At 70.5% G+C, this 94,946-nt stretch carries 77 protein-coding genes, 1 tRNA gene and 1 pseudogene; 36 read left to right on the top strand and 43 right to left on the bottom strand.

Features of this window, described 5'->3' with window-relative positions; genetic code table 11:
• Positions 1–197: 197 nt before the first annotated feature.
• Positions 198–1,193, top strand: coding sequence for a magnesium and cobalt transport protein CorA (locus ACNPQM_RS14690; RefSeq protein ID WP_358863125.1), 996 nt, complete (start codon positions 198–200; stop codon positions 1,191–1,193).
• A gap of 27 nt (positions 1,194–1,220) precedes the next feature.
• On the opposite strand, the gene ACNPQM_RS14685 is transcribed toward ACNPQM_RS14690, so the two are convergent.
• A complete protein-coding gene (locus ACNPQM_RS14685; protein ID WP_418084320.1) occupies positions 1,221–2,009 on the bottom strand; it encodes a ferritin-like domain-containing protein in 789 nt (262 codons plus the stop codon).
• A 186-nt stretch (positions 2,010–2,195) separates the two neighbouring features.
• On the bottom strand, positions 2,196–3,245 hold the full coding sequence (locus ACNPQM_RS14680) for an LLM class F420-dependent oxidoreductase (RefSeq protein ID WP_358863123.1): 1,050 nt from the start codon (positions 3,243–3,245) through the stop codon (positions 2,196–2,198).
• Between the two features lie 141 nt (positions 3,246–3,386).
• Here ACNPQM_RS14680 and ACNPQM_RS14675 point away from each other — a divergent pair, with 141 nt between their 5' ends.
• Entirely contained in the window at positions 3,387–4,370 is a 984-nt protein-coding gene (locus ACNPQM_RS14675; RefSeq protein ID WP_358863122.1) for an aldo/keto reductase, read from the top strand.
• Positions 4,367–6,571, top strand: a complete 2,205-nt coding sequence (locus tag ACNPQM_RS14670) for an ATP-dependent DNA helicase (RefSeq protein WP_418084319.1) — start codon at positions 4,367–4,369, stop codon at positions 6,569–6,571. The genes ACNPQM_RS14675 and ACNPQM_RS14670 overlap by 4 nt, the downstream gene beginning before the upstream one ends.
• Before the next feature lie 150 nt (positions 6,572–6,721).
• Here ACNPQM_RS14670 and ACNPQM_RS14665 read toward each other — a convergent pair whose 3' ends face one another.
• Entirely contained in the window at positions 6,722–7,381 is a 660-nt protein-coding gene (locus ACNPQM_RS14665; RefSeq protein ID WP_358863120.1) for a hypothetical protein, read from the bottom strand.
• Positions 7,382–7,428: 47 nt separating this feature from the next.
• Here ACNPQM_RS14665 and ACNPQM_RS14660 point away from each other — a divergent pair, with 47 nt between their 5' ends.
• Complete coding sequence (locus ACNPQM_RS14660; protein WP_358863119.1) at positions 7,429–7,617, top strand: DUF5703 family protein; 189 nt, start codon at positions 7,429–7,431, stop codon at positions 7,615–7,617.
• Between the two features lie 70 nt (positions 7,618–7,687).
• Here the strand turns inward: ACNPQM_RS14660 and ACNPQM_RS14655 are convergent, their stop codons facing one another.
• The 3 genes from ACNPQM_RS14655 to ACNPQM_RS14645 form a co-directional block, all read right to left on the bottom strand.
• Positions 7,688–8,464 (bottom strand): chaplin, encoded by a 777-nt coding sequence (locus ACNPQM_RS14655; protein WP_418084318.1) that lies wholly within the window; start codon positions 8,462–8,464, stop codon positions 7,688–7,690.
• A gap of 138 nt (positions 8,465–8,602) precedes the next feature.
• Positions 8,603–8,836, bottom strand: a complete 234-nt coding sequence (locus ACNPQM_RS14650; RefSeq protein WP_418084317.1) for a chaplin — start codon at positions 8,834–8,836, stop codon at positions 8,603–8,605.
• 152 nt (positions 8,837–8,988) lie between these two features.
• Positions 8,989–10,353: a M20/M25/M40 family metallo-hydrolase gene (locus ACNPQM_RS14645; protein WP_418084316.1), complete on the bottom strand. Its 1,365-nt coding sequence runs from the start codon at positions 10,351–10,353 to the stop codon at positions 8,989–8,991.
• Between the two features lie 144 nt (positions 10,354–10,497).
• Here ACNPQM_RS14645 and ACNPQM_RS14640 point away from each other — a divergent pair.
• Positions 10,498–10,585, top strand: a tRNA-Leu gene (locus tag ACNPQM_RS14640).
• A gap of 136 nt (positions 10,586–10,721) precedes the next feature.
• Here ACNPQM_RS14640 and ACNPQM_RS14635 read toward each other — a convergent pair.
• On the bottom strand, positions 10,722–11,366 hold the full coding sequence (locus ACNPQM_RS14635; RefSeq protein WP_418084315.1) for a GAP family protein: 645 nt from the start codon (positions 11,364–11,366) through the stop codon (positions 10,722–10,724).
• 601 nt (positions 11,367–11,967) lie between these two features.
• Here ACNPQM_RS14635 and ACNPQM_RS14630 point away from each other — a divergent pair.
• Positions 11,968–14,853 (top strand): glycoside hydrolase family 2 TIM barrel-domain containing protein, encoded by a 2,886-nt coding sequence (locus tag ACNPQM_RS14630; protein ID WP_418084314.1) that lies wholly within the window; start codon positions 11,968–11,970, stop codon positions 14,851–14,853.
• A 263-nt stretch (positions 14,854–15,116) separates the two neighbouring features.
• On the top strand, positions 15,117–16,052 hold the full coding sequence (locus ACNPQM_RS14625; RefSeq protein ID WP_418084313.1) for a pseudouridine synthase: 936 nt from the start codon (positions 15,117–15,119) through the stop codon (positions 16,050–16,052).
• A 10-nt stretch (positions 16,053–16,062) separates the two neighbouring features.
• Here ACNPQM_RS14625 and ACNPQM_RS14620 read toward each other — a convergent pair whose 3' ends face one another.
• From ACNPQM_RS14620 to ACNPQM_RS14605, 4 genes are all read right to left on the bottom strand, one after another.
• Entirely contained in the window at positions 16,063–16,692 is a 630-nt protein-coding gene (locus ACNPQM_RS14620) for an MBL fold metallo-hydrolase (protein ID WP_418084312.1), read from the bottom strand.
• The gene (locus ACNPQM_RS14615; RefSeq protein WP_418084311.1) at positions 16,692–17,777 is read right to left on the bottom strand and encodes an S-(hydroxymethyl)mycothiol dehydrogenase; all 1,086 of its coding nucleotides are present in this window, start codon (positions 17,775–17,777) and stop codon (positions 16,692–16,694) included. Before ACNPQM_RS14615 ends, ACNPQM_RS14620 begins: the two co-directional genes overlap by 1 nt.
• 168 nt (positions 17,778–17,945) lie before the next feature.
• On the bottom strand, positions 17,946–19,589 hold the full coding sequence (locus tag ACNPQM_RS14610) for an amidohydrolase (RefSeq protein WP_418084310.1): 1,644 nt from the start codon (positions 19,587–19,589) through the stop codon (positions 17,946–17,948).
• 58 nt (positions 19,590–19,647) lie between these two features.
• Positions 19,648–21,168 carry an APC family permease gene (locus ACNPQM_RS14605; RefSeq protein WP_358858082.1) on the bottom strand — a complete coding sequence of 507 codons (1,521 nt, stop codon included), beginning with the start codon at positions 21,166–21,168 and terminating at the stop codon, positions 19,648–19,650.
• A gap of 99 nt (positions 21,169–21,267) precedes the next feature.
• Here ACNPQM_RS14605 and ACNPQM_RS14600 point away from each other — a divergent pair, with 99 nt between their 5' ends.
• On the top strand, positions 21,268–21,987 hold the full coding sequence (locus ACNPQM_RS14600; protein ID WP_418084309.1) for a TetR/AcrR family transcriptional regulator: 720 nt from the start codon (positions 21,268–21,270) through the stop codon (positions 21,985–21,987).
• 65 nt (positions 21,988–22,052) lie between these two features.
• Here the strand turns inward: ACNPQM_RS14600 and ACNPQM_RS14595 are convergent, their stop codons facing one another.
• On the bottom strand, positions 22,053–22,754 hold the full coding sequence (locus ACNPQM_RS14595) for a FadR/GntR family transcriptional regulator (protein ID WP_358858084.1): 702 nt from the start codon (positions 22,752–22,754) through the stop codon (positions 22,053–22,055).
• Between the two features lie 144 nt (positions 22,755–22,898).
• Between ACNPQM_RS14595 and ACNPQM_RS14590 the strand changes: the two genes are divergently transcribed.
• Together ACNPQM_RS14590 and ACNPQM_RS14585 are read left to right on the top strand one after the other, a co-directional pair.
• Entirely contained in the window at positions 22,899–23,408 is a 510-nt protein-coding gene (locus tag ACNPQM_RS14590; RefSeq protein ID WP_418084308.1) for a gluconokinase, read from the top strand.
• Positions 23,409–23,419: 11 nt separating this feature from the next.
• Complete coding sequence (locus ACNPQM_RS14585) at positions 23,420–24,817, top strand: GntP family permease (protein WP_418084307.1); 1,398 nt, start codon at positions 23,420–23,422, stop codon at positions 24,815–24,817.
• A gap of 441 nt (positions 24,818–25,258) precedes the next feature.
• On the opposite strand, the gene ACNPQM_RS14580 is transcribed toward ACNPQM_RS14585, so the two are convergent.
• From ACNPQM_RS14580 to ACNPQM_RS14570, 3 genes are all read right to left on the bottom strand, one after another.
• Complete coding sequence (locus ACNPQM_RS14580; RefSeq protein ID WP_358858087.1) at positions 25,259–26,830, bottom strand: APC family permease; 1,572 nt, start codon at positions 26,828–26,830, stop codon at positions 25,259–25,261.
• A 78-nt stretch (positions 26,831–26,908) separates the two neighbouring features.
• Positions 26,909–27,868, bottom strand: a complete 960-nt coding sequence (locus tag ACNPQM_RS14575) for a hypothetical protein (protein ID WP_418084306.1) — start codon at positions 27,866–27,868, stop codon at positions 26,909–26,911.
• A 305-nt stretch (positions 27,869–28,173) separates the two neighbouring features.
• Positions 28,174–29,832 (bottom strand): FAD-binding dehydrogenase, encoded by a 1,659-nt coding sequence (locus tag ACNPQM_RS14570; protein WP_358858089.1) that lies wholly within the window; start codon positions 29,830–29,832, stop codon positions 28,174–28,176.
• Between the two features lie 166 nt (positions 29,833–29,998).
• Here ACNPQM_RS14570 and ACNPQM_RS14565 point away from each other — a divergent pair, with 166 nt between their 5' ends.
• Genes ACNPQM_RS14565 through ACNPQM_RS14550 form a run of 4 tightly spaced genes read left to right on the top strand, consistent with a single transcriptional unit; the run spans position 29,999 to position 32,199 of the window.
• Positions 29,999–30,907 (top strand): DMT family transporter, encoded by a 909-nt coding sequence (locus ACNPQM_RS14565; RefSeq protein ID WP_418084305.1) that lies wholly within the window; start codon positions 29,999–30,001, stop codon positions 30,905–30,907.
• 33 nt (positions 30,908–30,940) lie between these two features.
• On the top strand, positions 30,941–31,486 hold the full coding sequence (locus tag ACNPQM_RS14560) for an NUDIX domain-containing protein (RefSeq protein WP_358858091.1): 546 nt from the start codon (positions 30,941–30,943) through the stop codon (positions 31,484–31,486).
• A 9-nt stretch (positions 31,487–31,495) separates the two neighbouring features.
• Positions 31,496–31,891 carry a YidH family protein gene (locus tag ACNPQM_RS14555; protein WP_418084304.1) on the top strand — a complete coding sequence of 132 codons (396 nt, stop codon included), beginning with the start codon at positions 31,496–31,498 and terminating at the stop codon, positions 31,889–31,891.
• Positions 31,888–32,199, top strand: a complete 312-nt coding sequence (locus ACNPQM_RS14550) for a DUF202 domain-containing protein (protein ID WP_358858093.1) — start codon at positions 31,888–31,890, stop codon at positions 32,197–32,199. Before ACNPQM_RS14555 ends, ACNPQM_RS14550 begins: the two co-directional genes overlap by 4 nt.
• Before the next feature lie 12 nt (positions 32,200–32,211).
• Here the strand turns inward: ACNPQM_RS14550 and ACNPQM_RS14545 are convergent, their stop codons facing one another.
• Positions 32,212–32,394, bottom strand: coding sequence for a hypothetical protein (locus ACNPQM_RS14545; protein ID WP_418084303.1), 183 nt, complete (start codon positions 32,392–32,394; stop codon positions 32,212–32,214).
• 191 nt (positions 32,395–32,585) lie between these two features.
• Here ACNPQM_RS14545 and ACNPQM_RS14540 point away from each other — a divergent pair, with 191 nt between their 5' ends.
• Together ACNPQM_RS14540 and ACNPQM_RS14535 are read left to right on the top strand one after the other, a co-directional pair.
• Positions 32,586–33,608, top strand: a complete 1,023-nt coding sequence (locus tag ACNPQM_RS14540) for a phosphotransferase family protein (RefSeq protein WP_418084302.1) — start codon at positions 32,586–32,588, stop codon at positions 33,606–33,608.
• Positions 33,609–33,615: 7 nt separating this feature from the next.
• Positions 33,616–34,866, top strand: a complete 1,251-nt coding sequence (locus ACNPQM_RS14535; RefSeq protein ID WP_418084301.1) for an acyl-CoA dehydrogenase family protein — start codon at positions 33,616–33,618, stop codon at positions 34,864–34,866.
• 147 nt (positions 34,867–35,013) lie between these two features.
• Here the strand turns inward: ACNPQM_RS14535 and ACNPQM_RS14530 are convergent, their stop codons facing one another.
• Together ACNPQM_RS14530 and ACNPQM_RS14525 are read right to left on the bottom strand one after the other, a co-directional pair.
• The gene (locus tag ACNPQM_RS14530) at positions 35,014–35,607 is read right to left on the bottom strand and encodes a TetR/AcrR family transcriptional regulator (RefSeq protein ID WP_358858097.1); all 594 of its coding nucleotides are present in this window, start codon (positions 35,605–35,607) and stop codon (positions 35,014–35,016) included.
• Between the two features lie 166 nt (positions 35,608–35,773).
• On the bottom strand, positions 35,774–36,538 hold the full coding sequence (locus ACNPQM_RS14525) for an SDR family oxidoreductase (RefSeq protein WP_418084300.1): 765 nt from the start codon (positions 36,536–36,538) through the stop codon (positions 35,774–35,776).
• A 187-nt stretch (positions 36,539–36,725) separates the two neighbouring features.
• On the opposite strand from ACNPQM_RS14525, the gene ACNPQM_RS14520 reads away from it, so the two are divergent.
• Both ACNPQM_RS14520 and ACNPQM_RS14515 read left to right on the top strand, forming a co-directional pair.
• Positions 36,726–38,003 carry an exo-beta-N-acetylmuramidase NamZ domain-containing protein gene (locus ACNPQM_RS14520; protein ID WP_418084299.1) on the top strand — a complete coding sequence of 426 codons (1,278 nt, stop codon included), beginning with the start codon at positions 36,726–36,728 and terminating at the stop codon, positions 38,001–38,003.
• Between the two features lie 210 nt (positions 38,004–38,213).
• Complete coding sequence (locus ACNPQM_RS14515) at positions 38,214–38,825, top strand: hypothetical protein (RefSeq protein WP_358858100.1); 612 nt, start codon at positions 38,214–38,216, stop codon at positions 38,823–38,825.
• Positions 38,826–38,877: 52 nt separating this feature from the next.
• Here the strand turns inward: ACNPQM_RS14515 and soxR are convergent, their stop codons facing one another.
• Positions 38,878–39,351, bottom strand: a complete 474-nt coding sequence (gene soxR / locus ACNPQM_RS14510; protein WP_358858101.1) for a redox-sensitive transcriptional activator SoxR — start codon at positions 39,349–39,351, stop codon at positions 38,878–38,880.
• 137 nt (positions 39,352–39,488) lie between these two features.
• Between soxR and ACNPQM_RS14505 the strand changes: the two genes are divergently transcribed.
• On the top strand, positions 39,489–39,950 hold the full coding sequence (locus ACNPQM_RS14505; RefSeq protein ID WP_358858102.1) for a MaoC family dehydratase: 462 nt from the start codon (positions 39,489–39,491) through the stop codon (positions 39,948–39,950).
• Between the two features lie 163 nt (positions 39,951–40,113).
• Here ACNPQM_RS14505 and ACNPQM_RS14500 read toward each other — a convergent pair whose 3' ends face one another.
• Together ACNPQM_RS14500 and ACNPQM_RS14495 are read right to left on the bottom strand one after the other, a co-directional pair.
• Entirely contained in the window at positions 40,114–40,755 is a 642-nt protein-coding gene (locus ACNPQM_RS14500; protein ID WP_418084298.1) for a TetR/AcrR family transcriptional regulator, read from the bottom strand.
• Positions 40,756–40,851: 96 nt separating this feature from the next.
• Complete coding sequence (locus ACNPQM_RS14495) at positions 40,852–41,142, bottom strand: YiaA/YiaB family inner membrane protein (protein ID WP_358858104.1); 291 nt, start codon at positions 41,140–41,142, stop codon at positions 40,852–40,854.
• A gap of 206 nt (positions 41,143–41,348) precedes the next feature.
• On the opposite strand from ACNPQM_RS14495, the gene ACNPQM_RS14490 reads away from it, so the two are divergent.
• The 6 genes from ACNPQM_RS14490 (at position 41,349) to ACNPQM_RS14465 (ending at position 53,089) form a co-directional block, all read left to right on the top strand.
• A complete protein-coding gene (locus ACNPQM_RS14490) occupies positions 41,349–42,023 on the top strand; it encodes a TetR/AcrR family transcriptional regulator (RefSeq protein ID WP_418084297.1) in 675 nt (224 codons plus the stop codon).
• 14 nt (positions 42,024–42,037) lie between these two features.
• On the top strand, positions 42,038–42,748 hold the full coding sequence (locus ACNPQM_RS14485) for an ArsR/SmtB family transcription factor (protein ID WP_418084296.1): 711 nt from the start codon (positions 42,038–42,040) through the stop codon (positions 42,746–42,748).
• A gap of 32 nt (positions 42,749–42,780) precedes the next feature.
• The gene (locus tag ACNPQM_RS14480) at positions 42,781–43,800 is read left to right on the top strand and encodes a DMT family transporter (RefSeq protein ID WP_418084295.1); all 1,020 of its coding nucleotides are present in this window, start codon (positions 42,781–42,783) and stop codon (positions 43,798–43,800) included.
• A 399-nt stretch (positions 43,801–44,199) separates the two neighbouring features.
• Positions 44,200–46,755, top strand: coding sequence for a S8 family serine peptidase (locus ACNPQM_RS14475; protein ID WP_418084294.1), 2,556 nt, complete (start codon positions 44,200–44,202; stop codon positions 46,753–46,755).
• Complete coding sequence (locus ACNPQM_RS14470) at positions 46,752–49,634, top strand: hypothetical protein (protein ID WP_418084293.1); 2,883 nt, start codon at positions 46,752–46,754, stop codon at positions 49,632–49,634. Before ACNPQM_RS14475 ends, ACNPQM_RS14470 begins: the two co-directional genes overlap by 4 nt.
• 98 nt (positions 49,635–49,732) lie before the next feature.
• Positions 49,733–53,089, top strand: a complete 3,357-nt coding sequence (locus ACNPQM_RS14465; protein WP_418084292.1) for an ATP-binding protein — start codon at positions 49,733–49,735, stop codon at positions 53,087–53,089.
• An 11-nt stretch (positions 53,090–53,100) separates the two neighbouring features.
• Here the strand turns inward: ACNPQM_RS14465 and ACNPQM_RS14460 are convergent, their stop codons facing one another.
• The 5 genes from ACNPQM_RS14460 to ACNPQM_RS14440 all read right to left on the bottom strand — a co-directional run bounded on the left by ACNPQM_RS14460 (position 53,101) and on the right by ACNPQM_RS14440 (position 59,998).
• Positions 53,101–54,987, bottom strand: coding sequence for an ABC transporter ATP-binding protein (locus ACNPQM_RS14460; RefSeq protein ID WP_418084291.1), 1,887 nt, complete (start codon positions 54,985–54,987; stop codon positions 53,101–53,103).
• A 170-nt stretch (positions 54,988–55,157) separates the two neighbouring features.
• Positions 55,158–55,778 carry a TetR family transcriptional regulator gene (locus ACNPQM_RS14455; RefSeq protein ID WP_418084290.1) on the bottom strand — a complete coding sequence of 207 codons (621 nt, stop codon included), beginning with the start codon at positions 55,776–55,778 and terminating at the stop codon, positions 55,158–55,160.
• Positions 55,779–55,824: 46 nt separating this feature from the next.
• Positions 55,825–56,919: a hypothetical protein gene (locus tag ACNPQM_RS14450; protein WP_418084289.1), complete on the bottom strand. Its 1,095-nt coding sequence runs from the start codon at positions 56,917–56,919 to the stop codon at positions 55,825–55,827.
• Positions 56,916–57,773 carry a hypothetical protein gene (locus tag ACNPQM_RS14445; protein ID WP_418084288.1) on the bottom strand — a complete coding sequence of 286 codons (858 nt, stop codon included), beginning with the start codon at positions 57,771–57,773 and terminating at the stop codon, positions 56,916–56,918. Before ACNPQM_RS14445 ends, ACNPQM_RS14450 begins: the two co-directional genes overlap by 4 nt.
• Before the next feature lie 2 nt (positions 57,774–57,775).
• Positions 57,776–59,998 carry a right-handed parallel beta-helix repeat-containing protein gene (locus ACNPQM_RS14440; RefSeq protein ID WP_418084287.1) on the bottom strand — a complete coding sequence of 741 codons (2,223 nt, stop codon included), beginning with the start codon at positions 59,996–59,998 and terminating at the stop codon, positions 57,776–57,778.
• Positions 59,999–60,175: 177 nt separating this feature from the next.
• Here ACNPQM_RS14440 and hmgA point away from each other — a divergent pair, with 177 nt between their 5' ends.
• The 3 genes from hmgA (at position 60,176) to ACNPQM_RS14425 (ending at position 63,644) form a co-directional block, all read left to right on the top strand.
• A complete protein-coding gene (gene hmgA / locus ACNPQM_RS14435; protein WP_418084286.1) occupies positions 60,176–61,513 on the top strand; it encodes a homogentisate 1,2-dioxygenase in 1,338 nt (445 codons plus the stop codon).
• Positions 61,514–61,577: 64 nt separating this feature from the next.
• The gene (locus tag ACNPQM_RS14430; protein ID WP_358858114.1) at positions 61,578–62,363 is read left to right on the top strand and encodes a GntR family transcriptional regulator; all 786 of its coding nucleotides are present in this window, start codon (positions 61,578–61,580) and stop codon (positions 62,361–62,363) included.
• A 63-nt stretch (positions 62,364–62,426) separates the two neighbouring features.
• Positions 62,427–63,644, top strand: coding sequence for a type ISP restriction/modification enzyme (locus ACNPQM_RS14425; RefSeq protein WP_358858115.1), 1,218 nt, complete (start codon positions 62,427–62,429; stop codon positions 63,642–63,644).
• Here the strand turns inward: ACNPQM_RS14425 and ACNPQM_RS14420 are convergent.
• Complete coding sequence (locus ACNPQM_RS14420; RefSeq protein WP_418084285.1) at positions 63,526–64,065, bottom strand: hypothetical protein; 540 nt, start codon at positions 64,063–64,065, stop codon at positions 63,526–63,528. The two genes, ACNPQM_RS14425 and ACNPQM_RS14420, sit on opposite strands and share 119 nt — an antisense overlap.
• A gap of 126 nt (positions 64,066–64,191) precedes the next feature.
• On the opposite strand from ACNPQM_RS14420, the gene ACNPQM_RS14415 reads away from it, so the two are divergent.
• Complete coding sequence (locus ACNPQM_RS14415) at positions 64,192–65,388, top strand: CaiB/BaiF CoA transferase family protein (RefSeq protein ID WP_358858118.1); 1,197 nt, start codon at positions 64,192–64,194, stop codon at positions 65,386–65,388.
• A gap of 80 nt (positions 65,389–65,468) precedes the next feature.
• Here ACNPQM_RS14415 and ACNPQM_RS14410 read toward each other — a convergent pair whose 3' ends face one another.
• Positions 65,469–65,732, bottom strand: a complete 264-nt coding sequence (locus ACNPQM_RS14410; RefSeq protein WP_327247209.1) for a hypothetical protein — start codon at positions 65,730–65,732, stop codon at positions 65,469–65,471.
• Positions 65,733–65,999: 267 nt separating this feature from the next.
• Between ACNPQM_RS14410 and ACNPQM_RS14405 the strand changes: the two genes are divergently transcribed.
• Positions 66,000–67,637, top strand: coding sequence for a serine/threonine-protein kinase (locus tag ACNPQM_RS14405; RefSeq protein ID WP_418084284.1), 1,638 nt, complete (start codon positions 66,000–66,002; stop codon positions 67,635–67,637).
• A gap of 32 nt (positions 67,638–67,669) precedes the next feature.
• Here the strand turns inward: ACNPQM_RS14405 and ACNPQM_RS14400 are convergent, their stop codons facing one another.
• A complete protein-coding gene (locus ACNPQM_RS14400; RefSeq protein WP_418084327.1) occupies positions 67,670–68,452 on the bottom strand; it encodes an SGNH/GDSL hydrolase family protein in 783 nt (260 codons plus the stop codon).
• Positions 68,453–68,970: 518 nt separating this feature from the next.
• On the opposite strand from ACNPQM_RS14400, the gene ACNPQM_RS14395 reads away from it, so the two are divergent.
• Positions 68,971–70,074, top strand: a complete 1,104-nt coding sequence (locus tag ACNPQM_RS14395; RefSeq protein ID WP_358858120.1) for a DUF5925 domain-containing protein — start codon at positions 68,971–68,973, stop codon at positions 70,072–70,074.
• A 97-nt stretch (positions 70,075–70,171) separates the two neighbouring features.
• Here the strand turns inward: ACNPQM_RS14395 and ACNPQM_RS14390 are convergent, their stop codons facing one another.
• Entirely contained in the window at positions 70,172–70,546 is a 375-nt protein-coding gene (locus tag ACNPQM_RS14390) for a GntR family transcriptional regulator (RefSeq protein ID WP_418084283.1), read from the bottom strand.
• 69 nt (positions 70,547–70,615) lie between these two features.
• Between ACNPQM_RS14390 and ACNPQM_RS14385 the strand changes: the two genes are divergently transcribed.
• Positions 70,616–71,536 (top strand): GNAT family N-acetyltransferase, encoded by a 921-nt coding sequence (locus ACNPQM_RS14385; protein ID WP_418084282.1) that lies wholly within the window; start codon positions 70,616–70,618, stop codon positions 71,534–71,536.
• A complete protein-coding gene (locus tag ACNPQM_RS14380; protein ID WP_418084281.1) occupies positions 71,517–72,026 on the top strand; it encodes a DUF402 domain-containing protein in 510 nt (169 codons plus the stop codon). The genes ACNPQM_RS14385 and ACNPQM_RS14380 overlap by 20 nt, the downstream gene beginning before the upstream one ends.
• A 67-nt stretch (positions 72,027–72,093) precedes the next feature.
• On the opposite strand, the gene ACNPQM_RS14375 is transcribed toward ACNPQM_RS14380, so the two are convergent.
• Together ACNPQM_RS14375 and ACNPQM_RS14370 are read right to left on the bottom strand one after the other, a co-directional pair.
• Positions 72,094–73,572 carry a trifunctional class I SAM-dependent methyltransferase/NUDIX hydrolase/VOC family protein gene (locus tag ACNPQM_RS14375; protein WP_418084280.1) on the bottom strand — a complete coding sequence of 493 codons (1,479 nt, stop codon included), beginning with the start codon at positions 73,570–73,572 and terminating at the stop codon, positions 72,094–72,096.
• Positions 73,573–73,621: 49 nt separating this feature from the next.
• Positions 73,622–74,086, bottom strand: coding sequence for a GNAT family N-acetyltransferase (locus ACNPQM_RS14370; protein ID WP_418084279.1), 465 nt, complete (start codon positions 74,084–74,086; stop codon positions 73,622–73,624).
• Between the two features lie 67 nt (positions 74,087–74,153).
• Here ACNPQM_RS14370 and ACNPQM_RS14365 point away from each other — a divergent pair.
• Positions 74,154–74,279, top strand: a pseudogene (locus ACNPQM_RS14365) (IS5/IS1182 family transposase); the annotation flags it as partial.
• Positions 74,280–74,335: 56 nt separating this feature from the next.
• Here ACNPQM_RS14365 and ACNPQM_RS14360 read toward each other — a convergent pair.
• From ACNPQM_RS14360 to ACNPQM_RS14335, 6 genes are all read right to left on the bottom strand, one after another.
• Positions 74,336–75,229 (bottom strand): esterase/lipase family protein, encoded by an 894-nt coding sequence (locus ACNPQM_RS14360; protein ID WP_358858126.1) that lies wholly within the window; start codon positions 75,227–75,229, stop codon positions 74,336–74,338.
• A 259-nt stretch (positions 75,230–75,488) separates the two neighbouring features.
• Complete coding sequence (locus ACNPQM_RS14355) at positions 75,489–75,680, bottom strand: hypothetical protein (RefSeq protein WP_418084278.1); 192 nt, start codon at positions 75,678–75,680, stop codon at positions 75,489–75,491.
• A 43-nt stretch (positions 75,681–75,723) separates the two neighbouring features.
• A complete protein-coding gene (locus ACNPQM_RS14350) occupies positions 75,724–78,699 on the bottom strand; it encodes an aminotransferase (RefSeq protein ID WP_418084277.1) in 2,976 nt (991 codons plus the stop codon).
• Between the two features lie 51 nt (positions 78,700–78,750).
• On the bottom strand, positions 78,751–79,191 hold the full coding sequence (locus ACNPQM_RS14345) for an Lrp/AsnC family transcriptional regulator (protein WP_418084276.1): 441 nt from the start codon (positions 79,189–79,191) through the stop codon (positions 78,751–78,753).
• Between the two features lie 152 nt (positions 79,192–79,343).
• Complete coding sequence (locus ACNPQM_RS14340) at positions 79,344–80,324, bottom strand: DNA polymerase Y family protein (RefSeq protein ID WP_418084275.1); 981 nt, start codon at positions 80,322–80,324, stop codon at positions 79,344–79,346.
• A complete protein-coding gene (locus tag ACNPQM_RS14335; protein WP_418084274.1) occupies positions 80,321–83,776 on the bottom strand; it encodes a DNA polymerase III subunit alpha in 3,456 nt (1,151 codons plus the stop codon). The genes ACNPQM_RS14340 and ACNPQM_RS14335 overlap by 4 nt, the downstream gene beginning before the upstream one ends.
• A 561-nt stretch (positions 83,777–84,337) precedes the next feature.
• Here ACNPQM_RS14335 and ACNPQM_RS14330 point away from each other — a divergent pair.
• Positions 84,338–85,204 (top strand): septum formation family protein, encoded by an 867-nt coding sequence (locus tag ACNPQM_RS14330; RefSeq protein ID WP_418084273.1) that lies wholly within the window; start codon positions 84,338–84,340, stop codon positions 85,202–85,204.
• Between the two features lie 295 nt (positions 85,205–85,499).
• On the opposite strand, the gene ACNPQM_RS14325 is transcribed toward ACNPQM_RS14330, so the two are convergent.
• On the bottom strand, positions 85,500–85,718 hold the full coding sequence (locus tag ACNPQM_RS14325) for a hypothetical protein (protein ID WP_418084272.1): 219 nt from the start codon (positions 85,716–85,718) through the stop codon (positions 85,500–85,502).
• A gap of 354 nt (positions 85,719–86,072) precedes the next feature.
• Between ACNPQM_RS14325 and ACNPQM_RS14320 the strand changes: the two genes are divergently transcribed.
• Complete coding sequence (locus ACNPQM_RS14320) at positions 86,073–86,966, top strand: alpha/beta fold hydrolase (RefSeq protein WP_418084271.1); 894 nt, start codon at positions 86,073–86,075, stop codon at positions 86,964–86,966.
• Between the two features lie 36 nt (positions 86,967–87,002).
• Here the strand turns inward: ACNPQM_RS14320 and fxsT are convergent, their stop codons facing one another.
• From fxsT to fxsA, 4 genes are all read right to left on the bottom strand, one after another.
• Positions 87,003–90,938: an FxSxx-COOH system tetratricopeptide repeat protein gene (gene fxsT, locus ACNPQM_RS14315; RefSeq protein WP_418084270.1), complete on the bottom strand. Its 3,936-nt coding sequence runs from the start codon at positions 90,936–90,938 to the stop codon at positions 87,003–87,005.
• Complete coding sequence (gene fsxC, locus ACNPQM_RS14310) at positions 90,935–92,281, bottom strand: FxsC protein (protein WP_358858134.1); 1,347 nt, start codon at positions 92,279–92,281, stop codon at positions 90,935–90,937. Before fsxC ends, fxsT begins: the two co-directional genes overlap by 4 nt.
• A gap of 90 nt (positions 92,282–92,371) precedes the next feature.
• Positions 92,372–94,675 carry a radical SAM/SPASM protein FxsBH, inactivated beta-hydroxylase extension form gene (fxsBH, locus tag ACNPQM_RS14305; protein ID WP_418084269.1) on the bottom strand — a complete coding sequence of 768 codons (2,304 nt, stop codon included), beginning with the start codon at positions 94,673–94,675 and terminating at the stop codon, positions 92,372–92,374.
• A 31-nt stretch (positions 94,676–94,706) separates the two neighbouring features.
• Positions 94,707–94,874: an FxSxx-COOH cyclophane-containing RiPP peptide gene (gene fxsA / locus ACNPQM_RS14300; protein ID WP_358858136.1), complete on the bottom strand. Its 168-nt coding sequence runs from the start codon at positions 94,872–94,874 to the stop codon at positions 94,707–94,709.
• Between the last annotated feature and the right edge of the window lie 72 nt (positions 94,875–94,946).

The following is a 94,946-nucleotide window of genomic DNA, read 5'->3' as shown; positions in this document are numbered from 1 at the left end:
GCTCGCCCCCCCCCGCCCGGCGCGGGGGGCCGCCGGCCGCCGCGCGTTGGCGCCCGCGACACCGGGGGTCCGGCCGGCGAGCACCCCGGCCGTGTTGGCGGTGGAGCGTCCGTGGCGTACGAGGATCAGGGTGGGCATACGGGCCAGGGTAGGCCGATGTCCCTCAGGAGATGCGTCGGGGACCGGAGCAGGGAAGAATGCGCGCCGTGATTGTGGATTGCGCGATTTATCGGGATGGGCGTCGCACCGACGGACCTGCCGACTTCTCCGATGCCCTCGACGAGGCACGGGCCACCGGGGACGCGTTTCTCTGGATCGGGCTGCACGAGCCCACGGCGGAGGAGTTCGACCTCGTCAGCAGCGAGTTCGGGCTGCATCCGCTGGCCGTGGAGGACGCGCTGAGGGCGCACCAGCGGCCGAAGCTGGAGGTGTACGACGACTCCCTCTTCGCGGTCATCAAGCCGGTGGTGTACGAACCCGAGGGCGACACCGTCACCACCGACGAGTTGATGATCTTCATAGGCGACTCGTTCGTCGTGACGGTCCGGCACGGGGAGGGCGCGCCGCTCGCCGAGGTACGCCGCCGGCTGGAGGCCGATCCCGAGGTGCTCAAGCACGGCCCCACCTCGGTCCTGTACGCGGTCAGCGACGCCGTCGTCGACCACTACATCGATGTGGCCGCGGAACTCCAGGTCGACCTGGAGGAACTGGAGACCGAGGTGTTCTCACCGAGCACCACCGTCGACACCAAGAACATCGCGTCACGCATCTACACCTTCAAGCGGCAGGTGCTGGAGTTCCGCCGGGCCAGCGGCCCGCTCAACGCGCCCATGGTCCGGCTGGCAGGCGCCGCCGTGCCGTTCGTCGACGAGCACTCGCAGCCGTTCTTCCGGGACGTGAGCGACCATCTGACGCGCGCCAACGAGCACGTGGAGGGGCTGGACCGGCTGCTCTCCGACATCCTCTCCGCGCATCTGGCGCAGACGGGGCTGCGGCAGAACGACGACATGCGGAGGATCTCGGCGTGGGCCGCCATGGCGGCCGTACCGACGATGGTGGCGGGGATCTACGGCATGAACTTCGACCACATGCCGGAGCTGCGCTGGGTGTGGGCCTATCCGACGGTGATCGGGCTGATGGGCTGCGCGGTCTTCGGCCTGTACCGCGTGTTCAAGCACCATGACTGGCTCTGACGTCGGGCTGCCAGCCGAAGGCGCAGCTCAGGCATACTCGGGCGCCGGTACCGCCGGGCCGCCCAGCGCGTCGCGCCGCTCGGGCGGTTCCAGGCTGACCATGCGCCGCCAGCCGACGAGCCGTTCGTACGCATAGACGCCGTGGATCCCCACGGCGAGCACCGCCGCCCTGGCCCTGGACCAGCCCAGGAGGCGGCCCATGTGGGCCATCACGGCGAGGCTGACGTCGCGGTACACCCGGATCTCGGCGAGGGCGCACTCGCGCAGGATGCGCTGGATCGTCCTGCCGTGTCCGGCGCGGGCGAGGCGGAGCAGCTCTTCGTGGCAGTACGCCAGGTGGTTGTCCTCGTCGTTCGAGATCATCTTCACCGCACGGCCCACGTCGGGGTGGTCGGCGAAATACCTGTGGAGCGTTTTCATCTGTTCGGAGGCGCGCTGCTCGGTGACCCGGCTGTGCGCCAGATACGTGACGATGTCGAGCTCGGACAGCGGCTCGTCACGTTTCAGCTGCTCGTGGGCGAGGCCGACGCCGTGCTTCTCCAGCAGCATCGTGTAATCCGTCTCGTGCGGGACCACGGTCGGCCGCAGCCCGCGCTTCTTCAGCAGGGCGTGGAAGATCCGGCCGTGCTTGTCCTCGTCGGCGCCGTGCCGGGCGATCTTGGGAACGAGGGTGCGCTGGCTCTCGGGTGCCAGGGCCGCGATGCGGCCGTTCTCCCAGCCGCCCTGACTCTCGCCACCTGCGGCGATCGAACAGAAGAGCCGGAACGACTCGTCGTTGTCGAGAATCTCCTGGAACAGGTTCTTTGCCGAGAGCATTGCTGGCGCCTCCGTACCGGTGTCCGCAGAAGGAAATTCAAATGCGGCACGGGAGAGGAGGCATCTCCGGCAGGGCCGAACGGGTGCCGCGTAACCGATGGGGGCCGGGCGCGTTGTGCTGCGTGACGGCCGTGGCGGGGAGGACCCCCGAGCCCCCACCACGGCCGTAGTGCTGCCCGCGGGCGGTTACGCCAGGCCGGACCGCTCCAGCGCGTCCGTACCGGCGCGCAGCGCGGCGATCCGCTCCTCGCGGGTGAAACCGGCCGGAGCGAGGGTCAGGGTCGTGACACCGGCGGCGGCGTAGGCCTGCATGCGCTCCGCGATGCGCTCGACCGAACCGAGCAGCGTGGTCTGGTCGATCAGCTGGTGCGGTACGGCGGCGGCGGCGCCGGTCTTGTCACCGGACAGGTATTTGTCCTGGATCTCGGCGGCTTCCTTCTCGTATCCCATGCGTTGGGCGAGCTGGTTGTAGAAGTTCTGCTTGCGGCTGCCCATGCCGCCGACGTAGAGCGCGGTGTAGGGGCGGAACATGTCGGCGAGTCCGTTGATGTCGTCACCGATGGCGAGCGGCAGCGTCGGGCAGACGTCGAAGCCGTCCATGGTCTTCCCGGCCTTCTCGCGGCCCGCCCGCAGGTGCTTCACCGCGGTGTCCTCGAGGTGGTCGGCGGACGGGAAGATCAGCAGCGCGCCGTCGGCGATCTCGCCGGTCTGCTCCAGGTTCTTCGGGCCGATCGCGGCGATGTAGAGCGGGATGTGCTCGCGCTGCGGGTGGACGGTGAGCTTGATGGGCTTGCCGGGACCGTCCGGCAGCGGAAGCGTCCAGTGCTCGCCCTCGTACGAGAGCCGCTCGCGGGACATCGCCCGGCGGACGATCTCCACGTACTCCCGGGTGCGGGCCAGCGGCTTGTCGAACTTGACGCCGTACCAGCCCTCGGAGACCTGCGGCCCCGACACACCGAGGCCGAGACGGAACCGGCCGCCGGAGAGCGAGTCGAGAGTGGCGGCGGTCATCGCCGTCATGGCGGGCTGGCGGGCCGGGATCTGCATGATCGCGGAGCCGACGTCGATGGACTCGGTCCGGGCGGCGACCCAGGTGAGCACGGTCGGCGCGTCGGAGCCGTACGCCTCGGCCGCCCAGCAGACGTCGTAGCCGAGCCGGTCGGCCTCCTGGGCGACGGCGAGGTTGTCGCCGTCCATTCCCGCGCCCCAGTAGCCGAGATTGATGCCGAGCCGCATAACCGCTCCCCTTACTGATCAGTAACGTCCCTGTGGTCCGGACTCTAGCGCGCACCACCCTGATCCGGCAGGGGGCGACTTGACCCCGGGTTGTCCACAGGCTTCCTCCCCGTGGGGCTCTGGCCAGTAATCTCAGCGCCCATGGAGCAGAGGCATCTCGGCCGCACCGGCCTTCGAGTGTCCCGGATCGGGCTCGGCACCCTTACCTGGGGCCGGGACACCGACGAGCACGACGCCGCCGAACAGCTGAAGGCCTTCTGGGAGGCGGGCGGCACGCTGGTCGACACGGCCGATGTGTACGGCGGCGGGGAGGCCGAATATCTGCTGGGGCGGCTCGTCGAGGGTCTGGTGCCGCGGCGCGATCTGGTCATCGCGACGAAGGCGGGCAGCGTGGCCGACCCGTGCCGCCGCTTCGACGGCTCGCGTGGTCATCTGCTGGCCGCACTGGACGCCTCGCTGGAACGGCTCGGTACGGACTACGTGGACCTGTGGCAGCTCCATGCCTTCGACCCGGTGACTCCGCTGGAGGAGACCCTTCAGACGCTGGAGCTGGCGGTGTCCACCGGGCGGGCACGGTACGTCGGGGTGTCGAACTTCTGCGGCTGGCAGCTCGCCAAGGCGGCGACCTGGCAGCTCGCCTCGCCCGGGGCGCGCACCCGGCTGGCCAGTACGCAGATGGAGTACTCACTGCTGCAGCGGGGGGTGGAGCGCGAGGTGCTGCCCGCCGCACTCGATCTGGGCGTGGGGCTGTTGCCGTCCTCGCCTCTGGGCCGCGGGGTGCTGACCGGCAAGTACCGCACGGGCACCCCGGCCGACTCGCGCGGCGCCTCCGAACTGCTGGCCCCGTTCGTCGAGCCGTATCTCGACGACCCGGCGAGCCGCATCGTGGACGCGGTGGCGACGGCGGCCGACGGGCTGGCCACGACGGCGTTGCAGGTGGCTCTCGCCTGGGTGCGGGACCGTCCCGGAGTGGTGGCCCCGATCGTCGGCGCGCGCAATGCGCGGCAGCTCACGGAGGCATTGTCAGTGGAGGCGCTTAGTCTTCCTGACGAGATCTGCCAGGCGCTCGACGATGTGTCGGCGCCCGTGCACCGCTATCCCGACCAGGACTGGAGCACGCTGTGACTGCGCTTCCCCGGGGGGAATCCCCCGGCCCCTCGGCCGCCGACGACGACACCGACGTCGTCGGCTCCGCTGCCGCCGTACCCGCCCCGAGCGAGGCGGAGGAGACGGACGGGACAGCGGAGCCGGCTGCCCCGGAGGGAGCCGACAAGACGGATGCGGTCGGCGTGACGGAGGTCGGCGCGGCGCCCGCTGCCGCCGCGCTCTCGGAGGCCGAGGCCGAGCTGGCCGCCCAGCGGGAATTGCGGGAGCGGATCGAGAAGCGCAAGGCCGAGAAGCAGGGCCCGATCGCTGCGGGCGCCAAGCTGAGCGGGCAGGCCGCCGATCTGCTGGCGGCGGTGCGGGCTGTGGAGAGCGGCGAGAAGCCCGGCGCCGCGTTCTTCGACTCGCCCGCACCGGCACCGCGCCGCGCCGCTCCCGCGCCGGTACGCCCCCGGGAACCCGAGCCGGTGTTCGCACCGCAGGGTGCCTCTCCGGAGGCCGTGGCCGCGGTGACGGCCGTCCTGGCGGAGGGCGGGGCACCCCAGACCCTGGCGCTGCCGGCGGCGGAGACGCTCGGCGCGCAGGCGGCCGACGTGCTGCGCGCGGACCCATGGCAGCTGCTGGCCGTACCCACCGTCCGGCCCGAACAGGCGGACGGCTTCGCAAGGGCCCTGCTGGGCGCCGCGTGCGGTCCGGACGACGAGCGGCGGACAGCGGCGCTGGTCGGCTGGCTGCTGGAGCGCGCCGCACTGCAGGGCCACACCGCGCTGGACACGTCGGCGGTGCGTGCCGCGCTCGCCGAGCGTGCGGTGACCGACCCGGAGGCGGCCGTGCGGCACGCCGTCGCCGAGGGCGTCGTGCTGGTCTTCCAGGACGGTCCGGACGACCAGGAAGCGGACGCGGATGCCGAGCCCGGGGACGAGGCGGCGGACGGGGCCGGGCAGGAGCCGACCCAGGTGCTGCTCGGTCTCGAGCGGTACGCGCTGGCCGAGGAGAGCCTCGCCGACGGCCTGGCCCGGCTGGTCAACGCCTGTGAGAAGGGCGCCGACTGGTCGGAGGCGGCCGCGGCCGCCGGTTCCCCGTCGGCGGCCGAGCTGATCCGTGCGGTCGCGGCCGGTGGCCTGGTCGCGCACACGGGCGGCGACGCGGCGCGGGCGGAACCCGCCGCGCTGATCGTCGCGGCCCGCGCCCTCGGCTTGCGGGCCCTCGGCGCCACCCACAGCGTGGACGGCAGACGGAGGCTGGCCGAAGCGCTCGACGAGCCGTCGGCGGCCGTCACCCTCGCCGGGCTGCTCTCCGGCGCGGAGGGCCCCGGCCGGGACGCGGACGGGGCGATCGCCGTCGATCTGCTGGTCGTGCTGGACGCCCCGCAGCTGGACGTGGAGACCGCCGCGATTCTGGTGGAGTCCCTCCCCGACGGCGCCCGGCTGGTGCTCAGCGGCGACCCGGGGGTGCTGGGCTCGGCAGGTGCGGGGCGGGTCTTCGCGGACGTCCTGGCCGCTCGCGCCTGCCCGCAGGTCGTATCCCGTACGCCGGATCCCGGTCCGATCGGCGAGCTGGTCTCCGGGATCGGAATCGGCGAGCTGAACCAGGTGGCGGCCCCCGGCAAGGAGGTGGTGATCGTCCCCGTGCAGGACGCCGGCGAGGCGGTGCACCGCACCGTGCAACTGGTCGCCGACTCGGTGCCGCGTGCGATCGGCGTCCCGTCGGCCGACACCCAGGTGATCACCGTCGGGCACGGCGGCTCGGCAGGCACCCGCGCGCTGAACGCGGCGCTCAAGCAGCGTCTCAACCCCGGTCCCGGCCGGTTCGGCGGCTTCGACCCGGGGGACCGGGTCGTACACGTCCCGACGCCCGGCAGGACCGTGCCCGGGACGGTCGTCTCGGCCGACGCCGAGGGACTGCATCTGGACTGTGCGGGCACGCCGGTCGTCGTGCCGCAGGAGCGGGTGGAGTCGTCCGTGCGCCACGGCTGGGCCCTCAGCGCCCACCAGGCGGCCGGGATGCGCTGGCCCGCCGTCGTGGTCGTGCTGCCCGGTGACGCGGCTCAGAGGCTGAGCCGGGCCTGGGTGTACACCGCGTTCAGCCGTGGCGAGCGGCATCTCTCCGTGGTGCACGGGGTGGATCAGGCGCTGCCGCGCGCGGTGGCCCTGCCTCCGTCCCAGAACCACACGACCCGGCTGCGCGCCCTGCTGGAGGCGCAGCAGACGGTCACCGCCTGAGGGCTGTCCCGAAATCCCTGACAGGACATCCCCTGGGTTCTGTCGTCGAACTGCCGTCGTTGCCGGAAGGGCAGTTGCACGGCGTCCGGTGCGCCGCCGGTGCCCTGGAGCGGGGCACCGGCGACGGCTCCTGTCACCGACAGCACACGGTCAGGAGCTTCCGGCCGCCAGGTCGTCCAGCTCCTCGTCGAGTTCGTCCTCGTCAAAGACGGAACTGACGTCGAAGCGGCACACCACCAGTTGAGGGTCGGCTTCGTCGAACGGGGCACTGAGCCACTCCCCCGGCTCGGGAAGCTCTTCCGCCGCGGCGACCCAGAGTGTGGAGTCGCCTTCCTCCAGACCGAACTCCTGGTGCCGGGAGGCAATCTCGTCCGGTTCGTACTCACCGAAGAGCACGCCGAGCGCCGCATGGACACTGGCGCCGACCACGGCGCCGGTCCCGTTGACGCGGCCGTCCGGGTCCGGGTTGGCGATCCGCTGCGCCTGGGCGAGCAGCCGGGAAGGCTCCACCACCGCGTAGTCGCGGCGGATCAGCACGCTGAGCGCCTTCGGCTCCTCGGGACCGCTGTACGGCGGCAGGGAGTCGTCGGCGCCGGGGATCTCGAAGGGAGTGACCTCGTCGTAGCGGTCGTAGAGGAGTTCGTCGTAGACCTCGGCCGCGGCGGCGAGTGCATTGAACGCTTCATAGACGGCGGGGTCGTCGTCCCCGGACCGGCGCTCGACCGCCGCGAGGTGATGGTCGAGCGCGGCTTTGACTGCATCGGCGGCGGCGCGTACCTCGGCAGCGGTGGGCTGCGCAGCATCAGACATAGTGCAGACGCTATCCGTAGACAGCCTCTGCCCGCACAATAGATGCGATGCCGGAATACGAATTTGTCGATGTGTACGTACCACGCGGGGTCTCCCGGAAGGAAACCGCCCGCCTGCTGACCGACCATGCCGAGTACGGCCACTGGGAGTTGGACCGATTGACGCTGCGCCGTGACGGCAGCCGCAGGGTGCGGCTGCGTCGGCGGATCATCCGCCAGATACGCGCCACCTGGTGAGACGAGCGGGCCCCGCATCCGCGGGGCCCGCTCGTCTTCGTGCGGCCTGTCCCGGTGCCGCAGTCCGTTGTTATGCGGCCATACGGAAGCGGCGGTACAGCACCGTACCCGCGCCCGCCAGCAGCAGACCCGCGCCGGCTGGGACCAGCAGGTCGAACCCGCCCGCTCCGGTGTGGGCGAGCTGGGGCTCGGGCGCGTTCGGCACGCCTCGCGGTCCGGGTACTTCGGGCTTCTCGGGGGTGAGCGGAGTGACCGGGCTGACCGGAACGTCCACCGGGGGCGTACTCACGGGGTCGTTCTCGCACGTGCTGCCGGTTGCGGAGCCGAGCAGTCCACCGATGGTGACACTGTTCCCGCAGGCATTCACGGCTACGTCGACGGGGACCTGGATGGTGTTGCCCGAGAGGATGCCGGGCGACCCGTTCGCGTACCCCTCGGCCGTGGCGCCGCTGACGCTTCCGTTGCCCCCGGCCCGGTGCTTGCCCGTTCCGGCGCGGTACTCGCGGGTCAGGTCGCCCATGCCGCGGTCGGCCGCTGCGTGGCGGCCCGATGGTTGCGCACCCGAGCCGTGCCGCCCCGAGGCACTCTTTCCCGAGCTCTTTCCCGAACTGTTTCCACAAGCGTTTCCGGCCGCCGGATTGAGCAGTCCGACAACACTCACGGAGTTACCGCATACATTGACCGGGACGTCGACCGGGATCTCCACCGAATTCCCCGACAGTAACCCAGGGGAATTCGACGCGTCGCCGTCCGCTCCCGCGTCGGCGTGTGCGTATCCGCCACTCAGCGCGAGCACCCCGCCCGCTGCTGCCATGGTCATCAGGCCTTTACGCGTGACCTGTCGCATAGGTTGTTCCCTGCCTTCTGCCTTCCGGATTACCCCCGGACGTGACCGTGCGGAGGGGGAATACCCAGCGGCCCCGGAGCGCATGGCGCGCGCTCCGGGGCCGACCGGGCTCAAACCGTTACGGGTTGACGCACAACGTCACGAGTTGGCGCAGTAGTTGCTGAAGGCAGGGTTCAGCAGCCCGATCACGGAGACCGTGTTGCCGCACAGGTTCACCGGCACGTGCACGGGAACCTGGATGGTGTTGCCCGAGATCACACCGGGGCTGCCGGCCGCGGCACCCTGGGCGCCCGAGTCGGCGGCGGCCATACCCGCACCCGCGATGACCAGACCACCGGTGACTGCCGCAGCGGCGACGATCTTCTTGATCATTATTCCTCCTAGTTGGCAATGCGGTCCCAGCCGCGGACCGCATCACCTGTAACGAGGAATAAGTAGCCGGGCTACGAGGCGATGACCCCTTTCACTCGTTCCGGTCACGTACGTACACGCTGGCGATTACCAGCGGAACAGGGCGCGGTAATTCAGCAGTTATCGATGAAACGGTCGAGCACCCGCGCACCGAACTGCAGGCCGTCGACCGGTACCCGCTCGTCGACACCGTGGAACATGCCCGCGAAATCGAGCTCCGGCGGCAGCTTCAGCGGGGCGAACCCGAAGCAGCGGATACCGAGGTCGGCGAAGGACTTGGCATCCGTGCCACCGGAAAGCATGTACGGGACGGCGCGGGCGATCGGGTCCTCCGCCTTCAGCGCGACCTGCATCGCGTCCACCAGGGAGCCGTCGAAGCCGGTCTCCAGCGCCTTGTCGCTGTGCACGTCCTCGCGCTTGACCCGCGGGCCGAGTATCCGGTCCAGGTCGGCCAGGAACTCGTCCTCGAAGCCGGGCAGGAAACGGCCGTCGACATGGGCGACGGCCTGGCCGGGGATCACGTTCACCTTGTAGCCGGCGCCGAGCATGGTGGGGGCGGCGGAGTTGCGGAGGGTGGCGCCGATCATCTTGGCGATGCCGCCCAGCTTGGCGAGCGTGGCGTCCATGTCCTCCGGGTCGAGGGAGGTGCCGAGCGCGTCGGACAGTTCGTCGAGGAAGGACCGTACGGTCTTGGTGACCCTGACCGGCCACTTGTGCCGGCCGAGCCTCCCGACCGCCTCGCAGAGCTCGGTGATCGCGTTGTCGCCGTTGGTCATCGAGCCGTGCCCGGCGGTGCCGTCCACGGTGAGCCGCATCCAGTGGATGCCCTTCTCCGCCGTCTCCACCAGATAGAGCCGCAGCTTCTCGTTGACCGTGAAGGAGAAGCCGCCGACCTCGCCGATCGCCTCGGTCACGCCGTCGAAGAGGTCCGGGTGCTTGTCGACGAGATACCGCGCACCGTACGTACCACCGGCCTCCTCGTCGGCGAGGAAGGCCAGCACGATGTCGCGCGGGGGCTTGCGGCCGCTGCGCATCCGGTCACGGACGACCGCGAGGGTCATGGCGTCCATGTCCTTCATGTCGACGGCGCCGCGTCCCCATACACAACCGTCCGCGACCTCGCCCGAGAACGGGTGGTGCGTCCAGTCCTGGGCGTTGGCCGGGACGACGTCGGTGTGCCCGTGGATGAGCAGCGCGGGCCTGGACGGGTCCTCGCCCTCGATCCGGGCCACGGTCGAGGCGCGACCCTTGTGGGATTCGAAGATCTTCGGTTCGAGCCCGACCTCGGCGAGCTTCTCCGCGACGTACTCGGCGGCCGCCCGCTCACCCGGGCCGGAGTGGTCTCCGTAGTTGCTGGTGTCGATCCGGATCAGCTCACGGCAGAGGTCCACGACCTCGTCCTCGCCGGACGGGCCGCCGGCCTTGTTCGTCTTGCTCACGCTGCTTCCTTCCACTCTCGCCCTGGTGCTCCCCCACATCCTCCCGCGTCCGGCCCGCACGCCCAAGGGCGCCTGTCCCCTGTCACGCGCCGTTCACGCGGCCAGGGGCGTGATCGAGCACCCCCGAATGTTTGCTATTGTTTTCCACGTCGGAACGGGCACGGCCCGCGAGACAGACACCTAGTCCGGGTGGCGGAATGGCAGACGCGCTAGCTTGAGGTGCTAGTGCCCTTTATCGGGCGTGGGGGTTCAAGTCCCCCCTCGGACACCAGAAGGTCTCCCTTCACGGGAGATGGAGCGGATGCGGGTCGAGGATCACCTCGGCCCGCATCCGCTTTTTGGTGTGGCGCCCGGCGCCGGCGCTCCCGTCCCCATCGGTGATGGCGGTCGGTCCGGGGCTGCCGTCCTCACTTGACGAGCTGGTAGATGCTGTCGGCGACCAGCCACAGCCCCAGCAGAAGAGACAGTGACACGACCGCCTGGTCCTGATGGGTGTCGAGCCAGTCACGCAGCCCCCGCAGCTTGGCCTCTGCCGCAACGGGCGAGAAGGTGGTGTACAGCTCCATCGCCAGCAGGCTGGAGGTGGCCAGGACGCAGAACCCCGTCAGGGCCAGCGTGGTCGCGATCGAGGAGAAATTCGCGTCCACCGCCGTGGCGGCTCCGGCACCGACCATGGCCCAGGGCTGCAACAGGATCGCCAGTCCGGCCGCCGTCCATCCGGACACGCGATCCGGTCTCTCCATCCACTTGGGTGCGTGGCGGGGGCGGCGTGGACGGCGCCGCTTGCGTTCGCCGTACGCGACGAGCCCCAGGCCCAGGGCCAGCTTGCCCGCGAGCGCCGCAGTCGACGGAACGCTCTGGCGCGCCGGGGGCGTGCCGCCGGTCAGCAGGATCACGGCGGCGATCACCATCAGGAGGCCGGCGAGCCACGACAGGATGAACACGAGCCCCCTGCGTACCCCTCTGTCGGCGGTCAGCAGCAGAATGAAGGCGCTGTTGTGCAGGGGCCCGAGCGTGATGGCCGTACCGATGACGACGAGGTCAACGACCATCGCTGCCAGCCGCGTGGTTGGTCCCGTCCCGATGCCCGTGTCCGCGCGGCTCCCCGAGGCCGGGGGTATCGGGCGCGCGGGACGGCAGGGCCCCCGCCTCGCCCCGGCTCTCGGCCGTCACTGCCTTCCCGTAGTGTCTGCCGACGGCCGAAGATCGGACCGGGCGTACGCGGGCGCAGGTCGTGGTGGGGACGTCGGGTCGCACATATCGACTGTGTTGGCCGGGCATCAACGCGTCAAACCGGTCACGGCGCCAATGGGCCGAATGCGTCCGGCGGGCTGAAGGCCCAGCCGGCGATCCGGCGCAGCAACAGCCGGCGCGGGGGCCCCGCACGCGAGCGCTGACCGCGCCCGGCGACACCTGCCGCCATGAGCGTGGCGTGGCCGGCGCTCATCCGGCGCCGACGCCGCCCCCCATGTGCCGGTCGGTCTTGGACCGGTCGGCACACGGGGGTGGGAGAAGGAGCGGGGCTGGGTACGTGCAGCTGCAAGGCGGAGGAGCGAGGCAACGCGGAGCGTTGCTGACTGACGACAACACCGCAGATGTGCGCACCCGGCCCCGCGACGCCGCCCCCATGTGCCGACCGGTCTAAGGAGAATCATGAGCCGTACGCGTACGCACCCCCTCCCTTGGTACATGGACGTGTCCCCCGGATCAGGCGGGCTGCCGCCCCGGTCGTGGTACGCGGGGTCGGACGCCGGGCAGATGTCGTTGAACGGGGAGTGGCGGTTCCGGCTCTCACCGACCGCTTCCGCCGAGGACGCCTCGTTCGCGCAGTCCGGGTTCGACGCGTCCGGCTGGGGAACGGTCGCGGTGCCCGGGCACTGGGTGCTGCAGGGAGCCGGCGGAGCTCCCGCGTACACCAACGTCATCTACCCCTTCCCTGTCGATCCGCCGCTCGTGCCGACCGAGAATCCGACCGGGGACCATCTGCTGGCCTTCGATCTGCCGGCCGGGTGGCCGGAGGGCGGCGAGTGTGTGCTGCGGTTCGACGGGGTGGAGTCCGCCGCCAGGGTCTGGCTCAACGGCGAGGAACTGGGGGATTTCAAGGGGTCCCGGCTGCCGCACGAGTTCGCGGTCGGCGGGGTCGTGCGGGCTGAGGGGAACGTACTGGCCGTGCGGGTGCACCAGTGGTCGTCCGGGAGCTATCTGGAGGACCAGGACCAGTGGTGGCTGCCGGGGATCTTCCGGGACGTCACGCTGCTGCACCGGCCGGACGGCGCGCCCCGGGACTTCTTCGTGCACGCCGGCTACGACCACCGCGCCGGGACCGGGACGCTGCGAGTGGAGTGCGACGGCGCCGAGGGGCGGGTCCTGGTGCCCGGGCTGGGGGTCGATATCGCAACGGGCGAGGCGGTGACCGTGCCGGTCGAGCCGTGGACCGCCGAGACGCCCCGGCTCTACGACGGCGAGCTGGTGACGGCCGGTGAGCGGATACCGCTGCGGATCGGATTCCGTACCGTCGCCGTCGAGGACGGGCTCATCAAGGTCAACGGCCGGCGGCTGCTCTTCCGCGGGGTGAACCGGCACGAGTTCCACCCCACGACCGGGCGGACCGTGGACGCGGACACGATGCGGCGCGATCTGGTGCTGATGAAGCGGCACAACATCAATGCCGTACGGACCAGCCACTACCCGCCGCACCCGGCGTTCCTGGATCTCTGCGACGAGCTCGGACTCTGGGTGATCGACGAGTGCGATCTGGAGACACATGGCTTTGTCGACCTGGAGTGGCGCAACAACCCGGTCGACGACGAACAGTGGACCCCGGCACTGCTCGACCGGGCCGCACGCATGGTGGAGCGCGACAAGAACCACCCCTCGGTGATCATCTGGTCGCTCGGCAACGAGTGCGGGTCGGGGCGCGGGCTCACGGCGATGGCCGAGTGGGTCAAGGACCGCGATCCGGACCGGCTGGTGCACTACGAGGGCGATCTCTCCTGCAAGGACGTCGACCTGTACTCGCGGATGTATCCGACCCACGCCGAGGTCGAGTTGATCGGGAAGCGGGCCGAGGACCCGTGGGGCGACCCGGCGCTGGACACCCGGCGGCGCGCGATGCCGTTCATCATGTGCGAGTACGGGCACGCAATGGGCAACGGCCCCGGTGGACTGAGTGAGTACCAGCGGCTCTTCGAGCAGTACGAGCGCTGCCAGGGCGGGTTCGTCTGGGAGTGGATCGACCACGGATTCGCCCACCCCGAGCACGGCTTCGCCTACGGCGGGGACTTCGGCGAGGAGTTGCACGACGGCAACTTCGTCTGCGACGGACTCATCTTCCCGGACCGCACGCCCTCCCCCGGGCTGATCGAGTACAAGAAGGTCATCGAGCCGGTACGGATCGAGGCCGGGGCGTCCGCGGGAACCGTCCGGATCGTCAATGGGTACGACTTCGCGGACCTCGGCCACCTGGAGTTCGTCTGGTCGCACGAAGTGGACGGGGAGCTGCGCGCATCGGGCCCGCTCACCGTGCCCGGCCTGGCGCCCGGAGCCCACGCCGAGGTGGCACTCCCGGAGGGCGGCGAGGGCGTGTGGACCGTGCGGGCGGTGCTCGCCGAGGACGCCGCGTGGGCCGGACGCGGGCATGTGGTGGCCTGGGGGCAGCAGGCGGTCGGGGCGGTGGTGCCGGCTGCGACCGCGGTGGGCTCGCGACCGGAGGCGGCTGACGGGGTGATCATCCTCGGGTGCGGCGTCTTCGACGCGGCGACCGGGGCGTTGGTCCGGCTCGGGGAGGTACCGGTGGAGGCGCCGCGGCTCGATGTGTGGCGGGCGCCCACCGACAACGACAACGGTGCGGCCTGGCAGCCGGACGAGCGGTACGGGCTGCGGTGGCGGGAGTTGGGGCTGCACCGGATGCGTCACCGGATCGACGCCGTGGAGGTGGGCGAGGACTCGCTGACTGTGCGGACACGGGTGGCGCCTGCCGGGGTGGATACGGGGCTGCGTACGGAGTACCGGTGGACCGCCGACGGGGAACGGCTCGGACTCACCGTGTCCGTGACGCCCGAGGGCGAGTGGCTGGTGCCGCTGCCCCGGCTCGGGATCCGGTTCGGGCTGCCTGCCGCGTACGGCAGGGCGCGGTGGTTCGGCGGCGGGCCCGGCGAGGCGTACCCGGACACCCGGGCCGCCTCGATGCTCGGGCGGTGGGAGATGTCCGTCGACGCGATGCAGACCCCGTACGTCCGGCCGCAGGAGAACGGCGCCCGGGCCGATGTCCGCTGGGCGGAGCTGACGGACGACGACGGTGCCGGGGTGCGCGCCGAGAGCGGCGCGCCGTTCTGGTTCTCCGCACGGCGGTGGACGAGCGAGCAACTGGACGCCGCGGGGCACGGGCCGGATCTGGTGCCCGGGGAGACCGTCTGGGTCCACCTGGATCACGCGCTGCAGGGCATCGGGTCGCAGTCGTGCGGGCCTGGGGTGCTGCCGGAGTACCGGCTCGACGCGACCGAGACGGAGTTCTCGTTCGTGTTCTCACCCGTGGGGTGAGGTACGGCTCCTTCCCGGTCCGGTGGCCGCCGGACCGGGAACCGGTGCCGGCCGGTGCAACACGTCTGCGGGGACGAGGTGTTGGGCGCGCAGGCTGTCGCGGACCGGCGCGGCGCACTCGGTCGCTCCGCGCTCCGGGGCGTGCGGTCCGACACCGTCGGTGAGCTGCGCCGACGCTGTGACAGGATGACCGGCATCATGACCACGAGCACCGTCAGCAGCTGCCGCGCCCCGGGCGCCGACGCACCGGCCGGGACCTCGCGATGAGGGGCCGGGCGAAGCCTCCGTCGGCGCCCCTGCCGCAGCGGGACGGGATCGACCCGGTGCGGGTACGGCTCCCTGAGGATCCGGGCGGGGAGTGGGCGACGGTCCGTGACCATCTGCTGGCGCGGTTCGGCGGTGCGATCGGGGCGGACCGGGTGGACGCCATGCTCGCCGAGGGCAGGTTCGTCTCGGTACAGGGGCCCGTGGCGCCTGACGAGCCGTACACGGCGGGCCGTTATCTCTGGTTCCACCGGGACTTCGCGCCCGAGGAACCGGTGCCGTTCCCCGTCGGTGTCGTGTATCGCGACGCGCATCTCGTCGTCGCCGACAAGCCGCACTTCCTCGCCACGACACCGCGCGGCCGGCACATCACCGAGACAGCGGTGGCCCGGCTCCGCCGTGAACTGGATCTGCCGTCGTTGCAGCCCGCGCACCGGCTGGACCGGCTGACGGCGGGCCTGGTGCTCTTCGTCGTACGGCCCGAGGACCGGGGCGCGTACCAGACGCTGTTCCGCGACAAGCGGGTGCGCAAGGAGTACGAGGCGGTGGCACCGTACGACCCGGCGCAGACCTTCCCGCGCACCGTACGCAGCCGCATCGTCAAGGAGCGCGGGGGGATCGCGGCCCGGGAGGAGCCGGGCGAGGCGAACAGCGAGAGCTGGATCGAGCTGCTGGAGCACCGGGCGGGGCTGGGCCGCTACCGGTTGCTGCCCGCCACCGGGCGCACTCACCAGCTCCGGGTTCATATGAACAGTCTGGGCCTGCCGCTCGTCCATGATCCGGTCTATCCGGTGGTCGAACCGGAGGGGGCGGCGGACGACTGGACGCGTCCGCTGCAGCTCCTTGCCCGGGTGCTGGAATTCACCGATCCGGTCACGGGCGTGCCGCGCCGCTTCGAGAGCGGGCTGCGGCTCTCCGCGTGGCCGGACCGGTGATCCCCTGCTGTCAGTGACCGCGGGCGATCCACTCGTCGAGGTGCGGCGCCTCGGCGCCGATCGTGGTGGAGTCGCCGTGTCCGGTACGGACGGTGGTGTCCGCCGGCAGTGCGAGCAGCCGGTCCCTGATCGACGCGACGATCGTCGGGAAGTGCGAGAACGACCGCCCGGTGGCACCGGGCCCGCCCTGGAAGAGCGTGTCCCCGGTGAAGACGGTGGACAGCGCGGGGGCGTACAGGCAGACCGCGCCCGGGGCATGACCGGGCGTGTGCAGGACCTGGAGTGTGGTCCCGGCGATCTGCAGCTCCTGGCCCTCAGCCAGTTCGGCGTCGGGCGTGCGGTCCGGGTGGGTCTGCTTCCACAGCGGCAGGTCGTCGGGGTGCAGCAGGATCGGCGCACCCGTGGCGTCGGCGAGGGCCGGGGCCGCGTCGATGTGGTCGTTGTGGGCGTGCGTGCAGACGATGGCGCGCAGCGTGCGGCCGCCGAGCGCGTCCTCGATGGCGACCGGATCATGGGCGGCGTCGATGACGATCGCCTCGGTGTCGTCGCCGATGATCCAGACGTTGTTGTCGACGTCCCACTCGCCGCCGTCGAGGGCGAAGGTGCCGGAGGTGACGAGGTGGTCGATGCGGGCCGTCATCAGAACACCACCACCGAGCGCAGCACGTCGCCCTCGTGCATCCGGGTGAATGCCTGCTCGACCTCGCCGAGCCCGATGGTCTCCGTGACGAACGCACCGAGGTCGATCCGGCCCTGCTGGTGCAGGTCGATGAGCATCGGGAAGTCGCGCGAGGGCAGGCAGTCGCCGTACCAGGACGACTTGAGTGAGCCGCCGCGGCCGAACACGTCGAGCAGCGGCAGTTCGAGCTGCATCTCCGGGGTTGGGACGCCGACCAGGACGACCGTGCCGGCGAGGTCGCGGGCGTAGAACGCCTGCTTGTACGTCTCCGGGCGGCCGACGGCCTCGATGACGACATCGGCGCCGTTGCCACCGGTCAGGGCGCGGATCGCCTCGACCGGGTCGGCGGTACGGGAGTTGACGGTGTGCGTGGCACCCATCTTCTTCGCCGTCTCCAGCTTGCGGTCGTCGATGTCCACCGCGATGATCCTCGCGGCGCCGGCCAGCCGGGCGCCCATGACGGCCGCGTCGCCGACGCCGCCGCAGCCGATGACGGCGACCGAGTCGCCACGGCCGACCTCGCCGGTGTTGATCGCGGCCCCGATGCCCGCCATGACGCCGCAGCCGAGCAGCCCGGCGGCGGCCGGGGAGACCTCGGGGTCGACCTTGGTGCACTGGCCCGCGGCGACCAGGGTCTTCTCCGCGAACGCTCCGATGCCGAGCGCGGGCGACAGCTCGGTGCCGTCCAGCAGCGTCATCTTCTGCTTGGCGTTGTGCGTGTTGAAGCAGTACCAGGGGCGGCCGCGCCGACACGCCCGGCACTGCCCGCAGACCGCACGCCAGTTGAGGACGACGAAGTCGCCGGGCTCGACGTCCGTGACCCCCTCGCCGACGGACTCCACGATGCCCGCGGCCTCGTGGCCGAGCAGGAACGGGAAGTCGTCGTTGATGCCGCCCTGCTTGTAGTGCAGGTCGGTGTGGCAGACGCCACACGTCTGGATCTTCACCACGGCCTCACCGGGACCGGGGTCCGGGATCACGATCGTCTCGACCCGTACCGGCTCGTTCTTTCCCGGTGCGATGACCCCTTGCACCTGCTGCGCCATACCGTGGTCTCCCTTGTCGTGACGGTCCCGGCTTTTCTGATGTTCGACCGATATTCGAAGATCGAACACGAACAACCGTACGCGGTCGTGGGTGTCCCGGCAGCGGCGGCACGGTGGTGCGCGGGAGGCGGCCCCCGGCGGAGGCTCCGGGGGCCGCCTCCCGGCGGGTCAGGCCTCCGTGTCGTGGACCCGGCGCCCTCCGACGTACGTCTGGAGGACGCGGGTGGCGCCGATCTCCTCGGGCGGGCCCGCGTACGGGTCGCGGTCGAGGACCACCATGTCGGCGAGGGTCCCGGCACGCAGCGAGCCGGTGTCGTCCAGGTGGTTCACATAGGCCGAACCTGCTGTGTACGCGGCGATGGCGGCCGTGAGTCCGATGCGCTCCCCCGGCAGGAAGACCGGCCCCTCGCCGTCCGGTGCGATCCGGTTGACCGCGGTGTGGATGCCGTGCAGCGGGTCGGCACTGCTGACCGGCCAGTCGCTGCCGGCCGCGACGGTCGCGCCGGAGCGGAGCAGTGCGCCGAACGGATACTGCAGCGCGGCCCGTTCATCGCCCAGGAAGGGGATGGTCAGCTCGTCCATCTGCGGTTCGTGGGCGGCCCAGAGCGGCTGGATGTTGGCGGTGGCGCCGAGCTCCCGGAACCGGGCGATGTCGTCGGGGTGGACGATCTGGAGGTGGGCGAGGTGGGGGCGGGTGTCGGTACGGCCGTTGGCGGCACGGGCGGCCTCGACGGCGTCGAGTGCCTCGCGCACGGCGCGGTCGCCGAGGGCGTGGAAGTGCGTCTGGAAGCCGAGTGCGTCCAGTTCGGTTACATACCGGCGCAGTTCGACGGGGTCGACGAAGCTGGTGCCGCTGTTGGCGGTGGCGCAGCCGCAGGCGTCGAGGTACGGGGTGAGCAGGGCGGCGGTGCCGGTTTCGGCGACCCCGTCCTGCATGATCTTCACCGAACCGGCGCGGAACCGTCCGAAGGTCAGCTCCTTCCGCCTGGCGACGAGTTCGGGGATCTGCTCGGCGCCGCGTTCGCGGTCCCACCACAGGGCGCCGACGACCCGGGCAGTGAGCGAGCCGTCCCGGGCGGCGGTCAGATAGGCGTCGGACACGTCGTCCATCGAACCGTAGGCACCGACGATGGCGTCCTGCCACGCGGTGATCCCGTACGAGTGGAGCAGGCGCTGGGCACGGAGCAGGCCGGCGAGCCGGTCGGCAGGGGTGGAGTGCGGGGTGTGGCGGGCAACCAGGTCCATGGCGCCCTCCTGGAGGAGTCCGGTGGGCTCGCCCCGGTCGTCGCGCTCGATGCGGCCGTCGGCGGGGTCCGGGGTGTCCCGGGTGACGCCGGCGAGCGTCAGGGCGCGGGTGTTGGCCCAGGCGCCGTGGTGGTCGCGGTTGACCAGGAAGACGGGCCGGTCGGGTACGACGGTGTCGAGCTGGTCCCTGGTCGGGCTGCCGCCGTCGAAGGCCTCCATGGACCAGCCGCCGCCGGTGATCCACTCCTGGTCGGGGTGGCTGTCGGCGTACGCCCGCACGGCGGCGAGCGTGTCCGTCGCCGTACGGGTGTCGGTGAGGTTGCACTGGGCGAGCTCGAGACCGGCCGAGACGGGGTGGACGTGCGCGTCCTGGAAGCCGGGGACGAGCAGCCGGCCGGCGAGGTCGACGACTTCGGTTCCGGGGCCGATCAGTTCGCGCACCTCGTCGTGGCCGACGGCGGTGATGCGGTCGCCGGTGACGGCGACGGTGGTGGCGCGGCTGCGCGCGGCGTCCATGGTGAGGACCGGGCCGCCGGTGAGGACGAGATCGGCGGGGGCGTGGTGCATGGGTTGTTCCGTTTCGGTGAGGGCCGTGCGGGGCGCGAGAGTGGCAGGAGTACGGGGGTCAGGCCATTTCGACGACTGCCGGTTCGACGACTGCCGGTTCGGTGGCCGCGAGGGAGCGGCCGGTGGTGAAGTATGGGGACTTCCTTACCCACTTGGCCCAGGCCGCCGCACCCACACCGGTCAGCAGCATGACCGCCGGGCAGAACAGCATGAACCAGCCGTTGTCCGGGTTGATCTCGAAGTGGTCGGCGGAGGTGTAGAAGGTCCAGCAGAGGTAGCCGCCGAGGCCGAGCAGCGCGACGGCACTGAGCACCGGGATCACCACGGCCCGCAGGGCCTCGGTCCAGCTCTCGCGCAGCGCCCCGCGGAAGCGCGCGGCAGCAGCCAGTGCGGTGAGCGCGTAGTACAGCGAGACGACGACACCGATCGCGTTGACGGAGGCCAGGATGAGGTCGCCGACCTTCGGAATGACCAGGGACAGGACGGCGACGGCGGCGGCGATGCAGCCGATCGCGATGGTTCCGGCCACCGGCGTGCCGTACCGCGGGCTGACCTTGGTCCAGACCGGTCCGAGGGTGCGGTCCCGGCTCATCGCGAACATGCCGCGCACCGTGGGAATCACGCCGGACTGGAGCGAGGCGATGGCGGAGAAGGTGAGGGCGATCAACGGGAGTGCGGCGAGCGGCTGGGCGGCGAGCCGGTCGCCGAAGTAGGTGAGTCCCTGGGCACCGTGTCCGGTCAGCTCGTCCAGCGAGAGGACACGCTGGAAGGCGAAGGAGCCGAGGAGGAAGAGGCCAAGCATGGTGACCAGAGTGATGAGTCCGGCCCTGGAGGCATCCTGCGGGTCGCGGACCTCCTCGTTGACACTGAACGACGACTCGAACCCCCAGTAGCAGAAGACCGAGAGAAGAAGCCCCTGGGCGAGCTGCTGTCCGGAGGGGATGGTGAACGGGTTGATCCAGTCCAGGCTGAACGGGTGCGATCCGACGGCCAGTCCGTATCCGCAGAACCCGAGCAGCACGGCGTACTCGAAGACGAGGAGGTACTTCTGCAGGTTGGCAGCGGACCTGGTGCCGATGATCGCGGTGACGGTGACGGCGATGAGGACGACGATGCCGAGGACGGTCGACTGGGCGGTGGAGCCCGGGTCGAGGCGGAGCCCGGCGAGCCGGTGCAGCCCGCCCTCGCTTGCGAGTTGGAGCAGTGCGGAGCCGGTGACGGTCGTGGTGTACGAGAGGAAGACGACCGTGGAGACGATGCCGATCCAGCCGACGAGGAAGCCGAGCCAGGGGCTCAGTGAGCGGCCGACCCAGACATAGCCGCTGCCCATGTTGGGCTCGACCCGATTGAGCCGGGAGTAGGCGCCCGCAATGCCGAGGATGGGCAGGAACCCCAGCAGCATGATGATCGGCAGGTGCAGGCCGACGGCGCCGGCGGTGACGCCCAGGCCGATGCCGATGCTGGTGGTCGCGGCGGTGGAGGAGGCGGCGATGGCGATTCCGTCGACGACGCCGAGGCTCTTCTTGAGGGTCGAGGCGGCTGGTGGGTCGCTGCCGTAGGGGGTGGGTGAGACCGTCAAGGTGACTCCTTCGCCGAGGGGCGCTTTTCGGCCCCGCTGGCGGAACATCGAACGCCTCGGGGGTTTCGCGCGTCAACACCGTTGTCATAAGGTGCCCGCATGAGCGCGAGCGAGCGGGTGGTGCCGGAGAGCGCACGGCGCCGCAGGCGTCCCACCAAACAGGGCACGGTGCTGTCGGAGCAGCTGATCATCGAGACGGCGCTGCGGCTGATCGGCGAGCACGGGGCGGCGGCGCTCACCGTGCGCCGGCTGGGCGCGGCGCTGGGCTGCGACCCGAGTGCGGTCTACCGGTACTTCCGGGACACGGACGAGCTGCTGCTGGCGGTGGCCGACGAGCTGATCGGCCACACCCTGCGCGACTGGCGGGCCACCGGGGACTGGCGGGCCGACCTGCGCGACCTGGGGCTTCGCATGCACGCCAACTGCCTGGCGCATCCACAGGCGGCGATGCTGACGTGTGCGCGGGTCACCGGCCGTACGCATGAGATCCAGGCCGTGGAGGCCATCCTCGGGCTCCTGCGCGGGGCGGGATTCCCGGACGGGGAGGCGGCGCGGATCTACCACGTGTTCGTGGACCTGACGCTGTCGTTCGCCGCCATGGACGCGTCGACGCTGGTGCTGTCGGAACGGGCCCGCACACTGGAGGTCGAGGCCTGGCAGGAGACGTACGCACGACTGCCGGCCGCCGAGCATCCGAACATCGCGGCGATCGCCCCGGTCCTGGTGGCGGAGATGAGCCGGAGCGGGTATACGGCGGCGCTGGAGATGGTGCTCGCGTCAGCCGCCGGCCGGCTGCAGCATGTGAAGTCCGGGCACTGACCGACGCGTCCGGGCCCCGGCCCGCGGCTCCGGGGCGGGTCCCCGAACGGCGCGTGCCCGCGGTCTCAGGGGGCGAGCACGTCCAGTTCGTGCAGGGCGCCCACCGCGATCTCCTTCGTCAGCCGCTCCGCCTCCGCGACGTCGCCCTCCCGCACCGCTTCCGCGAGCCGTACGTGGAGCGTGACCGCCGCCGGGTCCGGATCCTCGAACATCACCTGGTGATGGGTGCGTCCCGCCAGCACCTCCGCGACGACGTCCCCGAGCCGCGCGAACATCTCGTTGCCGGAGGCGTTGAGCACGATCCGGTGGAACGCGATGTCGTGCTCCAGGTATCCCTCCAGCTGCTGGCCGCGTGAGGTCGCGACCATGCCGAGTGCGCACTCGGTGAGGGCGGCGCACTGCTCCGGCGTGGCGTGCCGGGCGGCGAGCCCGGCCGCGACCGGTTCGATCGCCGAGCGCAGGACGGTCAAGGAGCGCAGCTGGCGCGGCCGGTCGGTGCCGGCCAGTCGCCACCGGATGACCTGCGGATCGTAGACGTTCCACGCCTCGGTCGGCTGTACGGTCACGCCGACCCGGCGCCGGGACTCGACCAGGTGCATGGATTCGAGGACCCGGATCACCTCGCGGACCACCGTGCGCGAGACGTCGAAGCGCTGGGCCAGCTCGTCGGTGCGCAGCACCCGGCCCGGCGGACATTCCCCCGCGGCGATCTCCAGACCCAGGGTGTCCAGCACGTGTGTATGCAGCCCGGGGCCCTGTGTGGTCATGAGCAAAGCCTACGGGGCACCCTCCTCGAACAAAAAGTACGACTTTTACGTCACAGAATCTTGAATAAGTCGTACGTATAGGTTTCAGTAGCGCGACGGACCGGTGTCGAGGACGACATCGACGGAGACAGCGAGGCACCACCAATGAGCACCCCCCACGTAGTCGTGGTGATGGGCGTGGCAGGGACCGGCAAGACCACGATCGGCCCCCTGCTCGCCGCCGAACTCGGCGTTCCGTACGCCGAGGGCGACGACTTCCATCCCGCGGCGAACATCGCCAAGATGTCGGCCGGCACCCCACTGGACGACTCCGACCGGTGGCCCTGGCTCGATGCGATCGGGCAGTGGGCTCACGACCGGGCCGGGCTCGGCGGCGTCGTCAGCAGCTCGGCGCTCAAGCGGGTCTACCGCGACCGGCTGCGCGCCGAGGCCCCCGGTGCCGTCTTCCTCCACCTGACCGGCGACCGGGCCCTCATCCAGGAGCGCATGGCGGACCGCAAGGGCCACTTCATGCCGACCGCGCTGCTCGACTCGCAGTTCGCCACCCTGCAGCCGCTGCAGGAGGACGAGGCCGGTGTCTCCGTCGATGTGTCCGGCACCCCCGAAGAAATCACCCAGCGAGCCGTCGCCGCGCTGCGCCGGCTCGAAGACTAAGGATCCCCACCGTGACCAGTCTCAGCGTCGAGATGTTGGCAGCGGACGCCGTCGAACCGATCACTTCGGCAGGCAACGCACAGTTGGGCATTGCCGTCCTGGCCGGCATCGCCGTCATCGTTCTGCTGATCACCAAGTTCAAGTTGCACGCGTTCCTCGCGCTGACCATCGGCTCGCTGGCCCTCGGCTCCTTCGCCGGCGCCGCGCCAGCCAAGACGATCGCCAGCTTCACCACCGGTCTCGGCTCGACCGTCGCAGGCGTCGGTGTCCTGATCGCGCTCGGCGCCATCCTGGGCAAGCTGCTCGCCGACTCCGGCGGCGCCGACCAGATCGTCGACACGATTCTCGCGAAGGCGGGCGGGCGCGCCATGCCGTGGGCGATGGTCCTCATCGCCTCGATCATCGGCCTGCCGCTCTTCTTCGAGGTCGGCATCGTGCTGCTGATCCCGGTCGTGCTGCTTGTCGCCAAGCGCGGCAACTACTCCCTGATGCGGATCGGTATCCCGGCGCTGGCCGGTCTCTCCGTGATGCACGGGCTGATCCCCCCGCACCCCGGCCCGTTGGTGGCGATCGACGCCCTCGGCGCCAACCTCGGTGTCACGCTGGCGCTCGGTGTCCTGGTCGCCATCCCGACCGTGATCATCGCCGGCCCCGTCTTCTCCCGTTACGCCGCGCGCTGGGTGGACATCAAGGCGCCCGAGAAGATGATCCCGCAGCGTCCGTCGGAGGACCTGGAGCGTCGCCCCAGCTTCGGCGCCACGCTGGCGACCATCCTGCTGCCCGTCGTGCTGATGCTGGCCAAGGCCCTCGTCGACATCGTCGTGGACAACCCGGACAACCACGTCCAGCGGGTCACCGATGTGATCGGCTCGCCGCTGATCGCGCTCCTCGCGGCCGTCATAGTCGGAATGTTCACGCTGGGCCGGGCAGCCGGATTCAGCAAGGGCCGGCTCTCCGTCACCGTCGAGAAGTCCCTCGCTCCGATCGCGGGCGTGCTGCTGATCGTCGGTGCGGGCGGTGGCTTCAAGCAGACCCTCATCGATGCCGGTGTGGGCCAGATGATCCTGGACTTCTCCAAGGACTGGTCGATCCCGGCGCTGCTGCTGGGCTGGCTGATCGCCGTCGCGATCCGGCTCGCGACCGGCTCGGCGACCGTGGCCACGATCTCGGCGGCCGGTCTGGTCGCCCCGCTCGCCGCCGACATGTCGACGTCGCACGCTGCGCTGCTGGTCCTCGCCGTCGGTGCGGGATCGCTCTTCTTCAGCCACGTCAACGACGCCGGTTTCTGGCTGGTGAAGGAGTACTTCGGGATGAGCGTCGGCCAGACGGTGAAGACCTGGTCGGTGATGGAGACCATCATCTCCGTGGTCTCGCTCGCCTTCATCCTGCTGCTGTCGCTGGTCCTCTAGGGCAGGTCCGGCGAGTCGCCCGGCGACTCGCCGGACCGTCCTTCCGGCCTCTCGGCGGATTCCCCCACAGCGGGTGTCCGGCCCGAGCCCGATGCCGCTCGACCGACCCGGCGCGCTTACCACGGCGTGCCTCCGGGTGCGCCTGCGGCATCGGGAGGGCGACGGTTCACCCGCCCGTTCGAGCACCCGCGGCCGCATGTCACCAGGGCCGCGGGTGTCGTCACACCTCCGCAGGGCGACGGGCCTCAGAGCCTGTCGGGTGACCTCTGATCGGATAGCGGACGCGGTCTGGTGCGTGCGATTCCAAGGCGGAGGAGGGAGTCAACGCGAAGGGGGTTCCCCCATGCCTTCAAGGCTATGGGGGAGTTGGTGACTGACGACAACGCGGGAAGCGTGCGTGCCAGGGCGTGGCCGCCCGGTCGGAGGTCACCCGACAGGCTCTCAGTGGTGGACCGCGCCGCTTTCCGCCGCCTTCTCCAACTGGAACGCCTCGTTGCCCAGGCCGATCCTGGCGTGCACCGCCGGCTTCGTCGAGCGCAGCACCACCCCGTACACCAGGCCGATGACGAGCGCGGCGACGACGACTCCGGGCAGCAGCCAGTTGAGCACCGAGCCTGGACCGGATCCGACGAGTACGTCGAAGTCCCGGACCGTGAAGACGGCAATGGCCACCAGCGCCGCACCGGCCAGACCGGAGGCGACCAGCCGCCACAACTGCGCCCGGCCGGCGCCGCGCTTGACGAAGAAGGCGATCACGGCGAAGGAGGCGGCGGCCATCAGCACGATGACGCCGAGCGCGCCGACGTTGCCCATCCAGGTGAACAGGTGCAGCACCGGGGCGGTCGGGTCGCCGACCGGCTTGTCGTCCGTGAACGCAAAGGCCAGCACGATGACCAGGGAGACGACGGACTGGAGCAGCGAGCCGGTGGCCGGGGCGCCGCTGGACTTGTTGGTCCGGCCGAACGCCGCGGGCAGCAGGTTCTCCCGGCCCATCGCGAACGCGTACCGGGCGACGACGTTGTGGAAGCTGAGCAGCGCCGCGAACATGCCGGTGACGAAGAGGACGTGCAGCACGTCGGTGAAGGTGGTGCCGAGCCGGTCCTCGGTGAGACCGAACAGCATCCCGGGGCCCTCCTTCAGCGAGGTGTCGGCGATGAAGCCGGGGCCCGCGGCGACAGTCAGCGCCCAGGAGCCGATCGCGAGGAACAGGGCGGCGTAACCGACGGCGAGGAACATCACCCGGGAGACGACGATCTGCGGGCGGCTGGTCTCCTCTGCGTACACCGGCGCCTGTTCGAACCCGACGAACGCGGCGATGCAGAAGCAGAGCGCGGTGCCGAGTCCGGCGCCGGTGAGGGTGTCCGGGTTGAAGGCGTGCAGCGACAGACCCTCCGGTCCCGGCTTGGAGACGGCGGCGATGTCGAAGATCACGACGAGGGCGCACTCGACGACCAGCAGGACGCCGAGGACCTTGGCGTTGAGGTCGATCTTCAGCCAGCCGAGCACACCGACGATCACAACGGCGACAACTGCCGGAATCCACCAGGCGAGTTCGATCTCCAGATAGGTGGAGAACAGGCCGGAGACCTCGAAGCCGAGGATGCCGTAGATACCGACCTGCATGGCGCTGTACGCGACCAGTGCGACAAGTGACGCACCGGCGCCCGCGGTCGGGCCGAGCCCTCGGGCGATGTACGCGTAGAAGGCACCGGCGTTGTGGACGTGCCGGCTCATCTCCGCGTAACCGACGCTGAACAGCATCAGGACGATGCCGAGGATGACGTACAGCAGCGGCTGGCCGACGATGCCCATCACGCCGAAGACGGTGGGCATCACCCCGGCGACGACCATCAGAGGGGCGCTGGCGGCGAGGACCGAGAGAAGCAGTCCCGGAGTGCCGAGCCGGTCCGCCCGCAGGGCCCGCTCCTCACCCTTGTAGGTGCTGATACCGCCCGTGCCGCTCGTCACCGCGGTGGTGCCGGTCTCGCTCGTTCTTGAACTGCCCGTCGACATGGCGGGGGTGGTCCCTTCGTTGAGGAGAAATGCGGGGAGGTGCACAAAGGGGGGTGGCGCGGCCGCGGCGGTGGGCGGTCACGGGATTCCGAGTGCGGCGCCGCGTGCCGCGAGGAAGGTCCGGTACGGGTCCCGGCCGGAGTACGACCAGGGTGCCGGCGTGGCATGGTGGCCGATGCGCTGGAAGAGGGCGGCGGCCTCCGCGGACCGGCCCTCGCACACCTTTGCGTGGGCCAGGAAGTTGAGGTCGGCACGGTTGCGCGGATGGTCCTCACGCTCCCACTCCAGCCACCAGTCGAAGGCGGCCTTCATCACCTGCCGGGCCCGCCGCCCGGACCAGTGCCCGCAGCCCACCGGGTCGTCGGACTCGCTGCCTGCGGCGACCAGGACGCGGTAACGCTCGGCGTGCGCGACGACCGGGAGGACGGCGAGCGGCGAGTCGGCGGGGGCCCGTTCGGCGGCCCAGGCGGCGAAGTCGTACACCTCGTGCAGCGGGTCCTGGCCGCTGTCGGAATGGTTCTCGGCGAGCAGGGCCGTCATCAGATGGTGCGCGTGGTGGTGCTCGGGGTGGCGCAGGCGCACTTCGTCGAAGTGCTTCCCCGCCTCCTCCTGGGCGCCGTGGCCACGGGCCAGCATCAGCTGGCCCAGCCACGGCGTGGGATCGTCGGGGGCCAGCCCGGCGGCACGCAGACAGGCCTCGCGGGCCGCTTCGGGGGTGTCCTTGCCGTGCAGGGCGCGGACCACGGTGGCCAAGGCCAGCAGGGTCGCGGCATCGGCGCTCTCGGGTTCGGCGAGCAGCCAGTCCTGGGCCCATCCGGCGGCGGACGGGGTCTCGGCGAGAGAGACGACGCGGTGGCCACGGCGGTCCCAGTCATGGCCGGTTGCGACCAGCAGGGATCGGGCCCTGGTCCACCGCCCCTGGGTGAACTGTCCTCTTACGTCGATGAGTTCGGTGTCGTCGAGAGCCCCGTCGAAGGGATGGCCGGAGCGCCCGCCCCGTCTTCGGGAGCGGCCCAGGTGAGGCGGGGGCGGCGACACCGCTGGCTTCCTTTACGGCACGAGTACGAGCACGGTACGGGCCTGGCGCAAACACGTACGAGGTGGGTGCAGATTCGGACGCGCCACAGCAAAGCGGTATGCGGGGCTCCACGTCAAGAGTCGAATCGATCAACTACGCCCATTCTCAGCTTGGTTGGCCCGGAACCCAGACTTTCCACCCGCTCCGTCGGGAGGTGCCGGGGCACCTGAGACGTTCACCATGCCTCGCTCCCTCCTCCGCCATGCGGCTGCACGCACCACGTCGACACCAGTCGCTCCCCGATCCGGCCGGATGCGGACACCCCTCAGGCGCCGACCGCCTCTGCCGCGGCGCGGCCCGCCACCCGCCCGGAGAAGATGCAGCCGCCGAGGAACGTCCCTTCGAGCGAGCGGTAGCCGTGCACCCCTCCGCCGCCGAATCCGGCCGCCTCCCCCGCCGCGTACACACCGGCGAGCGGCGTGCCGTCCTCGGTCAGCACCCGCGACGAGAGGTCCGTCTCCAGTCCGCCGAGCGACTTGCGGGTGAGAATGTTCAGCCGCACGGCGATCAGCGGGCCGGCCTTCGGGTCGAGGATGCGGTGCGGTGCCGCCGTACGGATCAGCCTGTCGCCCAGATAGGCGCGGGCCCCGCGGACCGCCGTGATCTGGAGATCCTTGGTGAACGGGTTGGCGATCTCGCGGTCCCGGGCGGTGATCTCGCGGCGCAGTGCGTCCGCGTCGATCAGCTGCTCGCCGGTGAGCGCGTTCATGCCGCGGACCAGCGCGTCGAGGTCCTTCTCGACGACAAAGTCCACGCCATTGTCCATGAACGCCTTGACCGGGCCCGGCACGTCGGCGCGCGCCCGGCCGATCACGTCACGGACCGACTTCCCGGTCAGGTCGGGGTTCTGCTCGGAGCCGGAGAGCGCGAACTCCTTCCCGATGATCTTCTGGTCGAGAACGAACCAGGTGTAGTCGTGGCCGGACTTCATGATGTGCTCGAGGGTGCCGAGCGTGTCGAAGCCGGGGAAAAGCGGGACCGGCAGCCGCTTGCCGCGGGCGTCCAGCCAGAGCGAGGAGGGGCCCGGCAGGATCCGGATGGCGTGCTTGGCCCAGATCGGGTTCCAGTTCTCGATGCCCTCGGTGTAGTGCCACATCCGGTCGCGGTTGATGTGGTGGGCGCCCGCCTCCTCGGTGATCCCGAGCATCAGCCCGTCGACATGGGCGGGCACCCCGGAGAGCATCTTCGCGGGCGGGGTGCCGAGCCGCTCGGGCCACTGGGCGCGGACGAGGTCATGGTTGCCGCCGATGCCGCCGGAGGTGACGATCACCGCCTGTGCCTTCAGCTCGAAGGTGCCGGTCGCCTCGCGGCTGCTCGCCGTACCGCGCTCGGCGCCGCTCGGTTCGAGGACTTCGCCGGTCACGGTGTCGACAGCGCCCGCGGTGCGGCCGAGACCGGTGACCCGGTGGCGGAACCTCAGCCGGACAAGCCCCCTGGTGACGCCCTCGCGGACCCGGCGTTCGAACGGAGCGACGACGCCGGGGCCGGTGCCCCAGGTGATGTGGAAACGGGGTACCGAGTTGCCGTGGCCGGTCGCGCCGTAACCGCCGCGTTCGGCCCAGCCGACAACGGGGAAGATCCGCAGCCCCTGGGCGTGCAGCCAGGACCGCTTCTCCCCGGCCGCGAAATCGACGTACGCCTCGGCCCACTTCCGTGGCCAGTGGTCCTCCTTGCGGTCGAACCCCGCCGTGCCGAGCCAGTCCTGAAGGGCCAACTCCTGGCTGTCCTTGATCCGCATGCGGCGCTGCTCGGGGGAGTCGACGAGGAAGAGACCGCCGAAGGACCAGTGCGCCTGACCGCCGATCGACTGCTCGGGCTCCTGGTCGAGCAGGATCACCGTGCGGCCCGCGTCGACGAGCTCGGCGGTGGCCACGAGACCCGCGAGTCCTGCCCCGATCACGATCACATCAGCGTCGTACGCCATGGGTTCCATCCTTGTCGGGGCGGGCCGGAGCGAACCGGAAGTTACTCGTGCGTCAGATCTTGGGCACCGGCCGGTGCGGCGTCAACCGCCCGGTCGGCGGCGCTCCGGCCGCGCCCCTGCCACCGAGGCGCTATCGTCGAAACAAATCACCCTCCCCTGGCCGGACTTGAGGAAGGGAAGCGGGTCGGTGCTGGTCCTCGTACTTGCCGTGAGCGCTGCCTGCTGTCTGGGATTCGGCTTCGTCCTGCAGCAGGCCGCTGCCGAGCACGCCCCGAGGAGCGACTTCCTCTCCCCCCGGCTGCTGCTCGACCTGATGCGGGTGCCGAGCTGGCTGGCCGGGATCGGACTGATGGTCTGCGGCATGGCGCTGGGGGCACTGGCGCTGGGCAAGGGCGAGGTGTCCGTCGTCGAGCCGCTGCTGGCGACCAATCTGCTCTTCGCGATGGCTCTGTCGCGCCATCGCACCGGGCAGCGGCTGGGCCGGCAGGGCTGGGCGGGGCTCTGGCTGCTGGCCGGCGGGGTCACCGCTTTCCTGCTGGGAGGCCGGCCGCAGGGTGGCGAGGTGGTCACGAACGAGCTGCGGCACTGGCTGGTGATCGGTGTGGTCGTGGGCATAGCCATGGCGCTGACCACGTTCGCGAAGCGCTCGCAGCACGGAGCTGCCCCCGCTCTGCTCGCAGTGGCGGCCGGGCTGCTGTACGGCCTCCAGGACGCGCTGACCCGGGTGAGCGGACAGCGGCTGTCGGACGGGGGGTGGACGGCACTGGTGACGGGCTGGCAGCCGTACGCGGTGGTGGTGCTGGGCGTGACGGGTCTGATCCTGGTGCAGAGCGCCTTCGAGACGGGGCCGCTGCGGACGTCGCTGCCCGCGCTGACCGCCGCCCAGCCGCTGGCCGGGATCGCCTGCGGGGTCGGGTTCCTCGGCGACCAGCTGCGCACCGACGCGGCCGCGCTGGCCTGGCAGGCGACGGGTCTGACGGCGATCGTCGTCGGGATCATGCTGCTGGGGCTGCATCCGGCGATGCCGGAGGGGCGCGGCCACCATCACCGCAGGCGCAGCCTCCAGTCGTACTGACGGGCGGCCGGGGCCTGAGGTTGGATGGGCGGCATGACTGCTGCTGACGAGATCCTGGACATCGTCGACGAGAACGACGAGGTCGTGGGGCAGGCCTCGCGCGGTGAGGCGACCGCGCGGGGCCTGCGCCATCGCTGCGTCTTCATCGAGGCCCGGGACGCCGAAGGCCGTCTCTTCGTGCACCGCAGGACCGCGACCAAGCTGGTCTTTCCCTCGCACTACGACATGTTCGTCGGTGGGGTGGTCGGCGCCGGCGAGTCGTACGACGAGGCGGCGCTGCGGGAGGCCGAGGAGGAGCTCGGGGTCTCCGGGCTCCCCCGTCCCGAACCGCTCTTCAAGTTCCTCTACACCGGCGGAAAGCACACCTGGTGGTCGTACGTCTACCAGGTGCGGTGCGAGCTTCCGGTGAACCCGCAGGTGGAGGAGGTCGCCTGGCACACCTTCCTCACCGATGGCGAACTGGCGGAGCGGCTCGGCGACTGGGAGTGGGTGCCGGACGGTCTGGAGACGTACCGCCGACTGCGGGAGTACCGGGCAGGCCACGCTCCGGCGGACAGCCGGCGACACAGTGATCGATAAGGTTCGGGCGTGAAAGAGTTCGTACAAGGTGTGAAGCTGTGGTTTACGCCGCTGCGGATCCGTGAAGAAGGCGATACCCCCGACTACCGTTTCTCACTCGCCAACGAGCGCACCTTCCTCGCCTGGATCCGGACGGCTCTTGCGCTCATCGGCGGCGGTTTCGCCGTCGACCAGTTCCTGCCGGGACTGGCCTGGGGGGTCAGGGTGGGGCTGGCGCTCGCACTGCTCGCCGCCGGCGTGTTCTGTTCCCTGCGGGCGGTCAACCACTGGGTGCAGTGCGAGCGGGCGATGCGGCGCGGCGAGGACCTGCCGGTCTCCCGGTTCCCGACGCTGCTCAGCATCGCTGTCGCCGTCGTCGCCGTCGCGATGGTGGTGGTGGTCCTCTTCGGCTGGGAGGGCCGATGACCGCCGAGGAGCGGGACCCCGGACTGCAGCCCGAGCGGACCCGGCTGGCGTGGCGGCGCACCACCTTGTCCTGCACGGTGGTGGCACTGCTGGCGGGCAAGGCGGCGCTGCACGGGGGTGCGACCCCGGCCGGGATCGTCGCCGTGTCGCTGAGCGCACTGGCCTGGCTTGCGTTCCTGCGGGTGGCGCACCGGCGGGTGCTGAAGATGGGGACCGCGCGGCCGCAGCCACTGGCACCGCGCAGCGCCCTGACGGCGGCCGCGTGCACGATCGCGCTCGCGGTGTTCGCCGTGGCGGTGATCTTCTGAGGAGTGCGCCGGTCAGTTGTCCCGGGGGGCGGTGACGACGATCTTTCCGCGGGTGCGTTCCTCCTCGTCGAACCCCTGGCCGTCGGCGGCCTGCTCCAGCGGACGAACGGCCTCCGGTCCGGACCGGAGGTGGCCCTCGCTTGCCTTCCAGTCGACCGGGTTGACGGCAGCGGGCCGCACCTTCTCTCCCTCCATATGCCGGTCGGTCTTGGTCGATCGACAGCGCCGTATTCCTACGTGAACCCTGTTCAGGGATGCGAATAGCGTCCGGGTTCCGACCCACTCGGCACGGAGTCCACGCACCGGATTCCGGGGGTTCACTGGACGACATACCGACTGGTCGGCATCATGAGCACCGACGTCTTTTCACCCCGGAGGTGCGCACGATGAGCTCAGTCCATCTGCCAGGTCTCGACCTGGACCGGCTCCGCGGACATCTCGACCGCGAGCGGCCGGGTCTGGTGAACGAACCGCTCGAAGCCCGGCTCGTCGAGGGCGGCCGCTCCAACCTGACGTACATCGTCACGGACGGTACGGGCCACTGGGTCGTCCGCCGGCCTCCGCTCGGCCATGTCCTCGCCACCGCGCACGACATGAAGCGTGAGCACCGTGTCATCAGCGCGCTGCATCCGACGGCCGTGCCGGTGCCCGGGCCGCTGCTGCTCTGCGAGGACGACTCCGTCATCGGATCGCCCTTCTACGTCATGGAGTACGTCGAAGGGACCCCGTACCGCACCGCCGAGCAGCTCGCCCCGCTCGGTGCCGAGCGCACCCGCGAAGTCGTCCTGGGCCTGGTCGACACGCTGGTGGAACTGCACTCCGTGGCCCCGGAGCCGGTGGGGCTCGGCGACTTCGGGCGCCCCGAGGGGTTCCTCGACCGGCAGCTGCGCCGCTGGGGCAAGCAGCTCGACGCCTCCCGCAACCGCGAACTGCCCGGTATCGACGAGCTGCACGCCGCGCTCGGGCGCGAACTGCCCGTCTCCCCCGCGCCCACCGTCATCCACGGCGACTACCGCCTGGACAACGTACTGATCGGCTCCGACGACCGGATCAAGGCCGTCCTCGACTGGGAGATGTCGACGCTCGGCGACCCGCTGACCGACCTCGGTCTGCTGGTCATGTACAGCTCCGACCTGGGTCTGCCCACGTCCCCAGTATCGACCACCAGCGGAGCGGCCGGCCACCCCACGCCCGCCGAACTGATCGAGCGCTACGCGGCCCGCTCCGGCCGGGACACCTCCGCCGTCTCCTGGTACACGGCGTTCGCGTGGTTCAAGCTCGCCGTGATCCTGGAGGGCATCCACTACCGCCACACCCTCGGTCAGACCGTCGGCGCCGGCTTCGACCGCATCGGCGATCTCGTCCCCGTCTTCATCGAGCACGGCCTCACGACCCTCCAGGAAGGCTGATCACCCCATGGACTTCGCATTCGACGCCCGTACGGAAGAGCTGCGCACCAAGCTGCTCACCTTCATGGACGAGCACGTGTACCCGGCCGAGACGATCGCGCACGAGCAGCGGGCACTGCTCGCCTCCCCGTGGGACACCCCGCAGATCGTCGAGGACCTCAAGGCCGAGGCGCGCAGGCAGGGTCTGTGGAACCTCTTCCTGCCGGACGCGGAGCACGGTGCCGGGCTGACCAACCTCCAGTACGCACCGCTCGCCGAAATCACCGGCCGTTCCCCGCAGTTGGCTCCGACCGCGCTCAACTGCGCGGCGCCGGACACGGGCAACATGGAGGTGCTGCTGCAGTTCGCCACGGACGAGCAGAAGAAGCAGTGGCTGGAGCCGCTGCTCGCCGGGGAGATCCGGTCGGCCTTCGCCATGACGGAGCCCGAGGTGGCCTCATCGGACGCGACCAACATCGAGACGCGGATCACGCGCGATGAAGGGGGCACCTCCCGCTCGGGGGAAGCCGAGGGTGGCGGAGACTACGTGATCAACGGCCGCAAGTGGTACATCTCCGGGGCGATGAATCCGGACTGCCGGATCTTCATCGTGATGGGCAAGACGGACCCGGACGGCGCCGACATCCGCCGCCAGCAGTCGATGATCCTCGTCCCGCGCGACACGCCCGGCGTCGAAGTGCGGCGCGCCATGCAGGTGTACGGGTACGAGGACCATTACCACGGCGGTCACGCGGAGGTCGTGTTCACCGATGTGCGGGTGCCCGCGACGAACCTGATCGGCGAAGAGGGCGGCGGCTTCGGCATCGCCCAGGCGCGCCTGGGTCCGGGCCGGATCCACCACTGCATGCGGCTGATCGGAATGGCCGAGCGGGCCATCGAGCTGATGTGCAGGCGGGCGGTGTCCCGTACGGCCTTCGGCAAGCCGCTCGCGCAGCAGGGCGTCGTGCAGAACTGGATCGCGGACGCGCGGGTCACGGTGGAACAGCTGCGGCTGCTGGTGCTGAAGACGGCATGGCTGATGGACACGGTGGGCAACCGGGGGGCGCACACGGAGATCCAGGCCATCAAGATCGCCACCCCGCGTGCGGTGGTCGACATCCTCGACCAGGCGGTGCAGTTGCACGGCGCGGGCGGTGTGAGCCAGGACTTCCCGCTGGCGGAACTGTGGGCGGGGGCGCGGACGCTGCGGCTGGCGGACGGACCGGACGAGGTGCATCAGCGGTCGCTGGCGCGGCGCGAGATCAAGCGGTACGTGTAGCGGGGCGGCGCGGGCCGCGGCCGCACCATGTCCTCCGGAGCCGGACGGGCCGAGCATCTGCCCGTCCGGCCCGTGGATGGAGTCGGACCGCACCCGGGAACCCGGAGCCGGCCGGGCGGCTGCCGCTCCCTCGCCTCTGATCCGGCGTCAGGGGCGCAGCGCGCGCAGCAGCAGATCCGCCAAGTGGTCCGCGACCTCCTGCTGGCTCAGCGGACCGTCCGGGCGGTACCACGTCGACAGGTGGTGCACCGATCCGAAGTGGTAGTCCACCACAAGATCCGCCGGCGTCGCCGTGGAGAACACCCCGCTCCGCTGCCCCTCCTCCACCAGCGCCCGGAACCGCTCGTGGTAGCGGCGCCGCTCCGCCCGTACCTGCTTGTTCTTCTCCGGGCTCAGATGGTGCATCGAGCGGAAGAAGATCGCCGCGTCGTCGAGGTTCTCGATCGTCGTGACGACCACGTCCGCCGCCGCGTCCCGCAACCGCTGCTCGACCGGCGCCTCCGCGTCCGCGAACGCGTCGAGGCGTTCCTGCTGGAGTCGCAGCACCCGGGAGTAGACCTCCTGGAGGAGATCCTCCTTGGAGCCGAAGTAGTGGTAGAGGGCGCCCTTCGTGACGCCTGCCGCCTCGACGATCTCCTGGACCGACGTCCGGTCGTAGCCCTGCTCGGCGAAGAGCCGGGTGGCGGCGGCCAGCAGCCGCTGAGGGACGGGGGCGTCGTTCCCGTCCGTCGTTCTGGCCATGGCCGCCACCTGCCTTTCCGTAATGAAGTCGCACACGTTCTACTGCCGGGAACGCATTTCCCGCCTGAGGATCTTCCCACTTGCCATCCTGGGAAGTTCGGTCAGGATCCGGTGCCCCTCTCGGCAGGCTTTGCCCCGTCGCGCCGCCCGGCACGTCCGCCCGCTGTCATGCGCCGGTCTCCTCCCACTTCTGCTGGAGGTGGTTCATATTGCTGAGCCAGTGGTCGGTGTCCTTGGTGCGGGCCCGGTAGTACCCGGCGACCTCGGGATGCGGCAGGACGAGAAAGCGGTCCTCCGCCATGGCGTCGAAGAGGGCGTCGGCGACATCCTCCGGCTCGATGGCGCTGGGGGCGAGAACCAGCTCGCCGGCCGAACCGGCGGCGGTGAGCATGTCCGTACGCACGCCCTGCGGGCAGATCGCATGAACCTTGATGCCCCGGTGGCGGTAGGTCAGCGAGAGCCATTCGGCGAAGGCGACTGCGCCGTGCTTGGTGACGCTGTACGGCGCGGCACCGATCATCGTCAGCAGTCCGGCGGCGGACGCGGTGGTGACGAACCGGCCGCTGCCGCGCTCCAGCCAGTCCGGGAGCAGCACCCTGGCCGCACGGACATGGGCCATCACATTGACGTCCCAGGCCGCGGCCCAGACCTCCTCGTCGGCGAAGACGTCACCGGGCGAGGCGAGACCGGCGTTGGCGCAGTAGATGTCGACGGTGCCGTCCAGCGCGTCCCGGGCGGCGTCCACGATCTGCGAGGCGTCTCCGGCGACGGCGGCGCCTCCGATCTGCTCGGCGAGCGCCTTGATGCGGCTCCCGTCGAGGTCGTTGACGACGACCCTGGCGCCTTCAGCGGCGAATCTGCGGGCCAGAGCGGCACCGATGCCGCCCCCGGCCCCCGTGACCACTACGCCCGCGCCCTGCACCGTACTCATCGGGTTCCGCCTCTCTCAGCCGAATACCTCCGCAGACTAACCAGTCGGTATGTCCTCGGGGAAGGGTCCGGCCGGCAGCTTGTCGCCACTCCTGTCACACCGCTCTCGTCCGCCTCATTCCATGCGGCCCTATGTGCGCGCTAGCGTGCGTGACCATGACAGTCGGAGCGATCATGGAGGTAGCCGAATGAGCCTGTCCAGACGTGGTTTGCTTGCCGCCGGTGGTGCAGTGGGAGCCCTTGCGGCGACGGCTGCCGGAACCGGGAGCGCGGCCGCAGGCCCCCTCCCCGGCACGGGGCAGGGCTCCGGACGCAATCGGGTCCGTACCGGCTTCGACCGGCTGGCGGCAGACGGCTATGCGCTGCTGAAGGGACAGAAGGTCGGGATCGTCACCAACCCGACGGGAATCACGTCCGACGTGCGCCACATCGTCGATGTGATGCACCCGGACGAGCGTGTGAACCTGGTCGCGGTCTTCGGCCCCGAGCACGGCTTCCGCGGCACGGCGCAGGCGGGCGGCTCGGAGGGGCGGTACGACGACCCGGCAACCGGACTCCCCGTCTACGACACGTATCTGAAGAGCGGAAAGCCGCTCGCCGATGTCTTCACCGCATCCGGCGTGGACACCGTCGTCTTCGACATCCAGGACGCGGGCGCGCGCTTCTACACGTACATCTGGACGCTCTACGACTGCATGGAGGCGGCGGCGCTCGCGGGCAAGCGGTTCGTCGTCCTGGACCGGCCGAACCCGGTGACCGGGCGGGCCGCGCTGGGGCCGGTCCTCGAACCGGCGTTCTCGACCTTCGTGGGGCGCCGGGAGATCGCGCAGGCCCATGGCATGACGGTCACCGAGCTGGCGCTGCTCTTCAACTCGGAGTTCCTGGCCGCGCGGCCGGTCGAACTGGACATCGTGAAGATGTCGGGATGGCGGCGCGCGGACTTCTTCGACGGCACCGGTCTGCCGTGGGTGCCGCCGAGCCCCAACATGCCGACGCCCGACACGGCGCTGGTGTACTCGGGCACCTGCCTGTTCGAGGGTACGAACCTGTCCGAGGGGCGGGGGACGACCCGGCCGTTCGAACTCCTCGGCGCGGAGGGGATCGACCACCGGTGGGCGGCGGCCGCGAACGCCCTCGACCTGCCCGGAGTCGCTTTCCGCGAGGCGTACTTCGCCCCGACGTTCTCCAAGTTCCAGGGGAAGACGGTCGGCGGGGTACAGCTGCATGTCCAGGACCGGGAGATGTTCGATCCGGTGCGCACGGGGATCGCGCTGCTGGTGACGGCGAAGCGGACGTGGAGCGGGTTCGCCTGGCGCCCGGACAACTGGATCGACAAGCTCACCGGCAATACGCGGGTCCGCACGATGATCGATGCGGGGGCGGACACGGATGAGGTGGTCGGGGCGTGGGAAGCAGATCTTGCCGCGTTCCGGGCGGTGCGGAAGGAGTACCTGCAGTACCGGTGAGGTGAGCCGGGCGGGCCCGGGAGTGCGGGCCCGCCCGGTGGACCGGTCCCGCGGAATCGCCACATGCCGCCGCTCAACGTCGTGTCCAGGTACCGCCCGAAGTGGGGTATCTCAACCAATGGACGCGAATCGCCTTTCGATGGAGCCGAAACGGCCACTCGTACGTCCATACCTTGACGCCGAAGTACGAGCGACGGAGGTGGCAGTGCGATGGCCGGTTTCCGGAGTCTTGCGAGACAGGTCCGCGATCCGCGGGGCGACCTGGCGCTGCGGCGGTACTCGCTGCGCAAGTGCCTGGAGAGGTTCGCCCCCTACGGTCACCGGGCGACCTGGGACCACTTGTGCACCCGGCACACGATGGAGCCGGAGGACCGGTCCCCCAACCCCGTGCGACTGGTGCGCGCACTGGAGGAGCTGGAGGCGGCGCGGGCCGTCTGGCTCCGGTACGAGGCCGGGTTCGCCGAGCGCCGCAAGCGGGAGAAGCGCGAGGGGCTGCGCCGGCCGGCCGCCCTGGACGACTGGCACCGGCACATCTGGGGCGGGAACGGGGTGGCACTCTGCGCGGATCCGGCGGCCCACCCGGCCGCGCCGCTCCCCGAGGTGCTGAGCCGGCTGGTCTCGGCCCTGGAGGCGCAGCCCGGCACGGCGTGCCCGGTGTGCGCGGAAACCGGGATCGCCTGGCGTCAGGACCTGGGCTGCGAGCCATGGTCGGGCCCGGTCTGCACGGGCTGCGGAATCGTGGTCCCACGGCCCGTACTGACATCGGGTGCACTGGCGAGAGCGCGGCGGTCCCGACCGGGGGACCTGGCATCGGCGGCATGAAGGGGCCGGTGGCGACGCAACGGCGGCGCACCCCCGGCCCCGCGGACGCTTCCTATGAACAGGCCGCCGAGCGGCGCTCCGGCATCAGGCGCGAACCGCTGATCGTGTCGCCGGAGATGTCGTTCGGGTTGGAGAGCACACACGTCTCCAACGACAGACAGCCGCAGCCGATGCAGTCGGTCAGATGGTCGCGCAGCCGTCCCAGCTGCTTGATCCGTTCGTCCAGTTCGGAGCGCCACGCCTCGGACAGCCGCGCCCAGTCGTCGCGGTTCGGGGTGCGCTCCTCGGGAAGTTCGGCCAGCGCATCCCGGATCGTGGCCAGCGGTATGCCGACCCGCTGCGCCGCACGGACGAAGGCGACCCTGCGCAGTGCGTCCCTGCTGTAGCGCCGCTGGTTGCCGCTGGTGCGGCGGCTGCTGATCAGACCCTTCGCCTCATAGAAGTGCAGGGCCGAAACGGCGGCGCCGCTGCGCGCGGAGAGCTGGCCGACCGTGAGTTCATGGAGTGTCTGTGGGATCTGGGGCACCCCTCCAACCCTACGTGCCCGCCGCCGCGCCGGTCCGTCGTTGACAGGAGCGCACCCACCCAACCATGCTGAGCAAGCGCTTAGACAGACTACGGATGACGATGGACGGTCGAGAGCGGGAAGGCAGGACCAGGGACATGTCAGAGCCGAGGATCTTCACGTCCGCGCAGGAGCTGCGCGACGGGGTGGGCGAGCAACTGGGTCACAGCGAGTGGCTGGAGATCGACCAGAAGAGGATCGACCTGTTCGCCGAGGCGACCGGGGATCACCAGTGGATCCATGTCGACCCGGAGCGGGCCGCGGCCGGCCCGTTCGGCACGACGATCGCGCACGGCTATCTGACGCTCTCACTGCTCCCGGCGCTGGTGCCGCAGGTCATGCGGGTCGAGGGCATGAAGATGGGCATCAACTACGGGACCAATAAGGTCCGTTTCCCGTCCACCGTGCCGGTGGGCTCCCGGCTGCGCGCGACGGCCGTCCTCAAGGATGTCGAGGAGGCGGGCGGCGGCGTCCAGGTCACCGCGGCCGTCACGGTCGAGCGCGAGGGCGGCGACAAGCCGGTCTGCGTCGCCGAGTCGGTGTCGCGCTACTACTTCTGAGATGCCCTGCGGCGCCATCCCCGGCAGGCGCACAAGGACAGCTGCGGCACCTCGCCGCGCTGCCGGAACGCCCGAATACACCCGGCACGGGGACGCCCCTCCGCCTCGCGATGCACCGATCCGACGCGTCGCGCTCCGATCCGCCCGGGATGACAGGGCAGCCCTATCCTTGGGCAGGCCGTGAGCGCTGGGCCGCGACCATGCGCAGGACAAGGTCGGCGTAGAGATCGCCGACCTTGTCCGGCGTACGGCTCCCCTGCGCGCTGAACCAGCGCGCCACGTCGATGCAGAGCGAGAGCACGGCGAGCGTGGTCCCCGGGATGTCGGGGACATCGAACTCCCCCGCCTGCACGCCCTCGCTGATGATCCGGCGGATCACCGCATCGCTCTTCCTGCGCAGGGCGACGATCTCGGTGCGGTGTTCCTCGCTCAGGGCGTCGAGTTCGTACTGGACCACGCGGGCGGTGGTGTGCCGCTCGGCATGCCAGCGAACGAAGGACCGTACGGCGTCCGCGAGCCGCTCGGACGCCGTGCCGCCACTGTCGGCGGCCGTCTCCAGGAGCAACAGGGCGCGGTCGTGACCGATCCGGCTGATCCGATGGAGCAGCTCTTCCTTCGTCTTGTAGTGGATGTAGAGCGCGGCAGGACTCATCCCGGCGCGGCCCGCGATGTCACGGGTGGTGGTCGCGTGGTACCCGCGCTCGGCGAAGGCGTCGACGGCCGCGACGAGGAGCCGCCTGGCCGCCTCGGGCGTCACCTCGCCCCACGGCGAGCTCTCGCCGCCGGTCTCCTCCGCCGTGCTCATCGTCACCGACCCCTTCCGTTCAGCAGGATGAACACCATACCCGAACCTGAGCAAGCGCTTAGGGCGCGGATGAGATCGTCAGAGCTGATGAGATCGTCAGAGCTTCTGGAAGGGGTCGTGCTCCGCGAGGATCTTCTCCAGCCGGGCCTGGTCGACCCGGCTGATGATCTGCCCCGCCTCCTGGCGGTCGCGGATGACCTTGGCGAGGGTGAAGCAGGACGTGACGAGGTACAGGACACCGATGGCGAGGAAGCCCCGCACCCAGACGTTCGCGTCGAGGAAGTAGATGCCGAGGGTCACCGCGCCCATCGCCACCCCGAAAGATGCGACGGCCTGACCGTAGAAGGCCGCGGTGCTCTGCTGCTTGACCGATGTCGTCTCATTCATGGGGACAGCTTCGGCCGCCGCGGCGCCCGCCACATCCGTCCGCGTACTCAGTCCCGTACCCAGTCGCCCGTTCGAGCGGAACGGCACAGAAGGCGGAGACTCCCGTCAGCGCACAGCTCCTCGCTGAGCCCCAGGACCATCCTGCGGTACTCCCGCTTTTAATTAACACTGCTAGTTTTTAGTTCGCAGGCCCTACTATGTGCGGCATGGCCCGACCGCGCAAGCCCCTCCTCAGCCGAGACCGCATCGTCGAGGCGGCGGGCGCCCTGGTGGACTCCGAGGGACTCGAAGCCGTCTCCACCCGTCGGCTCGCGGCCGAACTCGGGGTCAGCGGGCCTTCTCTCTACAACCACTTCCGCAACAAGGACGAGATCCTGGACGCGGTCGCGGACTCCGTCTCCGCTCAGGTCGACCTGTCGATGTTCGACGAGGACGACTGCCGCGACTGGCGCACCGCCCTGCACGACTGGGCGGTCTCCTACCGTGCGGCGCTCGCCGCGCACCCGCACATCGTCCCGGTGCTGGCCCAGGGCCCCGGCCGACGTCCGGCCGGGCTGCGGGTCGCCGACGCGGCCTTCGGCGGCATGGTCCGCGCGGGCTGGCCGCCGGCCCAGGCCACGTACATCGGCGCACTGATGCGGTACTTCGTCACGGGCTCGGCGCTGGGCTCGTTCGCACGCGGTTTCCTGGACGACGAGACGGTGTACGACCCCGCCGACTACCCGCACCTCGGCCAGGCCCATCTGCTGGCCGACCGCCGCCAGAAGGTCGACGAGGGCGCTTTCGAGACCGGGCTGCGGGCGATCCTCGACGGTCTCGCCCTGCAGTACGAGCAGCGGGCGCCCGCGGCCACGGTTCGGCCCACGCCGAAGCGTTCCTGACCCATGCTGGGTTCATGGCACCCCACGACCCCGCCGCGCCCCGCCTCGCCGCCCTGGCCGCGCTCCTCGCCGACGAGACCCGCGCCTCGTTCTGTCTGGCTCTGCTCGACGGGCGTGCCTGGACCGCGGGTGAACTGGCGCGGTACGCCTCGGTCGCACCGTCGACCGCCAGCGAACACCTGGGGAAGCTCGTCGCCGGCGGGCTCTTCACCGAGGAGCGGCAGGGCCGCCACCGCTATGTGCGGCTCGCCGACGAACGCATCGCCCAACTCGTCGAGGACCTCGCCGCGCAGGCCGCGAACGGCGACAGGGAACGGCCGCGAACGCTGCGGGCGGCGAGCACCAGCAGCGCGCTGGCCCGCGGACGCACCTGCTACGACCATCTCGCCGGCCGGATCGGCATCGCCATCGCGGACGCGATGACCGTACGGGAACTGCTGCGCCAGGACACCGGCTTCGCACTCACCGACGCGGGCCTGGGCTGGTTCGGGGCGCTGGGTATCGGGCTGGACACCGGGACCCGGCGTCCGCTCGTACGCGGCTGCCTGGACTGGACGGAGCGCCGGCCGCACCTGGCGGGGACCGCGGGCGCCGCGCTGTGCAGGCACGCCCTGGACACCGGGTGGTGCGTACGGATCGGCTCCGGGCGGGCCGTGAAGGCGACCGCGGACGGGGAGCGGGCGCTGCACGAACTCCTCGGGATCGAGCCGGAAACAATTCGGTGAGGACCGAACCGTTCCCCGCTTACAGTCGGCCCATGACGACGACACCCGTACCGGCCTCCTCGGCGACGGCCGGCCTGCCCGAAAGCCGTGACTGGCGGGCGATTGCCGCAGCGTGCACGAGCGTGATCCTGTGGGCCTCCGCCTTTGTCTCCATCCGCAGCGCGGGCGACGCGTACTCCCCCGGGGCACTCGCCCTCGGCCGGCTGCTCGCAGGCTCGCTGATGCTCGGCGCGATCCTTCTCATACGCCGCGAGGGGCTGCCGTCCAGGGGTGCCTGGCCGGGCATCATCGCGTCCGGGCTGCTCTGGTTCGGGCTCTACATGGTGGTGCTCAACTGGGGGGAGCAGCAGGTCGACGCGGGCACGGCCGCCATGGTCGTGAACATCGGCCCGATCCTGATCGCGCTGCTCGGTGCCCGGCTGCTCGGCGAGGGGCTGCCGCGCAGGCTGGTGATGGGCATGGCCGTGTCGTTCTCCGGTGCCGTCGTGGTCGGTATCTCCATGTCGGGGGACGGGGGTTCATCGGTGCTCGGGGTGGCGCTCTGCCTGCTGGCGGCAGTGGCGTACGCGGCCGGGGTGGTCACCCAGAAGCCCGCGCTGCGGCACGGCTCGGCCCTGCAGATCACTGCATACAGCTGTCTGATCGGTACGGTCGCCTGCCTGCCGTTCTCCGGTGTGCTGGTCTCCGAGGCGGCCGACGCACCGCTCTCCGCAACCCTGAACATGGTCTACCTGGGCATCTTCCCGACCGCCCTCGCCTTCACCACCTGGGCCTACGCCCTCGCGCGCACCACCGCCGGAAAGATGGGCGCCACCACCTATGCGGTGCCCGCACTGGTGGTGCTGATGTCATGGCTGCTGCTGGACGAGGTGCCCGCGCTGCTCACCGTCGGCGGCGGCCTGCTCTGTCTTGCCGGGGTGGCGGTCTCCCGCATGCGTCCGCGGACTGGACGGACGCGGAACAGTCCGGCGCAGCCGGTGGAGGGACGCCGAGATGACACGGAGCGCCAGGAAACCGACCGGCCCCGGGAAGAAGCGGTCGGGCAAGGCTGACGAGAAGCAGGCCGCCCTCACCCGGGCGGCCCGCCGCGGCGGATGAAGCACGGCGAGACCGACGCCGTCGATGCCCGTACGGCGGCGCGGACCACGGACCGGCTCCTGGGTCCGGGTCTGCCGATCGGGGTGCACAGGGGGGAGTTCAGGACTGGAGGGACTTGGTCCGGAGGTACTCGCCGAGGCCGTACGGACCGAGCCCACGGCCGATGCCGAACAGGGCCGGGGCCGCGACCTGTCCGCCCCTGATCCGTCGGACACCCCCTCGTCACGCGGTTCAGTAATTCGTCAGTAACGGCCTCCTCCTAGCGTCCCGGATCAGCCCGCCCCCTCCCGTACTTCCCCCTGACAGCCGGAACGCGGCGGGCTCCCCCGTACCAGCCATGGAGGAGCACTCCGATGCATCTGCCCCGAACCCCGCGGCGCAGAACCGCCGCGTGGGCCGCGGCCGCGACGACGGCCGCAGCCGTACTGACCGGCCCCGCTCCCGCGTTCGCGCAACCCGCCACGGACCCGAGTCCCGTCACCGCGAAGGTCGACTCCGCCGTCCTCGACACCGTCGGGCACGGCAAGGAGTCGACGTTCTTCGTCCTGCTGAAGCCCCAGGCCGATCTGTCGGCCGCCAAGGGCAGGCGCAACCACGCGGACAAGGCCAGGTCCGCCTTCTCCGCACTGCGCAGGAACGCCGCGTCCAGCCAGGCATCCCTGCAGGCGTTTCTCGACAAGGAGCGGGTGGGGTACCAGTCGTACTGGATCGCCAACGCGCTCAAGGTGACCGGCGACGAGAAGCTCGTCGCGGCGCTGGCCGAGCGCCCGGATGTGAAGAGCATCCGCAAGGAGCGCACCTACCACCTCGACAGGATCGAGCAGAACTCGGTGACGGATGCCGCGGCCGACGCGGACCCCACCGCCGCCGAATGGGGCGTCAAGGACATCAGGGCGGACCAGGTCTGGTCCCAGTACGACGACCGGGGCGAGGGCATCGTCATCGCCAACGTCGACTCGGGTGTGCAGTACGACCACCCGGCACTGGTCGGCAACTACCGGGGCAACCTGGGTGACGGCACGTTCAGCCACGACTACAACTGGTACGACCCGACCGGCCAGTGCACCGGCGGTGTCCCCTGCGACAACAACGGTCACGGCACCCACACCATGGGCACGATGGCCGGCGCCGGCGGTGTCGGCGTCGCACCCGGCGCCAAGTGGATCGCCGCCAAGGGGTGCGAGTCCAGAAGCTGCTCGGACTCCTCGCTGCTCGCGGCCGGTCAGTGGATCCTCGCGCCGACCGACCGCAACGGGCAGAACCCGAAGCCCGAAATGGCGCCGGACATCGTCAACAACTCCTGGGGCGGCGGTGACACGACGTTCTACCAGGACATCGTCGAGGCGTGGAACGCGGCCGGGATCTTCGAGGCGTTCGCCGCGGGCAACGACGGTGACGGTACGACCTGTTCGACGGCCCACGCCCCGGGGTCGCAGGCCCCGTCGTACGGCGTCGGCGCGTACGACGTGAACGGAAAAATCGCGGGCTTCTCCGGCTTCGGCCCGTCGCTGGTCGACGGCTCCGCCAAGCCCGACATCTCGGCGCCCGGCGTGAACGTCCGGTCCACCTGGCCGGGTAACACGTACAAGGCCATCAGCGGTACGTCGATGGCGACACCCCATGTCGCCGGTGCGGCCGCCCTGTTGTGGTCGACGGCCCCCTCCCTGATCGGGAAGATCGATGAGACCCGGGCGATCCTGAACGACGGCGCGGTCGATGTCGACGACACGCACTGCGGTGGCACGGCCGACATGAACAACGTCTGGGGCGAGGGCAGGCTCGACATCCTCGCCTCCGTCGACGCGGCCCCGCACAGCGCCGCCACGGTGACGGGCACCGTCACCGACAGCTCCACCGGCAAGCCGCTCTCCGGCGTCACGGTCAAGGCGCAGGCGGGCACCGCCAAGCGCTCCGTGACGACCGCGGCCGACGGCACGTACAAGCTGAACCTCACCGCGGGCACGTACACCCTGGCGGTGAGCGGCTACGGCTACGCGTCCGCCATCGAGGACGGCTTCACCGTCACCACGGGCGAGACGGTCACCAAGGACCTCGCGCTGGACGCCGTATCGACGCATGCCGTCTCCGGCACGGTGCTGGATGTCACCGGCAAGCCGCTGAAGGGGGCCACGGTGCGGTTCGCGGACGCGCCACTCGCAGCGATCACCAGTGACTCCAACGGTGCCTTCCGCTTCCCGTCGGTCGCCGAGGGCTCGTTCTCCCTGACTGCGACGCCCGCCGCTCCGGTGCTCTGCAACGGCGTCCTGACGACGACGGTCACGGTGGACGGCGACAAAACATTGCGGGCCGCGCTGCCGAACCGTACGGACGCGGCGGGCAACAGCTGCGCCCCGGCGACGTACAACTGGGTCAGCGGCAGGACCAAGGTCGCGCTGGCCGGTGACGAGAACGTCAAAACGGTGCCGCTGCCCTTCCCCGTCACCTTCTACGGCGTGACGTACACCAGCGCCGCTGTCACCACCAATGGCCTGGTCAACTTCCTGGAGCCGCGCCTCGGCGACTACGCCAACACGGCCCTGCCCGGCGCCGCCAAGCCGAACGGCATCGTCGCCGCCTTCTGGGACGACCTGACGGTCGACTCCAAGGCGAGCGTGAAGACGGCGACGAACGGTACGGCCGGCGCGCGGACATTTGCCATCGTCTGGGAGAACGTCGCATTCGCCTCCGACACCTCGCAGCGCGTCACCTTCGAGGCCGTCTTCGACGAGGCGACCGGTGCGATCACCCTGCAGTACCAGTCCATCGGCACCGCTCCCCTCGAGACCGGGGCGAAGGCGACGATCGGCATCGAGAACCAGGCCGGTACGGACGCCCTGCAGTACTCCTTCAACGAGTCGGTCCTCACCGACAAGTCCGCCGTCCGTATCTCCTCGAAGGCGACGTCATGACCTCCACTTCACGACGGGCCGTCCGGCTCGCCTCCGCCCTGATTGCGGCCGGGCTGGCGCTGACCGCCACACCCGCGGCACATGCCGACAGCGACCGCGGCGCCGGACCGCGCGTCCTCACCGACGCGCAGGCCGACCGGCTGGAGAAGCGGCTCCAGGGTGACGCATTCGCCGGCGAGCAGCAGATCACGCCGCAGTCCGCATCCACATCCTCTCTTTCGTCGCAGAGTTCGCCGGGCACGGACGACACGTCGGCCGGCGGGACCCTGTCCCTCAAGGCGAGCTCCGACCTGGAGACCTACCGGGGACAGGCCGACACCACACAGCTGGCGGGCGGCCACGGCGACTACCTCGCCGTGCACAGCGCGGGCACCGTCACCCGCCTGACGGACGACGGCACGACGGTGTGGAAGCGGGACAACGCCTCGCTGTACGCCGACTGGCAGGTCCGGCCCACACGCCCCTGGGACGTGGAGCCCTACCCTGCCCGGATCACCATGGGCTACAACGCAGTCGCCCCGGCCGCCGACTTCTCCGACCGCGGCTACACGACGGGCGACCTCACCGGCGACGGTGTGGCGGACATCGTCTTCACCGCGGACGTGGGCAATGCGCCGTACCGGCCGTTCACCGTGCCCGGATCGACGCTCTCCACGGGCACGTTCGTGACCGTCCTCGACGGAAGGACCGGCAAGACGGTCTGGACCAGGATCTTCGCGGACGCGCAGCAGGTCACCCTGGCCGGCGACACGCTCGTCGTCGGCGACCAGCCGTCCACCAATCCCAACGCCCCCAAGGATGCCAGGGCGACCCTGCGGGGCTTCCGCTTCTCGTACGCCGACGGGAAGCTGACGCCTACCGACACCTGGACGTACGAGACCGGGCAGCGTGACGGACGCTGGGGCTCGACCACGGCGCTCGGCGGCGGGCTGCTCGCCGTCTCCTGGAACAAGCGCAGGACCGCGACGGCGGCCGCCGAGGGCCACACCCTGGTCCTGGACACCGCCGACGGCACGGTGAAGTGGCAGAGCGACGGGGCGCTCTACTCACGGCAGCTGGCCTACGACTCCGTGCGGAAGCGGCTCGTCGCCGTCGAGCAGGCGGACTACCGCGACGGTGTGCAGTACCAGCTCGCCGTGTACGACCCGGCGACGGGGGCCCGCACCACCCTCGACACCCGGGTCAACGCCCTCGCGCTCGGCCTGCAGGTGGGCAACCTGAACGGCGACTCCAAGCCGGAGTACGCGGTCAGCGAGGCCACACTCGACGAGTACCTCTGGGTCAATGCCTCGACCGTGCGTGCGCTGGACGGCAAGGACGCGTCCGAGCTGTGGTCGCGGACCGTCAAGCGGGACGAGTCCAACTCCAAGGACGGCGACTCCGCACTCGGTCTGAAGATCGTCGACGGACAGGTGCTCGCCTCCTACATCACGTTGCAGGACAGGGATGCGGCCGCCAACCCGGGTGGTACGCGTTACGGACGGCTCGCGGCCATCGACGGGCGTGACGGCAGGGTCAGCTGGGAGAAGCAGGGCGGCCCCGTCGCTTCTCCGATCTACGCCCAGCCGTACCGCGAGGGCAACGAGTGGCGGGTACGGACGGTCGACAACGAGCAGAACATCCGCAGCTACCGGCTGAACGGTGGCCGCCAGACGTCGCTCACCCCGCTCCAGGGCGATCTGACCGCCGCGGTTGCCGTGGACGTGAACGGCGACAAGAAGAAGGACGTCGTGACGGGCGGCCAGTCGCACGGCCTGTGGGCGTACGACGGTCCGTCGATGGCGGCGGGCAAGCCTGAGGTGCTGTGGAAGACCACCCTGCCCGGGGCGGTGCACGGCGAGATCGTGCAGGCCGACACGGACGGCGACGGCAAGCGGGACGAGCTGGTCGTCGCGGCGGACTCCGCGACCGTGATCGTCGACGCGCGCACGGGCCGGGTCCTGCGGACCATTGACGGCAAGGGGCAGTTCGTCCGCTCGGTGGCCGTCGCCGATGTGAACCACGACGGCGCCGACGAGGTGCTCGTACCGACGGACGCGGTCCGCGCGTACCAGGGCAACGGGAAGCAGCTCTGGTCGTACGCCCCCGAAGGCGCGGGAGTGGTCTTCTCCGACCTGGCGGTGGCCGAGGGCCGGGTCTTCGCCTCGTACAGCACGGTCGGGGCTCTCGACGCCGCCGCGTCGGTCGTCGACGGCATGGCGCTGGACGGGAAGTCCGGCAAGGTGCTCTGGACCGCCGCCCCGAAGTGGACCGGTGACGCCGACACCAGGATCTACGCCGCGGAGCTGCACCACGGTGTCTTCGCCGACCCGGGGATCCCCTACGCGGACGGGCACGCGGTCGTGCACTCCTGGATCGTCAGGGAGGGCAACTTCTGGACCACACTGATCGAGTTCCGTGATGCGCGGACCGGGAAGGTCGTGCACACCGCGACCGGCGGCGGGGCCTGGACCACCGGCAACTGGGTCACGGGCGAGGAGGGAGCGGTGCTGGCGAGCACGGCCGCGCTGCGTACCTACGCGGGCGGCGACAAGGAGTACAGCATGTACACCCTGCCGACGCTGCATCAGGCCGAGTTCGGCACGGGCCCCGGCGGCAGGCGGCTGATCGTGGGCGGCACCGAGGCCGCGATCTACCTCTGGGACCCGGCGGTCCTCACCGCGGGCCACAACTACCCGGACCACCTGGCCAAGATCAACAAGTATGCGGTCCAGAACACCCTGGTGGCGGACCTCGACGGTGACGGCGTCGACGAGATCATCGGCCTCGGCGCGGATCAGACCGGGTACGACCGTACGATCGAACTCGCGGGCGGGCGCTATCTCCAGCAGAACGACCAGTTGCACGGGCTGACGGTGGCCTCGATCAGCCGGTCCTGACCTGGGGAACCCCGGAGATTCCGGCCTTGGAGACCCCCGCGCACGGTGGCGCGGGGGTCTTCGGGCTGCCCGGGAACGGCGGTTACAGTGACTGCCTGATGAACGCAGCGCACACCACCGACCACGGCGAGCACTCCCCGCACATACCGCCGTTGCTGCGCGTACACCTTTTCGGCGGGTTCCGGATAGAACGCGACGGAGGCGCGCCACTTGCCGAGCGCTGGCCACGGCCGAGCGCGCGCGCTCTCGTGAAACTCCTCGCCGTTTCCCCGGGACACCGACTCCACCGCGAGCAGGCGATGGAGATCTGCTGGCCGGATGCCGATCCTCAGTCCGCGCTCGGCAGCCTGCGGGTCGCGCTCCACGCGGCGCGGCGTGCCATCGAGCCCGAGCTCGTACCGCGCGCCGCGTCGTCGTATCTGACCGGCGAGGGGGCTCTCCTGTCGCTGGACCCCCGGACGGTGTGGATCGACGCGGACCATGCCGAGACCCTGGCCGAGCGCGCGCTCGCCGGGGGTGGTGCGGCCGAACTGGCCGCGGCGGCCGCGGCATTCACCGGTGAGCTGCTGCCCGAGGACCGCTACGCGCCCTGGGCCGAGACCCGGCGCGAGCGCCTCTCTGAACTGTGCGAGCGGGTGCAGCTGGCCCTTGCGGAGGCCTACCTCGCGGACGGCGAGACGGAGCCGGCCACGGATGCCGCGCAGCGGGTCCTGGCATCGGCGCCCGCCCAGGAGCGGGCTCATCGGGTACTCATCGACGCGTATCTGCGGCAGGGGCTGCGCCGACAGGCGGTGCGCCAGTACCACGTGTGCCGTGCGGCGCTGGACGCGGAGCTGGGAGTACGCCCGAGCCCTGCAACGGAGCAACTCCACCTCCTGGCCCTCGACTCGGCGGCCACAGTGGTGGGCGCGGCGTCGGCCCCGGTCCTGCCCGCAGCTCTCCGCACACCCCCCGCGGCCCCGCTGCGCGGCCGGGACGCCGACCTGGAGCTGCTGCTCGCCACGAACGGCCCGCCGGTACGCCTGGTCGGCGGCGAGGCGGGCGTGGGCAAGACCCATCTCACGGCGGAGGCGGCCCGGCGGGCGGCCGAGGCCGGGACGACCGTGCTGTGGGGCGCGGGCCACGACGCGGAGGGCCACACGCCGTACGGCGCCTTCGTCGAGGCCCTGGATGCCTGGCTCGCCGACCGGCCACCCGTCGACCGGGCCGGAATCGGCGGTGAATACCCCGAACTCGCCTCGTTGTTGCCCTCGCTGGGGCAGATCGGGATGGGCACGGAACGCAGCCCGGAGGAGGAGCGCGACCGGTTGTTCCGGGCGGCGGCCGGACTGCTGGGCGATCTGGCGGCGACCTCGCCGGTGCTGCTCGTGCTGGACGATCTGCACGCCGCCGACACGGGAACGTACCAGCTGCTCAGCCATCTGGCCCGGCGGGCATCGGCCACCGGCACGGACTGGCGGTTCGCCGTGACGTACCGGGCGGAGGAGCTGACCGCCGCAGATCCCCGGCGCACCGTGCTGGACACCCTGGTACGCCAAGGGCTGGCCCGTTCCGTGGAGTTGGGGCGACTGAACCGGGACGCATGCCGGGCGGTGGCACGGGACGCGGGGGCCGGGGCCGATGTGGACCGGGTCTGGGAGCTGTCGCTCGGCAATCCGCTCTTCGCCCTGGAGTTGGCCCGTTCGGTCCACGAGGGCACCGACCCGGCACGGCTCAGCGCCCCCGAGGGCGTACGACAGCTGGTGGCGGCACGGTTGGCGCGGCTGGGGCCCGCGGCACGGCGGGTCGTGGAGGCGGTCTCTGTGGCGGGCGGCGGCGCAGCGCTGTCCGAGGTCCTCGACGTCGCCGAGCACGGACTGCATCCGCCGCTGTCGGCCGCCGAGGCGACGGATGCCGTGGACGCGGCGGTCTCGGCGTCAGTGGTGGCGGAGCGGACCGTAGTGGTCGGCGGGCAGCCGCTGCCCGGTCTCGCTTTCCGGCATCCGCTGGTCCGGCTGACCTGCTACGACGGGATGTCCACGGCCCGCCGCCGGCAGCTGCACTCGGCGTATGCGGAGGCGGTGCTGCGGCGCAGGCCGGACGCCGTCGACACCCTCGCCTCACATCTCACTCGCGCCGACGACCCCCGGGCCACCCACTATCTGCGGCAGGCGGCCGAGCGGGCGGCAGCCTTGTGCGCCAACGACACCGCGGACCGCTACTACGCCGAACTGACCGCCCGGCTCGACGCGCTGGCCGCCGATGCGGCGCAGGCGAGGATCGACCGGGGCGCCGTGCTGCGCCGGATGGCCCGCTACCAGGAGGCGGCGGCGGTGCTGCGCGAGGCACTCGACGACATGGTGCGGCGCGGCGACGAGGGCGGGCAGGTGCTGGCGGCTGCCCGGCTGACCGAGGTGCTGGTGAAGTACCGCGGCACCGACGAGGGCGAGGACCTGTTGCGCACGTATCCGCCCGGTCCGAACACCCCGCCGCTGGCCGCCGCGACCCACCATCTGGCGGCGGCGGTGCTGCGGTTCGTGACCGGCCGGTACGAGTCGGCACACGCCGCGGCCTGTACCGCGCAGGAAGCCGCAGACGCCATACCGGGCAGCGAACGCCGGGGGCTGCTGGCCCGCGCCCTCGGGATGCAGGCGACCTCGCTCGGGCTCGCGGGCCGGTTCGCACAGGCCCGTCCGGCGGCCGATCTGGCACTGCCGCACGCCGAGGCTTACGGCGACCAGGAGTTGCTGGCCACCGTCCTCTCCGTACTGCGCGAGCATGCCCGGCGGTCGGGCCGGCTCGCCGAGGCGGTCGCCTCCGGGCGGCGGGCGCTGCGGCTCGCCGAGCACACCGGGGATCCGACGGCAGTCGCCTTCGAGCGGGCGAACCTCGCCGAACTGCATCTGTTGCTGCAGGAGTTCGGCGAGGCGCGGGAACATGCGCAGGCGGCGGTGCGGGAGACCGGCGAGCAAGCCACGTGGTGCACCCCGTACGCCCTGGCCGCGCTGGCCCGGGTCCGGATGGGCGCCGGCGAGTCGGGCGCGGCGGAGCTGCTGACCCGTGCGGGGGAGGTGGCCGAGGCGCAGGGCGACCGGCAGGCGGTGCACGAGGTACGGGCGGCGCAGGCGGAGCTCCTGGTCCGCGAGGGCCGCCCGCAGGAGGCCCTCGCTCTGCTGACCGGCGGGAGCGGCCCCGGCTCGGCCGCGCTGCTGTCCTGGGCGGAGCTGCTGGCGGGACAGCCGGAGCGGGCGGTGCGGCTGGCGGCCGCGGAGACCGTACGCGCCGAGGAGGTCGGCGAGCGGCTGTCGTTGACCGAGGCGCGTACGGTACATGCGGCGGCGCTCGCGGCGCTGGGCCGCGAACGGGAGGCGCGCGAGGAGTTCGACCGGGCAGCGGCACTGGCGGCCGAACTCCCCTATCCGGCAGGGGCGTTCGCGGTGGAGCAGGCCCGTGGGACGGACTGGACGACCGGCTGACTCAGCGGTGGTCAGCCCAGACCGGCGGGCTCGGTGCCGGGTCGCTCGAACTGGGTGCGGTACAGCTCCTCGTACCGGCCGCCGGCCGCAAGCAGCTCCTGATGGGTGCCGCGTTCCACGATCCGTCCGTTCTCCACGACGAGGATGAGGTCCGCGGCTCGTACGGTGGAGAGCCGGTGGGCGATCACCACCGCGGTGCGTCCTTCGAGCGCCTCCACGAGGGCTTCCTGGACGGCCGCTTCGGAGGTGTTGTCCAGGTGGGCGGTGGCCTCGTCGAGGATGACGACGCGCTGGCGGGCCAGCAGCAGCCGGGCGATGGTCAGCCGTTGCCGTTCGCCGCCGGAGAGCCGGTAGCCGCGTTCACCGACGACGGTGTCGAGTCCGTCGGGCAGCGAGGCGACCAGTCCGTCCAGCCGTGAGCGTCTCAGGGCGTCCCAGAGGTCTTCCTCGGTGGCTTCGGGGCGGGCGAGCAGAAGGTTGGCGCGGACCGACTCGTGAAAGAGGTGGCCGTCCTGGGTGACCATGCCGAGTGTGTCACGCAGGGTGTCGGCCGACAGGTCGCGTACGTCGATGCCACCGATGCGTACGGCGCCCTCGTCCGTGTCGTACAGCCGGGGCAGCAGCTGCGCGATGGTCGACTTGCCCGCGCCGGACGATCCGACGAGGGCCACCGTCTGGCCCGGTTCGGCGCGGAACGAGACCCCGCGCAGCACCTCGTCACCGCCGCGGGTGTCCAGGGTGGCGACGTCTTCCAGCGAGGCGAGGGAGACCTTGTCGGCGGAGGGGTAGCCGAAGCGCACGGCGTCGAACTCCACGGACACCGGACCGTCCGGAACCGTCCGCGCATCGGGCTTCTCCTCGATCAGCGGCTTGAGGTCGAGGACCTCGAAGACCCGCTCGAAGCTGACGAGCGCGCTCATCACCTCGACGCGCGCCCCGGCGAGCGCGGTGAGCGGCGCGTACAGCCGGGTCAGCAGCAAGGCCAGGGCGACGACGGCGCCCGCGTCCAGCTGCCCGCGCAGCGCGTAGAACCCGCCGAGCCCGTAGACCAGGGCGAGTGCCAGCGCCGACACGAGGGTGAGTGCCGTGATGAACGCGGACTGGGCCATGGCCGTACGGACACCGATGTCGCGCACCCTGCCCGCCCTGGCGGCGAATTCGGCGGACTCGTCGGCGGGCCGCCCGAAGAGCTTGATGAGCGTGGCGCCGGGTGCGGAGAAGCGCTCGGTCATCCGGGTGCCCATCTCCGCGTTGTGGGCGGCGGCCTCGCGCTGGAGCCTCGCCATCCGCGTACCCATCCGGCGTGCGGGCAGCACGAACACGGGCAGCAGCACCAGCGCGAGTGCGGTGATCTGCCAGGAGATGCTGAGCATGACGCCGAGGGTGAGCAGCAGCGTGACGACATTGCTGACGACGCCGGACAGGGTGTTGCTGAAGGCGCGCTGGGCGCCGATGACATCGTTGTTGAGACGGCTGACGAGCGCGCCGGTGCGGGTGCGGGTGAAGAACGCGATCGGCATGCGCTGGACGTGGTCGAAGACGGCGGTGCGCAGGTCGAGGATCAGTCCCTCGCCGAGGGTGGCCGAGAGCCAGCGGCTGACCAGCCCGAGTCCCGCCTCCGCGACGGCGATCACGGCGATGAGCACGGCCAGCCGCGTGACGGTCCCCTCCTCCTTGCCGGTCACGATCGCGTTCACGACGCGGCCGGCGAGGATCGGGGTGGCGACCGCGAGCAGTGCCGTGGCGACACTCAGCAGCAGGAACAGTGCGACCCGCCGCCGGTGCGGTCGGGCGAACGCGGCGATGCGCCGCAGTGTGGCTCGGTCGAAGGGGCGTCGGTCCTGCTGCGCGTTCATGACGTTGTGGAGCTGCGTCCACGCGGTGGCTTCCATGCTCATGGAAGGAACGTACGACCTCGACCCGGCTTGAGGTCAACGTCCGCTCCAGGGCCCTGCCCGAAAGCGGGCGCGAGGTTCCCCACACCGTCGGTCCGGGACGGCGGGGCGGGTGTCCGGTTCCCTGCGGCGCGGACCCGTGTCGTCCCGCGCGGTGAGATGCGGTGCCGGGTTCAGTCCAGGATCCGGGCCAGATACGCCTGGATCAGGACGCGGGTTTCCACGACGATCGCCGGATCGCCCGACGGGTCGGTGCGGAAGGCGAGCTGGAGGAGCGCGTCGGCGGCTTCGACGCAGACCAGGATCGTCCGGAGCAGATCCTCGTCGGCGGTGCGCCCCAGACGGCCGGAGAGCAGTTGGGCGAGGCGCTCCGCGACGCGGCGATTGGCGTCGGAGGCCGGGTCGTCCACAGGGGCCGGGGCGCCGAAGTCGACGAGGGCGAAACCGGGGACGGAGCGCTTCATCGCCAGGTATTCGTCGAGCACGGCGTCGATGGCGCTGCGCCAGTCGGCGGCCGGGATGACGGCCAGGCGACCGGTGATGCGCTCCGCGTAACTGTCCAGGTTGCGCCGGGCCAGGGCGTCGGCGAGGGCGCGCTTGTTGGAGAAGAACCGGTAGACGGAGCCGATCGGGACTTCCGCGCGGGCGGCGACGGCCCGGGTGGACAGCTGCTCGTAACCGGTCTCGTCGAGGAGTTCGGCGCAGGCGTCGAGTATCCGGGCGAGACGTTCGGCGCTGCGCTGCTGCACGGGGGCGCGGCGGAGGTTCGTATTCGCATGGGGCACGGGCTCCATGATGCCGTGACTCTCCTCTGCGGGACGGAAAGGTGCGCACCTGCGGTCAGGCGAGAAGCAGGGTCAGCCCGCCGACGGTGTACGCGATCATCAGGGTCAGCAGGGGAAGCTGCCCCGCGACGGCGCGGGCGGGTGGGAAGAGGCGCACGGACCGGTCGTGGGCGGCGACGACGCCGAGGATGTGCCCGATGACGATCGCGGCGACCTGGAGCGTGGCGATGCCGCCCGGACGCAGGGGCGGTTCCGGCGGGACCGGATTGTCAGCGCCGAGTGCCACCATGACTGTGCGCGGACCTTCGGTGACGAAGAGTGTGAAGTAGTGGGCGATGAGATAGCCGAGGGCGATCGGGATCAGCGAGTGCGCGAAGACGGTGAGGGGGTGGCGGAGTTGACCGGAGATCAGCCGGGTGGCACCGGCGCAGAGGGCATAGCAGGTGGCGACGAGGGCGACGGCGGCGAGCAGCCCGAGCGTGGCCGCGGTGGTGCGGCCCAGGGGTGAGGTCTGGACGGCGGTGATCCAGGAGGGGGCGTCGGAGAAGCCGTCGTAGGCGGTGGAGCCGAGCATGACGCAGACGGTGGCGACGAGCACGAGGAAGAGCAGGAGAGCGGTGGACGACGCGGGGTCGGGGGCGACGAGTTCGAGCCAGGTGAAGGCGAGGAGTCCGGCCGCGGCGGGCCACAGACCGAGCCGTGCGGGAAGGGGGCGGCCCGCAGCCGGGTCGCGGGCCAGCGCGCGGCAGACGAGGAGGTGGAGCGTGCGCAGGGGGTTGAGGAGTCGCCAGACAGGGCCGAGGAGGAGCGAGGCGGGGACGAGCCCGACCCAGAGGAGCACGTAGACGGCGCCCGCGGCCGGGTTGCGCTCCGGACCATCGCGGCCGAGGAGGAGATGAAGGAGAACGAACAGGGCGGCGGCCAGACCGAGGGCGCGCGCGGCGATCCGGGTGCGGCGGGCGTCGGCGAGTTGCTGCAGGGGGACCGGAAGCGGGCGGCCCGCCCGGTCGCCCCGGAATCGGGAGGCGGGCCAGAGCAGGCCGAGCGCGAGAAAGGAGACGAAGAGCGCGGCGAAGGCACCGGCGAACGCGTAGAAGGGGGACAGCGGCAGGTCGTGCCGGGAGCCGATGCCATGGGCGAGGACGCTCACCGTACGACGAGCTGGGTCAGGAGCAGACCGGACTCGTGGGTCTCGACCTCGAAGAGCCCGGTGCGGTCGGCGGTGAGACTGAGGGTGGTGGTCCGTCCGGCGGGCAGGCGCGCTTCCTTGTCGTAGCCGTGGACATGGAGGGTGTCGGCGCGGTCGGCTCGGACGCGCAGCTCGATGCGCTGCCCCTTCCTGAGTTCGGTGCGGCCGGGGGCGGGGCTGACCTTGCCGTGAGAGATGACGATCTCCAGAGTCCGGTCGGGGCGGGGCTCGGCGGGGGTGCCGGCGGAAGGGGTGGTGGTGAGAGGCGTGGTGGCCTGGATCGGTGTGGAGTGCACGGCCCAGGCGGTGTGATCGTCGGCGTAGAGCCGGGCCGTGAGGGTGCGGCCGCCGCCCGCTTCGTGGACGAGGGAGTCGGGGAGGTGGTACCAGGGGCCGTAGAGCCGGGCCAGGGGGTGGCCGTCGAGGAAGAGCCGGGCGTGGCCGCGCCCGAGGAGCGCCGCGCCGCCGACACTGTCCGGACTGAATCTGAAGTTCCGTACGGAGAGATGGACGTTCCACCCGTCCTCGGAGTCCGGCCGTACGGCGACGGTCACCGCGGGGGCGCCCTCGGCCTCGACCTGGCGGAGCCGGTGCCCGGATCCGTCGTCCGCGGTGAGGAGCCGGCCAACGCTGCCGCCTGCCTGTTCATGGCTGGTGCCGGGCCTGTGGTGAGTGGTGGGCCGCCCACCGCAGGCACTCGCACCGCACACGAGAGCGCCTGCGGTGAGAAGGGCGACGGCGAGCCGGGGGAACGCCGTGCGCGACGTGAGCGCCGTGAACCTGTTGAGTCGCAGCGTGCGGGGAGATCGCCTCATGATCAGTCCCCGTCCGGTCCGGAGCCCCGGTGGGGCCCGGAATCCGTGCCCGGCCCGGAATCCACCGATCCGGACGCTGAATCCGCACCGTGTCCGGAACCCGCGCCATGGCTCGAATTCCTTCCTACGCCCGCACCGGCAGGGGCCCCCGCCCGGTCGTCGCCCTGCACGTCCGCCGCATCGGCGTTCGCGTCCGCGTCCGGCCCCGGGGCCGCCTTCTTCCGTACCGCCCGTTCCCCGTACCGCGCGGAGGCCGCCATCGCCCACACCACCCAGATGACACCGAGGAGACCCCGTACCCAGGCCGGGCCGATCGGGATCCACGGGATCATCAGGACGGCCTTGTCGAAGGCGTCGAGCAGGGTCAGGGCGCCCAGCACCATCGTGGTCCAGCCCAGTCCGGGCCGCTCGCCGCGCAGGACGAGTCCGATGCCGATCCACCACGCCCCGGTCAGCAGCAGCGCCACCGCAGGCAGATAGGAGGACGCGAGGCCCGTCGTCGCACCGGCCACATCCAGCCCGAGGCCGATCGCGCCGAGCAGGGTGGCCGCTGCGGCGAGCCGGCTGTGCCGCAGCCGGCGCCACCAGAGCACCCCGCCGACCAGCGCGAGCACCAGAGCGACACCCAGCGCGATCTGCACCTCGATGCGCTCGATGCCGCGCGCGCCGTACCAGTCGCAGCCGGCCGGCAGCCGCCGCGCCTGCACGTTGTAGTCGGCACAGACCAGCAGTTGGGCAAGTTTGACCGGTTCGCCCACCAGCCGGTCGGTGCGGACGGAGACCGCGCCGCGCGCCGCCCCGCACGCGGGCAGCGAGCGCGGTGTGGACGGTCCGGTGTCCGACTGCCAGCAGTTGCTGTCGCCCTGGCCGTCCCACCACACATCGGTGCGGTTGGGCCGGGAGCGGCCTGCCTTGTCCGTGCCGAGGTGATTGCCCGCGTACCGGTTGTGGTGCGAGGTGTCGGCCTGCTTCGCGAGGGAGTTCTCGCCGCGGATGAAGGCGGGGACGGCGCTCAGGAAGAAGGCGGCGCGCCGCTGTCCGTAGATCCAGTTGTTCTCGTAGATGTTCCAGTTGCCGCCCGCGGTGATGATGCCGGTGCCTGGCGGCATGGAGATCTGCGGGCAGACGACGCCGTCCTCGTAGCCGCGTTCGACGGGCGGTTTGGCGCAGGTTCCGTCGGCGACGTACGGGTAGTAGTCGGCGTTGTTGTCGTGGATGAGGTTGCGTTCGAAGCGTGCGTGGTTCTGCGGGAGTCCGGGGTGGCCGGGGAAGGCGCTGTCCATCGAGGCGCCGCCCATGTTGTGGTCGAACTCGTTGTCGTGGACGTGGACCGAGTCGCCCGCGGTGCCGGAGTAGCCGACCATGTTGTGGTGGCTGCGGCAGCCGGTGATCTCGATCGAGTAGCGCGGGACGTCGTAGCCGTACCCGTCGTTGATGTTCGACGCGCTGCCGGGGTAGATGCCGGAGTCGCCGTTGCCGTACGACTCGCAGTTCTTGTAGAGCCCGTGGTCACTGGCGAAGGTGAGGAAGCCGTACTCGTCGTTCCACCGGGTGAGGACGTCGTCGATGACGAAGCCGTCCTGGGCCAGCACGTACAGCGAGTTGAACGTCGTGCGCTGGGCGGTGAAGTTCTTGAAGTAGATGCCGTCGGAGCCGTCCGAGCGGATCGCGTTGAGTTTCTGGTACTTGGCGTCGATGACGACGTCGGTGCGCTCCGCCCCGGTCCCCTCGATCTGGAGCTGCTTCTTGCCGAGGATCGCCACCAGGTTCTGGTTGTGCGGACACTTCTTCTGCTGCGCGTACGACAGGATCTGGTAGCCGAGCTGCGAGTTGGGCGCCTTGAGCCTCGCGCACTCCCCCGCCGGCCTGGGCAGCGAGGGCTCCTCCTCGTACAGGCCGGGCAGGATCGCGATGGTCATGCCGGGTCTGCCGACCTCGTCGACGGCCTGCTGCAGATGGCGGTACCCGGACTTCCGGCACCGCTCGAAGAGTTCGAGGTTGCGTGCCCGGAGCTTCGCCGGGAAGCCGGATATCCGGCGTTCGAAGTCGGCGCGGTCGCTCTTGCAGACCAGCAGATCCGGTTCGCCGGTGCGGTAGACCGGGACGCTGCCGGAACCGTCGGGCAGGGTGACCGGCCGTTCCTCGTGCGCCTGGGCGGCCGGGGCCGCGAGGAGTGCGGCGGCCAGTGCCACCAGGACCACCAGAAGTCTTCGTGTCCACGACATGTGCCGGAGAGTAGAGCATTGTTCAACTTTTGGAACCCCCTTCTGCACGACGGATCAAAAGATCTCCGTCACGGCCCCGCACCGGATCCGCGACGCGCCACCGCCCTGCCCCGTTGACGTGCCCCGATCTGATTCCTACGGTGTCCCATAGGAATCCTTCGGCACCGGGAGCGCAGCATGGGCGGCACCAGCGGCATCGAGCAGGCGAGGAAGACGGCGGAAGCGCTTGTACACTCCGCCGGTTTCGGTAATGAGCACAGCTCCGAGGCGGTCCAGGGGGCACTGCCGCACGGCCGCAACTCGCCCCAGCGAGCACCACTCGGCCTGTACGCCGAGCAGCTGAGCGGCTCGGCGTTCACCGAGCCGCGCGCCCACAACCGCCGTTCCTGGCTCTACCGGATCCGCCCCTCGGCCGCCCACCCGCCGTTCGTCCGGATCGACAACGGAGCGGTGCGCACCGCCCCCTTCACCGAGTCCGTCCCCGATCCGAACCGGCTGCGCTGGGACCCACTCCCCGATCCCGCACCCGGCACGGACTTCCTGGCAGGACTGTGGACCCTCGGCGGCAACGGCGACGTCACCCAGCGCACCGGTATGGCCGTGCACCTCTACCACGCCAACACGGCCATGACCGACCGTGTGTTCAGCGACTCCGACGGCGAACTGCTGATCGTCCCCGAGCGGGGCGGCCTGCTGCTCCGTACCGAACTGGGCCTGCTGCGCGCCGAACCCGGTCACATCGCGCTGATCCCCCGGGGTGTCCGCTTCCGGGTGGAACTCCTCGACGACTCCGCCCGCGGCTATGTCTGCGAGAACTACGGGCAGCCGTTCACACTCCCCGACCTCGGCCCGATCGGCGCCAACGGCCTTGCCAACGCCCGGGACTTCCTCGCTCCCGTCGCCGCGTACGAAGACGCGGACCGCCCGGTCCAGGTGATCAACAAATTCTGCGGCAACCTCTGGTCCGCGACGTACGACCACTCGCCGCTCGACGTCGTCGCGTGGCACGGCAACTACACCCCGTACGTCTACGACCTGCACCGTTTCAATGTGATCGGCTCCATCAGCTACGACCACCCCGACCCGTCGATCTTCACGGTGCTGACCTCGCCGTCGGACACCCCCGGTCTCGCCGGTGTGGATTTCGTCGTCTTCGCGCCGCGCTGGCTGGTCGGCGAGGACACATTCCGGCCGCCGTACTTCCACCGCAATGTGATGAGCGAGTACATGGGGCTGATCGAGGGGGCGTACGACGCGAAGACGGCCGGCAAGGGCGGCTTCGTGCCGGGCGGCGGCTCGCTCCACAACATGATGTCGGCGCACGGCCCGGACCGGGAGACCTTCGACCGGGCGAGCGCGGCGGAGCTGAAGCCGCAGAAGATCGACGACGGTCTTGCCTTCATGTTCGAGACCCGCTGGCCGGTCACGGCGACCGGACAGGCGGCGGCCGCCGACCACCTGCAGCGCGGGTACGACGACGTGTGGCAGGGTCTCGAACGCAACTTCCGGCCATAGGCGAAGCAGCCGCTTCCCGGCCCCCGCTCGTCGCGTCCGCAGTGTCGCAGTACGGAGAGTCCAGGTGACCCAGGTGCCTCAACTGCCCCAGACGCCCACGGTAACGGCCTTCGCCCCCGACTCGCTGGTCCTGAACCGCAAACTGCCGCTGTGGTACCAGGTCTCACAGTCGCTGCGCGCGTCCATACTCGGCCGCGCCCAGGACGCCTCGCTGCGGCTGCCGACCGAGGAGCAGCTCGCCGCACACTACGGCGTCAGCGTCCTCACGATGCGGCAGGCGCTCAAGGAGCTGGAGACGGAGGGGCTGATCAGCAGGCACCGGCGGCGCGGCACCTTCATCGAGCCGCGGGCCCGCCGGGCCTCGCCGGTCCGGCTGCTCGGCTCGATCGATGCGATCGTCGCCCAGCAGTCGGGCGAGCGCACCACGGTCCTCGGTCATGGCCCGCTCGCCCTGCCCGGCGACCTCGCCGAGTACTTCCCGGGCTGTACGGACGTGGTCGGCTACCGACGGCTGCGCTGCGACGGCGACACCGGCGAGCCCACCAACTGGGCGGAGAACACGGTGCACCCCGAGGTCGCAGCCCGGCTCGATGCCGCCGATCTCGAACGCTGGCCGATGACCAAGGTGTTGCGCGACCGCGTCGGCGTCCGGATCGCGCGGATCACGGACACGGTCGAGGCGCGGCTCGCCGACCCGGCCACCGCCGAGCTCCTCCAGGTCCCGCTGCTCAGCCCGATCCTCTTCTACACAGGGGTGACGTACGACGAGAGCGGCCGGGTGGTGGATGTGGCACAGATCCGGTACCGGGGGGACAGGTTCTCGTTCTCGGTGACGGTCGAAGCACACTGACCGCGCACGACGCGCCGTTACGATGCCTGGGGCGGCGGACGTGGCGACGGGGAGGACGACACGGTGGCAGCACGGGCGGGCGCCGGAGCCGGCGGGGACGACGACACCCCACTGCTCGACGACCTCATGCCATGGTCCGTACGGCCCCTGCGTACCGGGCGCCCCTGGGTGACGGCCCCGGACGCCGGTTCCCTCAAGGCCCGCTGGGGACGTCTGGTCAGTGCCGAAGGAGCCGAGCGCGAACAGCTTTTCCGGCCCACCCGTGCCCGTGATCCGCAGACTCCGGTCGCGGCGCTGCCCGGCCAGACCACCTCCACCGCCCGGTTCGCGCGGGAGTCCGGTCCCTGTCCCGAGCCGGTGCGGATCCTGCACGGACCGTTCGACGAGCAGTGGCTGATCCCCGACCACCGGCTGATCGACGCCGCCCGTCCGGAGCTGTGGAGAGTCGCCGACGGGCACCAGCTCTTCGCCGTCGAACACGGATACGTACCGCAGGACACCGGTCCCGCCCTGTCCGTGACGGCGCTGCTGCCCGACGGCCACTCCCCGGCCGGCCGCCCCGGCCGGATCCGGCCGCTCTACCGGCGGCCCGGCGGACAGGAACCCAATCTGGCGCCCGGTCTGCTCGGGCTGCTGCGCGCCCGGCACGGGAACGCGGTCACCGCGGAGTCCGTGCTGGCGTGGATCATCACGGCAGCCCGTCATTCCCCGGCCGGGTCCGTCGTACCGCTGCCCGCCGACAGCACACGCTGGTGGGCCGGGGTGGAGCTGGGCCGGGAGCTGCTGCGGCTCCAGCTGCGCGGCGCGCGCGGCGGGGAGCGCCCGCGGCTGCCCGGCGGGCGGCGCCCCTATGTGCGGGCCGCGCTACCGGCCGCGCCCGGCACGCTGGAGTACGACCCCGGCGACGAGGCGCTCCTGCTGGGGACGGGGCGCATCTCGCCCGTGCCGGCGGGAGCCTGGGAGTTCCGGGTGGGCGGAGTCCGGATGCTGGAGCTGTGGTTCGAGCGACGGGCGTCCGCTGACGGGGCGGACGGTCTGGAGGCGATACGACCCCGGGGCTGGCCCCAGGAGTGGACCTCGGAACTGCTGGAACTGATCACCGTGCTGGCGCTGCTCGCCGAACTCCGGCCCCGGCAGGAGGAGCCGGCCGCCGGCCCGCAGCTCACCACCGGTGATCTGCGGGCGGCCGGTGTCCTGCCGGTCGCGGCGACGGCCAGGCGGCCGGCTTCCGTGCTCGACCATCACGAGGAGGGCCCGGAAGGGCAGTTCGCCCTGGTGTGACACGTCCGGGGCAGTCAGGACGCGGACTGTTCGAACGAGTCCGGCACCCGGTCGAGCGCAGCTGGTTCCAGCAGGCCGAGGTGATCCGGTGTCCCACCGTGGTCCGGCTGGCCTTCGCCGCCGCCTCGGAGACCGCGATCACCTTGTCGAGCAGTACCTGCACCCGGGCCGGACTGCCTTCGCGGACGTAGTACGAGATCTCGGCGATCTCCGGGGTGACGTTCGGAATGTCACCGCCGTTGTTGATCACCCAGTGGAGCCGCCCCGACGGGGCGAGGTTCTCCTCGCGCAGGAACTCCGACATCGTCGCCATCATCACGGCGGCGTCCAGCGCACTCTTGTTGCCCAGCGGGGTTCCGCCCTGGCCGGCGACCCCGAGGAAGGTGAAGGTCACCGCGGTCATCGCGGTGGTGGTGGTCACACATGTACGCATCCGGGGGTGAGGTGCTGTGTACGCGCCAAACGATCAGCACCCTGGCCCCGGAACTTTCCGACGTCAACACCACGGGATGACAAAGTTGTTACGTACACGATAGGTACGGTTCCCATGAGTGCTCACCCTCTCCCCCTGGACGGCATCACCGTCGTCGCCGTCGAACAGGCTGTCGCCGCCCCGTTCGCCACCAGGCAGCTCGCCGACCTCGGCGCCCGCGTCATCAAGATCGAGCGCCCGGACGGCGGTGACTTCGCCCGCGGTTACGACACCGCTGCCCGCGGCCTGGCCTCGCATTTCGTCTGGTGCAACCGCGGCAAGGAGTCCCTCGCGATCGACCTCAAGGACCCGCGCGGCCTCGCCGCGGTGCGCCGACTGGTCGCCGGCGCCGATGTGTTCGTACAGAACCTCGCCCAGGGCGCGGCCGCCCGGCTGGGTCTGGACGCCGCGACGCTCTGCGCCGCGCACCCGCGGCTGGTCGCCGTCGACATCTCGGGGTACGGCGCCGACGGCCCGTACGCACACAAGCGGGCCTACGACATGCTCGTGCAGTGCGAGGCGGGACTGGTCTCCGTCACCGGCACGCCTGGGCAGCCGGTGAAGGCGGGTGTGCCCGCCGCCGACATCGCGGCGGCGATGTACGCCTTCTCGGGGGTGCTCGCGGCGCTGCTGCGGCGCGCGACCACCGGGCTCGGCGGGCCGGTGGAGATCTCGATGCTGGATTCGCTGACCGAGTGGATGGGGCATCCGCTGCACCATCGGATGCATGGGGGCGAAACCCCGGCGCGCACGGGGCTCGCGCATCCCGTCATCGCCCCCTACGACGCATTCGAGACCGCGGACGGGGAACAGCTGCTGCTCTCCGTGCAGAACGACCGGGAGTGGCGCCGGCTCACGGAGCAGGTTCTGGGGCGGCCGGCACTGGCGGAAGATCCGGACTTCGCGACGAACACCGCACGGACCGCTCACCGGGAGCGGACCGATGCGGTGGTGGCCGAGGCGCTCGCCACGCTGACCACGAAGGAGGCGCTGGCCCGGCTGGACGCCGCGGGCATCGCCTGCGCCCGGCTGAACACCGTGGCGGATGTGGCGGCACACCCTCAGCTGGCGGCACGGGACCGGTGGCGGGAAGTGGAATCACCGGTCGGGGCGTTGCGGGCCATGCTGCCGCCGATCACATTGCCGGGCGGGGCGGAGCCGCGGATGGGAGCCGTACCGGCGCTCGGCGAGCACACCGAAGCACTGCTGCGGGCCGCGGGGATGACGGACGAGCAGACAGCGGAGCTGCGCCGGGACGGTGTGATCGCCTGAGCGCGGCCCGAGCGGTGGGCCGGTTCGATCAGGGGCGGGCGATCGGTCGGGGGCCGGATCGATGGTGACAGGCCGTCGGGTCAGCGGCGGCTGCCGAAGAGCGAGCGCCGCAGTCGCCGCAGCGGTGCGAAGAGCGAGACACGCGCGCTCCTGCTCCGGCGGCTGTGCGCAGCGTCGCGAGAGGTGAGCTCCAGCATCAGCAACGTCGCCTCCGCGGTCTCACGCTGCGGGACGGCGGGGCCGCCGAGCACTGCGAGATGGCGGTCGAGGCGCGAACTGGTCGCACTGCTCCCACATGTGATGGCAGGCACACGCGGCCTGCTGCGCATCGCTATCTGTTCCATGTCACTCCCCACCCGTACGAGGGCACCCGGCCCGGGCAGGTTAACCCTATCCCCCCGCGATGACACGCGTGTATCCCGGGCGCAGGATTGAGCACACACATACGGATGCTGACGGCCGCACTCATAATTCGCCCCATTACAGGGCGACTTGGACAGAACGGGAGTGGTTCGCCCGCAGCGGCGGATTGCTGCGCAAGGGGGGCGGGAACGGTTCGTGTGGAGAGGTTTCCGCCGTGCTGCCGCCACTCCTGCGGATGGGGGATCACCGTGAGCGAAGTGCCGGGCGAGGACCGACTGATCGCGGGCCGCTACCGACTGCTGGGCCCCTTGGGCCAGGGCGGGATGGGGACCGTGTGGCGGGCGCGCGACGAGGTGCTGGGGCGCGAGGTCGCCGTCAAGGAGGTCCGCGCCCCGTCGGGGCTGCCCGCGTCCGACGTACACCGGCTCTACGCGCGCCTGGAGCGGGAGGCATGGGCGGCCGCGAGGGTCTCCCACCGCAACGTGGTCACCGTCTACGACGTGGCGACCGAGGACTCCCGTCCGTGGATCGTGATGGAGCTGATCCGAGGGCTCGCGCTCTCCGACGTACTGGACGCCGAGGGCCCCATGCCCCCGAAGCGGGCGGCGCACATCGGCGCGGAGGTGCTGGCCGCACTGCGCAGCGCCCATGGGTCCGGGGTGCTGCACCGCGATGTGAAACCCGGCAATGTGCTGCTCGCCAACGACGGGCGGGTGGTGCTGACGGACTTCGGTATCGCCATGGTCGAGGGGACGTCCGCGCTCACCATGACGGGTGAACTGATCGGATCGCCGGAGTTCTTGGCACCGGAGCGCGCACTGGGGCGCACGCCGGGGCCCGAATCGGATCTGTGGTCGCTGGGTGTGCTTCTGTACGCCGCGACCGAGGGCAATTCACCGTTCCGTCAGAACACCCCGCTGAACACGCTCCGGGCGGTGGTGGACGAGGAGCTGCCGCCGCCCCGGCGGGCCGGCCCGCTCGGCCCGGTCGTCGAGGCACTGCTGCGCAAGGACCCGACCGAGCGGCTCTCGGCCGCGGAGGCCGAGCATCGGCTGCGGATCGTCGCCGCCGGGGGTACGCCGCGGACCGCGGGGGCGGGTGCGGCGGATCCGTACGGTGCCACGGTGACAGCCCGCACGAACACGCCGGCAACGCCGTTTCCCGCGGCACCCTTCCCCTCCCCCGCTTCGTCTCCGACGTCCGCGTACGCCCCCGAGGAGCGGTCGCGTCGCGCGGTCGCCCTTCTCGCCGCAGGGCTGGCGGTCCTGCTGCTGGCCGTCGGCGGGATCGTCTGGACGCTGTCACACAAGGGCAACGACCAGAACGCGGGCACCGGCGTCCCCGGCCCGGGCCCGGGCCCGACCAGCAGCGCCCCGCGCTCGACGCCCGCCACCCAGGGAACGCCCGGCACCGACGGATCACCGGGCGGAGGCGGCGCCGGGATCACCGGCAACACCGGCCACAGCAGTACGAGCAAACCGCCGTCCCAGACCGTGACGGTGTATCTCGCCCCCGTACGCGACAGCTACGAAGGCAGTTGCCCACCGCCGCACACCGGGGCACCGGCGGTCGAGGCGACGATCACGGTGGGGCGCACGCCCGTACAGGTCGAGTACCGATGGGCGCTGAAGGACGGTACGAGCTCGGATCCCGGCTGGCAGTCGCTGTCCTTCGGCGCCGGCGACGGGCGGTCGAAGCAGGTGTCGCACACAGAGCTGACGCACCGACAGGACACCACGTACCACGGAACGATCACCCTGGAGGTGAGGAGTCCGGTCGCGGTCACCTCGAACGGAGTGGCGTTCTCGGTGACCTGCCGGGCGGAGACCCCGACGGATGGGGCCTCCGCCCCGACGGAAGGGGCTGCCACCCCGGCGGGCGACTGACCGGGGCAGCCCGTACCCCTTCCGCCGCCTTGTCAGACCGCCGAGTTGAAGGCGGGCAGGTAGCCGCCCGACTGGCCGGCGGCGGTGGGGTGGTAGGACTCACCGATGTTGAGCCAGTTGACACTGTGCAGCCAGACGCTGCCGGAGCAGATCTCGTGCCCGGTGAACCTGGATGCGACATCGCTGAAGGTGAATCCGTGGTTGGCCGCACGCTTGGCGGTTGCCGCGTTGAGGTAGTCGGAGGCGCTGTTGATGGCGGAGCGTTCGGTATCGCTCAGGCCGGCGAGGCAGCTGCCGCCGATCTTGTAGAAGCGGGGGTAGCCGAGGACGACGACATGGGCGGACGGCGCCTTGGACCTGATCGCCGTGTACACCGAGTCGAGCTTGCCGGGCAGGGTGGAGTCGACATAGCTGCGGGCGGTGGCGATCCGACTGAGGCAGGTGGCTTCCGACTGGAGGACACAGGTGGTCATGACATCGGCGAAGCCCGCGTCATTGCCGCCGATGGAGATCGAGACGAGGTCGGTCGAGGTGGAGAGCGGGCCGAGCTGCTTGGCCGTCACATCGCCGGTAACTGCGCCCGAACAGGCCGTGAAGGCGAACGACGCGGGCGAGTTGGCGGCGGCCCAGAGCGCAGGATAGGCCTTGGTGCTGCGCTTGCAGTCGCCGCTGGCGCTGTCGTAGCTGCCGGAGCCGACCCCCGAGGAGTACGAGTCGCCGAGTGCGACGTAATCGACGGACGTCGCGGCGTTCGCGGTGGCCGCCCCGGTCAGGGCGAGTATGGCACCGAGCAGAAGCGAGGACGACAACGCCACAAGTCTGGGTATTTTCACGGAATCTCCCTTGGACCGGCCGGCAGGATCTCTGCCCTACTCAGTGGTAGCAGCACGGAGGCGCCACTGGAAGTGTTCATGCCAAGTACATCCCATGAGGTTTTCCTGAACGTCTCCTGAGCGTGCGTCACATCGGCATCTGGCATCCGGCGCACTGCGGGGCGAAGTCGCGCATGCGGAACATCCGGAGCGAGGCAGGCCGGTGTGGGCTCCCTGTCGCGGGCAGGCCGTTGTGCACCGCAGACCGCTTCCGCATGCACCGCCGGTCATTCGGCCGGCGACCGGAATGCCGGAGCCCCGGAACCCATCCGGTCAAGGATGCCGGCGCGGCGCCGCCAGGGACCGTACGCCCCGGAGCGCCTGACGGCCCGGCAGCCCACCGACGCCGCGGCAGGTGCGAAGCGGACTCACCGGCTCGGGGAGGTGTGTGATGCGCACCGTCCCAACGGGTGGCAGAAGGAGGCAAAACCTGGGTGCGCCGGGTGCCCCGGTGCCGGATCATGGGCGCCATGTCTGCCAACCCCGAGTCCGCTCTGCCGATCCGGCTCACCGTCGACGACAGCGATTCCCCGGCCGATGTCGTCGACGCGCTGTTCCTCGGCCGCTTCGCGACGGGCGAGCAGCCGTACTCCCACAGTTCCTCCCTCGACCGGGTGAAGTCCGGGGCGACGCTGCTGCCGCCTGCCGCCAAGGTGCTGCGCGCCGCCCGCGACGAAGACCGCAGTGCGACCCTCGCCGAGGGAGAGGGCTGGACGCTGCTCATCTCGCGGTGGAACCGCGGCGCCGACGTCACCGTCACCGCGACCACTGCCGAGCTGGCGCAGAAGATCCTCGCCCAGGCGACGGACGGTGCCCAGGACGAACCGGAACCACAGCCCGAGAACGTGACGATGGGCTTCTGGTACGTCTCGCCGCGCCGCGGCCCGCACCGCACCACCCGGCAGATCGCCGCCGGTACCTGGGACGAGGTGCGCGGCAACTACACGGCGCCGGTGGCCGAGGCCATGGACCGCCTGATGAAGGTGACGCCGGACGACATCGCGGGCCGGCTGCTCCTGCTGCACGGCCCGCCCGGCACCGGCAAGACATCCGCGCTGCGCACGCTGGCCCGGTCCTGGCGCGACTGGTGCCAGGTCGACTGCGTTCTCGACCCGGAGCGGCTCTTCAACGACGTCGGCTATCTGATGGACATCGCGATCGGCGAGGACGACGGCACGGCGAAGGGCAGGTGGCGGCTGCTGCTCCTGGAGGACTGCGACGAACTGATCCGCGGCGAGGCCAAGCACACCGCGGGCCAGGCGCTGTCCCGGCTGCTGAACCTCACCGACGGGCTGCTGGGCCAGGGCCGCAATGTGCTGGTGGGCGTGACGACCAATGAGGACCTGGAGCGGCTCCACCCGGCGGTCGTCAGGCCCGGCCGCTGCCTGGCCCGCATCGAGGTGGGCTCACTGACGCGCCAGGAGGCGGCGGCCTGGCTGGGCACGGAGGAAGGGCTCCGCCGGGAGGGCGCGACGCTGGCCGAACTGTACGCGCTGCGCCGCGGCACCGGTCCTGCCTCGGTGCCGAAGCAGGACGCAGGGGCGGACGCGGGGCTGTATCTCTGAGGGTTCCGCCCGCAAGCCGGTCTGTCCTCGTTCGCCGGACGGGTGTGGTTCTCGCGCCCTTGCGGACACGAACGGCCACCGGACCGGACGGCCGCGGTCATTCCTCGTACGCCGCCCGCACCGCGTCCTGCGCCAGCGACGCCGCCGCCGCGCGCGACAGACCGAGCCGCCTCACCTGGTCCGCGTACTCCCGCGCCGCCTCCGCGGCCTTCCGCTCCGCCGCATCCCCCGCGGCAGCGACGAACGTGCCGTTCCGTCCACGGGTCTCGATCACCCCGTCCGCCTCCAGGGTCCGGTATGCCTTGGCCACCGTGTTCGCGGCGAGGCCGAGCTCCTCGGCGAAGCCGCGTACGGTCGGGAGTCTGTAGCCGACGGGCAGCGCGCCGGAGCGCGCCAGTTCGGAGATCTGCGTGCGCAGTTGCTCGTACGGGGCGATGCCGGAGTCGGGATCGAGAGCGATCTTCAAAGTCACGGCCCGATTCTCCCCCACCACCGGAAAATCGGAGGCGACCGGGCCGGTTCTCCCCGTAACGTCCGCCGCATGACTGTGATCGTTCGCGACTTCGTGCCCACCGACGCCGAGGCGTGGGTACGGGTGCGGCGCGCCGCACTTCCGTACATGGTGACGACTCCTGAGCAGGTTGCCTTCGAACAGGCCAACGCCCATCCCGACAGGCGGTACAGGCTGCTGGTCGCCGAGGAGGACGGGGAGATCATCGGTACCGCTCAGGTCGGCATCGTCCATGACAGCCCGGAGCCCGGCCAGGGTTTCTGCAATCCGTACACGCACCCCCACCGGGTGGGCCGCGGGGCAGGCTCGCTACTGGTGAGCACCGCCGAGGAGTATCTGGCCGGGGAGGGGGCGGTCGCCATCTACACCTGGGTGCTCGACGAGCCGGCGAACCGGGTCTTCGCCGAGAAGCGCGGGTACACGCCGAGCCGTCCGGCGCACTTCCTCCATCTCGACCTCACACACGGCACGCTGCCGCCCCGTCAGGACCCTCCGTCCGGTGTGGAGCTGCGGACCGCCTCGGACTTCGCGGACGACCCGCGCCCCCTGTTCGAGGCGGACGCGGAGACCACGGCGGACGAGCCGAGCGACACCCCGGCCGAACTCTCGGACTACGAGGACTGGCTGCGGAACACCTGGAACAACCCCGGTCTGGACCGGGAGCTCACCTCGGTCGCTGTGGTGGACGGCGAGGTGGCGGCCTTCAGCGCGGCGAACACCGACGGCCTGACCCGTTACTGGTCGGGGATGACCGGCACCCGCAGGGCGTACCGCAACCGGGGTCTGGCGAAGCTCGCCAAGACGGACTCGCTGCACCGCGCACGCGCGGCCGGCTACACGGACGCATACACCGGCAATGACGCGGACAACGGCCCGATGCTGGCCATCAACACATGGTTCGGCTACCGGATCTGCGCCACGGAGGTGCGCCATGTCCACAACATCGGTTGAGGTCGTCCTGGTCAAGGCGGGGCGGACGAAGATCCGTTACCCGGCGGAGCTCGTGGGCGACGACGGCGCCCGGGTGACGGTGACCGCACCGTGGGCCGCACCGGGTGTGCGCGACTTCGGCTTCGTACGGTTCGAGCCGGGCGACGTCTTCACCGAGCACTACTGGCGCGACCGGTGGTTCGCGGTGAAGGAGGTCCGCACCGGCGAGGGGACGCTGAAGGGCTGGTACTGCGACGTCACCCGGCCCGCGGTGCTGCTCGACGGGGAGCTGGTGGTCGAGGACCTGGATCTCGATCTGTGGGTGTCCGCGGACGGTTCCTCCGTACTGCGGCTGGACGAGGACGAGTTCGAGGAGAGCGGACTGGCCGCACACGATCCCGTCGCGGCGGATGCCGCCCGCCGAGCGCTGGACGAGCTGGAGGGCCTCGCCCTCGCCGACGGGCTCACGGGTCTGCTGGCACCGTCGTGCCCGTCCGGCGCCGGGCGTTAGGGCGCGTTTCGAAAGCAGCGTCGTCCGCCCGTAGGCCGCCCGGCAGGCGGGACTTCCGGAACACGCCCTAACGCACCACGAGTTCCACCTCGTACCCCGCCGCGTCCTCCAAGTAGGCGGCGCAGTGCCCGTCGCCGCCCGCGTACGGATGGCGGTCCGCGAACAGCAGCCGCCAGCCGTGCTCCGGGGCCCGCGCCACCAGCGCGTCGAGCGTGGCCCGGTCCCGGACATGGAACGCCAGGTGGTTGAGGCCGGGGAGGAGCCGGTCGTGCGGTCCCGGGGCCAGAGCCGGTGACTGCTCGATCACCAGATAGGTGTCACCGCGCCGCCAGCTGCGGCCGTGCTCCCATCTCTGGTACGGGACATGGCCCAGCTCACCGAGGAGCCAGCCCCACCCCGCCTCGGCCACCGCCAGGTCGGGCACCCACAGCTCGATGTGGTGCACCCCGCCGGTGCCGGACCCGCCGGACTGCAGCGGGACCGCGCGGCGGGTGCCGTGCGGCTGGTACGCCACGGTGTCGCCGTCCTCGTGCCAGTGGATCAGGAAGTGCTCCCCCGCCCGGTAGCCGTCCAGCCCCGCACGGCAGTACGCGACCATGTCGTCGGGCAGGGCGTCCAGCGGGAACCAGGCGAGCTCCGAGCACTTCTCCGGTTCGCGGTTGTACGGCGGACGCGCGGGGTCGTATTCCGCCTCGAAGAACCAGCCGGTCCGCGGACTGCCGCCGGGCCCGCGGTGCTGCATGACCAGGGCGACCCGCAGCTCCTCCGGGTCCAGTGCGAGACCGATCTCCTCAGCGGCCTCGCGGATCATCGCCGCGCGGACGTCCTCACCGTCCTCCACATGTCCGGACGGACCGTTGAACAGCCCGTCCGCGTATCCCGTGCCGGCGCGGCGGGCGAGCAGGACCTCGGGGCCGCGGCGCAGGATCAGATGCACATCGACGATCTCGGTGTGCCGGTGCGGCGGCTCGGCGCGCACCACCAGCGCGTACCGGTCGTCGTCGACCTGTTTGCCCCACAGGTTCGGGTCGTCGGAGAGCCGCTCGTGGTGGATGCGCTCGGTGAACGGGGAGACCAGTGCAGTCAGTCGCTCGGCGGAGAGGCCCACCGCGCCCCACACCCCCTCGATCAGCAGCAGCCGTCCGCCGGGCCGCAGCAGGCCGAACCAGTGGCGCAGAGCGGCCTCGGGATCGGGCAGCAGCCACACCACATGGCGGGCCATGATCACGTCGAACTGCTGCTTCCCGACCGGCGGTCGGGCCGCGTCCCCGACGAGCACCTCGGTGCCCGTCCCGGCGAGCTTGGCCCGCGCCTGCTCGACCATGCGCGGCGACCGGTCGACCGCGGTGACCCGGTGGCCCTGCCCGGCGACGACCAGCGCCAGACTTCCGGTGCCGCACCCGAGGTCGAGCACCTCGGAGCGGCCCCCGGGCAGCCAGCTCTCCAGGCGCTGCGCCCATGCGTGCCGGACCACCGGGTCGAGCAGCCCGTGGTCGGGCTCCTCGTCGAAGGAGTCGGCGGCGGAGTCCCAGTCGATCGTCGTCATGCGTCGATCGTCTCAGCCACCACTGACACAGTCGATCAGTCGGTCCCGGTCATCGGGTCAGCCGCTTGCGGTAGTGGAACCTGTCGTAGACGCCGTCCACGCGCCGCTCCACCAGTTCGTACCCGTAGCGCGGATAGATCTTCTGGTTCTCCCACATCAGTGCGTTGGTGTAGAGGCGGATCTCGGGAAGGCCGAGGCTGAGGGCGTGCGCGTCGACGAAGGCGAGCAGCCGTCGGCCGACTCCCCGGCCGGCCGCGTCCGGGTGGACGGCGACGGACTCCAGGAAGAGGTGGTCCTCGTGCGGGACGAGAACGAGGACGCCGATGACGTCCGGGTCTCCCGTCACGTACACCCGGCCCGCCGCCACATCTGCCGCATGGTCCGCACGCATGGGTGCGGGGACGACGCCGATGCGCGCGATGTAGTGCTGGTAGGCGGCATCGGTGACGGCCCGTACGGCGGGGACGTCGGCCGGGGCGGCGGGGCGGATCTCGTCGGACGTGTCGGCGGTCATGGCAGCACGGTACGAGGGCCTCGCCCATGACCTGCGGGTGGGTCCCTCGTGCACGTACGGAGAGGGCCGCATCGCCCGCAAGGGCGTCGAGAGTTCACAGCGACTTGGCCGACACCGCTGGATCATCGAACGGACCATGGCCTGGCTCGCCGGCCGCCGTCGGCTCCACCGCCGCTACGAGCGCAAAGCCGAGCACTCGTTCGGATCATGACGGGCTCGCGGGGTCCGGCATGATCCGAACGAAAGGCCTCAGCCGATGACCGAGGCGCAGGTGGTCGGGGTGGCGTGCGCCGGGTCCAGGGCGTTCGCCACCTCGTGGTAGGCGATCCGGTCCACGGTCCCGATCGCCACATGCTCGGACAGGTCGACCGGGCACAGGTCCTGGAGCAGGACATTGCGCACGTTCGGCCCGTCCAGGAACTGCGTGCGGTACGGGGTCACGACCTCGTCGTACTTGGTCGCGACGACCGTGTAGCGCACGCCGGGCACGGTGTCGCCGCCCGCGTTGAGCTTGGTGATGAACGGGGATCCGGCGACCTGGTCCGCGAGACCGGGCGTGCCGGCGTTCAGCAGGTCCTCGGCACCGGGGAAGTACGGCAGCAGTTTCGTCAGCCCGAGGAGGGTGGTGCCGTGGTTGTCGGGGGCGAGCCCGATCATGGCATTCACCTTCGCGGCGCCGCCGAGGAACTTCAGGTAGTAGTTGGGCATCATGCCGCCCTGGGAGTGACCGACGATGTCGGCCTTGGGCGCTCCGGTGGCGGCGAGCACCTGGTCGACGAAGGTGGCGAGCTGACCGGCCGATTTGTCGATCGGACCGAGGCCGTTGAAGAACGGCACGCCGGGAAGCCGGCCGTAGTCGAGCGAGTAGACGCAGTAGCCCCGGTTGACCAGGTACGGAGCGAGGACGAGCCAGTTGTCGATCGAGTTCCCGAAGGTTCCGTGGACCAGGACCACGGGCCGGGGGTGGGCTGCGGAGGGTTTGCAGGAGTAGTCGTTCCAGCCCCGGGAGGGGGTCGTGGCGGCGGCGGGGGTGGCTGCGGTGGCGGTCGCCGTGGGGGTGGCGACCGCTGCGACGACGAGGAGCAGTGCGGCGAGGGTTCTCCGTGCACGTGGAGTGCGCGGCGCACGTGTCCAGGGCAGCATCGTGTGGTCTCCTTGCGGCTCAAGGGAGTTGCGATGTCAATGCGCCCTGCGGCCCGGACCACAAGTTCATTACCGACGTTCCGTACCGATGTTCGATACCGCGCTCTACGCGCTCATGCCAAATTACGCGCGGGTAAGATAGCGAGGGAAGTTACGCGTCAATAAAAACTGACGCGGCATCATCCTCCTTATGCCGCAGAATACATGATGGTCTGTCAGGTATCGGGTCGATCATTCACCGCGATCGTTTACGCCCGGTTCACCAGGTCGCCGATGTGCAGTACGTGAGGACTTTGTTGCGGCCCTGACTGCGGTTGGCGCGGGCCGTGAAGTGCTGGGTGAGGCCGATGCCGATCGAGCGGACGGGCTCGGGCGGGAAGGGCGGAGGTTTGCGTCGTAAGAGGTCGAGGGCGGTGGGCTCGGTGTGGTCGCCGGCCGGCAGATCGAGCATCACCTCGGCGCCGGATCGCGAAGCGCCGGCGCCGAGCCCGATGTCACCAGGTGTGACCGTGGCCGAGTTGGAGGAGGGCCAGGTCGAGCATGTCGGCGAAGAAGTCCGCTGCGTCGGTGTCGATGCACAGCGGTGGCTTGATCTTCAGGATGTTGAGGTGGTCCCCGGTGGGCTGGACGATGACGCCGAGGTCGAGCATGCGGTCGCAGAGTTCGGCGGTCTCTTCTGTGGCGGGTTCCAGGGTGGTGCGGTCCCGGACGAATTCGAGGCCGAGGTAGAGGCCGGAGCCGTGGACGGCGCCGATGATGCCGTAGCGGTCGGCGAGCGCCTCGAGCCGGCGCTTGAGATGGCCGCCGACGCGCACCGCGTTGCCCTGGAGGTCTTCGTCGCGCAGGGTGTCCAGGACGGTGAGGCCCACGATGCTGGAGACCGGGCTGCCGCCGGTGGAGGAGAAGAAGTAGCCCTGGTCGCGGTAGCGATCGGCGACCTCCCTGGAGGTGATGACGGCACCGAGGGGGTGTCCGTTACCCATGGCCTTGGCGACACAGACGACGTCGGGGACGACCTGCTGCTGTTCGAAGCCCCAGAACCAGTGTCCCAGGCGGCCGTAGCCGACCTGGACCTCGTCGGCGACGGTCAGGCCGCCGTGACGCCGTACCGCCGCGTACACCTCGGCGAGGTAGCCGTCGGGGAGGGCGACGCCTCCGGCGTTGCCGTAGTAGGTCTCGCCGATGAACGCTCCTGCCGGGCGGCCCGACCCGGCCAGCTCGTCGATCACCGCGACGGCCTCGGGCCCGTAGCGCACGGCGTCCGTCCCGCGGTGCCGGCCTCGGTAGGAGTTGGGGGAGTCCACGGTGTGGACCCAGCTCGGGCGGGTGGCAAGGGCGTTGGGGTTGTCCTGGAGCGAGGTGGAGACGGCGTCGGAGGCGTACGTCCAGCCGTGGTACGCCTCGCGCAGTGCGACGACGTCGTGCCGGCCGGAGGCGCCGATGGCCAGCCGGAGCCCCAGATCCACTGCTTCGGAACCGGAGTTGACGAGGAACACCGTGTCCAGAGAGTCGGGAAGGAGGGCGGCGAGGCGTTCGGTGAACTCCACCACCGAGGCGTAGTGGAAGCGCGAGTTGGTGTTGAGCCGTCGCAGCTGCCGGGAGACCGCCTCCTCGATACGGGGGTGGGCGTGACCGAGCGGGGTGACGTTGTTGACGATGTCGAGGTACGAGCGGCCGTCGGTGGACAGCAGATGGTGGCGCCAACCACGCTCGATACGGGGAGGGTCGGCGTAGTAGTGCTCCTGCACGGTGGCGAACGCGGCGCCGCGCCGGTCGAGCAGGCCCCTCTCGCGCGTACGGTCGGAGCCGGCCGGGAGGCCGAGAAGCGGGGCGGGGTCGGCGGTGAGCGCGAGCCAGCCGGCGGCGTACTCGGGCCGGACCAGGCGCGGGGCAGCAGGGCCGTTGGCGGCGCGCAGCGCAACGTGGACCGAGGCGCCGGAGCCGAGGTGGGCGATGTCCTCGCCGGCCCGCACCGTCGCACCGGTGCTGACCACGGGCTGGACCGCGTGGGGGAAGGACAGCGACAGCGCCTGCGCGCCGTAGGTGAGTTCCACGCGGCCCGGTGCCGTGGCAAGGACCCTCCCCGCGGCGGGCGCCTGCACCACGGCATCCCGGCCGAGCCAGAGGTCGATTCCGGTGGGCACCGTGGCGGTGGACACCGCCGACAGCGCCGGTGTCCGAGTGAGCCGCGCATGGGCGTACCGGGTGGCGACCGCGGCCGCTCCCTCCGCGAGCGCGGAGGCCGCCAGCCGGGCCTCGGTGCCGGCGTCCATCCAGGCTCCGTGGTCCATGGGATCGGCGTCGGCGGACAGGTCGAGGAGGGTGATGTCGCCGGCGGCGAGGTCCCGCAGGAGCGGGCGCACCAGCGTATCGGCCTGCGTGGTTGGAGCAGGCACGTCGGCCATGCCGGTCGCGTCCCTGACGAGGCGGATCATCACCGGAAGGGGCAGCCAGGTGGCCTGTTCGAATATGCGCCATTCGCGGTCGAGCGCGGCCTTGGCGTACGCGTTGTCCTCGTCGACAGCGGCCTGCTGCCGCCCGCTGGCCACCAGGACGGCTGCGCGCAGGACCACGAGCGGCCACAACGCCTCAGCCTCCTCGGAGGAGAGCGGCCGAACGGCGTGGAAGGCGCGGACGGCCGGCAGCACGTGGTGCGGCTCGATCCCGTCGTGGTGAAGCATCGAGGACAGTGACACGGCAAGTTCGCCGACCGCCCAGCTCGTGGTCACGTCACCGAAGTCGATGACCCCGTCCGGCATCGGCGGACGGCTGTCGGGACAGCGGATCAGATTGTCGTCGGTGAGGTCCAGGTGCACGGCCTGCAACGGCAGCGCGGCGGCGAGTTCCTGGACACGGGCCCAGGCCTCGGCGGTCGCGGCCTGGACGGCGGCGCGCCGGTCGGGCTCGTCGATGTGCCCGGCGAGCTCGGCGACGACACGGTCGGCGTGCTGCAGGTCCCACTGGAGCACGCGGTCGAGGCCCGGGTGCCGGAAGTCGCGCAGGGCGGTGCTGACCTTTCCGGCGATCGTGCCCATGGCCGCCACGGTGCCGCGGGACAGGTGCCGCGGTCCCGAGAGCGTGCCGCCGGGCAGGTAGCGCAGCAGGCGCGCGACGGCCGGACCGTTCTCGGTGTCCACCGTCGTGCGCCGCGGGGAGCCGTCGGGGCGGCGCAGGACCGTGGCGATGCGCAGTTCCGGGCGGGCCGAGGCGATCAGGTCGGCTGCCGCGTCCTGGGCTTCGATCTCCACAGTGCCGAAGGCGGGGTTGGCGATCTTCAGAATCGCCGCGGACGTCCCGTCATCGGTGTGCAGCAGGAAGTTGGCGTCCTGCTGGCTGCCCAGCGCCTGCGCGCGAGCAGTGATGTCGAGGTGTTCGGCAGCGATGAGCTCAGCCTCGGGCGGTGTCACGCAGGGTGCGGGAAGTGCGCCCTCGGCGAAGAAGTCGATCGTGCGGTACTCGTCGGTCGGCATGATGGGTTCCTCGGCTGGTGGGGGCAAGCAGGGCTGGGACGCTCGGATGCCTCAGTCGACGTGCCACAGGAAGCGGTGGGTGTGAATCCCGAAGTAGGGGAAGCTCTCCACGGACGCGACCCCCTCGACGGCCCGCGCGACGTCGTTGATGAAGTCCAGAAGATCCCGAGGCTGACTGCACACCACCTCCGCGAACAGGTTGAAGCCGCCGGCCGTCAGGACCGTGTACACGACTTCGTCGTGCCGGGACAGCTCATCGGCGACCGCCCGGGGATCGCCGTCGACGCGCAAGCCCAGAAGTGCCATCGTCTGCTGGCCCATGGTCATCGGGTCGGTCACCCCGACGACCTGGACCGCCTTGCTGTCGATCAGCCGCTGCAGCCGGAGCCTCGCGGCCGAGGGTGACAACCCCACCTTCGGCCCCAGATCGGCGTAAGGGATCCGGCCGTCGACCTGCAGCTCCCGCAGGATGGCCTGGTCGATCTCGTCCATGCAGCACCTCTCTCACCTGCGTGAACGGCAGGCATCACGCTTGTTTCAAGCACAATGCCGGACCAGCACACTCAATTCAAGTGTGAAGACAATGGAATCGAGCGAAGCGCGCGTACGGGTTCCACGGCTGGCTCGCCGGGGAGCAAGATCAGTCAGTCAGCCAGAGTCGCTGGACGGACGGCCTTGGGGCCGAACCGTCGACGGGCGCGATCGGCAGCTGCTTCGGCGACGCGGGCGCGATCGGCGGCGGGGTCCAGAGAGAGCTGGCAGTAGGCGCTGTCGGCTGACAGGAGGGCGTCGACGCGAATCGCGAAGGCGCGGACCCTCGCTCGCTGCAGCCCGAGGGCGTTCAGCAGGCCCAGGGCAGCTGTCGCGAGGGCGGGCGAGTGATTGGTGGGCTCCGGCAGCGCACGCGTGCGTGTGGTGGAGCTGCGGTCGGCGTACCGCACCGTGAGGGTGAGCCGACTGGTGATCTGGCGTTCACCGCGCAGGCGTTGGCCAATTTGATCGGCAAGTCCCAGAACTGCTCGGTGATGCTGCGCCGGGTCGAGGCAGTCCCGCTCCAGCACGAAGTCAGCGGCCAGATGGGCTGCCGGTTCCGACGGGGTGACCGGGCGGGGGTCGTGGCCGCGAGCGCGCTCGGCCAGTAGACGGGCAGGGCCCACACCGAGAAGTCGCTGCAGGGTCCCCGCGGGCAGTTCGGCGACCTGGCCGATGGTGTGCAGGCCGTACTTGCCGAGCGTTTCCGCAGTGGTGCGGCCGATTCCCGGCAACGCGGTGACCGGCCGCGGATACAGCCAGTCGGCCGCTTGCCCGGCGGGAACCCAAGTGGTGTCTCCCGGTGCGGACGCGTCAGCCGCCATGGCCGCCAGCATGCGGTTGCCCGCAAGGCCGGCGCTGCTGTCGATGCCGTAGAGGGCCTTCAGCCGCATCTTCGCCAGCTGGACCACGTCGTAGGGAGACAGGTCGAAGTAGCGAAGTGCCGAAGTCAGATCCAGTTGTACGGCGTTGGGCGGTACGGCCTGGACGTAAGGCGTTACACCAGACACCAGTTCGATTATATCGGCGTACTGAGCCTCGGCCAGTGAGGCGTGCAGATGGAGGTGGGCGATGTGCCGCTGACGGGTGGTCATCCTGCGCTTCCCGGACTGGTGTGACCGAACTTCTTCAGGTCCGCCGAACGGCTGCCGGCGGGCTGCAGATCGGCGTACGGGTGCAGCCGGGCGCCTGTGGTGCCGTTGACCAAGGTGCGCTGCGGCTGCGCGGGAGTCGGATGCGGACGGCTCTCACCGAGGAGGGCGAGCGCGGCCTCGGGACCGTTGTCACGACGGGCCGCGGCGATCTCGTCCAGGTCCCAGACCATCGTGCCGACGACGGTACGACGGGTGCCGCGCACCTGGACCGTGCCGCGGACCAACAGCAGCCCGCTGTGGAACACGGTGTGCGCGCAGGCCGGATGGGAGTCCTCGAAGAACGCCAGGTCGACCAGACCGGAACCGTCCTCCAGGGTGACAAAGATGATCCGCTTGCCGCTGGCGATCGGCGGGGTCTGCGTGGAGGCCCGTACGCCCGCAACGAGCACCTGCTGACCCGCGCTCATCCCGGCCAGATGCGCCGCGTCGGTCGCACCGATCTCCCGCAGCAGCCGGTGGTGGTGCTCCATCAGATGCCTGGAGACATCGATGCCCAGGGTGCTCAGTTCCGCACTCAGGGCCTCGCGGCCGGTCATCTCCGGCAGACCGCTCGGCTCCGCCCCGCCGACGGCACCCGCGTCGATGGGCAGCTGCCCCTTGCCCGCGGACCGGGTCCGGGACTGCCGGTGCAACTCGGCGATCTGCAGCAGCAGGTCGCGTCGCGTGAGACGGCCATCGTGCAAGGAGTTCAGGGCGCCGATCTCCGCGAGGCGTTCGGCGACCGGTCGGCTGGGCCGGGCCCGCTGCCAGAAGTCCGACAGCGATCCGTACGGCTGGGCCTCCTCGATCCGCGCGCATTCCTCCTCGCTGATTCCGCGCACCGCGGACAGCGCGAGCCGCACGCCCCACTGCCCCCCGTCGGCCCGCTCCACGGCGTGCTTCGTCCTGGAGTGGTTGACGTCGACGGGCAGGACCGGGACGCCGCGTCGGCGGGCGTCGGCGACGATGACTCGCTTGGGCCACATACCGGGGTCGTGTTCGAGGAGGCCGGCCAGCAGGAAAGCCGGGTAGTGCGCCTTGAGCCAGGCGCTCTGCAGAGCCGGCACGGCGAAGGCGACCGCGTGCGCCCGGCAGAAGCCGTAGGCACCGAAGGCCTCGACGGTCTTCCACACCTGGTCCCGGACCGCAGGGCTGTAACCGCGGGCGGCCGCCCGGCGGTGGAACCAGTCCTTGATTCTGGGCAGTCGCGCCTTGTCACCGAGAGCCCGCCGGGCGACCTCGGCCAGAGCGCGATCGCAGCCGGTCAGCACCGACAGCGTCTCAATGATCTGCTCGTGCCAGATGGTCACGCCGTAGGTGTCGGCGAGCACGGGTTCGAGGTCCGGGTGGGCGTAGACCGGTGTACCGCCATGGCGTGCGGCGATGTACCGCTCGGGCATCCCCCCGGCAACCGGTCCGGGGCGGAAGAGACTGATGTCGGCGATGACGTCCTGCGGGTCACGGGGCTGCAGGCGCGAGAGAAGATCCTGCTGGCCGGGCGATTCGAGCTGGAACAGCCCTATGGTCTGGCTCTCCTGAATGAGTTTGAACGCGAAGACGTCGTCGAGCGGCACCTGCCGTGGATCGTCCAGATCGATACGGTTGCCGGTCACCCGTTCGATATCGGCGACGGCGTGCGCCATCGCGGACTGCATTCGCACGCCCAGAACGTCCAGTTTGATGTTGCCCAGCGCCTCGATCTCTTCCTTGGCCGCCATCGCCATCGGATAGTTGCCCTGGGGGGTGGGCTGCACGGGCAGCCGGTCCAGGAGCGTCGCGTCGCTGATGATCACTCCGCAGGGGTGCATGGCCATGCCGTGAACCAGGGAGTCGAGGCCCTCGGCGAGCTCCCACAACGGCCCGTACCGCTTCGCTTCGGCCGCCAGTTGACGCAGTTCGGGCAGTTCGGCGAGTGCGCTGGTGATGTCCGACGCCCGCAGGTGCGGGAAGCTCTTGGCGATCCGGTCGACGTCCGCCGGTGCGATCCCCAGCGCGAGGCCGGCGTCCCTCAGCGCCCGGCGGGCCCGGTAGGTCTCGGGCATCGCGGTGACCGCCACCCGCTCGGCACCGAACCGGGCGAAGATCGCGTCGTAGCATTCCAGCCTTCTGGCGGACTCCACGTCGATGTCGATGTCGGGCAGCGACGCCCGTCGCACGCTCAGGAAGCGTTCGAACAGCAGGTGGTGATCGAGCGGGTTGGCTGTGGCGATCCCAAGCGCGTGGCAGACCATCGAACCGGCGCCCGAGCCGCGGGCCGCGACCCGGATGCCCAGCTCCCGGATGTCGGCCACGACCTGGCCGACGGCGAGGAAGTACGAGTCATAGTTCAGCTCGGAGATCACGCCGAGCTCTTCGTCCAGCCGGTCGAGCGCCGCCCGGTCACGGTCCAGGCCGCGCCGGACCATGCCGGCCTCGCACCGGCGACGCAGAAACTGTGCCGCGCCGCCCGTTCCCGGCTCGACTCCGAGCACTGCCGGTTCCGGGAAGTGCGATGTGCCCAGCCCCAGGTCTGCCTTGGCATCGACGGTGCACTCGGCCGCCGTGCCAGCGGTGTCCGCCAGCAAACGGTCTGCCCGCCGGGCGTCCGCTCCGGCACACTCGGCGATCAACCGCGCGATGCGCGCCATCGCTCCTTCGTCCTTCAGCCAGCGCTGCCCACTGTCCAGGCGACGCCGGTCGATGGGGCGCAGCAGCCGAGCAGCATCAAGGACGTCGGCGAGCCGGTGCTGCCCCGGGTCGGCATAGCGGACGGCATTGGAGAGCACGACGGTGGTGTCGGTACGGTCTCCCAGCGCCAGGGTGCGGGCGGCCAGCCGCAGCGATCCCGGGCCCGTACCGGCCCGCCTGTGCAGGACAGCCTCCAGCCGTACGCCGCTGCCGAAGATCTCCCGCCACGGCGCCAGTAGCTTCGCCGCGACGTCCTCCCGGCCTGCCGTCAGCGCCCGTACCGGCTCCGAGAGCGGTCCGAGCAGCACGATCAGACCGGGACCGCCGTACTCACGCAGCGCCTCCCACGGCACCATCACCGGGGCCGCGCCGCCTGCCGTGCCCGCGTGCGCGGCCGACGTGATGCGGCACAGCCGTGCCCATCCCGTCCGGTTCCGCGCGAGCAGCACCACTCGCAGGGGCGGCTCGACGACGTGGGCGCCACCGCGCGCCGGGGTGCGGCGGTGCTGCACCGGAGGAGGGGGTGCGATGGCCTCCACAGCCAGATCGATGCCGAAGATCGGCCGGATCCCGGCTCCGGCGCAGGCCTTCGCGAACCGTACGGCACCGGTGACCGTGTCCCGGTCGGTGAGCGCGAGCGCCGTCGTGCCGCGCTCAGCCGCTCGCCGGACGAGGTGTTCGGGATGGGCGGCACCGTAGCGGGCGGAGTATCCGGACGCGACGTGCAGATGGGCGTAACCCGCCATGCCGCACCTCCATCACTCACCCCATTTGACCCTTTCGCCCGATACACTCATCGTACGCTCGTTCGATTACTCTAACCCCCACCGCCTTCGATCGATAATGTGATTCGAACGTGCGAACGATTCCGTGACATTCCACATATCGGCTCACTGCAACCCTGTCGGGACTCACCGTCACCCCAACGGAACTCTCCGCAGGCAAGAGGGGCAGGGGAAACGGCAGCGGGCTACGCAGCGATGCGTGCCAGGCACGGGTCATCCGGCGGGCGAGCCGGTCAGCCATCCGGCCCATCCCCACCTGCACAGACAGGGGACACCCCGGACCACGGGGGCATGGCTTTCGCTGACGAGGCGAAGAAGGCCGTCACCCCACGGGCTGCACTGCTCGTCATCGGAGTTCACAAGCCCACCACCCGACACCCCCGCGCCGGACGACAACTCGTCCGGACAACACCCGCACAACCGCCTCCGGCGCAACGAAGCGCCCGCACACAGCACTGTCATTTACATGCCATACGATGCGCACACCTGCTCACATCCCTCCCGCTTGAGGATGCTCACGTCATGTCTCTCGGTGTCACGTCCCGTTCCCTGCGCGGCATATCCGCTGCCGTAGCCCTGATCTCGGTCGGAGCGGTGGGATGCTCCGAAGCCCTCGACAGCGCAAAGTCCGGCGCCAACCAGCGATCGGTCTTCTCGCTCGCGGCCGGTGACTGCTACAACCCGAACAACGGGGCGCCCAAGAGCGAGGAGTTCAGCGTCGAGGTCGTGCCGTGCCAGGAACCGCACCAGGGCCAGGTCGTCGGTGACTTCAAGATCGACGGGCAGTCGGCGTACCCCGGTGAGGACAAAACCGCGCAGATCGCAGACGGACGATGCCCGGCCAAGGCGCAGAAGTTCACCCCCGACGCCTGGGCCCTGCCCAAGGGCGTCGACGTCTACTACTACTCCCCCACCAAGGAGAGCTGGGCGGCGGGCGATCGGGCCGTGAGCTGCACGTACACCAAGGAATCGGGCACGTTCTCCGGTTCGTTGAAGAGCAAGCCCCTGAACGCCGACCAGCTCGCGTACCTGAAGGGTTCGAACGCCGTCTACGAGGCCCTGTGGACGAACCAGCCCGAAGCAGAGCAGGTCGAGGACGACTTGGCCGGCTACAAAAAGCAGGCCAAGGCCGTTGCCGCCGCGCTAGGCACTCACCTCACGGCCCTGAAGAGTATTCAGCAGCCGGAGACCGTCAAGCTCCGTGCACGGCTGGAGGAGGCCGCCGGAGCGTGGGAGAAGGCCGCTTCGGCCGGTGACACGGACGCCTTCCACCTCGCCTACGACGGGGCCTTCTCCGGTATCAACCCGGGCAAGACGGTCGCCGCCCGCAAGGAGCTGAAGCTCGCCACCACCGTCCCGGCCGACGAAGCCGAGGCCTGGGCCGACTGACCCGGTCGGATCGCGCCGTCCGGCCGGGCACCTGCCGGACGGCGGGGCCCGCAGAGGCGGCCGTCTGTCCGAAACCTCTCCGGTTCCAAGGCGGGGCGCCGCTCCATCAGGGCTTCGCCCCGCCGTCCCCACCATCAGCCCGCGGGCGGGGCAAGGCGTGGCGGCATGTCCTTCGCTTCGGCATGTCCGGGTGCTTCGCCGGCTTCTTGTGCAGACCGAGGTGGACCTCGTCGGCGTACGCCTGGTGGACGACGCCGCCGATGGGGGTCCAGACCAGGCTGCCCCTTCGCCTGACTCACGTTTTGACTGTCCCCCGGCCGGCGTCACCACCGAGGTCGTAGCCGAAGGCGGTGGCGAGCTTTCCGGCCGCGCTCGCCGTCGGCGTCCGTACGGTGCACTGCGGTACGTCGTCGATGGCGTTCGCATTCTGGAATGTGATTCCCGCTGCGTCCAGGGCGACAACGGCCGAACCGGCCATCACCGCACACGTCCTGGATATGCGTCGATGCTTCAACGCCGACCTCCTGCGGGGCCGCGCACAGGCAAGTGAAGTGCCTGGGTGCGGAGGATGGAGCCGGCCACTAATCCGACCGGGCAGATAGCACACCAGGTCGATTTCAGGATGCACACACGAGCGCACCGTATCGCCCTCCCCCTGTTCACCTGTCTGGAGCCGCATCACGCCGGTTCCGCCTGCGAACACACCGCGCGACCGGGAGTCCGGCAGTGGGCGAGGACTGGACCTGTCCGGTATTCGCTGTTGATTTACCTCAATTGCCATTCCTTCCAAGGACTTTGATGGGCCATCATCGAATTGGTGCAAGAAAGCCGGGCACTCGGTGCCCGCACGGAGTGGAGGAGGCGCGGAGTGCGCAATCGGGTGCGCGCAAGGGACGGGCGGCATCTGATGGTGGAGCGTCTGGGCGACCCGCGGGGGAGACCGGTCTTTCTGCTCCACGGAATGCCCGGCAGCCGGCTCGGTCCGGCACCACGCGGCATGGTGCTGTACCAGCGCAAGACACAGCTCATCACCTATGACCGGCCGGGCTACGGCGGCTCCGACCGGCTGGCGGGCCGCTGCGTGGCGGACGTCGTGGAGGATGTGCGGGCCATCGCGGACTCACTCGGGCTGGAACGGTTCGCCGTGGTGGGCCGCTCCGGCGGCGCCCCGCATGCCCTGGCCTGCGCCGCACTGATGCCGGACCGGGTCACCCGTACCGCCGCTCTGGTCGGGCTCGCCCCCTGGGGCGCGGACGGACTGGACTGGTTCGACGGGATGGCCGCCTCCAATGTGCTGGCGTACTCCACGGCGGCGGCCGACCCGGACGGGCTCGCGGAGTCTTTCATCTCCCGGTCGGCAGTGATCAGGCAGGATCCGGTCAAGCTCCTCGACGATCTCCGCCGGGAGCTGACCGACTCCGACCGGGTCGTCGTCAACGACGCCGGAATCCGCTCCATGCTGCTGCGCAACTACAGTGAGGGGCTGCGCACTTCGGCGTACGGATGGATCGACGACGCGATCGCGCTCTGCACCCCATGGGGCTTCGACCCGGCGGACATCACCGGACCCGTGATGCTGTGGCACGGCGAGAAGGACGTCTTCTCACCGGTCGGGCACTCCCGCTGGCTGGCCGGGCAGATCCCGGGCGCCACCGCGGTGCTGGAGCCGACGGCGGCGCACTTCGATGCGCTGTCCGTGCTCCCTGGCGTCCTCAACTGGCTGTTGGAGGAGCAGGCCACGGCCGCCCCCTCGGAAGGCTGATCCAGGCCGGGCCCACCATCGGCGGGCCCGGCCTGCTCACAGCGTGATCGGTTCCAGTTCGCGCTGGAACCGGCTGTCCTCCCGGGCGATCCGGGTCAGCGGATGCTCGTCACCGAGCTGTCTGGTCAGCTCTTCGACCACATCCGCCCGCACCTGCAATGCCTCGTCCGTGCGCCCCATTGCATCGAGTGTGACGGCCATGTTCGACGTCATGGCCAATGTCTCCGGATGGTGCGCCCCGATGGCCTCCCGAAGCTGCGCGGACACCTGCCGCTCCGTCGACAGCACGATGTCGAGGTCGCCGAGGCCCACGGTTGCGTTGGCCAGGTTCATGACGCTGAACAGGGTGTGCGGATGCTCGCGTCCGAACACCTCGCGCATCGAGGCGACCACCCGTTTCAGCAGTTTCTCCGCCTCCTCCGCCGCACCGGCCCCCGAGAGATAGACGCCGAGGTTGTTCTGGGCGGCCAGGGTGTACGGGTGTTTCTCCCCCGGGACCTTCATGTACTGGTCGACGACCTCCTGTGCGGTGTCCCTCGCCTCGACCGCCTCACCGGCCGCGAACAGGTCGGCCGCCATGTTGAGATCACAGGCCAGCGACTCGGGGTTGGCCGAGGTGTACTTGGCCCGGTACCTGGCGCGGGTGGCCACCGTCAGTCTGCGGGCGTCCTCCAGCCGGCCCGCCCTGCGCAGCGAGACCGCGAGGCTCTTCGCCGCACTCAGCGTGCCGGGGAAGGTCGGCCCGAGGTGTGACTTGTAGCTTTCGTAGGTGCGGCTGAGCAGACCGACGGAGTCCTCGTACCGTCCCACGTCCCGCAGATCGCGGGCCAGGTTCATGGCGGACGACAGGCTGTACGGGTGGTTCGCGCCGAGCACCTCGGTGCGCCGGTCGTAGACGTCCTGATCGATCTCCCTGGCCCTGGCGTACTGCCCGACGAGGCGCAGGTTCAGAGCCAGGTTGTTGGCCGCCGCAAGGGTCCTGGGGTGTGAGTCGTGGAAGATCTGGCTGAACCCCTCGGTGGCTTCGGTCGCCAGCTCGATCGCCTGGCTGTAGTTGCCGAGCATGCCGAGGTCCGTCGCGAGGCTACTGGTGGTCATGTACGTGTGCGGGTGCTCCGAACCCAGTACCTCCCGCTGCCGGGCGAGGGTGATCTCGTCGAGTTCCTTCGCCTCCACATAACGACCGCGCGAGCGGTAGATGTTGGAAAGGTGGAAGCAGAGGTAGAGGTATTGGAGATCCCGCTCGCCGAGCATCTCCTCCCATGTCTCGCGCAGTTCGGCACCGAGGGTTCCGGCCGTTCTGAAGTCACCACGCTTCCACAGGTAGCGCACCCGGTCGATCAGGAGCCTGCGGGTCTCGGGTTCCCTGCAGTTGCGCGCATCGGACGGGCCGAGGTGCGGCCATATGGTCGCGAACCGCGGCCAGGTCGCCGGGTTGTCGATCGGCTCGTCGTCATCGGGCCGGGCACCCGCCAGGATGCGGTGGACGACATGCCGGGCGTCACGCTGCTCCTCCTCGCTGAGCTGTGCCCGGATGACGGCCTGGACGAGACGGTGCACCTGGATGGAGTTGGAGACCTGGTCGACCTTGGCGAGGGCGAACCGGCCGATCTCCCGGATGACCCGGCCGAGCACCAGCTTCTCCTGGAGCGACGGGTCGTACGGCTTCAGCGCCTCGATCATCTCCTTGCTGTACAGGAGGTTGGCGTTGATCGGCTCGGGGGCGAAGAAGGCGCAGAGCTGCAGCAGCCGCACGGCGGCGGGCGAGCGCTCCTTGAGGCGCTGGATGGAGATGTTCCAAGTGGCGGCGACGGGTTCCGGGTAGCCCGCGGGCTGGTTGAGGGCCAGGACCTGAGGGGCCTGCTGGGCGAGCTGTTCCAGATAGGCGTCGATGGGCGTGGCGGTCTCCGCGATCCAGGCCGCCGCCTGTTCCACTGCGAGCGGCAGGTCACCGACAGCGGTGGCCACCTGTGCGGCGTCCTCGACGCTCAGCCCCGGCGCGCGGCGCTGGAGGTGCTCGATGGACTCCTCCCGCAGGAAGACGTCGACAGGCAGTGCGTCGCCGTGCTGGGACCAGGTCTGGTTCCTGGAGGTGACCAGGATGTGACCGGAGCCGCCCTGCGGGAAGTAGCGCCGGAGCCGTTCGGGGTCGTCGGCATTGTCGAAGACCAGCAGCCAGCGGTCCGACGGAACACCGCGACGCAGCAGGTCAACGGCCTCCTGGGAGGCCGCGGCCATGTCGTCGCCGCCCTGGGCGCCGAGCCGGACGCCGAGTTCGGCGAGGCTGGCCACCACGTCGTCGGTCTGCTCGGACGATATCCACCACACCAGGTCGTAGTCGGCCATGAAGCGGTGCACATACTCGAGAGCGACCTGGGTCTTGCCGACGCCGCCGAGCCCGTACAGGGTCTGCGGCTGGGGAAGTACGACGGCCATGCCGCCGCCGAGCTGGTCACGCATCCGTTCCAGGACCAGGGAGCGCCCGGTGAAGCCGGGGTTGCGGGGCGGTGCGTTCCAGATCTTCGGCACGGTGCCGGGGAAGCGGGGCCCGGGCGCGACCCCGTCGACGAGCTGCACCGGGCGGTCCAGGGCACGCATCAGCGCCGCGGTGGCGTGCACCTCGTCGAGCCGGAAGAGGTCGACGGGGTTGCGGTCGATGTAGGGCGCGGAGAGGCGTACGTCCCCGACCCTGAGAGGCAGCAGCTGACGCCTGCCGCCGCCCGGGTCCTCGGCGACCGCCCTGTCCCACAGGCTCACGGCCCGCTGGGACTTGAGATAGGCGCTGGAGAGCAGGACGACGGTACGGGTGGCGGTCTCGGCCGCGAGTTGCGCCGGGTCGGCCTCGCCGGGCTCGGCGGAGACATCGCGCGGGACGACGCGGAATCCGGCCCGGGTGAGGACCGATTCGATCCAGTCGGCCCACATCCGGTTCTCCGCCACATAGTTGAGGAAGAGATCGGCGGGCAGCGCGGGCCTACGCCGGGTGAAGGCGTCGCGGATGCGGAGCCGTACCTCTTCCCCCACGGGGGGCATCGAGGTGATCTGCCGATCGGTGATGACGGCGGTGAGCCGCTCGAAGGCGGAGAGCAGCGAGTTGGTCAGACCTGCCTCGTCGCCGAAGGTGGCCAGCGTCTCCTCGTACGCGTAGTAGGGGCGGTACGGAATCTCCACCGCTCCCCAGTAGGCGGTGAGTTCGTCACCGGACAGGTCCCGGGGCAGCCGGTCGAACTTCAGCCGGGCCAAGGCGCGGCCCGCGTCGGCCTTCTCCTTCTCGCCCTCGTCGATGCGCATCGGGACGGGGAAGATCGAGATGGGGCGGCCGGTGTAGCGCTCGGAGATCTGCCGGGCGACGGATGCCGCGCCGTCGATGGACTGGTCGCTGAGGGTGAAGCAGTCGACGAGCAGGTCCGGAAGGTGGACGGTGCAGATGTCGGCGATGTCGCTGAGACCGGTCCGGCTGTCGATGAGGACGTAGTCGTAGTTGGCCTTCATGTCGTCGCGCAGGGCGTCGAAGAAGTGGCCGCCGCCGAGCCGGTCGTAGAAGTTGTCCCAGTCGAAGGTGGAGACGGTCGCGGAGTATTCGCGGTTCTGACGCCCGGCGGAAACGAAGTCGAGGGTGCCCCCCTGCGGGAACTCCCAGCCGAGCGCCTCCGGGGCGAGGGAGACGGCGTGCGGCTGGATGCGTGCGTAGTCGCGGTGCCAGTCGTCGGCACGCTGAACCGGGCTGGTGGCAGCCCAGGCGTACTCGGTGATCAGGTCGATGACGCCGGTGGTGGCGCCGAGTGTCGACGGGTCGAGGAAGGGATGGAAGAACCGGTGGAGTCCGGGCGCCTCCAGGTCCCAGTCGACGGCCAGTACCCGTTTGCCGTTGGCAGCCAGGATCCAGGCGGTGTTGGCCAAGGCCATCGTGCGCCCGGTACCGCCTTTGTACGAGTAGAAAGTGACGATGCGTCCGTCACGCCCGGCCGTCATACGTCCTCCGCATCCGTCGCAGGGTCGTGCATGTCCGGTATGAACTGCGTGTTGCCCATGGGCCCCATCAGCCGTGTTCGTTCAGTGTGACCGCCGCCCGTCGCCGGCGGATAGACCGCCGCGTGGCGCAGATACTGCTGGGCCGCCGCCTCCACCACCTGGGGCAGCACCTGTCCGAAGGCATCCATGCTGGGCACTCCCCTTGCCGCGGCGCGGCAATACGCGCGCCCCTGGCGAATCTTGGACGGCATGGTCTGTTCGAGCTTCTCGGTCAGCTCCGCCTCGGCGGCTCTGCTCTGCGGGTCCTCGCGGTTCCAGGGCACCACCATGGTCACCCACGGGCGGTTCTCGGCGTCGAAGGCCGCGAGTCTGCGGCGTCGGTCCTCGTCCATCAGCGCCCAGCGGTCGACGACCAGGATTTCGGGTCTGTTCGGTGGCCCCTTGCTCTCCGCGTGGCCGGATTCCTCGTCGAAGGAGGTGACGGTGGCCTGGTAGTTGAGGGAGCGCACCAGGTCCTCGGCGACATAGGCCAGGGGCCGCGCGGAGGCCGGGTGGTACGGATTCCAGTCGTGCGGGTTGTCGCCGTAGTAGTCGGCACTGCGCCCCTCAGGCAGGTCGTGCCGGGTGGGAGCCGCGATGGTCACCTTCATCGGGCGGGGCGCACCGGCACCGCTGCTCTGCGAGCCGAAGGCGCTGGGGGCCAGCCGGTAGTCGACGGGGCGACCCACTTCGATGCGGGCGGTGGCCGCGACGCTGACGATGCGTTTGGCGAGTTCGTAGACAGCCCGTTCGTACTCCTGGGCGAAGAGTCTGAGTTTGATCAGTCCGTAGAGCCCGTCACTGACGTAACGGTCCCCGAAATCACGGTGATTGAACTGCAGTCGCTCCGCCGGCCCGGGCAGCTGGTTCGGTGGAACCGGCACCCAGAGCGCGGGCACGATCGCTTCGGCGGGCTGATTGCTGCGGGCCCGGTGGGCGATGGCGCGCTGTTCGAAGGCGTGCCACTCCTTTCCGCACATCTCGCTGGCGAAGTAGCGCGGCGAGAAGAGCGGAACGAACACCCGGCAGGTGGCCAGCACGCTGCCGAGCCGTTCCGACCACCCCTCGCCGGACCGTATCTCCCGGTCCATGAACCCGGCGGAGGCACCCGCCGGGAGGTCGGTCATGGCCATTACATGGCCGCAGAGATCCTGAAACAGCCGCTCGACCCACATATCAGGGTCCGTTCCACCGCCGTACCCCGGTGTATGCGCATAGCTCAAGAAGAAGTACGGCCGATGGTCCGCCGCTCGCGGTTGCGTTGATGCGTGCACACGACCCCCGTCCTGTGTGAGCACTCGCATCCGAGGAGTGTAGGAAGAATGCGAGCGAATTCATCATTCCGGAGCGGACTTGCTCCACCCCCATGGCGTTCGGTCATTCAACACTGCTTTTCAGTCATCCATCCTCACGCCCGGAGAATCCGGTTCTTGATCAGAAGAAGTCTTGCAACTGTTCTTCCCGGATGTCCCGTGTGTACCGCTGATCTCCTTCCGGACTGTGGTCAGCAGCTGCTTTCCGTCGATGGTCAGTTCGGCCGCAACTTCGAGCGTGTCAAGTGCCTGCGGCACCCCGTCCAGGAACCGGGGGTCGAACAGACCCAGGCCCACCCGCTCATAGGTCATGGACAGCAGCCGCGAGAAGGGAACGGACTCTTCCTGCCAGGGCGTCCGATGCTCCCAGGCTCCGTCCGATGCGTACAGATCCGTGACATCCGCGAGGGCCCTGAGCTTGGCCCGCCGGAATCCGCGGAGCAGACCGAGCGCCAGTTCCTCGGCATCCGCGTACACGCCGATCCCCAACGCCCCGTAGCCGTGCCGCCCCACAGCGAGGTGTCCGGTGGTGAGCGGCGTCATCGCGATCAGGCTGCCCGCCGCTTCGGCCGCCTGCCCCGGCACGACCGCCGTCAGCCGTTCCCAGGCCCCGGCGAGTCCCGCACTCCACGCATCGGCCTCGGACTGCCCGAGCCGGGGAGCGACGGGCGTGTCGAAGCAGTCCCGGTACGGGTCGAGGTCGTCGAGTACGAAGCCGGCCGCCCCGCCGACAGCCACGTGGCGCACCGGAAGCCAGCCGGGGTCTTCCGTCGACGTCCGCACGATCCGCCGTTCGGCGGTGCGCCCGGCCCGCCGGATCAGGAATCCGTCGTCGGTGGCGCGCACACGGGCAGTGCCGTGCTCCCCCGGCCCGCCGATCCGCACCTCCCCGAGGGTGGGGAGGAAGATGCTGCCGTCCCGGTAGGCGACGGGGACATCCCGTTCGAGTCCGGCGCGTACGGCGGCAGCGGCCACGGACGACGACAGCCGCAGCGCAGCCGGCCGTTCGGCATCCGGCCGGTCCTCGTACACGGCGTCCAGCGCGTCGAGCAGCCAGGTGCGGGTGTAGGGATGGGCCAGTACACCGTCCAGGCCGTCGGCGCCCGCTTCCGTCCGGTCCAGGGCCTGCACCAGCTCCCAGGCCTCGTCCCAGCGCTCTCCGCCCCGGCCGTCGAGGTCCGCGTGGAGCCGGGCGAGCAGAGTCCGCGTCAGGTCCTGGTGCGCCGCGATCAGCTCGTGCGGCTCCGCAACCGCGGCCGACTCGGTTTCCGCGGCCGTCCGCACCTCGATGCCGCGCACCAGCGCTTCGAGATCCGCGCAGTACACCGAGGGGTTGTCGAATCCGCTGTCCGAGCGGTAGCGGTGCGTGTAGAGCCCCCCGCCGCACGAACGCACGACGGGGCAACGGCGACAGGTCTCGCTGACTCCGGCCAGTCCGAGCTGCCGCGCCCGGACCCCGGGGTGCGCCGCGACCTCGTCGAAGGCGTGGGTGAAGACGTCGAACCCGGTGGCGGCCGCGCCTTCATAGGCGCTCTTGAGCGAGTCCACCTGTTCCAGCTGCCCGTCGGTCTCGACGACGACGAGGTCGGTGGGGGCCAGGCCCAGGGACTCGGTGAGACTGGGTCCGCCGCTCAGGCTGGACAGGACCGAGGAGAAGAACCGCACCGGCACCGGCCTGCCCTGTTCCCTCCAGCGGTCGAAGATCGCGAGGAGCCAGTCGGCATAGGCCGTGGGCGATCCGTCCGGACGCGACGGCGGCTGGTCCCAGGTTGCGTGCGGAAGGAGGAAGTCGATGAGCGGCGGATCGAGTTCGGCCAGGGCGTCGAACACCGCGTGCGGATCGTTCCGGATGTCGACGGTGCACAGCAGGCCGAGATTGAGATGCCGGTAGCGCTCCTGCCGGAGGAGCCCGACGGCTCGCAGGACCAGAGGGTGGCTGGTGCGTCCGTCGGCGAAACGGCGGTGCCGGTCGTTGGCGGCCCGGTCGCCGTCGAGGGAGATACCGACCTTGACGCCGAACTCGTCGAAGAGGTCGAGATAGCGCGGGCTGAGCTGCAGGCCATTGGTATGGATCCGTAGATCGAGATCGGCGATGCCCTTAAGCGCCGAGGTGAGCTCCTCGCAGACGCGGCGCAGACGCGCGGGGCCCGCCAGCAGAGGCTCCCCTCCGTGCAGGATCACTGACACGGAGGGCAGTGCATGTGTCTTGGCATGCTCAGCCAGGCGCTGAGCAGTCCGGAAGATGACATCGTCAGAGATAGTTTTCGGACGGGTACGCCAGCTCTGATCTGCATGTTCATAGACATAGCAATGGTCACAGGCAAGATCGCACCTGCTGTGAACCTTGAGAACGATTTCGCGGAAAGGGACCAAGGGTCCTGTCATTCCACCAGTCTAGCCAGCCCGGAGAGTGTGACTAGAGAGCCGAGTTGAAGGTAGATGCCTGGGTCCGCTGACCGGCGGAGGCGGCATGCACCCGTCCGAGCTTCCGGGTGGCTTCCTTGCCGCGCGCGTCGATCTCGGCGAGCGGCACACGGCTCTTCTTCGCATCGGCGAAGGAGCGGGAGGATTCAGAGTTCTTCACGGCCGTCCTTGATGGGATTGTTCCGGACACGGAAACTGCACCGTCCAGCTGCACCATTGCAGTGTCCGGCGG

This window comes from Streptomyces sp. NPDC056231 (genome assembly GCF_048270745.1).
Lineage (GTDB): Bacteria > Actinomycetota > Actinomycetes > Streptomycetales > Streptomycetaceae > Streptomyces.
The sequence above is the reverse complement of the archived record's forward strand: the minus strand, read 5'-3'. Positions and strand labels throughout refer to the sequence as shown.

Excerpts from the sequence above, each read along its gene's own strand:
- ACNPQM_RS14480 (WP_418084295.1), top strand. The coding sequence starts at position 42,781 with ATGACGACGACACCCGTACCGGCCTCCTCGGCGACGGCCGGCCTGCCC.
- ACNPQM_RS14530 (WP_358858097.1), bottom strand. The coding sequence starts at position 35,607 with ATGGCCAGAACGACGGACGGGAACGACGCCCCCGTCCCTCAGCGGCTG.
- ACNPQM_RS14680 (WP_358863123.1), bottom strand. The coding sequence starts at position 3,245 with ATGCGGCTCGGCATCAATCTCGGCTACTGGGGCGCGGGAATGGACGGC.
- ACNPQM_RS14665 (WP_358863120.1), bottom strand. The coding sequence starts at position 7,381 with ATGTCTGATGCTGCGCAGCCCACCGCTGCCGAGGTACGCGCCGCCGCC.
- ACNPQM_RS14535 (WP_418084301.1), top strand. The coding sequence starts at position 33,616 with ATGGACTTCGCATTCGACGCCCGTACGGAAGAGCTGCGCACCAAGCTG.
- ACNPQM_RS14395 (WP_358858120.1), top strand. The coding sequence starts at position 68,971 with ATGGGCGCCATGTCTGCCAACCCCGAGTCCGCTCTGCCGATCCGGCTC.
- ACNPQM_RS14660 (WP_358863119.1), top strand. The coding sequence starts at position 7,429 with ATGCCGGAATACGAATTTGTCGATGTGTACGTACCACGCGGGGTCTCC.
- ACNPQM_RS14540 (WP_418084302.1), top strand. The coding sequence starts at position 32,586 with ATGAGCTCAGTCCATCTGCCAGGTCTCGACCTGGACCGGCTCCGCGGA.
- ACNPQM_RS14505 (WP_358858102.1), top strand. The coding sequence starts at position 39,489 with ATGTCAGAGCCGAGGATCTTCACGTCCGCGCAGGAGCTGCGCGACGGG.
- ACNPQM_RS14490 (WP_418084297.1), top strand. The coding sequence starts at position 41,349 with ATGGCCCGACCGCGCAAGCCCCTCCTCAGCCGAGACCGCATCGTCGAG.
- ACNPQM_RS14650 (WP_418084317.1), bottom strand. The coding sequence starts at position 8,836 with ATGATCAAGAAGATCGTCGCCGCTGCGGCAGTCACCGGTGGTCTGGTC.
- ACNPQM_RS14600 (WP_418084309.1), top strand. The coding sequence starts at position 21,268 with ATGAGCGCGAGCGAGCGGGTGGTGCCGGAGAGCGCACGGCGCCGCAGG.
- ACNPQM_RS14495 (WP_358858104.1), bottom strand. The coding sequence starts at position 41,142 with ATGAATGAGACGACATCGGTCAAGCAGCAGAGCACCGCGGCCTTCTAC.
- ACNPQM_RS14360 (WP_358858126.1), bottom strand. The coding sequence starts at position 75,229 with ATGCTGCCCTGGACACGTGCGCCGCGCACTCCACGTGCACGGAGAACC.
- ACNPQM_RS14375 (WP_418084280.1), bottom strand. The coding sequence starts at position 73,572 with ATGACGACGATCGACTGGGACTCCGCCGCCGACTCCTTCGACGAGGAG.
- ACNPQM_RS14620 (WP_418084312.1), bottom strand. The coding sequence starts at position 16,692 with ATGACGGCCCGCATCGACCACCTCGTCACCTCCGGCACCTTCGCCCTC.
- ACNPQM_RS14645 (WP_418084316.1), bottom strand. The coding sequence starts at position 10,353 with ATGTGGGGGAGCACCAGGGCGAGAGTGGAAGGAAGCAGCGTGAGCAAG.
- ACNPQM_RS14415 (WP_358858118.1), top strand. The coding sequence starts at position 64,192 with ATGAGTGCTCACCCTCTCCCCCTGGACGGCATCACCGTCGTCGCCGTC.
- ACNPQM_RS14520 (WP_418084299.1), top strand. The coding sequence starts at position 36,726 with ATGAGCCTGTCCAGACGTGGTTTGCTTGCCGCCGGTGGTGCAGTGGGA.
- ACNPQM_RS14685 (WP_418084320.1), bottom strand. The coding sequence starts at position 2,009 with ATGCTCTCGGCAAAGAACCTGTTCCAGGAGATTCTCGACAACGACGAG.
- ACNPQM_RS14445 (WP_418084288.1), bottom strand. The coding sequence starts at position 57,773 with ATGAGGCGATCTCCCCGCACGCTGCGACTCAACAGGTTCACGGCGCTC.
- fsxC (WP_358858134.1), bottom strand. The coding sequence starts at position 92,281 with ATGCGAGTGCTCACACAGGACGGGGGTCGTGTGCACGCATCAACGCAA.
- ACNPQM_RS14525 (WP_418084300.1), bottom strand. The coding sequence starts at position 36,538 with ATGAGTACGGTGCAGGGCGCGGGCGTAGTGGTCACGGGGGCCGGGGGC.
- ACNPQM_RS14635 (WP_418084315.1), bottom strand. The coding sequence starts at position 11,366 with ATGGTCGTTGACCTCGTCGTCATCGGTACGGCCATCACGCTCGGGCCC.
- ACNPQM_RS14550 (WP_358858093.1), top strand. The coding sequence starts at position 31,888 with ATGACCGCCGAGGAGCGGGACCCCGGACTGCAGCCCGAGCGGACCCGG.
- ACNPQM_RS14675 (WP_358863122.1), top strand. The coding sequence starts at position 3,387 with ATGGAGCAGAGGCATCTCGGCCGCACCGGCCTTCGAGTGTCCCGGATC.
- ACNPQM_RS14615 (WP_418084311.1), bottom strand. The coding sequence starts at position 17,777 with ATGGCGCAGCAGGTGCAAGGGGTCATCGCACCGGGAAAGAACGAGCCG.
- ACNPQM_RS14590 (WP_418084308.1), top strand. The coding sequence starts at position 22,899 with ATGAGCACCCCCCACGTAGTCGTGGTGATGGGCGTGGCAGGGACCGGC.
- ACNPQM_RS14655 (WP_418084318.1), bottom strand. The coding sequence starts at position 8,464 with ATGCGACAGGTCACGCGTAAAGGCCTGATGACCATGGCAGCAGCGGGC.
- ACNPQM_RS14380 (WP_418084281.1), top strand. The coding sequence starts at position 71,517 with ATGTCCACAACATCGGTTGAGGTCGTCCTGGTCAAGGCGGGGCGGACG.
- fxsT (WP_418084270.1), bottom strand. The coding sequence starts at position 90,938 with ATGACGGCCGGGCGTGACGGACGCATCGTCACTTTCTACTCGTACAAA.
- ACNPQM_RS14580 (WP_358858087.1), bottom strand. The coding sequence starts at position 26,830 with ATGTCGACGGGCAGTTCAAGAACGAGCGAGACCGGCACCACCGCGGTG.
- ACNPQM_RS14330 (WP_418084273.1), top strand. The coding sequence starts at position 84,338 with ATGTCTCTCGGTGTCACGTCCCGTTCCCTGCGCGGCATATCCGCTGCC.
- ACNPQM_RS14345 (WP_418084276.1), bottom strand. The coding sequence starts at position 79,191 with ATGGACGAGATCGACCAGGCCATCCTGCGGGAGCTGCAGGTCGACGGC.
- ACNPQM_RS14385 (WP_418084282.1), top strand. The coding sequence starts at position 70,616 with ATGACTGTGATCGTTCGCGACTTCGTGCCCACCGACGCCGAGGCGTGG.
- ACNPQM_RS14465 (WP_418084292.1), top strand. The coding sequence starts at position 49,733 with ATGAACGCAGCGCACACCACCGACCACGGCGAGCACTCCCCGCACATA.
- ACNPQM_RS14475 (WP_418084294.1), top strand. The coding sequence starts at position 44,200 with ATGCATCTGCCCCGAACCCCGCGGCGCAGAACCGCCGCGTGGGCCGCG.
- ACNPQM_RS14440 (WP_418084287.1), bottom strand. The coding sequence starts at position 59,998 with ATGTCGTGGACACGAAGACTTCTGGTGGTCCTGGTGGCACTGGCCGCC.
- ACNPQM_RS14485 (WP_418084296.1), top strand. The coding sequence starts at position 42,038 with ATGGCACCCCACGACCCCGCCGCGCCCCGCCTCGCCGCCCTGGCCGCG.
- ACNPQM_RS14500 (WP_418084298.1), bottom strand. The coding sequence starts at position 40,755 with ATGAGCACGGCGGAGGAGACCGGCGGCGAGAGCTCGCCGTGGGGCGAG.
- ACNPQM_RS14690 (WP_358863125.1), top strand. The coding sequence starts at position 198 with ATGCGCGCCGTGATTGTGGATTGCGCGATTTATCGGGATGGGCGTCGC.
- fxsBH (WP_418084269.1), bottom strand. The coding sequence starts at position 94,675 with ATGACAGGACCCTTGGTCCCTTTCCGCGAAATCGTTCTCAAGGTTCAC.
- ACNPQM_RS14470 (WP_418084293.1), top strand. The coding sequence starts at position 46,752 with ATGACCTCCACTTCACGACGGGCCGTCCGGCTCGCCTCCGCCCTGATT.
- ACNPQM_RS14355 (WP_418084278.1), bottom strand. The coding sequence starts at position 75,680 with ATGCTCGATCTGCCGGCCGGCGACCACACCGAGCCCACCGCCCTCGAC.
- ACNPQM_RS14560 (WP_358858091.1), top strand. The coding sequence starts at position 30,941 with ATGACTGCTGCTGACGAGATCCTGGACATCGTCGACGAGAACGACGAG.
- ACNPQM_RS14570 (WP_358858089.1), bottom strand. The coding sequence starts at position 29,832 with ATGGCGTACGACGCTGATGTGATCGTGATCGGGGCAGGACTCGCGGGT.
- ACNPQM_RS14340 (WP_418084275.1), bottom strand. The coding sequence starts at position 80,324 with ATGACCACCCGTCAGCGGCACATCGCCCACCTCCATCTGCACGCCTCA.
- ACNPQM_RS14335 (WP_418084274.1), bottom strand. The coding sequence starts at position 83,776 with ATGGCGGGTTACGCCCATCTGCACGTCGCGTCCGGATACTCCGCCCGC.
- ACNPQM_RS14410 (WP_327247209.1), bottom strand. The coding sequence starts at position 65,732 with ATGGAACAGATAGCGATGCGCAGCAGGCCGCGTGTGCCTGCCATCACA.
- ACNPQM_RS14625 (WP_418084313.1), top strand. The coding sequence starts at position 15,117 with ATGAGGGGCCGGGCGAAGCCTCCGTCGGCGCCCCTGCCGCAGCGGGAC.
- ACNPQM_RS14455 (WP_418084290.1), bottom strand. The coding sequence starts at position 55,778 with ATGGAGCCCGTGCCCCATGCGAATACGAACCTCCGCCGCGCCCCCGTG.
- ACNPQM_RS14370 (WP_418084279.1), bottom strand. The coding sequence starts at position 74,086 with ATGACCGCCGACACGTCCGACGAGATCCGCCCCGCCGCCCCGGCCGAC.
- ACNPQM_RS14610 (WP_418084310.1), bottom strand. The coding sequence starts at position 19,589 with ATGCACCACGCCCCCGCCGATCTCGTCCTCACCGGCGGCCCGGTCCTC.
- ACNPQM_RS14460 (WP_418084291.1), bottom strand. The coding sequence starts at position 54,987 with ATGAGCATGGAAGCCACCGCGTGGACGCAGCTCCACAACGTCATGAAC.
- ACNPQM_RS14515 (WP_358858100.1), top strand. The coding sequence starts at position 38,214 with ATGGCCGGTTTCCGGAGTCTTGCGAGACAGGTCCGCGATCCGCGGGGC.
- ACNPQM_RS14595 (WP_358858084.1), bottom strand. The coding sequence starts at position 22,754 with ATGACCACACAGGGCCCCGGGCTGCATACACACGTGCTGGACACCCTG.
- hmgA (WP_418084286.1), top strand. The coding sequence starts at position 60,176 with ATGGGCGGCACCAGCGGCATCGAGCAGGCGAGGAAGACGGCGGAAGCG.
- ACNPQM_RS14350 (WP_418084277.1), bottom strand. The coding sequence starts at position 78,699 with ATGCCGACCGACGAGTACCGCACGATCGACTTCTTCGCCGAGGGCGCA.
- ACNPQM_RS14630 (WP_418084314.1), top strand. The coding sequence starts at position 11,968 with ATGAGCCGTACGCGTACGCACCCCCTCCCTTGGTACATGGACGTGTCC.
- ACNPQM_RS14545 (WP_418084303.1), bottom strand. The coding sequence starts at position 32,394 with ATGGAGGGAGAGAAGGTGCGGCCCGCTGCCGTCAACCCGGTCGACTGG.